This window comes from Paenibacillus sp. KS-LC4, assembly GCF_036894955.1.
In the GTDB taxonomy this organism is placed as follows: domain Bacteria; phylum Bacillota; class Bacilli; order Paenibacillales; family Paenibacillaceae; genus Pristimantibacillus.
Window position 1 is genome coordinate 1,643,942 of sequence record NZ_CP145905.1, and the last position, 115,343, is coordinate 1,759,284.

Consider the following 115,343-nt stretch of genomic DNA (forward strand, 5'->3'; position numbering starts at 1 on the left):
GATTCAAAATTTCGAGCTATTCGGTTTTCCTAATAAAACCTTTGCGACCCAAATGGTATTTGTAACGGTAGGCATTTGGTGGTTTGTATTCTCGCTGCCGCTGCTTCGTTCGGTGAAGGAGCCTGTGAAAAAGGGTAAGGTCGGTTTTGGCACCGCCCTTGGCAAAGGCTTCACAAGGCTGCGCGGCACGCTGCAAACGGTTAAGCGATATCCGGAGCTGCTGAAATATATGGCTTCGTTTTTATTTTTCAACGATGGCATTAATACGGTTGTTGTGATGGCAACCATCTATGGTCAGGGAATCGGCATTAATACGGATGATATGATTAAGGCGCTGCTTATTACGCAATTTGTCGGATTTCCATGTACGATTGTATTCGGCAGACTTGCAGCGCGTTTTGGTTCGAAAAGGCTGTTATATGTGTCGTTATGGTTTTATGTCGTTATTGTCATTTTAGGATATTTTATGACGTCATCGCTGCATTTTTATTTGTTGGCGATTATGGTTGGCGTCGTGCAGGGAGGCAGTCAGGCGATTTCGCGCTCGATTTATTCGGGCATGGTGCCGCCGTCCAGATCGGGTGAGTTTTTTGGCTTTCTCTCGCTGTCCAGCAAGTTTTCATCTGTTGTAGGACCGCTGCTGTTCTCGGTAGTTGCCACAGTTACAGGCTCTACCCGTATCGCTATCCTCTCGCTTATAGCGTTATTCATTATCGGCATTGTGCTGCTGATGTTCGTCAATTTGACGAAGGGCAGAGCAGAGGCGCTGGCCGGGGATGAGGGAGTAATTAATGCTTGAACATATGAAGCCCGGCGCCATTCCAAAGATGGGGACTGGCCGCCGGGCTTTGCGTTTTATTAAGGTTGACCATGAGCTTAAAAAAGCGAATGTACTCCATAAATCATCGGCACAAAAGCAAATAAAAGCATCTAAGCCGTAAAAAAGTAGAAGCCTGATGGAAAAGGCGAGCGGAGTAAAAGGTTTGAGATGGAGGAGCGCAGCGTTCGCCTTTGCATCTTCATTTTTACCGAAGCGCGGTATCAATCAGAAAAATGCAGAGGCAACAGCGACCGGAATCCAAACCTTTTACGCAGCGACGAATCTTTTCTATCAGGCTTCTACGAGGCGGTCTTAATGATTTTCATTTGAGGTTGTGCCCTACGGTCACAACCATTCCTTTTTGCGGAAAATAAAAAACATCCCACAGCCCAGCGCAAGCATAATGCCGAGCAAAATATACGACCCGCCCCGCATATGCATGCCAGGAATAAAATCAAAGTTCATCCCGTAAATACCGGTAATGAAGGTCAGCGGCATGAATATTGTCGTCATCGCGGTAAACACGCGCATAATTTCATTGGCGCGAGCCGAAATACTTGACTGATAAGCTTCTCGCAAGTTGCCCATCAGCTCGCGGAACGTATCGAAGGTCTCGGCGATTTTGACGGCATTTTCATAAATATCGCTGAAATATTTTTGAAGCTGATCATCAATCAGCTTGAGATCGCGTTTGTTCAGCGTAGCGATAACGTCCTTCTGCGGGCCAAGCACCTTCTTGAGCCACAAAATTTCACCGCGCAAACCGATAATCTCATTCAGATGCGATTTTTTCGTATGCATTAATATGTCTTCTTCGAGCGTTTCGATTCGTGTATCAATTCGATCAGCTACGAGGAAGTAGTTATCGACGACAATATCGACGAGATTGTATAAAAAATAATCGGGACGGCTGACCTCCTGCTCCCACAGGATAGGCTTCAGGGAGCGCAGCTCATTAATTTTTTGCTTCGTAACGGTAATAATATAATGGCGGCCTAGAAATATATTCAGCGCGCGCAGGAAAATTTCTTCATCATCAAAGCGAATGCTGTTAATAACAATAAAATAATGGCTTTCATAAATTTCAATCTTAGGGCGCTGCTCCTCCTCGGTGAGGCAATCCTCTACCGCGAGGTCATGCATGTGGAAAAGCGGCTGCAATACAGCCAAATCCTCCACATCGGCATCAATCCAATAGAAGCCCTCCGGCGATGGAATGAGCGTATCAGCAATATCTTCAATAGGGGTAAACAAGCCGTTGTTGACCAGACGGATTTTCATCTGTGCATCTCCTCTCTGAAATGGACAGGAGGCCGCCATCGCCGCTTGCACAGAGCACTGTTATTTATAGAAAACAGGGCGCAATACGCAGTGGCTGGGCAGCCGCCATATTCGGTTGTGTTCAGGCCTCGGTCGGTCGCCTTCCATGTCCGTATGCACTCCTTTATCATGTGAATTTTTGGATATAAAACACCTGCTCAATTGCACAGCGTCACAATCCTTGTCTAGTATACTCCCGCAGCAGCTTTACATTCAAGCGAAAAAACCGTAAATGCAGCCTAAAAATCAGCCTTCGATAGCATATGCAGTTAACAGGGTTGACGCGCCTGCCTGAATCCATTAAAGTAGGCTTATAAGAAGCAATTCCTTAATTGAATAGAACTACTTTCTTATCAAGAGCAGGCGGAGGGACTAGCCCGATGAAGCCCGGCAACCGGCGTAAGCACGGTGCTAATTCTTGCGGAGACATTTCAATGTTTCTGAGAGATGAGAGAGGCGAACGCTTATTTTTTGAGCAAACGACCTTTTCTCTCGACAGAAAGGGTCTTTTTATATTTGGGAATGCTGATAACCTCATCAAAGGAGTGACTCGCATGCCAATTAAAGTTCCTGATCATTTACCAGCCAAAGAAATATTAAGTAGTGAAAACATCTTCGTCATGGATGAAAGCGTTGCATATCATCAGGATATTCGTCCGCTTCGTATCGCGATTTTGAACTTAATGCCTGAGAAAGAAACTACGGAAACCCAGCTGCTTCGCTTGATCGGCAATACGCCGTTGCAGGTGGAGGTTGTGCTGCTTCGTCCGAAGACGCATACGTCGAAAAATACGTCCTACGAGCATCTGCATGCTTTTTACAAAACGTTTGACGAAATTGCCCATGAATTTTACGATGGCTTAATTATTACAGGCGCTCCTGTAGAGCATCTGGATTTTGAGAACGTGAATTATTGGGAGGAACTGAAGGACATTATGGATTGGAGCGCACGGCGCGTCACTTCGACCTTCCATATTTGTTGGGCCTCGCAGGCAGGACTTTACCATCATTATGGCGTGCCTAAATATGAATTGGATCATAAAATTTTCGGCGTGTTCCACCATACGATTGAGAAGCAGAACGTCAAGCTGCTTCGCGGCTTCGATGAAGCGTTCCTCGTGCCGCAATCCCGTCATACGGAAGTGCGTCGCGAAGATATTGAGAAGGTTGAACAACTGGAAATTTTGTCGGATTCGGCTGAATCGGGCGTTTACATTGTCGCTTCCAAGGATGGCCGTCAAATTTTCGTCAGCGGGCATTCGGAATATGATCCTTTCTCCTTGAAAAACGAGTATGAACGCGACAAGGGTAAGGGGCTCGACATTGCCTTGCCGAAAAACTATTTCCCGGGTGATAACCCGGAAGCAGTGCCATACTCCTCGTGGAGGGCGCATGCTAATCTGCTATTCTCGAATTGGCTCAACTATTACGTGTACCAGCAGACGCCATTTGATTTGGGAGCAAACATCTAACTCTATAATAGAAGGAGCAATAGCCCATGTTGAAAATCGAAAGTGAATTAGCGCAAATTGGTTCGCAAAAGGATACGGAAACCGGTGCCGTAAGCTTCCCCGTTTATCAGGCAACGGCCTTCCGCCATCCAAAGCTCGGACAGAGCACAGGATTTGACTACGCTCGCACAAAAAGCCCTACCCGCGCCGTATTGGAAGAGGCGGCTGCCAAGCTTGAATCAGGCGATGCCGGCTTCGCCTGCAGCTCTGGCATGGCGGCTTTGCAAACGGTATTCGGCCTGTTTCATCAAGGCGACCATTTAATCGTATCGCTTGATCTGTACGGCGGCACTTACCGCCTGCTGGAGCGAATTATGTCGAGATATGGAGTTACAGCATCCTATGTCGATACGAACGACATTGATGCGATGATTGAGCTGTGTACCCCGAATACGAGGGCGGTACTAATTGAGACGCCAACCAATCCGTTAATGATGATTACCGACATTGAGCGTGTCGCTTCATGGGCGAAGTCCAAGGGCTTGCTGACGATTGTAGACAATACGCTGCTGACGCCGTTTTTCCAGCGTCCAATTGAGCTGGGCGCAGATGTCGTTGTCCACAGTGCGACCAAATATTTGGGCGGACACAACGATGTGCTCGCAGGCCTTATTGTGACGAAGGGACAAGAGCTGTCGCAGGAAATGGCGTTTTTGCATAATTCCATTGGAGCGGTGCTTGGGCCGCAGGATTCATGGCTGTTAATGCGCGGCATGAAAACATTGGCACTGCGGATGGAGCGCCATGAGTATAATGCAACTAAAATTGCGAATTACTTGCTTGAGCATCCTTCTATTGAAGAGGTGTATTATCCAGCCTTGCCGCATCATCCAGGGCATGAGGTGCAAAGCCGCCAATCGTCGGGCAATACAGGCATTTTCTCCTTCCGCGTAAAGGATGCCCGTTACATTGAACCGATTTTACGCCATATTCAATTGATTGCTTTTGCGGAAAGCTTGGGCGGTGTTGAGTCTTTGATGACCTATCCGGCCGTGCAGACGCATGCTGATATTCCAGAGGAAATCCGCCGTGCAGTCGGCGTCGATGATAAATTGCTGCGCTTCTCCGTTGGCATTGAGCATGCGGATGACCTGATTGCCGATTTGGAGCAGGCGCTTGCCGCGGCTAAGCAAGAGATCGGGGAGGTATAGCAGCATGAGCGACAGACATAACAAAGAGGAGTACGCCAAGCGTCATTTTGCAACGAAGCTGCTTCATTTCGAAGGATCATTTGATGAGCAGACGGGTGCGTCCAGCACGCCAATTTTTCAGGCGTCTACATTCCATCAAAGCGATTTGTCCCAAAATCCGCCTTACGATTACAGTCGCTCCGGCAATCCGACAAGGCAGGCGCTGGAGGACCAAATTGCGCTGCTGGAGGGCGGTACGCGAGGCTTTGCCTTTGCCTCCGGCATGGCGGCCATTTCAACGACGTTTCTGCTGCTGTCAGCGGGCGACCATGTTATTGTGACTGAGGATGTGTATGGAGGTACATATCGCCTGCTGACGACGGTGCTTAATCGTCTGGGTATGGAGACGACGTTCGTCGATATGACGGATTTTGAAGCCGTAAAAGCTGCCTATAAAGAGAATACGAAGGCGGTATTTATCGAGACGCCTTCCAACCCGACGCTAAAAATCACCAATATTTCGCAGGTGGCTTCGTGGGCGAAGGAGCATCATTTGCTGACGATTTTGGACAATACGTTTATGACGCCTTATTATCAACGCCCTCTTGAGCTAGGTGTAGATATTGTTGTGCACAGCGCGACCAAGTTTCTGAGCGGCCACAGCGACGTGCTTGCCGGTCTTGCTGTAACGGCGGATGAAGCGCTCGGACGCAGGCTGTATCAGCTGCAAAATGGCCTTGGCGCCGTGCTGAGCGCCCATGAATGCTGGCTGCTTATGCGCGGCATCAAGACGCTGCAAGCGCGTATGGAGCATAGCGAGCGCAGCGCGCGCAAGCTGGCGGATTGGCTGAATGAGCATCCGGAAGTGACGAAGGTTTATTATCCTGGCCTTGCGGATCATCCGGGTCGTGACGTGCATGAGCAGCAATGCTCCGCCTATGGCGCTGTCGTATCCTTCGATGTAGGCAGCGGCGAACGGGCGAAAGCGATGCTTGCCCGCGTGAAGCTCCCGCTTGTAGCGGTCAGCCTTGGCGGCGTAGAAAGCATTTTATCGTATCCAGCGATGATGTCTCACGCGGCAATGCCGAAGGAAGTACGACATGAACGCGGTATTACTGATGGCCTCGTACGCTATTCGGTAGGCCTTGAGCATATTGAAGATTTGCTAGCAGATTTGGATCAGGCTTTGCGCGGCTAACGGCTGCGTAAAGTGGAGGAAAAGACGGCTGTCATAACTGACAAGCCGTGTTTTTCCTTTTTTAAGGCTGTAAAGCCTGTAAACGAAAGATGACGAATATGAGCTTAGTATGATAAAATTAACTTATACTTAATTAGTTTGTGAAAAAAAGCGCAACATCAAAACTACAGCGATAGATAAGGAGGTCTTGCGTAATGGCAACGTTGGACCAGATATTGGATAAGGCCCTGCGGGGTGAGCGAATAAGCTTGGAAGAATGTATTATTATGTTCGAATCCGACGAGATTGAGAAAATGGGTAAGGTCGCGAATGAAATTATGCTGCGCAAGCATCCCGAGCCTATAACGACTTTCGTTGTAGGAAGAAACGTCAACTACACGAATGTGTGCGACGTTTATTGCAGATTTTGCGCCTTTTACCGTGCCCCAGGCTCCAAAGAGGGCTATGTGCTCGATAACGAGACGATTATGAACAAAATTCAAGAAACGATTGACGTGAACGGAACTGAAATTTTGATGCAGGGCGGGACGAATCCGGATCTGCCTTTTACCTATTACACGGACTTGCTGAAGGAAATCAAGCGGCGCTTCCCGGACATTACGATGCACTCCTTCTCGCCAGCGGAAATTCAGAAGATGAAGGAAGTTTCAAATGGTCTGTCGCTCGATGAGGTCGTTCGCCAGCTGCATGAAGCAGGTCTGGATTCGCTGCCAGGCGGCGGCGCGGAAATTCTCGATGATCGGACTCGCCGTAAAATCAGCCGCAAGAAGGGCTCTTATACGGACTGGATCGACGTTATGAAATCGGCTCATCGTCATGGCATGAATACGACAGCTACGATGGTATATGGCTTTGGAGAAACGATGGAGGAGCGTGCCTTGCACCTGCTGCGCATTCGTGACGTTCAGGACGAGTGCAAAGCGAATGGCTACGACTCTGAAGGGTTTACTGCTTTTATATCGTGGCCGTTCCAGCCGGATAATACGAGAATGCCGATGGAGAAGGCGAAGCCGGAGGAGTATTTGAAGGTAGTAGCGATTAGCCGAATTTTCCTTGATAACATTGATAATTTGCAATCTTCATGGGTAACGATGGGGCCTGAAATGGGCAAGCTTTCGCTATCCTATGGCTGCAACGATTTCGGCAGCACAATGATTGAAGAAAATGTGGTGTCCGCTGCGGGCACGACGCACAAGGTCAACATTGAGCTGATTTTGCAGCTCATTCGTGAATCGGGCAAGGTTCCGGCGCAGCGCAATACACGCTATGAAATTTTGCGGATGTACAACGATAGCGACAAGGCTGAGCAGGACTTTGTGATGCAAAATTAGCTTGTAGCCACTGGCTAATGCGGAACTATTTTTGATAATGAATAAGGAATAACGCTTATCTCTTATTTTATCCGTTAAAGGATAGGCAGGGATGAGCGTTATTTGTTATTGCTTCTAGTGCAGCATTTCACACTTTTGACACCTCGATGGGCTAGAGGTTTGATCGAGAAATAGATAAAATCCAAGAAAATAGATCGGAAAAATAAAATATTTTTGCCAACGGCCATTTTTCCACACAAATAGACTATTCAAACTGTAATCTTCTATGTTACAATACGACTTAATCGAATATGAATCTTCAGGGCAGGGTGCAATTCCCTACCGGCGGTAAGGATGCGTTCGGAGCATCCAGAGCCCGCGACTCCTCGCTGCTTGCAGCCGGGACTGATCTGGTGAGAATCCAGAGCCGACGGTATAGTCCGGACGGGAGAAGATCAGAACCAGCTTGTTAAATGATACTCATTTAACAGGTTTGTTGATGATGCCCTTGTCAGTTTGCTGACAGGGGCATTGTTTCTTTTTCATAGTAAAAGAAGGTTCAATTCAAAACTTTCTCAGGAGGTTTTTGAATTGCAAAACACACTAGAGCTGGCTGGCGAGAAAGCGGGCTGGCGAACATCACGCATTGCGGGCATTAATGGAATATGGTATGTGGCGCTTGGCGCGACTCTGTGGGGGCTTGACCCGCTGTTCCGTATTTTATTGCTCAAAAGCTTCACCTCGGCGCAAATTGTATTTATTGAGCATATTTTGCTCGCTTTTTACGCAATGCCTGTATTGTTTAAATTTCGCCGCACATTAGTCGGCAAGCTGTCGATTGGTGTTATTGGCGCGCTGCTATTTATTTCTTGGGGCGGCTCGGCAGTAGCTACCGTATTATTCACCGCTGCCTTTTCTCATGGCAGCGCCAATGCGGTGCTGCTGCTTCAGAAGCTTCAGCCATTATTTGCAGTATTGCTCGCCAGAGTTTTGCTGAAGGAAAAGCTGCCACAGAAGTTTTTCGTCTTTTTGCTGGCGGCGCTGGCGGGCACCTATTTGTTGACCTTTGGGTTTGGATCGCCGACTGTTGGCCTGCATGATCTTGCATTTCTTAGCTGCTTGTTCTCCATTATAGCGGCGGCATTATGGGGCGGCTCGACCGTTATGGGCAAATATTTGCTGCAAAAGAAATTATCCTTTTCTATCGTGACGTCCCTTAGGTTTTTGCTTGCTCTGCCGCTGCTCAGCGTCATATTACTTGCAAGCGGCGACGCATGGAGCCTGAACGCACAAGGCAGTCAGCTGTCGCTCATTGCCGTCAATTTATTGTTTCAAGCTTTTTTCCCAGGCTTAATCAGCATGCTGCTGTATTACAAAGGGCTTTCCTCAACTAAAGCTGTATACGCGACGCTTGCGGAGCTATCCTTCCCTGCCGTTGGCGTATTGATTAACTGGCTCGTATTTGGTCAGTCGCTCACGTTAGGACAGCTGAGCGGCTTCCTGCTTATTTGGCTGACGCTATGGCTCATGAGCCGAAGCAGCAATGAACAGGCGGCTCAGAAACCACAAGCTGCTGCATAAACTAAGGCTCATTTTCAGCCCCTTCATTCCCAATGTCTTCATCGTATATCGCTGCTGCATGCGCCATATACTGTATAAGGGGAATGAAAGGGGCTGGCTTGTTTATGGAACTGTTTACCGTTGCGCTGCCTTCCAAGCTACAATCAACAGCAGCTGGGTTAGCAGCCTTAATGACACAATATACGAATGAGGATTTACATATTGAAGCAGCATCCCAGAGTCAGTTGGTGCAGTTCGATTTGGAGTCCGACGGTACCATAATGTGCCAGTCGGCAACGCCTTATTTTCAACTGAATAAGCACGGAGAAATGCTGTACCGCAGTGCTGCGAAAGCGCTCGCGGAATATGTTGTAACTAATTTGGAATCTGAAATGCTCATCAGCATCATTAAGAAAAAATATCAGGGCGGCCATTCCAATGATGTTTCCATTATTAAAAAATATTGCAGCCAGCTCATGCAGGATACCGATCTGGATGGCTTGAACGCCAAGTTTCTGGATGCGGATAGAAGGCGGAGAAAGCACAAGGTAGCCGAGGAGATCGAGCTGTATTTGAATGAAAATACACGGCTTGACCTTGGCGGCATCGCCACCTTCAGGCTTCACGGGTATCGTCACGAACTAGGTGACATTGTGGAGTATGCTTTGGATGAATATGTGCTCGATAAGCAATATCAGGAGTTTATTTCGCTGCTAAAATATTTTGTTGGGCTGCAGCAATCAAAGGTCGCAATGGTTCATTTGGTTCACAAAGGCAACCACGATTTTATGCTGTATAATGACAAATTTCAATTGTTCGAGCCTAAGCCGCATTCCGACCGCTTGGTAGCCGAAATGCTGGAAACGGAAATGAATATTGAGGACATGGTTATCAGCTCGCTGATTGCCGCATCACCTAAGCAAATTGTCGTTCATACGCAGCATGTCGATATGCAGGTCATTCGGACGATTGAAACGATTTTTGACAACCGGGTGTCGGTTTGCAGTGATTGTATTCTGTGCTCCCACGCAATGGGGGAATGGAATGATGGCGTTACTCAGCCTTAAAACAAGTCAGTAGAATGGTTCCGCATGATGAATTCGCCAAAAAACTAGCAGCAGGCTCGCCGTTATTCGGCGAGTTTTTTTCTAATGAAAGAAATACATAAATAATACAAAATTGTGTATTACACTATGACATAGAACTGTACTTTAAATGGGGAAGAAGGAACACGCATGACGACTGTACTCGTAGTGGATGATGATCCGCATATCCGGCAGCTGCTCCGTTTGTTTTTGGAGGATGAAGGAATGGAAATTATAGAGCAAAGCAATGGCGTAGACGCTTGGGACTACTATAGCCATCATTCGGTTGATCTTATTATTCTCGATATTATGATGCCGCAGATGGACGGCTGGGAGCTGTGCAGAAGGGTTCGTGAAGCGGGGGACAAGCCGATATTGATGATTACCGCCAAAGGGGAGGCACCCGAGCGAATTAAAGGCTTTCGGCTGGGCACTGACGACTATATGGTAAAGCCTTTTGACCCGATGGAGCTGGTGATGCGAGTGAAGGCGCTGCTGAAGCGGTATCGCATCTCCATCTCGCAAATCGTTCGTTTAGGTCAAGTCACGCTTGATAAAACGAGCTATCAAATTCGCTATAAGGATACAGGTACAAGTGAATCCATACCGCTTAAGGAATTTGAGCTGCTGTTTTTGCTGGCGAGCTATCCGGGCAAGCTATTCAAGCGCGATTCATTAATTGAACAAATATGGGGCTATGATTACGAGGGTGATGAGCGGGCTGTGGATACGCATGTTAAGCGTCTGAGAGAGCGTTTTGCCGCATATGAGCAGGATTTCAAAATCGTGACGATCTGGGGGCTTGGCTACCGGCTGGAGGTATATCGTGATTAAATCGCTGTATGTCCGCTTTATTCTTATGTTTGTCGCATCGGTTATGGCTAGCGTCATTTTAAGCTTCTTTATGACCCATTTTTTGTTTAGTCATAAGCTTCGAAACTACGTTCAGGACAATTTAATTGTTAGCGGCAAAACGATAATTGAATCCTACAAGCTTTCGTACCCCAACAATTTGGATGCTTTAATGGAGGGCATAACCGCACTGCCGATTTTCACCTTTATCGTCTATGACGAACAAGGCAGACCGCTTCACGCAACCGACAGGATCGCCGGACATAAGCTGGATGTGGATGGGGAAGCTTTGCGCGGCGTGCTCAGCGGCGGCGTTTATCGGGGCGGGGCGGACAAAGATTATGACCGGCTCGTCGTCGGTCTTCCTTTTCAAATTGAAGGACAAGCATACGCCTTATTTATAAAGCCTGAAACGAATGGCGTTGCCAATCTCGCTTTCGGTTATTTCCGCATGCAGCTAATTCTCGTTCTATTCATTGGCACACTTCTCATCATTGTGACCTCCCGCTATATGGTGCGCCCCTTGAAGCATCTGACCATGGCTACTCGAAAAATGGCGAAAGGCGATTTCAGCATCAGGCTTGTTACGAAACGCAAGGATGAAATCGGTGAGCTGACGGCAAGCTTTAATCAGATGGCACGCGAGCTCGATTCGCTGGAGCGGGTGAGAAGGCAGTTTGTTTCGGACGTTTCACATGAAATCCAGTCTCCGATTACATCAATTAAAGGCTTCACAATGGCGCTTAAGCAGAAAAAGCTGGATGAGGAAAGCCGTCTTCGTCTGCTCACTATAATTGAGGAGGAGAGCGACCGCCTATCGCGGCTGACGCAGGATTTGCTTAAGCTCTCCTCGCTAGAGCATGATCAAATTCAACCCAATATGAGCGAATATCGCTTGGATGAGCAGCTTAAAGATGTCATGATTGCCAGCGAGCCGCTATGGTCTACCAAAAGCATCAAGCTCGAGCTGGATCTGGAGCCTGTCATAATTTGGGCAGATGAGGATAAGCTGAGCCAGCTTTGGACGAATCTGCTGAGCAATGCGATTAAGTTCACAGGGGCTGGTAGTGTCATTGCGATCAGCTTGACGGCAAGCCAGCATAGCGTGAGCGTGTCGGTTGCTGACAGCGGAGTGGGCATTCCGGAGGAGGAGCTTCAGCACATCTTCAAGCCCTTTTATAAAATAGATCAAGCCCGCGAGCGTGCGTTTGGCGGAAATGGCATCGGCCTCTCCATCGTTAAGCGGATTGTCGAGCTCCATGCGGGAGAAATCAGGGTAGAGAGTAAGCTGGCCGAAGGGACGAAGATGACGGTCATACTGCCGCTCGTTCCTCCAAATAAAACCAATTAGGGCAAACGGCGATTCTGTACATAATTTGTACAAAATTACTCATTATGATGAAGGAGGTAACACAGCGAGAGGAGAGATATACATTGAAGCAATTGACCAAATTTAGCTTGAAAAATAGTGTTGCTGTTATTTTATTATGCGCTTTGGTGCTTGGGTATGGCTTGTACGCCTCCACGCAAATTAAGCAGCAGACGTTTCCGGATCTGGATTTTCCAGCTGTGTTCGTACAGGCGATGCAGCCTGGCGCCTCTACGGAGGAGATTGAGTCGGAGGTGGCAAGGCCGATTGAGGACCATTTGAAGAGGGTGCAGGGATATGAGTCGCTGACGAGCACCTCTGCTGAAAATGCGGCCAGCATCTTTATCCAGTTTCCTTTCGGTACGGATATGGACAAAAAATACAGCGAGGTGGAGGCTGAGCTAAGCAAGCTAAAGCTAGCCGATAATGCCAATGTTACGGTGCAGCGCTTGTCGGCTAATAGCCAGCCTATTTATCAAGCGGCAGTATTCGCAGCCGAAGGAGATTCGACCAAGCTTGCTGATGAGCTGCAAAGCAGCGTCATACCTGAGCTGCAAAAGCTTGCTGGAGTAGGAAACGTAACGCTGAAGGGTACAGCTACGAATGAGCTTGCAATTGTTGTAGATAAAAATAAAGCAGCGCAGCATGGCATTACGCTCAGCTCCATTCGCACCGCGCTTCAGGGGCTAGACTACGCCCTGCCACTGGGCTCTGTATCGCAGGAGGAGACGGTCATTCCGATTCGGCTGACCGGCAGCCTTGACAGCTTGAAGCAGCTTGAAGAGCTGAAGCTGATGGCATCGGCTGGAGGCGGAGCCGCAGGCTCTGCATCAGGAAACGCTGGCGGTGCAGGAGCAGGAGCAGGATCAGGATCAGGATCAGGAGTAGGAACGGGTGCAGGATCAGGTGCAGCTGTAGGAGCAGGAGCATCAAGCGGTTCTGGAGCTTCAGGTGGTGCGTCAGCAGCGCCAGCCTCCGCTATCACGCTGGGTGAAATTGCCGACATTAAGACGGTATCGGAGCAAAATGAAATTACCCGCTTTAATGGCGAGCCGAGCTTTGTTATTTCGATTCAGAAGACGCAGGATGCCAACACGGCAGATGTGTCTGACAATGTGAGAGAGCTGCTCAACCGTTATCAGGGTCAAGGCGAGCTGAATTATCATGTCATTGTTGACCAAGGACAGGAAATTAAACAATCCGTATCCGGCCTTATTCATGAAGGCTTGTACGGTACATTGTTTTGCGTGCTCATTATATTTTTGTTTTTACGCAATGTAAGAGCGACGATTATTTCGATTTTGTCGCTGCCGATTTCTATTTTTGCCACGATTGCGATTATGGATCAAATGGGCTATACGCTAAACATTATGACGCTGGGCGGCATCGCCGTTTCCGTCGGACGAATCGTCGACGATAGCATCGTCGTGATTGAAAATATATATAGATGGCGTCAGGAAAAAGGCGAGAAAATGAGCGGCAAGGAGCTGGCCTACCAAGCGACCCGCGAAGTAATCGGGGCGGTAGCCTCGTCCACGGCGGCGACGATTGTCGTCTTCGCTCCGCTCGCTTTTGTCAGCGGAATTATTGGACAGTTTTTCCGTCCGTTTTCGATTGCTGTCGTTCTCTCCATTACGATCTCGCTATTCGTGTCGATGATGCTGATACCTGTGCTGGGCAGTCGCTTTTTCAGAAGGGTTAAGCCGCATACGAAGGAAAGCAGACTTTCAAATGGTTTTGAAAAAATCATTCGCAGCGCGCTGAAGCGCAAAGCACTCGTATTAGCATCTGCTGTCGTGCTATTAATAGGTTCGCTGGGATTAATTCCTTTAATCGGTGTTGCTTTTCTGCCGACAAGTGCGACTCCAAGCTTAGCTATTGATGTTGCCCTGCCAGCACAAAGCAGCCTGAAGCAGACCGACGATGTCAGCGGCGAGGTGGAGGCCTATTTAAGCAAGCTGGAAAACGTAGAGAGCTATGAGGTTTCCATTGGCGGTGCAGGTGCGAATCCGCTTCTGTCTCGCGGCGGCAACAATAAAGCAACCATTACGGCTCAATTTGCTGAAGGAAGCGATATGGCGCAGCTGACTTCAAAGCTGCAGACGGATCTGCTGGCAGTAGTGACTGCAAAGCAGGCAGGTACGACGCTTAATATTAAAGCGGGCGAACAGCAGGGACCGCCTTCGGGCAACAATATTGATGTCAGCATTTATTCAGACAGCGCCGACAAGCTGGCGCAGGCAGCCCTTCAAATCGAAAAGCTAATGAAGGAAAGCAGCGATTTAAAGGATATTACGAACAATATGGATGAGGTTACGCCTAAATGGGTCGTTTCCCTTAACCAGAGCGGCATCAATGCCAATATTAGCCCCTATCTTATTATGCAGCTGACTGGTGAGCAGCTTCGACCAGTCGATGCGGGCACTTACAAAATTGATAATAAGGAGCAAGCCATCACTTTATCGTATAAACAGCAAATTGCCACTAAGGAAGAGCTGGGCAATATAACGATTCCTACTGCTGCGGGCATGAAGAGGCTGAAGGATATTGCTGATATAACAGAGCAGAACGCTTGGATTAAGGTTAGCCATGATGATGGCAAAATGTACGCTCTTGTCAGTGGAACGGTGAAGGATGCGAGTGCCGTATCTGCGGTGACAAAGCAGGTGCAGGCGGATATCGACAGCCTGACGCTGCCCTCGGGTGTGGAGCTTAAAGTAGGCGGCGGCCTGCAAATGATCAATGATGGCTTCGCAAGCCTTGGCATCGCCATGGCGGCAGCGATTGGCCTCGTGTTTATTATTATGAGCATGACGTTTGGAGGCTTGCGTACACCGCTTATTATTTTAGCCTCGCTGGTGTTTATACCGATTGGCTCATTGAGCGCCTTGCTTCTGACAGCCCAGTCGCTGTCCATGAGCGGCATGATTGGGATGCTGATGCTGGTCGGCATCGTCGTCACCAATGCGGTCGTACTGCTTGATCGGGTGGAGAAAAATCGCAAAGCGGGCATAACCATCACAGAAGCGATCGTAGAGGCGGCAAGAACAAGGCTTAGACCGATTTTAATGACGGCTTTTGCAACGATGCTTGCGCTTGTTCCGCTAGCGTTATCCGGCTCCTCGACGAGCCTCATTTCAGGTGGCCTTGCGATCACGGTTATTGGCGGGTTATTCAGCTCGACGCTGCTCACGCTGATCGTCATGCCGGTCATTTATGAAATGGTGTGGAAAAAACACAAGGTTAATGAAGCGGATATATTCAATGACTAGGAATGAGGAAGAGGGAGTGAGAACGATGAATGGACGTAATGGAAGAAGATTCATGATGTTTGGCGTGCTTGCTGTACTAATGCTTGGAGCTGCTTTCGCTGAGGTGCCGACGCGGCAGGGCAGCGAGGTGGCGCTAATGCCGCTCTTCCTCATTCTGCTTTCAATCAGCGTATATCGGATCGTTCGTGTACGCCGCCGCAGCATATACAAAGGAAAAGGATGGTCGTAGGCCTCGTATAATAAAGGCGCTTAAGGCAATGTGTGTTCTAACGCTTGACCTGCTTGCTATTCAGGACTATAATTATGCTGATATAAGATGAAAAGGCAATGATAAAGACATGTATTTACACGTTCAACTGGTTCAGAGAGAGGAAACGGGGCTGAAATTTCCTTCCAGATCAATGTAAATATACCACTTTGTAGCTGTAGAGCTGAACAGGCTTCAAGTCGTGAAGCGCCATTAGGCTATACCGGAAATCTCCGTTACCAGATGAATGAAGGATTGACTCCAGCCGGGATGAAATACGCTGTTATGCAAGCGTTAGGCGGGCAATCGAATTAGGGTGGAACCACGAGCGTACAAGCACTCGTCCCTTCGCGGGATGCGTGCTTTTTTTGCGTTCAGAATGCAGCAGCTTGGCAGCTTAACGAATGGAAGGGATGATAATAATGGCGATTAAAGTAACTTTGCCGGATGGTGCAATAAGGGAATATGAAGCGGGAACTACAATTGAAGAGGTAGCTGGCTCAATTAGCAGCGGGCTGCGCAAAAATGCCATTGCCGGTAAAATTGACGGGAAAACCGTTGATGTATATACGCCAATTAGCGAGGATGCAAAGGTTGAAATCGTAACCTTGGATTCTGCTGACGGCCTGGAGGTATACCGTCACAGCACAGCGCATTTGATGGCACAGGCAATTAAGCGTTTATATGCCGATGTTGATCTTAAGCTCGGTATTGGACCCGTTATTGAGGATGGGTTCTACTATGATATAGATATGGAGCAGTCCATTACTCCGGAAGATTTGGTGAAAATCGAGAAGGAAATGGATAAAATTGTTCAGCAAAATCTCGACATTCGCCGCCGCGTCGTCAGTCGTGATGAAGCGATTGCTGTATTTACCGATATTGGCGACACGCTCAAGCTGGAGCTCATCCGCGATCTTCCTGTGGCATCGGAAATTACAATTTATGATCAGGGCGAATTTTTTGACCTCTGCCGTGGGCCGCATCTTCCGTCTACAGGACGGATTAAAGCCTTCAAGCTGCTCAGCGTAGCAGGCGCTTACTGGCGTGGAGATTCCAAAAACAAAATGCTGCAGCGTATTTACGGAACAGCGTTCCCGAAAAAAGCACAGCTGGATGAGCATTTGCACTTCCTTGAGGAAGCGAAAAAACGCGATCACCGCAAGCTGGGACGCGAGCTGAAAATGTTCACGTTCTCGCGAGAGGTTGGCCAAGGCCTGCCGCTCTGGCTGCCAAATGGGGCAAAGGTACGCCGTACATTGGAGCGCTACATCGTGGACATGGAAGAGCGTCTTGGCTATGAGCATGTGTATACGCCTGTACTGGCTAACGTAGAGCTTTACAAAACATCCGGCCACTGGGAGCACTACAGCGAGGATATGTTCCCGAAAATGGTGCTGGATAACGAAGAGCTTGTTCTTCGCCCAATGAACTGCCCGCATCATATGATGGTGTTCAAAAGCGATATGAGAAGCTATCGCGATTTGCCGGTGCGTATTGCAGAGATGGGTACGATGCACCGTTATGAAATGTCCGGTGCCCTGACTGGCTTGCACCGCGTTCGCGCGATGACGCTGAATGACGCGCATATTTTCTGTCGCCCGGATCAGATTAAGGAAGAGTTCTCCCGTGTCGTTAACCTGATTCGCAAAGTATACGAAGATTTCGGCATTAAGGAATATCGGTTCCGTCTATCGTACCGTGATCCGCAGGATACCGAGAAATATTTCCAAAATGATGAAATGTGGGAAATGTCACAGCGTATGCTTCGCGAGGTCGTCGAGGAGCTGGATCTGCCATTTTTCGAGGCTGAAGGCGAAGCGGCTTTCTACGGTCCGAAGCTGGACGTTCAGATCAAAACCGCGCTGGGCAAAGAAGAGACGCTATCCACAGCACAGCTGGACTTCCTCCTTCCAGAGCGCTTCGAGCTTGAATACATTGGAGAAGACGGCAAGAAGCACCGTCCAGTCGTTATTCACCGCGGCATTATCAGCACAATGGAGCGCATGACGGCGTTCCTGCTTGAAAATTTTGCTGGCGCGTTGCCGCTGTGGCTGTCGCCGATTCAAGCGAAGGTTATTCCGGTTTCCACTGTATATGAGCAATATGCGCGTGAAGTGGCTGAGAAGCTACAGGAGGCGGGCATTCGCGTAGAAAGCGACCTTCGTAATGAGAAGCTTGGCTACAAAATTCGCGAGGCGCAAATGGAGAAAGTGCCGTATATGCTCGTAGTTGGCGAGAACGAAATGCAAGCTGGCTCCGTTTCAATTCGCAAGCGCGGCGAAGGTGATATCGGTGCCAAATCGATTGCCGAAACAGCTGAACTGCTGGAGCAAGAAATTAAAACAAAGGCCATATAAGAGCAGCTAGCAGCAGCTCATTTGCATAAAGCTTGTGCCACTTGGGCAATCTTCTTCAGAGGAGGAAGTGCCCAAATGGTTACAAGCTTTTTTCAATATAAAAAAATGCTGCTCGCAATTGCGGCGCTCGTGCTGCTTACGCTCTGTATAACAACATTTCCAAACAAGAAGCCTGATCAGGCGACGTTGACACAGCATATGCCAGCAATAGTCAGTCCAGAAGCGTTCCAAAAGACAGGGATAGCGGGAAAAGCTAAAGCTAAAGATAAACAGCTTCAAACCAAGCAGCAGCAAGCGTCGCAAAAACCGACGTACAATAAAGTGAAGGTCGTCGCAACAGGCTATACAGCCGGAGTTGAATCGACAGGGAAACGGCCAGGTCATCCGAGCTATGGGATCACGTATTCGGGTGTGAAGGTTCGCAGGGATATGGTATCCACGATTGCGGCTGATCCAAAGCTGTTCCCGATTGGCTCACTGCTCTATATTCCCGGATACGGGTATGGCGTCGTAGCCGACACGGGATCAGCTATTAAGGGCAGTCGCATTGATTTGTATTTCGAGACGACGGCGGATGTATTCAAGCAATGGGGCAAGCGTACCGTGGAGGTAGAGATCATTCGCAAAGGCAGCGGCAAGCTGTCTCAGGCTTGGCTTAATAAGGTGAACAAGGCCGCTGAGGCAGGAAAAGGCTTGCCCGAGGCTTACCTTGAATCGTAACAGTAACATGCATATTAGAACCGTAACCCGCCATACTAACATGGACGGGGAGGTGAACAACCAACATGGCCAAGAACAAAAGCAATAAAGCAGCTCAATCGAACCAAAAGCTAAATACCGAGTTTGCAGAAGAATTTGTGCACAACAATGAAACGAGCAATACAGCCGCTAAATCGACACGAAAAAAGCAGAAATAACTCGCTGCTCCAATAAATAAGCGAGAAAAGGGGCCGCTATGGCTCCTTTTCTTTAGCCTTAAGATTGGGTATTGGAATTAGGAGATAAAAAACAGTTTTCAAACGAACCTGTTTTATTGTATGATTACGGTGTAACAAATAATCACATGATAAGACAGGTGAACTCTCATGACTGATCCTATAACATTTATAAACTATTCGGCTTCCGAGCATCGCAGAGCTGCTGAGGTGCTTCCATTCATTGACGCTTATATCGCCAAGAAGGAACAGGAAATTATCGAGATCGAGCAAATGGTTGAGCGTTACGAGAATCGCCGTCTCAAGGAAGAGCGGGCTTATCAATCGATGTCTGCTTTCAGACGCATACTGTCGGGAAAGAAGCCGGATCATCATTTGGCGGTGGAGCATATCCATTTCGTGCGCAAGCCAATGGAGAAGGTTCGTGCGCTAAAACTTGAAATTGAAAATGTACGCATCATTCAAAGCAGCTCGGCTCCAACCGATATAGTCACGATTCCCTTTGAGCTGGCGAATGAATTACTATAATTTATAAAACTGAGAAGAGAGCTTTCAATCCTAGTTAATAAAATAAAACCTCCACATTACCGGATGCTTGGCATCGCGACGGTTGTGGAGGTTTTTTGTTAAACATATACCGATGTCAATTGCTGCTTTTGTGGCGGTCTACATCAAGAAAATCCGTATCGTAGCTGTAAGCGGGAACGCCGTGAATACCAACGTCCAGGCCGATGAGCTCCTCGTCTTTGGAGACGCGAACGGGCATCATTTTGCGGATGAGCCATAATACGACCCAAGTAAATACGAAGCCCCATACAGATACGGTGACGAGGCCAAGTGCTTGTACACCAAGCAGCTTAAAGCCTCCCCCATAAAATAAGCCGTAATAGCCTTGTCCGACCTCGCTTGCGAGCTCTGGCTTAGCGAATAACCCGAGTGCCAATGTACCGATGCTGCCGCTAATGCCGTGTACCGCGAAGGCGCCGACAGGATCATCAATTTTTTTGCTTTCCAAGTATTCAGTCGCAAGCACCATCATAATGCCGCAAATTGCGCCGATGAAGATGGCAGCGCCGTCAGAGACGAATGCGCAGCCGGCGGTTATGCCGACAAGCCCGGCAAGCGAGCCGTTAATAACCATCGGGGGATCGGCTTTTTTATAACGAAACATCGTAAACAAGATGCAGGTGGCTCCACCCGCTGCAGCGGACAGCATCGTCGTTACGGCGATATGCCCGATTGAGGTGTTCGTTGCGCTTAACGTACTTCCAGCATTAAAGCCGAACCAGCCGAACCAAAGAATGAATGCCCCAACGGATGCGAGCGGCAAATTGGAGGGTGAAACAATATTCACCTTGCCATCCGGGCTGAATTTGCCAATCCGCGGCCCGACGAAAATGGCAGCAGCAAGAGCCGCGAATCCGCCAAGGGCATGGATAACAGCGGAACCGGCAAAGTCTATCATGCCGAGCTTACCAAGCCAGCCGCCCGTTGACCATACCCAGTGGCCCGCAAGCGGGTAAATGAGTCCGGTCATGGCAATCGTCAGCAAAATATAGGCACGGAAGTGGATGCGTTCAGCGACGGCTCCGGAGACGATAGAGATGACCGCTATAACGAAGGCACATTGGAACAGCCAATAGGTTTCATTGGAAATATTAAGTACAATATGAGAAAGATCGCCGCTCAGCATGAAGCCGCTGGTGCCAAGCAGGCCGCTTACGTCTTTGCCGTACATAATAGCGAAGCCGAAAAAATAAAAAACGAGCGCTCCGAAGGCAATATCCACAAATACCTTCATAATGATGCTGACGGCATTTTTTTGACGGACGAAACCTGCCTCCAGTAGAGCGAAGCCGCCCTCCATCAGCAAAATCATAGCCGCTGTCAAGACAACCCAGATTGTATCGAGACCTCTCGACAGTTCTGACAACTCCATTGCTAGGCCAACCCCTTATTATCGGATATAAAATGATGTTACTTTTCTAATTCGTTGATCATTATAATGAGTCAGAGTTAACAATGTCAACGCTTTTATGTAATGTTTCGTGACGCATGTCAGGTTTGGTTAGTGCAATCTTCCTTTGTCTCGGTCTAGAGACCGAGCTGGATTTCAATCGGCCGTCCCTTTCTTGTGTTTGGAGAGTCCGTTATACTTAGATGTATCAAGGAAAGAACCAATTGAAGGCAGGAGTTGAATACCTTATGAATGGCAGCTTTTTCAATCGATTTATAACAGCGGGTATCGTTATTGCGATAGGTGTTGTCTTTTTTCTTAATCAAACGGGTATCATTTCCACTCAGCTCAGTATTGGAGAAATCATCTCCAACTTCTGGCCGCTTATTTTAATCGTCATTGGACTAAAAGGGGTGTGCTCGAAAGATGCCCACAGGCATGGCGGCGGCTTCTGGGTGATGATCATTATTGGCGCTGTGTTTCTTGCCCGCAATATGGGCTGGTCGAATTGGTCCATAGGCGATATTATGCCGTATATTTGGCCGATTATTATTATTTTGGTCGGCATTAATATGCTTCGCAAGCCGAGCAGGAAAAGACGGAAGCAGCATGAGCCGCCAACCGAGGATTGGAAATCTTATGATGGTTATGGGGATGGCGATGTTCCTCCGGCACCTCCGCTTCATCCGGGACCAACCGATCCTTTTGCTCCTAAAATTAATTTAGAGAAGGAGCGGACAATTGACAGCGTGTGGAAAGAGCAGGCCAAGCAGCATTACCGCGATCAGCGCAAAGAGTGGAAAAATGAAAAAAATCATTACAGCGGTAAAAGCGAGTGGTGGAACAATGATCCGAATGTACAAACCCGCTCCAATTTCATTGGCGACATTCATATTGGCCATGATCATTGGGAGCTTCAGCCAATCAACATTTCGCATTTTATCGGCGACACCGTCATTGATTTAACGAAAGCACAAATCGCTTACGGAGAAACGAAGATCACGGTATCCTCTTTTATCGGCGATGTGAAGGTATACGTCCCTAACGATTATGAAGTAGGTATTCACGTGCAAAGCAGCGTCTTCATTGGCGATGTGAAGTTTCTTGGCAAAAAGGAGCAAGGCATGTTCAAGTCAATGGATATGGCTTCCCCTTCTTATGCAGAGGCGGATAAAAAAATCAAGCTGGTCGTTAGCTCGTTTATTGGCGATGTGCGTGTCACGAGGGTGGGATAAGCGTTTATGATGGTTCGGTTGCTTCGCAGTGGAAAATGGGAATTGATAGCCATGTTTGTGCTCGCTGCCGCTCTGGCTTATGGAGCGGCGGCGATGATCGCTTATGGACTCATGCCAAATGCAGGAAGATGGGAGCTGGGGCTGACAGCCTCAGCCGTCTTCCTGCTTGTTGCTGCGTCTTGCGGTTATTGGGCCGGCAGGCGTATACAGCGCAGAGTGGATACGCTTCAGCTTGCGATGAAGCAGGCCGTTAACGGCAACTTTGAAATTCGGATTGCCGAGCGGGGCGGCTTGTCCTTCACCGAGCTTTATGAGGAATTTAATGTGCTTGCGAGGCAAATGGAGGAGCGGATGACTTACATCCAGCGCACGGGCGAGGAGCAGGTTATGGCTGAGGCTGCCTCTAATGAAGCGGCGGTGCTGGAGGAGCGTAAAAGGCTCGCCCGTGACTTGCATGATACGGTAAGCCAGCAGTTGTTTGCGATGCATATGTGCGCCTCTTCGCTGCCGAAGCTTCAGCAGGTGGACAGCGAACGCGCGGCTGAGGTGCTGGGTCAGCTAATCGAGATGTCAACGCTTGCACAGAAGCAAATGCGCACCTTTATCGCCCAGCTTCGCCCGATGGAGCTTGAAGGCCGTACGCTGCGCCAAGCGCTGGACAAGTGGTTTCCCGATTATTGCCGGCAAAACCATTTGCAAGGCGAGCTGGATTGGCGGCTGACTGAGCCGCTGTCGGAAGCGAAGGAGCATCAGCTTTTTCTCATCGTGCAGGAGGGGCTAGCCAATGTCGTAAAGCACGCGAATGCTGAAGGCTGCTCGCTAACGCTATCCGAAAATGAACGGCAAATTGTGCTGAGCTTGCAGGATGATGGAGCGGGCTTTCGAGTAGATGAGGTCAAACGGGGGTCTTATGGACTGTCAACGATGCACGAGCGTGCCCAGAAGCTTGGCGGGACGGCAGAAATTATAAGCAAGCCAGGCAGCGGGACAAGGGTCAAGGTGTCTATTCCAAAAATATGGCGGGGGAGCGATAAAAATGGATAGCCAGGAAAAGTTGAAAATCATGATTATTGATGACCATGATATGGTTCGAACAGGCTTGCGCACCTATTTAATGCTGGAGCCTAAATTTGAAGTCGTTGCAGAGGCTGGCAGCGGGCAGGCTGCGCTTGATAAGCTTGAAGCCGGCATTCCGAAAGGGATGCCTGATGTCATGCTGATGGACTTAATGATGCCTGATATGGATGGCATTGAAACGACCAAACGGGTTATGGCAAAATATCCGGATGTGAAAATCGTCATGCTGACGAGCTTTTTGGAGGATGACAAAGTGTATGCTGCTATTGAGGCGGGCGCGGTCAGCTACGTGCTGAAGACGGTATCGGCCGAAGAGCTAATTTATGCGCTGAACGGCGCCTCGAAAGGCATGCCGGTGATGACCGCTGATGTATCCCAGGCTTTGACGCGTGGCCTCCGGCAGCGCACAGCGCAATCAGGTGATGAAGGGCTGACGGAGCGGGAGAAGGAAGTGCTGCTGCTAATTGCCGAGGGACGCTCTAACAAGGAAATTGGCGAAGAGCTGCACATTAGCATTAAGACGGTCAAGACGCATGTCAGCAATTTATTAATGAAATGCGAGCTGGACGATCGGACGCAGCTCGCCGTGCTCGCTCATCGCAAGGGCTGGGCCAAAAGTCAATAATTAAAAATAAACCGTATCGTGGCACTCTATCACATAATGCAGCAAAAGGCGGGCTATACTAATGATGTACAGCGGCGAGCTGAGCCGTACTAAAGCGTACATAAAAAGGAGCGTCTTGCTATGATTTTGCTGTCATCGGAGCTGGAAGCCAGCCATCAATCCTTTATTGAAACCCGCGATATGCTGACGCAGCATACGTTCGCTTTAGGCGGCAATTGGGATTATACAGCTGGTTCGTTCGATCGCCCGTTGGATGAAGCCCATAAAGTGTGGCTGCGGATTCCTTTTGAAGTGATGGACGGCACCATTGATAATAGCTCTTCGGATATGGATGCCCGTATTAAGCTGGGAACGCCTTATGTGCTTAAGCATTTATATAATGAAGGCAATGACGAGGAAGCCTCAGTGCGGCTTGTAGGCGCCTTATTCGATCAATTTCAATCGCCGACTGATCCAGATGCTGACATTGAAAGCGAATGGGTCGAGCGGGCCAAGGACATTTTGCAGCAGGTGGAACGGGCGATGGCTTAAGCTTGAACAAGCTTCCAAAAATAAATAAAAGAAGTCGAAAAACTCTCTATCACTCGCGATAGAGAGTTTTTTTATGTATGTTTAAATGTATTTTAATTTAATTTTAAGGTAGAATGTGCATGATAGGAGTACAACAATTAACCAGCAAGCAGCCTTTAGAGACTGAATTGCTTCATTGTATACCGATGAGGAGGAAACGGGAATGGATGATCAGAATAAAAAGAACGGCTTTGATGATTTTTTCCAAAATCGTGAGGATGGGCAGCAAAAGCAGGAGGACAACGTTCAGCCGGCCCAAGCTGATGAAGCATCTGCTGATTCTTCTGAACAGGCAAGCAAGCCTTCCTACTACTATTCTTACGGACCATTTAAGTCGAGTGCAACCGATAATCAAGTGCTAACAGATGGGCCAGGAGCAGGCAATCAGCCTATTTCAGCTCCAGCACAGGCATCCAGCCAGCAATCAGCTGCGGCATCCCAGCCGTACAGCCAGCAGCATGGGGATCAGGCAAGCTTCGCTGAAACTATGCCTCCTGCCCCACTAAGGCCGTTCAGTTCATCGCAGTCATCCGCAAGAGGCGGCTGGCAGGTGAAGGAGCCGCAGCGCAGAACGTCATTTAAAGCGATGTTTTCTTCATTTATAGCTGGGGTTCTAGTAGTAGGCTCTTTAATGTATGCGGCGGATGTGAACAATTGGTTCAGCAAGCCGGCGGAAGCAACCGTTTCTCAGCAGGGAACTGTTACAGCGACGGGACAAAATAGCGGGCTTACAGCAGCGTCTGACAGGCCGGATGACATTGCTAAGCTGTTCGAGGCATCAAGCCCGGCTGTTGTGAAAATTGAAACCTTTGCTTCCCCTGCAAGAAGCAATGGCGGTTCATCAGCTGAATCTTTCTTTGAGCAGTTTTTCGGCCAGGATTATCCGGGAGCAGGGCGCCAGGAGCAAAACAATAACAGCAATGGATTACAGGCAACGGGAAGCGGTACAGGATTCTTTTTCGACTCCACTGGTTACATTCTGACAAATCAGCACGTCGTTGGCGGTGCAGAGAAAATCGAAGTTACGGTGCAGGGCTATGACAAGCCGCTAACAGCACAACTGCTGGGCTCTGATTATAATCTGGATTTGGCTGTGCTTAAAGTGACGGATACGAAAGCTTTTCCTACTTTGAAGCTAGGCAACTCAGACAGCATTAAAATCGGCGATTGGGTCGCAGCGATTGGTAACCCTTACGGCTTTGACCATACGATTACCGTTGGTGTACTGAGCGCGAAGGAACGTCCAATTTCCATTCCAGATGAGCAAGGAACACGCAACTACGAGCATTTGCTGCAAACGGACGCTTCAATTAACCCAGGCAATTCCGGCGGACCGCTGCTTAACGTAAATGGCGAAGTCATCGGCATTAACACGGCGGTTAGCTCGCAGGCGCAAGGTATCGGCTTTGCGATTCCAACAAGCACGATTCAAGGCGTGCTGGAAAATTTGAAAAACAACGTTGAAGTTCCGAAAGAGCCAGTACCGTTCATTGGAGCAGAGCTGGCTGATGTATCGGATGCTATGGCGAAGCAGCTAGGCATGGAGAAGGCGGAAGGCTCCATTGTCAGCAATGTGTATTATAACTCTCCTGCCTACTTGGGTGATCTGAAACAATTTGACGTTATTATCGGCATTGACGGTAAAGTGTACAATAATACGCAGGACTTGATCGCGGCGATTAAGAAGAGAACGGTTGGCGATGAAGTACAGTTGAATATTATCCGCAAAGGTGCGAAAATGGATTTGACGGTTACGATTGGCGACCGCAACAAGTTCAACGCACAATAATAAAGCAAGCAGCATATCGGTGCAGCCGGTGCTGAATGGTTAATCAGGCGCAGAGGCGAACAATCTCTCTGCGTCTGTTTTTTTGAAGCTTAAACAATATGGGGGCGTACCGATGAGAACACAAATTATAGTTGTGGACGATGATGAGAAAATTACTTCTTTATTAAGACGGAGCCTGATTTTTGAAGGATATGAAGTGACGACGGCAAGCAATGGCTTAGAGGGGTTGAAGCTGCTAATGACAGCGGAGCCGCAGCTGCTGATACTTGACGTTATGATGCCGCATGTAGACGGATGGGAAGTTTGCCGCAGAGTACGCGAAGGCGGAAGCACGGTTCCGATTTTGATGCTGACAGCGAAGGATGATATTAATGATCGGGTAAAAGGGCTGGATACGGGGGCAGACGATTATTTGGTGAAGCCGTTTGCACTTGAAGAGCTGCTTGCCAGAGTTCGTGCGCTGCTGCGACGCAAGTCGGACAAGATTGAGGATACGGGCAGCAAAATTGTCTATGAGGATTTAGCACTTGACCAAGATGCCCGCGAAGCGATTCGAAATGGAAAGCGCATTGAATTGACTGCCAAGGAATATGATTTGCTGCTGCTCTTTATTCAAAATCCGCGCCGCGTATTGACCCGGGATGTCATTATGGAAAAAATATGGGGCTACGACTTCAGCGGTGAGTCGAATGTGCTTGAGGTTTATATTGCGATGCTGCGCCAGAAAATGGAGGAGGGCGGCGGCAAGCGCATGATTCAAACCGTTCGTGGTACAGGCTATGTGCTGCGGGGAGAGGGCTGATCAGCGATGACCATACGGCTGCGTTTAACTTTGTGGTATTCAGCTTTGCTCGCGATGACGCTGCTGATATTTGGTTTTGCCATCTATATCTTTGTTAATTTTAATACGTACGGGCAGATGAAAGATCAGCTGAAGGGCGAAGCGGACAGCTATAATGTAGTTGTCAACGAACTCAACCTATTGATTGCCCCATCACAAGGGCGATTTTATGAGCGTTCCTTTTATTTGCAAATTGTCAGATATAAAGAGGGCGTTATTAATGCGAGCAAGGAGCTGCTCAGCTCAGGTATAAAATATCCGATTCCAGACGTTAAAGATAATGTGCAAGCAGGCTTTATAAAGGCTAACATTAAGGTGAATGAAGCGAATGTAACGTTTTTAATTTATCAGCGTCCCATTTACAGCGATGAATCCCAGACGGAGCTAGTTGGTCTTATACAGGTGGGTGCCATCGTTACTAGCGAGGAAAGTTATTTGAAGGCTTTAAAGACGATTTTGTTTACCGCATCGGTTATCGCCGTCTTGATAGCCTTTACGGTTGGCTTGCTGCTGGCTCGGGAGGTGCTGCGTCCCATTGAACGCGTCATTAAATCAACGGAGAAAATTCAAAGCGGTTCTGATCTTAGTGTGCGTATTCCAATGAGTGGCCCTAATGACGAAGTGGGGAGGCTTGTCTACAACCTCAACGTTATGCTGGCCCGATTGGAAACGGCCTACAATGAGCTTGATGAATCCTATAAAGCGCAGCGCAGATTCGTCTCGGATGCGTCGCATGAGCTGCGGACGCCGCTTACGACGATTCGAGGCAATATTGAGCTGCTCCAGCGAATGTGGGAAAAAACGAAGGAACCGGATGCATTGAATGGCATCGTGCTGGCGCTTGACAACCAGCGCTTCGGCCTTACGGTTGAGGCCATGCAGGATATTGCAGCGGAATCCCGCCGCATGTCGACGCTTGTTAATGATTTGCTGGCGCTCGCCCGTGCAGATGCGGGCTATGAAATGGAGAAGACGGTGGTAGAGATGCAGCCGCTTGTCGAGGAGGTTGCACGCCGCGCCCAGCTGCTCCCGCATACTGCAGAGTGGCGCGTAGGCGACCTATCGCCGCTTCGCGGCATTGAGGTGAGAGGCAATCAGGATTATTTGCAGCAGCTGCTGTTTATTTTTATTGAGAATGCATTTAAATATACGGCAGAAGGCCACATTGAGCTTAGCGTGCGCAGCAAGGACAATCAAGTCGGGATTACGGTCAGCGATACGGGCATGGGGATGAATCCGGAGGAAGTGCCGCATATATTCGACCGTTTCTATCGCGTGGACGAATCGCGCGGCAAAACGGTTGGAACGGGGCTCGGATTATCTATTGCAAAATGGATTATTGATGAGCATCGCGGCTCCATTGAAGTGCTGACGCGCGCAGGTGAAGGGTCCGAGTTTACGATCTGGCTGCCCATAGTCTTTTCTGAGACGACAGATTCGTCTATAATAGAAGGAACGGATCGAACTTTGGGCTAATACCCACGGTTCAGAAAGCAGGTGCACCAACATGCAAATTGTTAAAATTTCACCGCGGGGCTATTGCTACGGCGTCGTTGACGCTATGGTACTCGCACTGCAAACGGCTAGAAATCTTGAGCTGCCGCGGCCAATATATATTTTGGGAATGATTGTGCACAATGCACATGTGACGGAAGCGTTCGAGCAGGAAGGCGTTATTACGCTGGATGGGGACAATCGTCTGGAAATTTTGGAGCAGGTTGAGCAGGGGACGGTCATATTCACCGCACATGGCGTTTCCCCAGAGGTTCGCAGGCGAGCCAAGGACAAGGGATTGACGGTTGTGGATGCAACCTGCCCTGACGTAACGCGCACGCATGATCTGATTCGCGAGAAGATGGCTGAGGACTACCACATTATTTATATTGGCAAAAAAAATCACCCGGAGCCGGAGGGCGCCATTGGCGTAGCCCCGGATCGGGTGCATCTTATCGAGCGTGTCGAGGATATTGATTTGCTGGAAGTGCCGGAGGGCAATATCGTCATTACGAATCAGACCACGATGTCGCAATGGGATATTCGCCATATTATCAGCAAGCTGCTTGAAAAGTTTCCAACGGCTGAAGTCCATAATGAAATTTGCTTGGCAACGCAGGTTCGTCAGGAGGCCGTAGCCGGACAGGCAGGGGAGGCTCAGCTTTGTATCGTCGTTGGCGATCCGCGCAGCAACAACTCCAACCGCCTGGCACAGGTGTCGGAGGAAATTGCCGGCGTTACCGCTTACCGTGTGGCGGATGTATCGGAAATTAAACGGGAATGGCTCATTGGCATTGAGCGTGTAGCCGTTACTTCTGGCGCCTCAACGCCTACACCGCTTACGAAGGAAGTTATTACGTATTTAGAGCAATACAATGACGATGACCCTTCAACGTGGGAAATCGTTCGTACTGTTAATATGGAGAAGCTGCTTCCCAATGCCCGCAAAAAGTCAGTTGTTGCGCGCCCGGAAGTGCCAGAGACGCCGTAAGGCGTCTTTTTTCTATCTTTTACCCTTGACGGGAGGCGCCGCTTCTTATATAATCACTTTAACAAGTAAAAGCATAAAAGCCACAAAGCATAGAAGCGTCGAAGCGAACAAGCGTCTAAGTGAAAAAGGAGAGATTTGAAATGATCGTTATTACTAACCCGCATATTGAAGAAGCAAGAATTGCTGAAATTGTTGCTCATATTGAAGCAGCAGGTGTGCAAGCTCATGTATCAAGAGGAACGGATCGAACTGTAATTGGTATTATAGGGAGCGCTGCGCCTACACTAGCCGAGCATCTTCGCCAGCTCAAGGGCGTTGAAAATGTCATTAAAATTTCCAAATCCTACAAGCTTGCAAGTCGTGATTTTCACCCAGATGATACCATTATTGACATTAAAGGCGTTAAAATTGGTGGAAATAATTTAGTTATTATGGGTGGACCATGTGCCGTTGAAACACCAGAGCAAATTGATGAAATTGCTCGACTGGTTAAAGCGGCAGGTGGACAGGTGCTTCGCGGTGGAGCCTTTAAGCCTCGCACAGGTCCATACAGCTTCCAAGGCGTAGGTGTTGAAGGCTTGGTCATGATGGCAGAAGCGGGACGCAAGCATGGCTTGCTAACGATTACTGAAGTGATGACGCCGGAATACGTAGATGTATGCGCCGAATATGCGGATATTCTCCAAGTCGGCACGCGCAATATGCAAAATTTCGACCTGCTCCGCAAGCTTGGAACGATTCAAACCCCTGTATTACTGAAGCGGGGCTTCAGCTCAACGTACGACGAATTCCTCAATGCAGCGGAATATATTCTTGCTGGAGGCAATCCGAACGTGATGCTGTGTGAGCGCGGAATCCGAACATTCGAGACCTACACAAGAAATACACTTGACTTGTCAGCTATTCCAGTATTGCAAAGCCTTAGCCATTTGCCAGTGATCTCTGACCCGAGTCATGGTACAGGCCGCCGCGAGCTAGTCGAGCCGATGTCGAAGGCATCCGTAGCTGCTGGAGCGAATGGGCTGATTGTCGAAATGCATACAGATCCAGACAATTCGATGACTGGGGATGGGGTACAATCGTTGTTCCCTGACCAGTTCGCTAATTTATTAAAGGATTTAGAAAAGCTCGCCCTAATTGTTGGAAAAGAATTTAACACGGAGAAGGCACCAGCAGAAGCTTTCAAAGAGTGGAAAATATAATGGAACGAAAAAGCCGTTAATTCCTATGTAAATAAAGGGATTGCGGCTTTTCCTTTTGCTGCAAATACTAAGAATTTATAAGTTTCACACTATAAATGGGCTTATATTTCTCCGCCAAAGCTCTTCATCGCCATGGAAGGACGACGAAGTCTTTTGTGCTTGTTAGGAGGAATTGTGAACAAATGTGTAAACCTGTAAGTATAGCTAACATACGAATAAAAAATACCTCACATAACTATTGACGATGCTAATATCGTAGTCTTATAATAACGTCATGGTTTGGAACGATAGGAGAACGTTACCCGTTCAATACTAAGCAAATGTTCGGAAATGGAGGAAATATCTGATGTCAGTTCAAAATGTTTTGGACACAATTAAAGAAAATAACATTCAGTTCGTAGATTTCCGGTTCGTGGATCTTTTTGGTCATGCGCACCACATTACCCTTCCTTCGACAGAAGTTGACGCCGATACTTTCGTAAATGGTGTAGCTTTTGACGGTTCCTCGATTCCGGGTTTCCGTGGAATCGAAGAGTCGGATATGGTTATGATGCCAGATCCTGAATCGGTATTTATCGATCCTTTCACTGATCACCCAACTCTAAATGTAATGTCTAACATTCATACGCCTGATGGCGAACGCTACGAGCGCGATCCGCGCAGCATCGCTCAAAAAGCGGAAGAGTTTCTGCAAAAATCCGGTGTAGGTACGACAGCGTTTTTCGCTCCTGAATCCGAATTTTTCATTTTCGACGATGTTCGTTACGAAAGCTCGATGAACACTTCCTTCTATTCGGTTGATTCCGAAGAAGCTGGCTGGAACACTGGCCGCAAAGAAGAAGGCGGAAACCTTGGCTTTAAAGTTCCAGTTAAAGGCGGTTACGTTCCAGTAGCTCCGGTTGACTCCCAACAAGACATCCGCAGCGAAATGGTTCGCCTGATGCAAGAAACAGGTCTTCGCGTTGAGCGTCATCACCACGAAGTAGCAACTGCTGGTCAAGCAGAAATCAACTTCCGCTTCGACACGCTGACTAAAACAGCTGATAACTTGATGAAATACAAATATATTATTCACAACACAGCTCGCCAATACGGAAAAGTTGCAACATTCATGCCTAAACCGCTGTTTGGCGATAACGGTAGCGGTATGCACGTTCACTCCTCCATCTTTGATGGCGACACGCCTTTGTTCTATGAAAAAGGTGCTTACGGTAACCTGAGCCCACTGGCTATGAACTACATCGGCGGAATTTTGCACCACGCTCCAGCTTTGATCGCGCTCACTAACCCGAGCACAAACTCGTTCAAACGTCTGGTTCCTGGCTACGAAGCTCCAGTTAATCTGGTGTTCTCCAAAGGTAACCGTTCGGCCGCGATCCGTATTCCAATCGCTTCCGTTACACCTAAAGGCTGTCGTATTGAATTCCGTACTCCGGACTCCACAGCTAACCCTTATATCGCATTTGCAGCGATGCTGCTTGCAGGTCTTGACGGTATTAAGCGCAAGCTTGATCCAGTTGCATTGGGCTATGGTCCTTTCGACAAAAACATTTACGAATTGCCAGAAGAAGAGAAGAAGGATATCCGCAGCGTACCTGGTACGCTTGACGAAGCGCTGAGCGCTTTGGAAGCAGATTCCGAATTCTTGACTGAAGGCGGCGTATTTACAGAAGACTTTATCGCTAACTATGTTGCATTCAAACGCAACGAAGCGAAAACTGTTTCGATCCGTGTTCATCCGCACGAGTACAGCCTGTACTTCGATTGCTAGAATGAACGTTGAAGGGGCCTCCAATGGGGGCTCTTTTTTCTATTTAGTCGCTGGAGTAATAAGCATCCTTTAAAGGATGCATTGGCAAGCCGGTAGCTGAAAGCGATGCTCTTTTGGATATGTATTTATTGAAAAACCGAATATTAACAAGAAATCAATAATAAAGTGTTCGACTTTTGTCACGAAAAGACGGGAAACTACTTGATGCGGACCTCTAAAATTGCTATTATAGCGATATCATGTTAATAACTAAAGGTGGTTATCCGAAGATGAAGAGAGCATTCAATTTTAATGCAGGACCAGCCGCTTTACCGCTTGAAGTACTTGAGCAGGCTCAGCAGCAATTCGTAGAGTATCAAGGCGCGGGCATGTCCATTATGGAAATGTCGCACCGCAGCGAGCTATATGAGCAAGTTAACAATGAGACGCAGGCTCTTTTTCGCGAAATTTACGGCATTCCTGACAATTATCATGTTCTGCTGCTGCAAGGCGGCGCAAGCACGCAATTTGCAACCATTCCAATGAATTTTCTCACCCCAGGCAAGGTTGGCGCTTATGTGATGACTGGCGCATGGGCAGAGAAAGCAATCAAGGAAGCCAAGCTTGTTGGCGAGACAGCAATAGCTGCTACTTCAGAGGCTGACAAGTTCAACCGTATTCCGGCACTTTCCGACATTCAGCTGCCTGATCAAGCCGCTTATTTGCATATTACGACAAATGAGACGATTGGCGGAACGCAATTTGCTGAATTTCCGCAAACCGGCAATGTACCGCTCATTGCGGACATGTCGAGTGATATTTTGAGCCGTCCGGTCGATGTCAGTCAGTTTGGACTGATTTATGCTGGAGCTCAGAAAAACCTTGGTCCATCGGGCGTGACGGTAGTTATCGTTCGTGATGATCTCATCAAAGAAAGCCCTAAGACGATTCCAGCTATTTTCCGCTATGATACCCATGCGAAAGCAGGCTCGCTGTACAACACGCCGCCTTCCTTCTCGGTCTATATGGTCAATCTGGTGCTGAAATGGATTAAAGCAAGAGGCGGAGTTGCTCAAATTAATCAATATAACCGCGACAAAACGAGCCTTATTTACAATACGATTGATCAAAGCGGCGGCTTCTATTATGGCTTTGCAGCTCCGGAAAGCCGTTCGCTCATGAACATTACATTCCGATTGCAGGATGCAGAGCTTGAGAAGAAATTTATTAAGCAATCGGAAGCGGAAGGTTTTGTTGGCCTGAAGGGTCACCGTGATGTAGGCGGGCTTCGCGCTTCGACTTACAATGCAGTTCCACTGGAAAGCTGCAAGGCGCTTGCTGAATTTATGGCTGAATTTCAGAAAAACAACGGATAATCGCAGTCCCTACTCGTTAAAGGATAGAAAAACCGCCCGCACCTTTCATTATTGAAAGGAACGGGCGGTTCTTTCGTATCATTAGGCAAGGGTTTGCTCCAAAGCGCTTGGGCCATGCAGCTTGTAGCCTACGTTGCGAACAGTCATGATATATTCGGGGGTTCGGGCATTTTTTTCGATTTTATCGCGGAGATGGCTAATATGGACGTCTACGATACGGGTATCGCCGAGGAAGTGATAGTCCCATACGCCATGAAGCAGCTGCTGGCGGCTCAGCACCTTGCCTTTATGCTTGCAGAGGAAGACGAGCAGCTCGAATTCCTTCGGCGTCAGCTCGATTAGCTTGCCGTCAATGAGCACTTCCCGCTCATCTGGGCGAACCGACATGCGGCCAATGTCAATGGCGCTTGATGGTACAGCTCCAGGCAGTGATTGTAGTCTGCGGAAAATGGCTTGAATGCGCGATATTAGCTCCTGTGGGCTGAAGGGCTTGGTCATATAATCGTCAGCACCATTATCGAGTCCGGCAATTTTATCGGTAACATCTTGCAGGGCGGTCAGCATAACAATGGGAACAGCGTTGTTTTGCTTGCGCAGCTCGCGGCACACTTGAATGCCATCCATTTTCGGCAGCATGAGATCGAGAACGATGAGATCTGGTCGAAAGGGACGCAGCATATCAAATACGGCTTCTCCGTCATCTACGCATCTGACGTCGTATCCGGCTAGCTTCAGGTTGAATTCAATCAGCATGGAGATGGAGGGCTCGTCATCCACGACGAGAATTTTCTTCTTCAACATGTTGTCTTATTAAGCCTCCCTTATCCTAAACATGTCTTTGTTCATAACTACATTATGAAGATAGACGTTCAAGCAGGGATTAAGAGCACGTTAACGGGATGTAAAATTTCATTCCTAATTCAAATAAAATAGTAATTCATGTATAATAGGCAAGGGACAAGGGGTGACAACGAGAAGATGGCATTTCACATTGTGTTAGTAGAACCGGAAATACCCGCTAACACGGGCAATATTGCGCGGACATGTGCGGCAACAGGTGCGCATCTGCATCTGGTGCGTCCGCTGGGCTTTCAAACGGATGACAAGACGCTGAAGCGGGCGGGCCTGGATTATTGGCATGCGGTTCATGTCGAGTACCATGATTCCTTCCAGGAGCTGCAGGAGCAGTATGCTGATGGGCGGTATTTCTATGCCAGTACGCGAGCGGTCAAAGCCTATAATGAGTTTCAGTATCAGGATGGGGATTTTTTCGTATTCGGCAAGGAAACGAAGGGTTTGCCTCAAGAGCTGATTGAAGCGAATTTGAGTACATGCATTCGGATGCCAATGACGGATAAGGTTAGATCGCTTAATTTATCCAATTCGGCGGCGATCGTCGTGTACGAAGCGCTTAGACAGAACGATTTTCCTGGACTGTCTTAAAATAGAGGCGGCCTGCGAATCATTTTAGTTATTGCAGATTCAAAGCTTGATGGCAAGGTGAAGCATTTACTTAAGGATTTTTTAAAACGATTTACTTAAAGAGAGAATCAACAATGGGGAAACAGAGGCAGAGCGTTAAGGCAATGAACTGTCGGGGTTTCACGAAAAAGGCTTGCAAACTAGACACAGGAGAGGTGAACAACGATGAAACCAGCAGGTGTAGTAAGAAAAGTGGATCAACTCGGACGTATCGTTCTTCCAAAATCGTTGCGTAAACGTTACCAGATGAATGAGGGAGATCCGGTTGAAATTTTAGTGCAGGGCGACCATATTATTTTGGAGCGTTACCGTCCAAAATGTGTGTTCTGTGGTTCAATGGAAGAAGTACGCGAGTTTAAAGAACGTTTTTTATGCGGCGTTTGTGCGGCAGAAATGGGCCAGCTCTCCCGCTAACCTTATATATGCTTACTAGGTAGCACATAATAGGTAACAATCAAAAGAAGCTTCCCCATGGAGCAGCTATAGCTGCGTTCCTTCGGAGAAGCTTCTTTTGTTGTAAGCTGATGGTTCTGCTTACAGGCCTTTGGTTTTGTCATCGTTGTAAGAAGCGGTGAACATAGCCGTCAAAAACAAGACGAAGACAGTCATTACAATAATGAATGTGATGGACATTAATGGCACCTCCAAAATCCTCATGCAACTGTTTTCATTATACCCAACCTGCCCGAAAAAGAAAACTTTAAATATGGGCTGCACCTTGATAACATAGAGCTATAAGCGTTAAAGCTTGCATTTTAGGAGGAGTCGAACCATGGATTACCGTTTTTCATCACGAGTGACCGCTCTCAAGTCGTCGGTCGTAAGAGATATACTTAAGCTGACGCAGGGCAAGGATATGATATCATTTGCTGGCGGGCTGCCGGCTGAGGAGCTGTTCCCCGTGCAAGCCATTCGCGAAGCGGCCGATCGGGTGTTTACGAAGGGCGCAGGTGCTATGCAATACGGTTTGACCGAGGGCTTCTTGCCGCTGCGTGAGCAGCTGTGCGAGCGTATGGGCTATAAGGGCATGAATGTTTCCCCTGACGAAATGCTGCTAACGACAGGCTCACAGCAGGCGATCAGCCTCATTATTGAAGTGCTCACCGAGCCTGGCGATACGATATTGGTTGAAAGGCCGACTTATCTCGCTTGCTTGCAGGTATTTGAGATGAATGGCTTAAATGTCATTGCAGCGGAAAGCGATGAGCATGGCATTGTGGCCGAGGATGCAGAGCGGCTTATTCGCGAGCATCGTCCAAAGCTTGTATATGCCGTGCCTACCTTCGGCAATCCGACGGGACGCGTCTGGAGCACAGAGCGCAGACAACAGCTGCTCGCGCTTTGCAGCTCTTATGGTGTGCCAATATTGGAGGATGATCCATACGGAGAAATAAAATACGATGTAAATGCGGTTTATCCGACATTGTTTGCGCTTGATCAGCAAGCAGGCGGTGCGGGCTCGGTTATTTATACGAGCACGTTCTCTAAGACGGTTGCGCCAGGGCTGCGAACAGGCTGGGCAATGGGGCCGGCGGAAGTTATTGCGATGATGGCTAAGGCGAAGCAGGCGGCCGATTTGCATTCCAGCGCGATAGATCAGCAAATTGTCAGCGAGCTGCTGGATAGCTTCCCGCTGGATGAGCATATTAAAGTTATCTCTGCCTCCTACGGCGAGCGGATGCGTGAAATGCAAGGGCTGCTGGCAGGGCAGCATATTGAAGGCTTACGCTGGATTGAGCCGAAGGGCGGCATGTTCTTATGGCTGGAGCTGCCAGAAGGTCTTGATGCGGAGGCTTTGCTAAGGGCTTCCGTGCAGAAGGGCGTTGCTTTCGTGCCCGGAAGCTCCTTCTACGCCTATGATCCGCAGCGCAATACGGCGCGGCTCAACTTTACTTATAACATTGGTGCCAAAACTGCGCTCGGTGTAGAGCGCTTCGCTGAAGCGGTCCGCGAGTTTACGGCTCGCTCCTAACCTGATTGCTTGGCAAAGCAGCAACCCAATCGGCGATGACCTCGGCGTATTCAATCAAGGCGGCTGCTCCAGCGGGTAGCAGCCGGTATTTGCCGCGCTGCTCGCGCTCGAACCAGCCGTAGTGATTGTCGCGCAGCACAGCGCCGCTGCGCGGGAAGCTCGTCAGCGCGGCAACCTGGCTAGGCGATTGCGCCTCTCCCAGCTGCTGGAGCGCGTAGGCGCAGCGCAGCGCCTTCTCGCGATAGGCAGTCACCAGCTTGCGGCCGGTACTGCCGCCTACATTATAATCGCCGCTGCGCTCGCGAAATTCAAGAAGCAGCCTAGCCTGCTTCTTGCGGCGTGTTCCACGCTGCGGCGTCTCGCCAGGCTCGCACAGCACATCAATGACAGGCGCCTTCGTCTTGAAGAAGGTGACGGTCATTAGGCCAATGCCGAGCATGCGGCACAGCTCGGTAATTTCACCGAAGCGCTGATTGTGCGCTCCGCTTTTTTTACGGTTGCGCTCGACTGCGAGCACGACTTGATCATTTATACGAAGGCGTTCAATCCCTTGCAGCAGCAGGGCGAGATTGAACGTCTTTTTCATTTCAACGATGATGGTTTCTTCGGTATCGGCATGCCTTGCAACGAGATCGCAGTGCAGCACCTCGCTTTTGACGACGAAGCCGCGCGCCTCATAATAAGCTTTTATCGGCTTGTATAGCTCCTCTTCCTTGCCTACTGCCACGTGCATTCCCCCACTTTCTTCTAACTATTATAACAAAAGGAGAGGGAGCGCGGGCAGATTGAATGGATTTGTCCAAGCGTAAACGGCTGAAACTGTCCGCTGGCGGTGCGGCGCGTTTCAGTTCGAGAAATATAAACTCATTTATAAGGGTAGAGCTTATAAATGCTTATATTTCAAGCAAACCCGCGCTGCTGGCATACTTGTCGCAATATGCATGATTACCGCCTAAAATAGTGGTCAATTTCCACGCGGAATACGCATAGACATGTAATACTTCAATAAAGTTTGTTCCACTCGCAAAGGATTTTACTAGCAAATGCCGAGCGAAGGGAAAAATTGCGTATTGCGGAAGCGATGGGAGGAGGCACGGCATGGACATTTTCAAGCGAATATCGGAGTACCAAGCAGAGAGTGAGAAGCTGGCCTGGGTTGGATCATTCAAGGATTATATCGAGCTGCTGAGACAGGATCCATCCCCGGCCATGACGGCGCACGCGCGTGTCTATGAAATGATTGAATCCTATGGAGTCGAGGAGAGGGATGGGAAGAGGCGGTACAAATTTTTCGAGCAGGAAATTTATGGGCTGGACCGTTCTGTTGAAAAGCTTGTAGAGGAATATTTTCACTCCTCGGCGCGAAGGCTTGATGTGCGCAAACGGATTTTGCTTCTCATGGGCCCAGTCAGTGGAGGGAAATCGACGCTGGTTACGATGCTCAAAAAGGGGCTTGAGAAATATTCCAGAACGAAACGCGGCGCCGTCTATGCGATTAAGGGCTGCCCGATGCATGAAGAGCCGTTGCATCTCATTCCGCATGAGCTGAGAGGCGAGATTGAGCAGGAGATTGGAGTGAGAATCGAAGGCAATCTATGCCCTTCCTGCCAGATGAGGCTGCAAACCGAATATGGCGGCGATATTCAAAATGTTCAAGTGGAGCGCGTATTCATCTCGGAGGATAATCGTGTTGGTATTGGAACCTTTAGTCCGTCTGATCCAAAATCGCAGGACATTGCCGATCTCACCGGCAGCATTGATTTTTCTACGATTACGGAATTTGGCTCAGAATCCGATCCGCGGGCTTATCGCTTTGACGGCGAGCTGAACAAGGCGAACCGGGGGCTTATGGAGTTTCAGGAGATGCTGAAATGCGATGAAAAGTTTTTGTGGAACCTGTTGTCCTTGACGCAGGAGGGTAATTTTAAAGCGGGCCGGTTTGCGCTCATTTCCGCTGATGAATTAATTATTGCCCACACGAATGAGACGGAATACAAATCCTTCATTAGTAATAAGAAAAATGAAGCGCTCCAGTCGCGGATGATCGTCATGCCGATTCCGTATAACCTGAAGGTGTCCGAGGAAGAGAAAATTTATACGAAGCTCATCGGCCAGAGCGACATGAAGCATATTCATATTGCGCCGCATGCTTTGCGGGCTGCTGCTATTTTCTCCATACTTACCCGTCTGAAGGAGACGAAAAAGCAGGGCATGGATTTGGTGAAAAAGATGCGGATGTATGACGGCGAAGAAATTGAAGGGTTCAAGGATGCCGACCTTAAGGAGATGCAGACCGAATATACCGAGGAAGGCATGTCCGGCATTGATCCTCGCTATGTCATCAATCGGATTTCGAGCGCGCTGATCAAGCAGGATATGCAGTGCATTAATGCGCTGGATGTGCTTCGCGGCTTGAAGGATGGCCTTGACCAGCATCCATCTATTACGAAGGAGGAGCGGGAGCGTTATTTGAACTTTATTTCGGTAGCCCGCAAGGAGTACGATGGCCTAGCCAAAAAAGAAATTCAGAAGGCCTTCGTCTATTCCTATGAGGAGTCGGCGCGCACGTTGTTTGAAAACTACCTCGACAACATCGAGGCTTATTGCAACTGGGCTAAAATCAAAGACCCGCTCACCGGCGAGGAGCTTGATCCGGATGAGCGCCTAATGCGTTCTATTGAGGAGCAAATCGGCGTTTCGGAAAATGCGAAAAAAGCGTTCCGCGAAGAAATTTTAATTCGAATCTCTTCTTATTCCCGCAAAGGGAAAAAATTCGATTTCACCAGCCACGAGCGGCTGCGTGAAGCGGTGGAGAAGAAGCTTTTCACCGATCTGAAGGACGTCGTGAAAATCACGACCTCTACGAAGACGCCGGATGAAATCCAGCTCAAGCGGATTAATGAAGTGACGAAGCGGTTAATTGATGAGCACGGCTATTGCCCGGTATGCGCTAATGAGCTGTTGCGTTATGTTGGCAGTCTGCTTAATCGCTAACGAACCTAATAGGAGTGTATCAGGAAGTTCGGTGGAGCAGCTGCCCACCGAACTTCTTGGCGTTGCCTGGATGACACTGGGGTGTCATTTTCATTGATTCAGAATTTAGATAAAAAAGAAATATTATAACAAGAAGGTAAATGTTGTATTTTGTCGAATATCCTGTTTTGTAACCAACTATAGTTGCATGTTCCTACATGATGCTGGCAGTCTATTCGTTATTGGCATTTGGAATTAAAGTGCATACGGCTTTAATTTGACCATAGCATGGAAGAGCAAGCATACAGAGAAGAAATAAATCGGGATGGAGGGGACAGATGATCGGTTATGATCGCTTGCGGGTGGAGGACCCTTTCAAGCTGAAGCATATCACGGATGTGGCGATGAGTTGGAAGCCAGGCGAGCATGGGACGCTGCGAATTAGCGGGATCGTCGAGGAGGAGCTGCGGACGAACGCCACGCTGGAAGCGGTGTGGCAGGATAAAATCGCCTTGTACGACGAAGAAGAGGGCAAGCGGAAGCCGCTGTTTAAGGGTGTCGTCACGTCCGTACAGACGGTGCATCACAATGGGGTGTACACCGTCGACATTGAGGCGGTATCGGGAAGCATCTATAGCGATTTGAAGAAGCGGAAGCGATCTTTTCAGGATACGAGCCAGACGTATGGGGCAATCATGACCACGGTGCTTCGTGCCTATCCAGGTGGAGATGTGCTGCTTCAGCAAGGAGAAAAGGAAAAACCGTCTGAGCCTGTCCTTCAATATGAGGAAACGGATTGGGAGCTGACGAAACGGCTAGCGAGCCAGTTCCAGTCGGTCGTCGTCTGTGATATATTGGAAGAAACGCCGAAGCTGTTCATAGGGATGCCGGAGGGGAAAGAGCATAAGCTGCCAGAAGGCGCCTCCTATACGGTGAGCAAGGATTTAGCGGCGTTTCAAAAAGCGGGCGGAGAAGCAGCGGGCCTGCATGATACGGATTTTTTCGGTTATGAAATAGAGTCTCGGACGTTCTATCGCTTGGGCGACCGCTTTAAGATTCGGGGATATATTGAGCTGATCGTATCGTCGATGACGGCGCGACTAGAAAAAGGCCAGCTGATCTACCACTACCGTCTGTCGCGGGAAGCGGGGATACGAGAGCAGCCTAAGATGAATAGCAGGCTGTCCGGCCTGACGCTGCAAGGAGAAATTCTGGCGGTGAAAGGCGAGCAGGTGCAGGTGCATCTGGCGATTGACGACAAGCAGGACAAGGGAACGGCGCACTGGTACCGATACGCCCCAGAGACGGGAAGCGCGATGTACAGTATGCCGCAGGTAGGGACGAAGGCGAATCTGTATCTGGCCGATGCAGGTGGTCAAGAAGCGATTGTTACGGGCGGCGTACGAACGAACGGAGCGAGTGCGGAAAAGACGGCAGATCCGAACAACCGCTATTTTGGCACGGAGCATGGCGGTGAAATGAAGCTGTCGCCGACGGGAGTCGAGTTCACAGGCGGAAGCAAGGAGCCGCTGTTTTTGAAGCTGGATGATGCCGTCGGCATTATTTTGAGCAGTCCGCGCAAGCTGACGCTGACGGCGAAGGAAGAGATTTCACTGTTCACGCCGAAGCGTGTCGTGATTGGCGCGCAAGCGCTGCTGGTTGCGAAGAAGACGAGTGCGCCAAGTGGAATTACGCTGGAAGGCGAATATAACCTAATGGGGGCGCAGATTCGGACGGAGGGGAAGGATCGGACGAGCTATGCGCCGTATGACGATGCGCCCGTAGAAGGCGAGCCGCCGCCTCCACCGCCCCCACCGGAAAAGCCGCCGTTCAGTTGGAAGAAGCTCGGCATGAACGTGCTGGCAGGTCTGGCTGTCGTAGCCGTTGTCGCGGTAGCGGCAGCTTTTACGGTAGCGACATTAGGAGCCGGAGCAGTCGTTGTCGGCGCCGTGCTAGCTGGAGCGGCTATTGCAGGAACGGCGGCCGTCGTGAGCCAAGCGGTGTCGGATATTGCACGCGGTGAGGTCAGCGATATGGGCACGTATGTGTCAACGGCCTTTCGAGAGTCGGTGATCGGGGCGATATCTGGAGCGGTGTTTGGCCCGTTCGGTCCGATGGCGAATCTAGGTGGACGTATGGCATTTGGTGCGGTGCAGAATGGGTTTGAAAGCGTCATTCGTCAGACAATGGAAGGCAAAAGATTTAGTTTTGGTACACTGGCGCTGGATATGGGAATCGGCGGTTTAACCGGTGGTATAATGGATTCACGTCTTACGAAGGCAATTGGTAACAAGATCGCTGGTGCGAAAATTGTGAAGACCTTAGGCAATGCATTTGGCGATTCACTGAATAAAATGACAGGCTGGATTGGGAATGCGACTGATGTGGTTAAAGCGAAACTGATACGTGATGCATTGGATATTAAGGATGCAGCAGCTACTGGTTGGAAGAAGCTACAGAATGCCATGACGATTAAGAAGATGGGTGATGATCTTGTTCCGGTAGGTTCTGGAGGAAGTGTTAAACTTCATGATAGTCCTGATTCTATACCTCCAAGTCCGTCACAGCATCATAAGGATTTCTTTAGCGAATCCGAGGCTGGCAAGAAGGAATTGGCTGATCGTTTAAAGAATGAAGCTGAGGGAACGGGTGAAGTTGCTAAAGTAGGTTCTCATACTGTTGAGGAGTCTTTAGATAAAATTAATTCAATTCGGCAAGCCAATAATATCGCTTCTAAACGAAACATTGCATTCGCTGAGTATGAAATTAATGGGTCTATGGGTGAAATAATTGGGGTTAGTGGTAAAGCAGATAGAGTTGGAACAGCAGGAGTACCAAGTCAGCGGAAGTTCGAAACGATAACAACCTCTGATGGTAATCCAAGGACTTTAGATGCAGAGGTAAAAATCCTAGAGGAGTTAGCTTCTAAATTACCGAGTAATGCCTCAGGTAAAGTTCATCTTTTCTCCGAACTACCATTTTGCGATTCATGTTCGGGTGTAATAACACAATTCAAGGAACAGTTTCCTGATGTTGAGGTAATAATAAGTCATGGGCCAAGTAAAAGTAGGTAGGTGATTTCTATGGATAAGAAAGAAATAGTGAGTTTATTGCGTGAATGCAAAATAGCAAATGAAAACGAAATTCAAGGTTTTTCAGAGTTAGAAGTGGATCAGTGCGAACAAGCGATAGGTACAATTTTACCGAACCAATATCGTGAATTCCTTTTGGCGATTGGTCACGATGCAGGATTGCTCTTTCAAGGAACGGATATATTATTTCGAAATATTGAAAATCTCTTGGAACTTAGAAAAGAAGCTGAAGACTTACTGGAAGAAAATGAAGAAATTTTTAACTTACCATCTGATGCTTTTGTCTTCTCAATGCATCAAGGATATGAATTCAACTACTTTGTTATATCGGAAGGTAATGACCCTCCAGTTTATCAGTATGTTGAGGGAGACGGTTCTCCTGTTTTAGTTTGGGATAGCTTTAGTACATTTCTTGGAAAATCAATAAATTCATGTGCTCAAGCTATTAAAGAAGGGATTATTCCCTTGTAATAATCGCAGCGTATGACCGTCACGCCCTTTAGGTGTTCCTATTTTGCTGCCAGGCTTGCGAAGATTCTGATGAGCACGGCTATTGCCCGGTATGCGCTAATGAGCTGCTGCGTTATGTTGGAAGCCTGCTTAATCGCTAACGAACCTAATAGGAGTGTATCAGGAAGTTCGGTGGAGCAGCTGCCCACCGAACTTCTTGGCGTTGCCCCGATAAATATCGCCGTGAAAGAGCTAAAATAGGTGGATAGGACTGGGAAAATGGGACGATAGATTCAGGTTTTTACTCCATTTTTGTAGAGATCTAGACAAATTCTCTTGAATTATTAAAGAAATGTCTACCTATATGGAGCTAAATGCCGATATACTTAATAGAGCAGTTGTTATTTATTTAGAGGTGGGGGGTTCTTCAATGATTAATGTCACAGTAGAACGTAAGCGACAGCTGGATTATACAGGAATCAAGGAACAGGATTTACAGCTACTTGCTGAATGCAGGCCTATTTTTAAGCAGGTGGTCAATGAGGTTGTTGATCGCTTTTACGATAATGTGGGACTCTATCCCGAATTGGTAGATTTAATGAAAAAATTCAGCAATGTGGAGCGCTTGAAAGGGACGCAGCGAGAATATTGGCTGTCTCTTGCTGACGGTGTTATTGATGAAGAGTTTATTGAAAACCGAATTAAAATCGGTCTCGTGCATTCCCGAATCGGTCTGACAACCGACTGGTATCTAGGTACATATATGACTTACTTGAACATTTCGACCGATGTATTTGAGCGTGTGCTGCCAGATGGCTGGAAGCCGGTTATTCACTCCCTGTCCAAGATGTTCAATCTGGACTCGCAATTCGTGCTTGAAGCCTATAACCGCGCAGAGTACATGAAGGTGCAAGAGCTTGCGGATGAGCGTGCAACTATGCTTACTACGGTAACGGAAGCGGTGCAGCAGCTGGCAGGCCTCATGGTCGAGCTGGAAGAGGGCGCACAGTCGATTGCTGCCACAGCGCTGTCTACTTCGGATTCACAAGCGAAAGCGCATTCTTTGCTTGGAGAGCTGCAGGGCGAGCTTGACGGCATTACGGAGATGGGGGCGATGATTCGGGAAATAGCCGATCAGACGCACTTGCTGGGGCTAAATGCCGCCATTGAAGCGGCGAGAGCCGGGGATCATGGGCGAGGCTTCGAGGTTGTTGCCAATGAGGTGCGCAAGCTCGCTGCGTCGTCACGCGGAGCCCAGGAAACGATTCAAAATAAGCTTAGTGAAATTGAGAAAAAGGTGAATTCCGTCCGTAAGGAGTCTGATCAGACGTCGGCGGAAGCGCGTAATCAAGCGGCAAAATCGCAGGAGCTTGCTTCTTTTGTGAAAATGGTCGATGAGGTCGCCAAAGATTTAAGCAAGCTTAATGCAGCATCCGAATAAACCATATTGAGTAGAAGATAAACTGACAAAAAGCCGAAATCCTCCAGCGCGAGAGTTTCGGCTTTTTTGTGATATATAAGTTGACATGAATATTCGGTTTTAGTATGATTGAGCTATAGAAATGGACGATTTTATGAAATTTAACGTCATAAAAACTAACATTAATATGCTATTGGATCAAAAACGATCATTATTGTTACAGGATTTAGATGTGAGGTTTAGCCATCTTGGAGGAGGCGGTTGGCATGTCGACGGCCAGACAGTCGCAGTCGCATTATTATGATTCACAATCCTTTTATGATGAAATGTTTGAAAAGGATTTCTCCGTTCGTCCCCACTATGAAAGCGTTCATCGCTTGTTCGGGAAAATTAAGCCCTCTGAGCTAAACATTCGTCAGCATGCCCTCAATCAGCGAATGCTGGAGGAGGGCATTACCTTCACGCTGTACAGCAGCAATCAAAATGAGCCTCTGGAGCGGACGATTCCGTTCGACTATATTCCCCGTGTCATTCCCCGGCATGAATGGGACAATATTGACCGCGGTGTGCGTCAGCGCATTCGCGCCCTTAACGCCTTCACCCATGACATCTACCATCAGCAGCACATTGTAAAGGATGGCGTTATTCCCCGCAAAATGATCGTATCCAACATTTATTTCCGCCCGGAAATGGTTGGTTTGGATGTGCCCGCAGGCGTGTATATTACAGCCTCGGGCATCGACTTGATCCGAGATGAGAAGGGGCGGTACTTTGTGCTGGAGGACAATTTGCGATCTCCCTCCGGCTTCTCTTACTTGTTCAAGGGCAGGACGCTGATGAGCGAGCTATTCCACGACCTGTATTTGTCCTCGTCTGTCCAGAGCATCGAGCGAAGCCTCAACTGCTTCCTCAGCTCGCTTCGCGCGCTTGCCCCGAGCGGCAAGCGTGATCCGCTTATTGTGCTGCTTACGCCGGGCTCCTACAACTCGGCCTATTACGAGCATACTTTCCTCGCTCAGCAGCTTGGTATTCATCTTGTGGAGGGTCGTGATCTCGTTTATAAGGATCACAACATTTATTTGCGGGATTTGCGCGGACTTCGCAAGGTGGATGTTATTTATCGGCGGATCGACGATGAGTTTATAGATCCGCTTGCTTTTCAGCCGGATTCGCTGCTAGGTGTTCCGGGGCTGATGAATGCTTATCGCGCAGGTAATGTGGCGATTGCTAACGCTCCGGGCACCGGGGTTGCCGACGATAAGGCTGTTTATGCGTATGTGCCGGATATGATTCGTTATTATTTGGGCGAAGAGCCGATTTTGCATAATGTGCCAACCTATATTTTGTCGCGCAAGGAAGAGCGGGAATATGTGCTGGATCATCTCTCGGAGCTGGTCGTGAAGGAAACCTCACTCTCCGGCGGCTATGGCATGTTAATTGGCCCAAGCGCGACAACAGCGGAAATAAAAGCATTCGCTGAAGCGATTAAGCTCGATCCAGAGCGATATATCGCCCAGACGACGATGAAGCTTTCACGAGCGCCGATCATGATGGATGGCGTCATGACACCGCGCCATATTGATTTAAGAGCTTTTGCGCTAATGGGTGAGGAAACACATGTCATACCTGGCGGGCTGACGCGTGTCGCAATGACGGAAGGCTCGCTAGTCGTCAATTCCTCGCAAGGCGGCGGCGTTAAGGATACATGGGTGCTCAGCCGCTAAGTCTGAATGCTTCTAAGCCTCGAAGCGGTAAAGCTGCTAAACCGGTGAGCCGGCAGGGATCAATGAGGCGGGAAGCCTAATAATCGGAGGGATGACTATGCTTAATCGGAATGCGGAGGCATTATTTTGGATTGGACGCTACATGGAACGGGCGGAAAACCATGCGCGTTTAATTGATGTCCACTATCACTTGCAGGCAGAGGATGGTGCAGATGCGGAGGCTGTGGTTCTAGGGCAGGGAACTGCTGCTGCGACCTGCAAATGGTCGCGTATCGTGGATGCGCTGGGCAGCAGGGAGTCCTTTGTCCAGCAATACGGCAGCTACAGCGAGCAGGATGTGCTGCGGTATATGACGCTTGACCGCGACCATTCGAATTCAATTGTGTCCTGCGTCAGTCACGCCCGGGGCAATCTGCGCACGCTGCGCGAGAAGGTGCCGAGCGAGATGTGGGATGCCGTCAACGGCTTTTATTTGTGGCTGCGAGAGAAGCAGCCGGAGGATTTAATTTCGGAATCACCGCATTTATTTTTTGGGAAAATCAAGGAATGGACGGCGCTGTTCCAAGGGATCAGCCAGTCTGTCATGCCGCGTGAAAATGAGTGGCATTTTATTGAATGCGGCCGCTATCTGGAGCGGGCTGAAAATACGCTGCGCATTATTAAAGCAGCTTATAATACGGTCATTGCGAGCGGGGAGAGCTGGAGCAATGCGACAGGCGCATATTCATACTTGCAGGCCATGCTGCGATCGCTGAGCGGCTATCAGGTGTTCCGGCGTTATTATGCCGATGGCATGTCGGTGGAATCAATCGTCGATTTTGTTATCTTGAATGAAGTGTTCCCGAGGTCGGTGCATTTTGCGCTGCATACGCTGGATGAGCATATGCGGGATATACGTTTTCAGGATATGCAGCTGCGCTCGGCGCATGACAAGGTCATTCGTCAGGTAAGCAAGGTGAAGGCGGATCTGGCCTGCCTGGACCGGGATGATGTTGCGCTGGACCGTGACGGGGCAATCGTCGGCCATTTGCTGGAGGCTTGCCAGACGCTGGGCGGCACCTTCGCCAAAACCTTTTTTCGCATGGGGGAGGCCAGTGCATGAAGCTGAACATTTCGCATGTGACGCAATACGATTATGGCACGCCCGTTACGGACAGTGTCAATGAAATTCGTCTGACGCCGAGTACGGATGAACGCCAGTCCTGCTATCAGCAGTCCATTGCGATTGAGCCGAATGCGCCGCTCTTCAGCTATGAGGATTTTTTCGGCAATCGGGTGCATTCGTTTTCGGTGAACGACTCGCACCGCAAGCTCACGATTCGTTCGCAAATGACCGTTGTGACGAAGGAGGCACTTACACCGGAGCAGCAGGCCGCCGCTCTGAACGGCGGCGGAGCGGCTGAAGTTGCCTGGGAATGGCTGCAATCAGAGGATGCGGGCAATCGTTTCGTGGAGTTTCTGCTGCCAACCGCTTATACGGCGCTGAGTCCAGAAGTAGAGATGTATGCAGTGGGCGTAGAGGATCGGAAAAATAATGGGCTGAGCGTATACGGCTGGCTGCTGGCGCTCTCCCAAAAAATTCGCACCGAATTTGTCTATGATCCAGATGCTACTACTGTGGAGACGAAGGCGAGCGACATGTTTGCACGCAGGCGTGGCGTATGCCAGGATTTTGCCCATCTGATGATCGCCTGCTGCCGTTCTCAGCAGGTTCCCGCCCGCTACGTGAGCGGCTATCATTTCGTTGGCGATTTGCAAGGCGGAACCGCAGATTTTGAGCAGGCGTCCCATGCATGGGTGGAAGCCTATGTACCTTCGCTCGGCTGGTGCAGCTTCGACCCGACGAATGAAGCTCCCGTAGGCGAGCGTTACGTAAAGCTGGGCCATGGACGAGATTATAAAGATATCGTTCCGGTAAAAGGCGTCTATCGCGGAAGTGGGCAGCAGATGCTTAAGGTGACGGTGGATGTTCGCAAATTAGAGGAATGAAGCAGGCGGGGAAACGTGAGAAAAGCCCTATGGGCGCATAGCTGTAGCTGCTTAAGCTTTGATACAGCTGCATATGCGCCCGAAGGGCTTTTTCGTTAGTTTTTTGGAAGGTTTAAATTCGAAGGCTTAGATTATTGAACGATGGTAAAATCATCAAAGTTCAAGCGGCTGCCGGATGTGCCGGCGACTACGATTTTGAAGCGTACCGCTGCACTTTCATTTACCGTAATCGTCTGCTCGGCTAACGACTGGCTGCTGGAGTAAGTGCTGCCGACGTCCGTCCAAGTGGAGCCGCCATTCAGCGACTTTTGAAGCTTCCATGTCGCTCCCGTATCGCTGCCAAAGCTTGCGTGCTTCACTTTGACGCTGGTCGCGCCGCCTGTCACACTGAAATTCATAGAGATAGAGCCTGCCGACCTGACTCTAGCAGCTTTCGTTCCGTTTTTCTTATCGGTAGCTAGATCGCCTAGCAGCGCATTATCAAAGGTCCATGAGCCTGAGCCGAGCGTAACCGTACCTGCCGTATAGGCTGCTTTCGTGCCTGTCTCGAAGGTTTCGTTCACAGCGCCGGATGTAGGCGGCTGTGATGTTGAGGCATAGCCGTAGGAGCCTTGCTTGAACGTGGAGCTGTCCCACCATTTGTAGCCGGAAGCCGGTGCTGCCCATGGTTCAGCCTGCGGCTGGGTTGACGTTTGCGGCGTTTCTATAGCAAGCAGCGCTGTTGCGCTGTCAAGCGTGAGGCCGCTTACTTGATTCAGTGCTGTGTAGCTTTCTTTAACAGCAAGCCAGTCCACAAGCTGCACGAGCAGCGCGCCATTGCTCGCTTCTGTGAAGCCGTCGTAAGTTGTTTTGGTACCGCCTGTTTCCTCACGCAAATATTTAGGCGTACTGTCTTCGACAGGAGAAGAGTCGCCGATGACGGCTACTTTGCCGAGACTGTTTTTTCCAATTGCCACATAAGGCCCTTCCGCAATTCCCCCGCCATTATAAACACCTTGGTCGACCGCATTGCCCCAAGCAGCCGAAGTCTGCTGTATGTAGACGATTCCCTTTGCTTTAGTCGGATCCGTAATGGCGATGGTCGATCCGGCATGCATCGTCACGGAATTAATGCCGCTAGTAATGCCAAAAGATTGTGACGCCGGCACGATCGTTCCTGAGTTTACATTGCCTAGCGCATTGTAACGGATGCGCATGCCGAAGTTATTCGACAGCCAGTCGGAGCTGGCTACACCTTGCATAGCGGCTGAACTGGCTTCCGCTGTGCTCATGCCTAGCGCAGGATTTGACCAAGCTCCCCGTCTGTAGCCATTGAATACTTCAGAGGAATCCCATCTGTTTTTATTGCGATCCGCGTTATAGTGGTCTGCGATGAAGAAAATGCTGCCTCCGCCCTGCACATACGAAAGCATAGCCTGCTGCTCGCTCGTCTTGAACGGCACGTTCGCTTCAGGAATAACGAAGACGTCATAGCCGCTTAAGTCTGTTAGCGTAATCGGGCCGCTTTTGCGAAGCTCCTTGACGTAATAGCCTCGGCCTGCAAGAGCTTGTCCAAAATCGGAAAAGCCGCCGTCGATGACCCAATCTGCCGCGCCTGCTGTTTGGGCATGGGCATTGTCGAACAGAATTTTTTTGCCATTGGCACTTCCTGAGGGCTGTAGGACGGGAGCTGGATCAGATGGCCCTTCCGCTAAGGAAACGGCCGTACTCGCCGACAAAGACATTGCTAAGATGAGTGCTCCAGCCGTCAATCGCTTCAAAAAATTACCCTTCATCATCAAACCTCCGCTTCTAGTAGTTGGTTCAAATAGAGTGGCTTCCTTGGTTGGAAGCTCAAGGCAATTGTACTATTTTTTCTAAATAATAGAAATAGATTCGCGTGAGAAAATTAATACATAGAGTGTTAAGTTTATGTAAGGGAAATTGAAAGAGCTGCTAATCGTTGCTGAATAGCTCGTTCAATACATTTTTTCTATTTTCAAGAAAGCGCCGGGTTAGCTGGTAGTGTGCCGTGTCCTCGTAGCGAATTTCTGCAACGGGCTTGGCGTCAAAATTGTAAATTTGCGCGTTCGGATACCCGAGCAAAATAGGCGAGTGAGTCGCGATGATGAACTGGGCATCGCGCTCTAAATCTTTAATGACGCGAAGCAGCGCGAGCTGGCGGGCTGGAGAAAGCGCGGCCTCAGGCTCGTCGAGCAGATAAATCGCTTTTTTGCCAAAACGGTGCTTAAACAACGATAGAAAGGCTTCGCCATGCGACTGCTCATGCAGCGATTTGCCCCCGTAATAGGGCAGGCTTTCGGGCACTGTATCAAGATAAGAGGCGAATTGATAGAACGTTTCTGCGCGCAGGAAAAAGCCGTTCGTGAGCTTGGGCATCCAGGAAAGCCGGATGTAGGGACCAAGTGCGGATTCAGAGGCATCCACGTCATAGCTGTTGTTGCGCCCGCCGCCAGCGGTGTTAAAGCTGCATTGATAGGCTATAGCCTCTAGAAAGGTAGACTTTCCGGAGCCATTTTCGCCTACAAAGAAGGTGATATGGGTATGAAAATGTAGCTTGCTCATTGACTGGATGACAGGTATGGAAAAGGGATAGGTGCTGGAATTGGGAATACGCTCCTTGAGTAGTTCTGCACTCCGTAAATACAAGGCTTTCAGCTCCTTTGGCAGAAAGGGATAGTTTATTTTATTTTAACAGATAGAAGGTGGGGCTGCATTTGGAGGGGCTAGGGGGAATGTTTTGTGACTTATTGTGATAGTCCAAGGTCTGACAAACATATGACCTAATATAGATTATTAAGTTCGAGGGGGATGTTCTTGTTGGGTTCCTATAAGAAGCGAATGAGCAAAATATCCTCATGCGATAATCCGAAACGTAAGCCAAGAAAAAAAGCGAGATGCGAACATAAGAAAAAGCGTCCTTGTAAACGAAAGGCCGTTCATAAACATAAATTTCCTGAACCGCCATGCTGTCCTGTTCCTGTAGTAGGGCCGACAGGCCCTCCGGGTCCAAGGGGGGCAGATGGCAAGCGTGGGCCTCAAGGTGTGCAGGGAGAGCAGGGTCCAGCAGGGATGACTGGAGCAGATGGGCTGCCCGGGATGACAGGAGCAACTGGAGCTACAGGTGCGGAAGGCGTTGCAGGGGTGACCGGCCCGACCGGAGCAACAGGGATAACAGGAGTTACTGGACCGACTGGACCGACTGGCGGCACGACGGGTCTAACAGGGGCAACTGGCGTGACGGGATCGACTGGGACGACGGGAGCGACAGGAATAACTGGATCGACGGGACCAACCGGACCAACGGGTGGCGCAACGGGAGATACTGGTGCAACAGGGTCGACAGGGGCGACTGGCGAAGCAGGATTAACGGGGAACACGGGAGCGACCGGAGCAACAGGGAACACAGGAGCGACGGGTTCGACGGGAGCAACTGGGTCAACAGGCGAGACAGGGGCAACAGGGAACACAGGAGCAACGGGTCCGACGGGAGCAACTGGGTCAACAGGTGAAACAGGAGCAACGGGCTCGACTGGAGCAACTGGGTCAACAGGTGAAACAGGAGCAACAGGGAACGCAGGAGCGACGGGAGCAACAGGGAATACAGGAGCAACTGGGTCAACAGGTGAAACAGGAGCGACGGGTTCGACGGGAGCAACTGGGTCAACAGGCGAGACAGGAGCGACGGGTTCGACGGGAGTAACTGGGTCAACAGGTGAAACAGGAGCAACAGGGAATACAGGAGCGACGGGTTCGACTGGAGCAACTGGGTCAACAGGCGAGACAGGAGCGACAGGCCCAACGGGAGCAACTGGGTCAACAGGTGAAACAGGAGCGACGGGTTCGACGGGAGCAACTGGGTCAACAGGCGAGACAGGAGCGACGGGTTCGACGGGAGCAACTGGGTCAACAGGCGAGACAGGAGCGACGGGCTCGACGGGAGCAACTGGGTCAACAGGTGAAACAGGAGCAACAGGGAACGCAGGAGCGACGGGAGCGACGGGAGCGACAGGAGACACAGGAGCGACAGGCCCAACGGGAGCAACTGGGTCAACAGGCGAAACAGGAGCGACGGGTTCGACTGGAGCAACTGGGTTAACAGGCGAAACAGGAGCAACGGGAAGCACCGGAGCAACAGGCCCAACGGGAGTAACTGGGTCAACAGGTGAGACAGGGGCAACGGGGAATACAGGAGCGACGGGTTCGACTGGAGCAACTGGGTCAACAGGCGAAACAGGAGCAACGGGTGCGACGGGGGCAACTGGGTCAACAGGCGAGACAGGAGCGACGGGTTCGACGGGTGCAACTGGGTCAACAGGCGAGACAGGAGCGACGGGTTCGATGGGGGCAACTGGGCCAACAGGCGAGACAGGAGCGACGGGTTCGACGGGAGCAACTGGGTCAACAGGTGAAACAGGATCAACAGGGAACACAGGAGCGACGGGTCCAACGGGAGCAACTGGGTCAACAGGTGAAACAGGAGCAACAGGGAACACAGGAGCGACGGGTTCGACGGGAGCAACTGGGTCAACGGGTGAAACAGGAGCGAGAGGTTCGACGGGAGCAACCGGAGCAACAGGCGAGACAGGAGCAACAGGGAACACAGGAGCAACAGGTGAGACAGGAGCAACAGGTCCGACGGGAGCAACTGGAGCGACAGGCCCAACGGGAGCAACTGGGTCAACAGGTGAAACAGGGGCAACGGGAAACACAGGAGCGACGGGTTCGACGGGAGCAACAGGGAACACAGGAGCGACGGGTCCAACGGGAGCAACTGGGTCAACAGGTGAAACAGGAGCGACGGGTTCGACGGGAGTAACTGGGTCAACAGGCGAGACAGGGGCAACGGGGAATACAGGAGCGACGGGTTCGACGGGGGCAACTGGGTCAACAGGCGAGACAGGAGCGACAGGCCCAACGGGAGCAACTGGGTCAACAGGTGAGACAGGAGCAACGGGAAACACGGGAGCGACAGGCCCAACGGGAGCAACTGGGTCAACAGGTGAGACAGGAGCAACAGGGAATACAGGAGCGACGGGTTCGACGGGAGCAACCGGAGTAACAGGAAACACCGGAGCAACAAGCCCAACGGGAGCAACGGGAGCAACGGGAGCAACGGGAGCAACGGGAGCAACGGGAGCAACCGGAGCAACAGGGAATACAGGAGCAACGGGTCCGACGGGAGCAACGGGAAACACGGGAGCGACGGGGTCGACTGGAGCAACTGGGTCAACAGGTGAGACAGGAGCAACAGGGAATACAGGAGCGACGGGTTCGACGGGAGCAACCGGAGTAACAGGAAACACCGGAGCAACAAGCCCAACGGGAGCAACGGGAGCAACGGGAGCAACGGGAGCAACGGGAGCAACGGGAGCAACGGGAGCAACGGGAGCAACGGGAGCAACGGGAGTAACGGGAGCAACGGGAGCAACAGGAGCAACGGGAGCAACGGGAGCAACAGGAGCAACGGGAGCAACAGGAGCAACAGGAGCAACGGGAGCAACAGGAGATACAGGAGCAACGGGAGCCACAGGGCCTAACTTTGCTACGCAAGGGTTTTCAGCGTTCCTTGCAACGCTTACGACTTCTGTTAGTGCGCAGCTAACGAATTGGTCTACAGCTAGTCCCTATTTTAGCGATCCCAATTTTAATGCGGTTACGGGCAACTATACGGTTCCCACAACGGGGAGGTACGCGATTAAGGCCACAATTAACTATGCAACAACAGCTGCTATTACAATTACGCTCGGTGCAGCCGTTAATCCAGCTTTTGTTGTCCAGCGGACATCGCCAATTGCCACGCCTCTAATTACTGGCCTGTTCCCGGTTCTCAATGTCAACGTTGCTCTTGTCTTAACCTTAAGAGCGATTCTAGGCAGTGGAACGGTCACTTTAGCTGGAGACGTAACGCTTAATGCCGGAGACGTTATCGGTCTATTTTATGCGGCAAATGGGCTTACCATATCCTTGAACTTAGGCAGTGGTGCAACAAATGGTATCGTTTGGTCCGTACACGAATTGACCTAACGCAGTATGGCAACTACTAGTTCGATTAATAATGTCGAGGTGAGCAAAATGATTTCCATTAGTCTGTGTATGATTGTCAAAAACGAAGAAGATACCCTCGGCCGCTGCTTATCTTCCATCCACGATTTAGTTGATGAAATTATTATTGTTGATACGGGTTCAACAGATCGTACGAAATTCATCGCCAGCAATTATACCGAGCTGATTTTTGATAGGGAATGGACGGATGATTTTGCTGCTGCTAGAAACTATGCATTCAGCAAGGCCGGGAAGGACTATATTTTTTGGCTCGATGCGGATGATATGCTGCTTGAAAATGATCGTGAAAAACTTGCTATTTTAAAGGCAGAGCTGAGCCCAGAGGTCGACTCCGTCCGAATGAACTATCATTTAGCCTTCGATGAATATGGCAATCTGACATCCAGCATTAGCCGCAACCGACTCGTCAAAAGGGTGAACAACTACCGATGGATTGGCGCGGTGCATGAGTATTTAGAGGTGTGGGGAAACATTGAAAGCAGCGATATTGCCGTTATCCATAACAGTCTTCATCATGACCGTAACCGTAATTTAATGATTTATGAAAAACGTCTGGAGCGCGGCGAGACATTTACTCCTCGTGATCTTTATTATTATGCGAATGAGCTTCGCGACCACGGAAAATATGAACAAGCGATTTTGCATTATGAAAAATTTCTTTCGACGGGCGAAGGCTGGGTGGAGGATAATGCGGCGACATGCGGTAAGCTGGCGGATTGCTATAACCAGCTTGGAGATGCAGAGCGGGAGCTTGAGTCGATACTAAGATCGTTTCAATATGGCAGTCCGCGCGCAGAGTTTTGTTGCCGGCTAGGATATTATTTTTTGCAGCAAAAAGATTTCGAGACGGCTGGTTACTGGTATAACCTCGCCATTGAGCGTGGGCAGTCCGACCAACGGCTGGGCTTTGTCAATGTGGCCTGCTCAACCTGGCTGCCGCATCTTCAGCTATGCGTCTGCTATGATCGTTTAGGTGATTACGAGCAAGCGTATCGGCATAATGAGGCTGCCCGAGCTTTCCGGCCAGATGATCCGAGAGTGCTGCAAAATAAAGCCTACCTGGAGTCGTTGCAGGTGCAAGCGGAATAACGCTGATCATATAAAAAAGCAGCAGACTAAGCGTTATCTTAGTCTGCTGCTGTATCGGCCTGTTTAAGCTTTAGCTGCCCAGATTTCGATTTCTATTTTTATTTCGGGCAGTCCTAATTCGGAAAGATAACCAATCGTCATAGAAGGATATTGAATGCCGAATAGCTCCGCCCATTTTTCGTAGAGATAATCCCAGTCTATTTTTTCAGTGGCCCATATGTTCACCTTAATAATATGCTCGGAGGTTAATTGCTCGGATTTCAGTAAAAAGTTGATGTTAGCAAACATATTGTTAATTTGTTCATTCAAAGTGTTCGGAATGTTGCCGTTTTGGTCCGTTCCAATTTGTCCGGAAGTTACAAACAGCTCGGCATTTCTCGGAACCTTTGTAATGTGACTGTAATTTCCTACTGGACTAGGCATACCTGCTGGATTTTTTCTAATAATTCCTACATTTTTCATACATCTTCGCCTCTCATTTTAAGATTTCTGCTATTTTTAACCAGTCGATTTGGGCGGACTTCACCCGTGAAATGACTTTTAGAAAAAAACAGCAGTCGAGTATCCGTAGCCAGAGGAGATGAAAAATAGCGATTTTTTCTTCATGAACGGACACTCCTTTCTCTTAAAATTAGGAAGCTTTAATCTATGTTAAAGTGTAAGCGAAATGATATGCGGAGTCAAATGTTTGCCAACTGTGCAATTACAGAGCGGCCTCCCGATCTGCTGCGTTAGATTTTAGTTGTATTAATAAGAAAGGCTTGGAGCTAAAGGTTTTTTTTCTCTTTGGCTTGTTATCCCCTTAGCTCAGAAACGTGGGTCAGGAAATTGTAAGGTTGATGACCAATCTGAAGACAAGATTCGTTTATCGTCAGTGGAGGTGACGAAGTGCGTTCTGAGCTAAGGGGATAACCTCCAAAAGCAGAACAAAAGGGAACAGGTGAGGAGATAAGGAGATAGAGGTGAGGCGAGAGGGGGAGGCGTCAACCGGATTATGCTTATAACATGCAAAAAAATGCGAGAAGCTGCCTCAAGGCCGCGTCCCGCATTTTTTAAATATTGTCAGAGCAAGGGGATGCTCTGCCCCAAAACTTCAGTAAGGATGGTCATACCTTAAACAAACTTGCGGCTTGTTTTTTTGCCGTCGCAGCTGAACACGATTTTTTTGTCCTCGACGACGGTTTCGAGATGGACGGATTTGCCCCAAAGATAGACGACATGCGGCAGCGTGCGCTCGACATATTTCAGATCAAGCTCCATGCCTTCATATTTATGCAGCAAGTACAGCTCGCCTACACGGTTGAAATCGCCATCAGTCACGAACAGGCTGGGGAAGCCGCCGTTCACTTTGGAATAAACAAGCTGGTCGCGGATGTTTTCCCACGATTTATCGGTTATTTTCCACTCGGGTCCCTTCTTCTCGAAAACATACAGATCCAGCTCCTTAACCAAATCCTTGGTTAAATAATTGCGGAGAAACGAGATATCTGAATCGAGCTCGCGTACCTCGAACATTTTTTCCCGGCCCTTGCCCGGCACGCGCCCGAAGCGCCGCTGCTCCTCTGCCGTCGGCTTATCCCAACGCTTCTCAATATCCTCGAAAATTTTCAACCCCAAATAATAAGGATTCAGCGTGTGCCGGGAGGGTACGACGACGGAGGAGTTCAGCTTGGCAAATTCAATCGTTTCCTCGCTCGTCAGGTCAAGCTCGCGAATAATGCGCTGATGCCAGTAGGACGCCCAGCCTTCGTTCATAATTTTCGTCTCCAGCTGCGGCCAGAAATACAGCATTTCATCGCGCATCATCGACATAATATCGCGCTGCCAGTCTGTAAGCTGGGGCGAATATTCCTCGATAAACCAGATCAAATCCTTTTCCGGCGCTGGCGGGAAGTGCTTTGGCGGCGGCGTTTGATCCTGATGCTGTGTTTCATCCGGGTCAAGTCCCCATAAATCCTCGTATTCGGATGGGGTCGTCATATGGACAGAGCGGTTCTGCTCCGTCGTCAGCATTTCAATATAGCGGGTTTTATCAAGCTGATAGGGCTTAATAATTGCCGAGTCCACATGCTCCTGAATAGCAAGCACAGCATCAATAAATTTCTCGACCGCTTCCAGGCCGTAATCCATTTCATACTGCTGAATACGTTCCGCTGTAGCGGACATGCTTTCGACCATATTGCGGTTGGAGGTACTGAAACGGGCGTTATTTTTGAAAAAATCACAATGGGCGAGAACGTGCGCGACGATCAGCTTATTCTGAATAAGTGAATTGCCCTGCAGCAGGAAGGCATAGCAGGGGTTAGAGTTAATGACGAGCTCATAAATTTTGCTCAGTCCAAAATCATATTGCAGCTTCATTTTGTTGAAGGTTTTCCCAAAGCTCCAGTGGCTGTAGCGCGTCGGCATGCCATATGCTCCAAACGTATAAATAATGTCGGCTGGGCAAATCTCATACCTCATCGGATAGAAATCGAGGCCAAAGCCTTGAGCGATTTCCGTAATTTCATCGATGGACCGCTCCAATGCGCGGATCTCATCCTGGTTCATCAGCCATCCCCCCGTACTTGATAATACCGTTCATACCATAGGTATGTGCAGTGGGCCAAGTTTATGTCGTGTTGGGGAAGAGTTTATAAATTGTAACGCTCATATTCACAGCCACACAGCATATATTAGCAGATAGTGACTGCTGGGTGTGCAGTTTACCCATGGACAGGAGGAGGGTTATTTATGAGCGAATCTGAAAATACGAGGCAAGGCTACTCCCCTATTCCCCAGCCGATTCGCAGCGATGGAGCAGGCGGCCCGGATTTAGGGCCGCGAGATGTAATGAGGGACTTGGAAAATCCGGATATGCTAGTTCCTCCTGTAACGGATGCTGGCCTCGTTCCCAATATGAAATTTTCATTTTCGGACGCCCATATGCAGTTGAATCAAGGAGGGTGGTCCCGTGAGGTAACAGCCCGCGAGCTGCCGATTGCGACAACGCTGGCAGGCGTCAATATGTCGCTCATTCCGGGCGGGGTCAGGGAAATGCATTGGCATCAACAGGCAGAATGGTCCTACATGCTGCTTGGTCATGCAAGAATTACAGCGGTGGACCAGAACGGAAGAAACTTCATTGCGGATATTGGACCGGGTGACTTGTGGTATTTTCCGCCGGGAATTCCACATTCGATTCAAGGACTGGAGGGAGGCTGTGAGTTTTTGCTTGTGTTTGACGATGGGAATTTCTCGGATTTGAACACGCTGTCAATTTCCGATTGGTTTGCCCATACGCCGAAGGAGGTGCTTTCGGCTAATTTTGGCGTGCCTGAGAGTGATTTCGACCATATTCCAGATGATCAGGTTTATATATATAAAAGCACGGTTCCCGGCTCTATTGAGAGCCAGAAGGTAGAATCGCCATACGGAACTATCCCGCAGTCGTTTAAGTTTGAGCTGTTAAAGCAGCCCCCTATCATTACGCCTGGAGGCAGTGTGAGAATCGTTGATTCCTCCAATTTTCCAGCATCTAAAGCGATTGCAGCAGCACTTGTCGAAATTAAACCCGGCGCTATGCGCGAGCTGCATTGGCATCCGAATAACGACGAGTGGCAATATTATTTATCGGGACAGGGCCGAATGACTGTATTTACCGGCAATGGAAACGCGCGGACGTATGATGTGCGGGCAGGCGATGTCGGTTATGTACCCTTTGCCAGCGGTCATTATGTGCAAAATACCGGAAATACAACTCTATGGTTTCTGGAAATGTTCAAAAGCGACCGCTTCGCAGACGTTTCCCTTAACCAGTGGATGGCACTTACTCCAAAGGAGCTTGTAAAAAGCAATCTCAACGTAGATGAAGCGTTTGTATCCAAGCTGCGCAAGGAAAAATGGCCCGTTGTTAAGTATCCGGGCTTTTAAGCAGGACTATGGCTGGACTATGTGCGTCTGAGCTTAGCCTATGGAAGAGGCTGGACAAAAGCAGGCAAACTCGCTATTATGAATAATAATTCATTATAATGGATTTTTATTCATAAGGGAGAGTGTTAAGCTTGCAGCATTTTTTATCTTTTGAGCATACAACGAAGGAGCAGCTTCAGAGTATCATCGAACAGGCGGTTGAGATTAAGCGCAACCTGCAAGTCTACAGTAAGGCGGCCGACAACAAGGGGCTGCTGATGCTTTTTCAAAAAAGCTCAACAAGGACGAATCTTTCTTTCCAATCCGGCATGAACCAGCTTGGCGGCTACGTCGTTCCGATGGATTGGAACAGCAGCAATTTCAGCATCTCGCCGATACAATACGAATCGCGTTACGTCTCCCGAAACAGCGACATCATTATGGCACGGCTTAAAAATCATGCCGATCTGCTGGAGCTGGCGCGTTATGCGACTGTCCCGGTCATCAATGGGTGCTGTGATAGATACCATCCATGTCAGGCTCTGGCTGATCTGATGACGATCTATGAGGTGGCGGGTACCTTTTCTGGTATAACGCTTACTTATGTTGGCATTCATAACAATGTGGCCAATTCTCTCGTGGAGGGCTGTATGCTGCTGGGCATCAAGCTGCTGCTTGTTACACCGATCATTAATGAACCATCGTGGAACCAGAAGCTGATGCAAAATGCGCTGCAAAGCGGCTGGGTGGAACAGCTCGACAGCTTGCAGGATGCAGTTGCTCGATCTCAATTTGTATATACGGATACATGGGTCGATATGGAGTTTTATAAAGAGGAATTTTATCAAGAGGAAAAAAGGCGCCGCATTGAGGTGATGCTTCCGTATCAATTGAACAGCAGCACGCTTGCTGGCAGCGCGCCTTATATTATGCATGATATGCCGATTCATCCGGGCTTTGAGATCGCAGAGGAGCTGGTGGAATCGGAGCATTCGCTCATTTATCAGCAGGCGGAAAATCGGATGCATGCTCAAAAAGCGCTGCTGCTGCATCTTCTCCAATAATTCTCCGGCTTCACTGGCGGGACATGCCTTCAAGTAAAGTTGAAGGGCGAGTCCCGTCGGCGAGCCGGAGTTTTTTTTATAATGGAAACAGTCGGTCATTGGCAATGAAAGGGTATGTATAGTAATATAAAATTATGATCTTATCGAAATTTTAAATACAATTTTTGTAAGAAGTTATTAAATGAGAGAGAGTATGAGGATAAAATTGTGCTTCATCTTACTTTAGAATCAATCATTCACGGGCTGTTGTATATTATGGCGGCTGCACTCATGTTTATTGTTTTTACTCCAAGATCGCTGGGCTCTACGATGAAACGCAGGCTGTTGTTTGTGGGGCTGCTCGTCGTATTTACAACGGTATTTCTGAGCCTGGAGGATATTGATCCCCTCGTGTATGCTCTGCATCTGACCTCAGTCTCTCTGGCTCTTGCTGTGCTTTATAAAGGACTGCTTCCAGGCGTGATTACAGGAATGGTGCTTTTTTTTGGAGGTGCCTTGCTGTATGGCAATCACTGGCTGCCAACAGGGACAGCGATTGGTCTGATGCTGCTGATAGGAGGGGTATTCCACTTTAAGATAAAGCCAAATACCCAGCAAAAGCTTAGCCTTGTCAATCTGTTCCTCGTCTCGTTACATATGCTGGCCTTTATTGGTGTTTCCTTGGCGCTTGGACATGATTTTAATACGGTGCAGCTCATTGTTATCGCTGTTGGAGCGGCGTTTTCGTCGTTGCTGATTAGCTTTATTTATTTTAATGTGAAAAACCGGGAGTGGTACGAGCAGATGCTCGTTATTTCCGAAAAAAATCAAATCGTTGGCCAGCTCGCTGCCTCCATTTCGCATGAAATCCGCAACCCGCTTACAACGACGCGAGGCTTTCTTCAAATGATGGGGAGACAGCAGTTGGATCGCGAGACATTTGAGCGCTACCGCACCTATGCCTTTGAAGGTATTGATCATGCAAATGCGATTATTACCGATTATTTGAATTTTTCGAAGCCTTGTGAAGAAGAGCGTCGCCGACTGAATGTGAAGGATGAAATTGACGGAGTCATTCCTTGGCTAAAGCCTTATTCTGTGATGTCGAACATTACGGTCGAGGTTTATCATTTATCAAAGGAGCCGCTCATTATTAACGGAGAGGTCAAGAAATTTCAGCAATGTATGCTCAACATTATGAAAAACGGCATTGAGGCTATGCCTGAAGGAGGCAAGCTGACGGTGCAGACCGAGCTGGTGCGCAATCACATTCAAATTCTGGTTCGCGATACGGGCTGCGGAATGAGTCGAGCACAAGTTAAGAGGTTAGGCTTGCCTTATTATACGACAAAGGAGCGGGGAACGGGGCTCGGACTGATGGTTGTCATGAATATGGTCAAGGAGATGAACGGCAATATATTTTTTCACAGTAAAATGAATCAAGGAACGATATGCGAGCTTCAGCTGGAACGAGCTTCTGCTGCTCCTGAATAGCGAATCGAGTGTGCAGGTCAGAAAGCGCATTGTGGAAAAAGATGGTTGATGGAGAGTGCCGAAGCAGCTCCTCAACCGTCTTTTTTATTTGGAGAAAACGATTGAAAGCGTTATTAATTCGTGCTTGCGTTCTGCTGCTGCATAGTGTTTAATGATTATATGGATTGTAAATTTATTATCTGATTAACAAAAATATTAATCTTATGAGGTGAGCTAATGTCAAAACAAGCAAAGCTGATCGTTGATAAGGATTTTGTAGTAGGTGAAGTCGATAAAAGAATTTATGGCTCGTTTATCGAGCATTTGGGCCGAGCGGTATATGGCGGTATTTATGAAAAAGACCATCCGCAGGCGGATGAACAGGGGTTTCGCTCCGATGTGCTGGAGCTTGTAAGAGGGCTGGATGTGCCGATTGTACGATATCCCGGAGGAAACTTCGTTTCCGGGTATAACTGGGAGGATGGCGTAGGCCCGCTAGATCAGCGGCCAAGACGTCTGGAGCTTGCTTGGCGCACGATTGAGCCGAACTGGATTGGCTTTAATGAATTTATGGACTGGTGCCGCAAAGCAAATACAGACGCGATGATGGCTGTGAATTTAGGAACGAGGGGCCCAGATGAAGCACGTAACCTCCTTGAATATTCCAATCATCCGTCAGGATCGTATTGGAGTGATTTGCGTATTCAGCACGGCTATAAGGACCCGCACAATATCAAAACCTGGTGCCTGGGCAATGAGATGGATGGCCCTTGGCAAATAGGCGCTAAAACAGCCGTCGAGTATGGACGTATCGCCAGCGAGACTGCAAAGGTTATGCGCTGGGTCGATCCCACGATTGAGCTTGTCGCTTGCGGCAGCTCAGGAATCGCCATGCCGACCTTCCCGGATTGGGAAGCTACGGTGCTGGATTTAGCTTATGATGAGGTAGATTATATTTCCCTGCATCAGTATTACGGAAACCGCGATAAGGATACAGCAAATTTCCTGGCACAATCTGTGGGAATGGACTCCTTCATTCATACGGTCATTTCTACAGCCGACTTTGTGCAGGCGAAGAAACGCAGCAAGAAGAAAATCAATCTTTCCTTCGATGAGTGGAATGTATGGTTCCATTCAAATGAAACGGATAAAAAAATTGACCCGTGGCAAATTGCCCCTCCGCAGCTGGAAGATATTTATACGCATGAGGATGCGCTGGTCGTTGGCTGTATGCTGATTAGCCTGCTCAAGCGAGCCGATCGTGTGAAGATGGCATGTATCGCGCAACTCGTCAACGTCATCGCTCCAATTATGACGACAAATGGCGGAGGAGCCTGGAAACAGACGATCTATTACCCGTATATGCACGCAAGCCTGTTCGGAAGAGGCGAGGTGCTTGTACCGCTCATGAGCTCGCCTAAGCATGACACGAAAGAATTTACAGATGTGCCTTATATTGAAGCGGTAGCTGTGCATAATGAAGAGAAGCAAGAGGTTACTGTGTTTGCCGTGAATCGTCATCTGGAAGAAAGCATTGCATTCGATATCGACCTGCGGAGCTTCGGTCAAGGACGAATTTTGGAGCATATTGTTTTGGAAAATGAGGATTTGTTAGCTTCCAATACAGCAGATGCGCCTAACCGCGTCACGCCGCACACGAATGGCAGCGCCGCATTGACGGATAAAGGACAATTTCAAGCTGTGCTGAATAAAGCATCATGGAATGTCATTCGAATTAAGCTGTAAATTCAAATGGGGAACAATCGCAAGCGTAGCTGAGGTGAGAGGGCTAAGCTTGCGGTTGTTCCCTCTCGTTTCATTTTATGCGATGATAGGGAGAGGAGGGGGGAAACAAAATGATTAAAGCCAATACAGATATAGCTTGGCTGCCGCTTTATGAGGCGCTGTCGAGTCAGGTGCGGCTTCATATTATAGATTTGCTGGCAGTAAGTCCGATGAATGTCAAAGAGCTTGCAGAGGCGCTGGGGCTTAGCAGCGCGATTGTGACGATGCATATCCGCAAGCTGGAGAAGGCGAATCTCATCGAGACGAAGATGGTACGCAAGCAGGGAGGCACGCATAAAATATGTACGCTTGCCAAGCAGCACATTGAAATCGAGCTGCCCCATCACACACGTGAAGTGAAAAAAATGCACGAAAGCACGGTGCCGATTGGACATTACACCGAATATGAAGTGCATCCGACCTGCGGCATCGCGACGGTGGAGAAGGTTATTGGACAATTCGATGACCCGCGCTTTTTTCTAGAGCCGGAGCGGATGAATGCGGGCATTTTATGGTTTGGCCGGGGATACGTCGAATATAAAATTCCTAATTATTTGCTGCCAGGGCAGCGGCCTAGCGCATTTGAGCTTGTGCTGGAGCTGGGCTCTGAGGCACCGGGCTACAATCCGAATTGGCTGTCTGATATTAGCTTCAGCCTAAATGGCACGACCATCGGCAAGTGGACAAGCCCTGGCGATTACGGGGGCACACGCGGCAAATATTCACCTTCCTGGTGGCATAGCAACCTGAATCAATACGGCTTGCTCAAAGTCATCCGCGTTCAGGAGGATGGCACCTTTGTGGATGGCCAGCAGGTAAGCGACGCTAGCGTGCAGCAGATTACAATGGATCGCAATCACTGGACGCTGCGCATTGCGGTAGATAAGGATGCTGCACATGTAGGTGGCCTTACGCTGTACGGCAAAGGCTTCGGTAATTACAGTCAGGACATTATGTTCAGGGTTTATTACGAGGAATAAGCACATGAATAAAAGCCGTATCGCAGTCAGATTGGGGGAGACTCTGACGATTGTGATACGGCTTTTATTTCCTCGCGAAACGGTTATTTTGCCGCGGGGGCGGCAAAGCCGTTTACGCTTGGTAGACGTTTGTGTGAGTGCAAGCTAATTTGTGCTAAAGCACCCGACGTGCCGTTGCGTAATTATTGCTCCACCAGCTGGAGCTTAAACTCGTAACGGTCACTCCAGGAGCGCCGTATGTATGAATAATTTGATTATTGCCGATATAAATGCCGACGTGATGAATAGGGGAATAGAAGAAAACGAGATCGCCAACTTTTAAATTGCTTCGAGATACGAACGAGCCGACCTTCGATTGGTCCTGCGAGCTTCTCGGCAAAGAAACACCAACGCTTGCAAAAACTTTTTTAGTGAAGGAGGAGCAGTCAAAAACGCGAGTTGAACTAGTGGGAGCGCTGAATTGATAAGGTGTTCCCATATAGCCTTTTGCCACAGAAACGATCTTGGCTTGGGTGGAGGCGGATGCCGCATAAGCTGCCGGTGCTTGGGTGAAAGGAACAGCAGATAAAGTAAGGGATGCGGTAAGTGCAAGGGATGCAGCCAGTTTACCAAAACGAAGTTTTTTCATGATGCGAATGCCCTCTCTTCTTTGGGTTGATAGCTTGTCTATTTATATGTTCTTAGCTATACAATACCACAAATAAAATTGAGAGTAATTTCCTCTGAGACCATAAAACTAGATTTAATAGTGCTTTGATACCAATTGTTAAAAATAGATGAGAAACTTCTCATTCTAATTCAGACTTAAATGAGAAGAATAATGAATGATTACGCATTCATTAGTTATTTTTTGTAAGTAAAAAATAACCCCCATGACCATTAAGGCCATAGGGGTTATACTGGTCAAAATCTATTCGTTCACCACTTATGCTTATTAACCTTCAAGCAGAAGCGTTTCTGGATCTTCAAGCATTTCTTTCACTTTAACGAGGAAGCGTACCGCTTCAGCGCCATCTACGATGCGGTGATCGTAGGAAAGGGCGATGTACATCATTGGACGGTTCTCAGAGCGCTCAGCGTCGATAGCTACTGGGCGAAGCTGAATTTTGTGCATGCCCAGAATACCAACCTGTGGTGCGTTGATGATTGGCGTGGACAGCAGCGAGCCGAACGTACCACCATTTGTAATGGTGAATGTACCGCCTTGCAGATCAGACAATCCGAGCGAGTTCGTACGAGCTTTGCCAGCAAGGTCAACGATTGAACGCTCGATTTCAGCGAAGCTCAGGCGGTCCGCGTCACGAACAACCGGAACCACAAGACCTTCCTTAGCCGATACGGCAATACCGATATCGTAGAACTGCTTTACAATAATATCCTCGCCCTCAATTTCAGCGTTTAGCAGCGGGAACTCCTTCAGAGCGCCAACGACAGCTTTGGTGAAGAAGGACATAAAGCCAAGACCAACCTCATGCTTGTCAAGGAACGATTGTTTCCGGCGTTTACGGATATCCATAATAGCGGTCATATCGACTTCGTTGAACGTTGTCAGCATGGCTGCGGTTCTTTGAGCTTCAACTAGACGATTTGCAATCGTTGCGCGGCGACGCGACATTTTTTTGCGCTCGTAAGGCTTGGCCGATTGGAATTTAGGTGCAGCTGGCGCTTTAGCGGCAGGAGCAGCCGGTGCTTGCGACGCTGCCGGCTGTGTGCCATGCGAGCGCACATCATCGGAGCTAACGCGGCTAAGCGGATCGCGGGATTGAACCTGCGTCAGGTCAATGCCTTTTTCCCTTGCAAGCTTTCTTGCAGCAGGGGAAGCGGCAACTTGACCGCCTTTGCTGTCTGCATCTGCTACTGGAGGCGCGATAGGCGCAGGGGCTGCTGCTTCAACAGCTGGCGCAGCCTTCGCCGGCTCAGCAGCAGGAGCGGATGGAGCCGCTCCACCTGCCGCAATGGAGCCGATAGCTTCGCCGATTTGAACGGTATCGCCTTCGTTGCGTGTAATCTCTTGAATCGTGCCATCCTGCTCGGCGCTAATCTCGATATTGACTTTATCTGTTTCAAGCTCCAGAAGCACATCGCCTTGCTTAACCGAATCGCCAACCTTAACAATCCACTTGGAAATCGTGCCTTCTGTAATTGATTCTCCCATTGCGGGTACTATAATTTGTTGCACAGTAGCTACCTCCCTGAGTTGTATGTCAATGACGGACTATGTTTCAATGTTTGCAAAATAATATGCTGCTGCTCAAAAGCATGTACTTGCTGGAAGCCGCTCGCTGTACTGGAACGCTCTGGGCGTCCAATGTAGCTTACGCTTGTACCAGCAGGGGCTAGCGCACGGATGCGCGGATCGGCATAATGCCATGAGCCCATGTTTTTCGGTTCTTCCTGCACCCACACAATTTCCTTCAATTGAGGGAAACGGGCGATAATTTCAGCAATTTCCTTCTCAGGGAACGGATAAAGCTGCTCGACACGAATAATGTGCAGCCAATCAAGATCCTTCTCTTGTTCCTTCTCAATGGCATCTTCAAGGTCGATTGCGATTTTACCTGTGCACAAAATCAGGCGCTCTACGCGCTCTGGCTTGCTGCCGAGGTTCGGCTGCTCAACGACCAGCTTGAACGAGCCATTGCTAAGCTCGGAAGCGCTGGAAGCGACGCGCGGGTTACGAATCAAGCTCTTAGGAGCCATAATAATTAATGGACGTGCGGCTTCGCTTTCCGTAATGGAAGCTTGGCGGCGCAAAATATGATAATACTGCGCAGCGCTCGTCAAGTTGGCAACCGTCCAGTTTTCCTCGCCTGACAGCTGGAGGAAACGCTCTAGACGTGCACTGGAATGCTCAGGTCCTTGGCCTTCATATCCATGCGGAAGCAGCATGACGATGCTGGACTTTTGCGACCATTTCGAACGGCCGGCGGAAATGAACTGGTCAATAAGCACTTGAGCGACGTTGGTGAAATCACCGTATTGCGCTTCCCAGATAACCATCGTTTCCGGCGCGTGTACGTTGTAGCCATATTCAAAGCCTAGAACAGCAGCTTCGGAAAGCGGGCTGTTATGAATGGCGAACGATGCTTTCGCATGCGGCAACTCGTGAAGCGGGCAGAAGGTATCGCCTGTTACCGCATCATGCAGCACGAGGTTACGGTGAGCAAATGTTGCGCGCTCGACATCTTGGCCGCTAAGTCGAATCGGTTTGCCGTCAGCAAGAATCGTTGCGAAGGCAAGCGTTTCCGCATGGCCCCAATCAAGCTTCTCGCCTTCGTTCAATGCATTCGTGCGGCGCTCCAAAATTTTCTGCAGCTTCGGATATACAGTGAAGCTGTCAGGGAAACGAAGCAGCTCAGCATTAATGGATTGCAGCGTTTCAATGGATACAGGGGAAACGGAAGTTGCGTTATCCTTTTCTCCTTGCAGTCCTTGTGTCTGATGAACAGGCTCTTGGCCATCACGGGCCTTCACTTCATCATAAGCTGATTTCAGGCGGTCTACGACGCCTTGCTTGAGCTCCGCTACTTCAGCCTCCGTAATAACGCCAGCAGCAATCAATCTATCGGAGTAGATCGTGCTAACCGTTGCATGCGCCCGTACTTTTTTATAGATAAGAGGTTGAGTCGTCTCCGGATCATCCGTCTCATTGTGTCCATATTTACGGTAGCCAATTAAGTCGATCAAGAAATCCTTCTTGAAAAGAGTACGATATTCACTGGCCATCCGCGCTGCAAAAATACAAGCTTCCGGATCATCAGCGTTTACGTGCACGATTGGAATTTCATAGCCCTTGGCTACATCGCTTGCGTATTGAGTCGAACGAGAATCATGACTTTCCGTTGTAAAGCCAATGCGGTTGTTGACGATAACATGAAGCGTACCACCGCTTGTATAGCCCTTGAGCTGAGCGATATTCAATGTTTCCGCTACAATGCCCTCACCAGGGAACGCTGCATCACCGTGCATAATGATGGAGGCAGCTGAATCCAGGTTGGTTACCGGATAGCCAGGCTTGCTGCGATCATCCTGCGCTGCACGAGCGAAGCCGCCGACAACTGGGTTGACGAATTCAAGATGGCTCGGGTTGTTCGCAAGCGTAATGCGGGTTTCGACCGTTTCGCCTGTCTTGAACGAACGATTGGCGCCCAAGTGGTATTTAACATCACCAGTCCAGCCATAATTGATGCCGATGGAGCCCTCGGACGGGATAAGCTTCTTGTTAGGCGAGTTGTAGAACTCGGAGAAAATTTTGGTATAAGGCTTGCCCAGCACATGGGCCAAAATATTAAGGCGTCCACGGTGTGCCATCCCCATCGCAATTTGGCTCACTCCGTCATTCGACAGCTCGTGAACCAATTCATCAACAAGAGCTACAAGCACGTCGTTGCCTTCAACGGAAAAACGTTTTTGACCGACAAAGGTGCGCTGTAGAAAATCTTCAAATTGCTCTGCTTCGAATAGCTTGACGAGCAGCTTCTTACGTTCTTCCTTGTTGAGAGAAGCAGAAGGCAGCTGGCGTTCAACGCGCTTCTTGAGCCAAGCACGCTCCGCTTCATCATGGACGTGACTGAATTCGAAAGCAAGCGTACCTGTGTAAGCTTTCAGCAGCTTCTGGATAGCCTCCCATGCATTAGCAACATCGGAAGGGGCATTCGTCCATACGAGCTCAGCAGGCAAAGCCAGCAGATCCGTCTTTGTGATGCCATACGTTTCAGGGCTCAGCATCTTCGTATTCGACTTAGGTCCGATATCGAGTGGATCAATATCAGCCGCCAAATGGCCGAATGCGCGAATGTTCCATACGAGCTTGCCGGCAGCGACCAAATTTTGAAGCGTTTTCGCATCAATCGAAGCAGCTCCTACCGTTTGTGGTGCAGCGGCAGTTTGGCCTGCTGTGTAAGCAGGCGGCTCGCCAAAGCGAGCAAACAAATCGCGGTATTCAGATGTTACAGTTTCAGGGTTTTGTTTAAAAAGCTCATATTGTTCTTGGATGTACCCATAGTTGGGACCATAATAGCCTTCCCACGGGTTTTGGTTAGTTTCATTGCCAATCGACATTTTCGACAGATACCTCCGTCTTTGAATTTTGTAAGTTTATGGACGGAATCAGAACTAGCATATGACTTCATTATAGTACAGAACGACATGGAAACTTAAATAACGATTATGTATCATAACTATCTTGAAAATAGATCAATCGGAATGCCGCCAGTCCATCTTCTCAGTCTCTCCCATTTATCGGTTATTCAAAACAGAATGTTAAGGGCTTTGAGCAAAAAATGTATGCCCTTTCAAATTATACGAAGCAAACGGCCTAAAGTTTCAATTGTCCATCTGCTTGGGCAGCGTTTATTTTCTCTTTTGCAGCTTATCCCCTTAGCTCAGAAAGGGCATGTTGGTGTGGAATACAAATTCTGAGCTAAGGGGATAACCTCCTAAAGCGGCGAATGGAGGCTGCAACCTTTTTAAAACAGGCATCGTTTATAGGTTTAGAACGCGTTCAACAACTAAAGGAGATTGATTCTAATGAAGAAACGTATCGCAACAGCATCTATTTCTGCTGCCGTGGCTTTATCGGTAGCGCTAACAGGTCAGGCTTTAGCAGCAAGTTCATTTAAGGATATCGCATCCTCCCCGCAAAAGGCACAAATTGAATCGCTGCAAGGACTCGGCATTGTAAATGGCGTATCGCAATCGCTGTTCCAGCCGGAAGAAAACTTAACAAATGCACAAGGTATTTCGCTTATTGTAAAGACAACGCAAATTAGCCTTGCCGCCATTTCATTTAATAAAGCTCCAGAAGCAGAGGGTATTTTTGAGCATGTGAAAAATAATGCATGGTACGCGGACAGCTTCATCATTGCGCACTACAACGAGCTCGACATCCCGGCTAATATTGATCCGAATGCGCCAATGACGCGCGAGCAGTTCACGCATTACCTCGTACAGGCGCTGGAAAAGACCGGCCAATATCCGTTGATTAAAATGTACGTCGTCATTTCGGACGAGAGCGACATTGCGACTGAATATCAGGGCACCATCCAACGCGCCCTGCTGTACAAGCTCACCTCCTTGGATGAGAAGGGCGAATTCCATCCGCAGCAAATTTTAAACCGTGCTGAATCCACAGTTATGCTGTTCAATGCGCATCAATTCATTAAGGCGCACAACGAGCAGCTCGAAGGCGAGACGGGTGATCAGTCTCTTGAAGAGCAGGGAGTAAAGCCTGCACAGTAAGAAGCGTTTACAAGCTGCATAATGAGCCTCTAGTCCGCTGTAAGAAGTGGGCTGGAGGTTTTTTTGCTGTGTTTATGTCATGAAAACGCTATATTATTGATGAATTTTTCCGTTCAGGCCTAAACGCGTGCTTGTTTGCATATACAGGAAGATGCTAGACTAAAGTTGTAGGGAGCTTATCTGAATAACGATCTCGAATTTGGAGGGGTACATTCATGAGCCTGATTCAAAAAGCGATTGATTATGCAGCGGTGCTGCATGGGAATCAATTGCGCAAAGGGTCAAATATTCCTTATATTTCACATCCGTTCGGTGTGGGTATGATATTAATGGAGGCGGGTTGCCAGGCGGAGTGGGTTGCTGCGGGCATTTTGCATGATACGCTCGAGGATACGGAAGCGACGGAGGAAGCGCTGCTGGAGCGTTTTGGCCCGGAAGTGACGCGTATTGTCGTTGGCTGTACGGAGCCCGACAAATCCTTGTCTTGGGAAGAGCGCAAGCAATATAAACTAGATTATTTGAAAAAGGCACCGCTCGATATTAAGACGGTAGCCTGCGCGGATAAGCTTCATAATATGGGCTCGACGCTTGCTGCCTATGAGCGGGAGGGCGAGAAGGTATGGGAACGCTTCAACCGTGGCAGAGGGCAGCAGGAGTGGTATTACAAGGCGGTGGCAGACAGCCTCGGCCATGAAGGCAGCTTTCCGCTGCTGGAAGTTTTAAATCAAAAAATTGAGGCGATGTTTGGTCAAAGGGAAAGCGGGGACAGGTCATTATGACATTGATTAACCAACTGGTGAGCGGAGACGATTTTACCGGATTTTATTTACTCAGAGAGCTGGAAGTGAAGCAGACAAACGGGGCAACGCCGAAGGATTATTTTGACATCGTATTATGCGATGCCAGCGGCCAGCTATCCGCTAAATATTGGGATGTATCAAGTGCGGATAAGGAAACCTTTTTTCCAATGGGATTGGTGAAAATTCAAGGCAACGCCCACACTTACCGGGAGAAGCTGCAAATCAAAATTTCGCGCATGCGAAAGGCTACAGAAGAGGACGGGGTAGCGCTGACGGATTTCATCCGCTCGGCACCGGTTCGTCCCGTTGACCTCGTGCATACGATAAAGCAGGTAACCGCCAGCATTGTCGATCAGGAAATTCGGACCATCGTCACGTATTGCGTGGATAAGGTCGAGGACAGACTGATGCATTATCCGGCTGCGAAAACGCATCATCATGCGTATTTTGCCGGGCTTGCTTATCATATTGTGCGGATGCTGGAAATTGGCGCTTTTATTTGCAAGCAGCGTCCATTCCTGAATGCCGATTTGATCAAGGCTGGCATTTTGCTGCATGATATTGCCAAGCCTGAGGAGATGGTTGCCCAGCTCGGCATCGTTTCCGAATACAGCCTGTCTGGCAAGCTGATGGGACATATTTCGCTTGCGTCTAACTGGATTACAGAAGCAGCTATTCGCTGCGATATTGATTTGGATTCAGAAAAGGTGCTCGGCTTGCAGCATTTGGTGCTTTCCCATCACAATCTGGGGGAATGGGGCAGTCCGGTTCAGCCTCAAACAGCGGAGGCGGTTGCCTTACATCATATTGATGCTATGGATGCCAAGCTGCAAATGGTCGAGGATGCTCTGGATACGACGCCAGACACGGAGCCATGGACCCCATTTATTCGCGGGCTAGAAAATAAACCTATCTACCGAATGAAGCTGTAAATTATGGAGGAGATTACAAAAACGCCGATCAAGCAGTGCGCGTACTGTAACGAAGATAAGCCGCTTGGCGATTTTTTGCGCCGTACAGGCCGGCGCTCGGGTCCTGACTCGCGGCGCGGCGCCTGCCGCTCCTGCAGGAAAGAACGGGCGAGCTCGCAGGCCGCGTTAGTAGCTGTTGTGGAGGCGCCAGTTGTACAAGCAGGCGCCGCAGACGAGTCTAGGCTGGAAGCGGCGTCTGCTGGCGTGCAGAAGAAGTCCCGCAGGAAACGCGGCGGGCGAAGAAGGCGGGCGAAGGCCGCAGCGGCTGTAGCTGCCGCTGCGGAGCAAGCGGCGAAGGAGACGGGCGGCAGGGAAGCGGCGAAAGCCGGCGCAGCGGCCCCGAGGGCAGGCGTCCAGCCGCTGCCGCTCGTAACGGATTCGGCGGCGGTGGCAGTGGCGCAGGAGTCCTGCGCGGCGAGCAGGCCGGGGGTCATGCGTAAGCCGGAGAAGAAGGCGCCGCGGGCGAAGACCGCTGCCCGCTCGCCGAAGCAGCGCCCATTGCCGAAGCCGTCTAATCATTCGCCGACTGATCCTTCCTATTTGCGTCCTTCCGGTCAAGGCACGGTATGGATGAGAGGCAAGACCGACAAGGGCAGGCAGTGGTATCAGGAAATCGAACTGGAGCTTGCCGTTATTCTCGTCAACGAGCATGCCGCCGTTGTCGTGAATCGCCGGACGATTCGCAGGTTATTCAGCAATAAGGATTTTCGTAAATATATTTTAACGCGGGATAATTATACTTGCTTCTTCTGCAAGCAGTATGGGGATACGATCGACCACATGCTTCCGCGTGCCAAGGGTGGTCATACGACGCCGGACAATTGCGTCTGCGCTTGCCATATGTGCAATCAGTCGAAGGCGGACAAAAGCCTTGAGGATTTTATGCGGGAAAGCTAGATATATGGGGAAATAGGAAAGCCGCCTCTAAGCCGATTAACAGAGCAGCAAGCTGCCTGCATTCGGATAAGGGGCGGCTTCTTTGTCGTTAAGCCGAACTTATATAGAGGCATTATAGTAATTTTGCATTTCGTAGTTAGAATATCCCTCCTGATAGCTTAAATATCCAATGAGAATTAAAAAAAGCAGCATCAGATTTAATAGGATGCTAACCGATCCGCAAATAAGTCCAGCAATAGCCATTCCTTTGCCTTGATCCTTTGTATAAGAAATTTGCTTTAAGGAAATGATGCCCAAAATAACAGCAGCAATGGCGACCAAACCTCCAAAAAAGGGGATGAATGCCACAATTCCGCACACTAATGCAGCGATAGATGCACCATTTGTTTTCTTTACTGGCGGCTGGTATGGTGGTTGAAAGGGAGCTTGATGGTAGTTGTTCAAGGATAGTTCCTCCTAAGCTGGAAATAGATGTAGTCAGGCTAAGTCTATTTTAGCTCATTTGAATCGCCTGATCTACCTCTCCAGCGGTGTAAGCTGCCCAAGCCTCATTTTTTTGCCGCAAATGCTTGTCAAACCAGGCCAGCAGCAGTCGCCGCTGCATGAGCTTGACGCGTGGACGACCGCGAAGCCCGTGATCCTCTTCATGAAAAGTGATGAGCGAGACTTCCTTCTTTAGAACCTTTAAGGCGGTAAACATTTGCTCTGATTCTACCAAGGGTACAACACCATCTATTTCCCCATGAAGCAGCAGCAAGGGCGTATTGATTTTATCAGCATGAAATAGGGGAGAGGCAGCAGTGAAGAAGTCCGGGTTACTCCAAGGGAATAGATCAGGCAAGGCGCTAAGCCCATATTGATAGCCGAAATGGCTTGCTCCCCAATAGCTGGCAATGTTGCTTATACCTGAAATCGAGCAGGCAGCTTTAAAGATGCTCGTCTCTGTCAGGCACTTCATTGTCAAAAAACCGCCGTAGCTGCCACCATATAGCGCCACTCTCGCATGGTCGAGGAAGGGATATGCTTCAAGAGTGAGCTTCACCGTCTCAATCGTCTCCGGTACAGCTATTTTGCCCCAATCTCCTCTATGGAGATCAGCCCGTTCTTTGCCATATCCGGCGCTTCCGGAAGCGTTCATGACGAGCACGGCATAGCCCTGGGCAGTGAGTAATTGATGCGTATCCTCGTAAGCCATGCAGAGCGGGGTGGAGCCGCCGTAAATATACACAATTAGTGGCATAGATCCGGGCTCCTCTGCTTGCTCCTGCGGCAAATACAGCCATGCTCCACTAGCAGAAATATGTTCAAGCTCAATAGGCGGGCTCCAGACTACTTGCTGCGGAACAAGTGGGATGCTCTGGGAAAATAACTTCAGCGATTGCGTCCTTGGATCGTATATAGCTGGTACGAAGGGGGCCCCTTGCTCGGAATGAATGCAAAAGCAGGTACCGTCAGAGGCAAAGCTATGGCTGCGCGATGAGCCTACGCCAAGCCTGCTCCATTCGAGCGAGCCTTCATCAAATAGACGCTGACGGGCAAAAACGGTCGTGTGACCGCTTGTAGCAATAAAATAAATTTCCTCTTCACTGCTCCAATAAATGTCCTGGGCTATCGGTGCCATGCCGATCGGTATGCTAGCACTTAGCGGCGCCTCGGAACCAAGCTGATGAAGCATAAGCGTATGCAGATCCAAAATATGAATGCGGCTGTCGTATGCGTTAACGGGGTTTAAGTAGGGCTCCTCAGATAATCGGCTAAGAGGCGGCTCTCCAAGCCGATAAGGAGAAGCCTCCAACACCTTCGTGCGAGAGCCGACAAAAGCGAGATATCTCCCCGATGGAGAAGGGACGATCGCTCCTACCATGCTGTTCGGAAGCATAAGCTCGGTCGGTTCATCGGTCTGTTCTTTGGTCTGTTCTTTGATCTGTTCTAAACGTGTGCCAACGTTCAGCCGCAGCAAAAAAAGCTGCGGCTGCAGCTCATTTGTACAGCGCTCCTCGATGATGTACAACTTGTCGCCATCAGGTGAAGGCCTAGGCTGGCGCAGCTCATAGCAAGGCCCGGCTAATTTCACGGCAGCTGAAGGGGCATTTGCTATGTCTGATTTTAGAAATATTTGTATAAGCACCCGCCGCTTGCGCCACCATGACCAGCGCTGCGGAATACTTTCAATATGCCAATAGTCGCTGTAGAGCGGCTTCTCTTGCTCGGCAGCTTCTCCGGCTTCTTCCTCCTCGTCACATACGAGGAATAGGCTGTTGTTATCGGTATGCCATACAAGCTCCGCAGCGTTAACCAATGGCTGCGGAGGAGCGTTCAGTAAGGAACCATCCTTCAGAGATACTAATGCAAGCTCATCGCAGCCCTCATCCCTCGAAGCACGCAAGAAGGCAAGCTTGCTTCCATTCGGAGACATTTGCAGACAGCGTGCCCCAGCAACCGGAAGCGACCACAAGCGCTCCAACTCTGCGCCGCCACAAAATAAAAGATGCAGCACCGTCTCAAAACGGTCCGCTTCTAAATTCCAATGGCTGCTAATAAGCGCAGCATGCTTGCCGTCTGGAGAAAGAATCGCCTCCTTTAGCTCGCCAATATGGGGCAAGTCATCAAGCTTTAATGTCCGAATGGTCATGCTCCACTTCCCTCGGAAACATAGACCGTATTGGCTTCTGTATGCTCAAAGCACAGGTTGACCGTCCGAACCTTCGAGCGTGTGCGATGAATGACACCTGCTGGAATCGTAACGAAATCGTTTGGCTTGAGGATCAGTGCCTCCTGGTGCTCAAGCTCAATAATAAGCTCACCTTCCAGCACGATAAACATTTCATCAGAATCAGGGTGGGAATGCCAAGGGAAGTCGCCAGTAAATACGGCAAGGCGCAAGCAGCTTTCGTTAATATGGCCGATTATAAAATTTTGATGTTGCTCGGTAATGCTTTGATGCAGCTTTGTGAAATTATGCTGCTGAAGCTTTGCTGTCAATTTCTACTCACTCCTTTAAATAGAGTCACCAATGTGGTCACTGGAGGCTGTGTAAGATCAAACTTGATTTTTATATAAATGTTGTAAAAAAATAGAAGTTGTCTTATACTAGTCTCAGATGGACAAATTTGTAATTTGGTATAATTTTATACTATTTTTACTGTGTTGTCTATTAGATGACTGGAAGTGGAGGTGTTTTGATTATGATCAAAAAAACGTCGAAAAAATCCAGCACTATTCGCACAACAACTCCTTACGTAGCTAACTAATTGCAGGAGAAAGAGAGGCCTAAAGGATTCACTTTAGGTCTCTCTTTCGTTATTTTTAAAGGCTTTTGTTTATTCTACTGATTAATTTGGAGGGTTGACCGATGATCACGAACGCTTTGCGGATTCGTCCAGCATGGTTTCCGAAGCTGGAACATGCCTGGCAGCATAGATTGGAAGGCAGCAGCAGCTTTATTATGGTGTACGGGGAGTCAGGACTGGGGAAAAAGGATACCGTCCGAGCCTGGGCAGAGCAAGTCGCAACGAATGAAACGATCGTCGCTTCGCATGGCAGCCAATTGACACATGGTTATTTTGCAGCTTTTGCTCCTTTTCTTGACATTGTATTGCCCGATGCGCATAGGGCAGTGCCCGAGCTTATTCATCGCCATGAGCAGACGCTAAAGCGGCTGTTCCCTTTTTTGCCAGCTGCTTATTTCAAATACGCCAAGGATTTGACCAATACGGCAACGCAGGATGAGCGAACCCGCTTTTATCATCATGAATATCAGGAAAAGCTGCTGCATGGGGTGTACGAGTTTTTGCTGGAGTATTGCCAGCTGCAAAATCGTCGTTTTATTGTTATCGTCGATCAAGCAGAAGACGTGTCGAGCACGGTAAAAACATTTTTGCGCATTATGATGCGGCGCAAGCGGCTTTCTGCCTATTTGCATATTATATTGCTAGGCGATCGCCCCTTGGAGCAGGATTTGGAGGCGGCAAGCACAGTAGTGACCATGAGTCGTCTTGCGCGCAGCGAATATGCTGATTTTCTTCAAATGATTCCAGACCTTCCCAAGCTGGCTCCCAAGCAAGTGGATCAGCTATTTGCGATGTCTGACGGCAATCCGGTTAAGCTGTTCTGTCTGCTCGCCGGCAAAGCGGCGGGGCTTGAGCTAAATAACTATTTATCGTTTGAAACGGGCATTGATTTTTATTTGAATTTGAAAGGTGAAAAATTCCGCTCGGCTTTGCTTCGCGAATACATAGAGGGACATTGCTCCTCTGACGATCCGACGATGATCCGCAATTATACGACGTTTCACCCTGAGGTTCGCGATCGCTACCACCGGGAGCACCTAGTCAAGCTTGCACAGGATGAAGCAGGAGAATGGCTGCTGCATCCCGTCCATGGGCTGGCGCTAACTAGCCAAAGCGAGCAATTAGCCGCGCTTACGCCATTATCCATTAAGCTACAGGAAATCGGTTTATATGATACCTGGTTCGAAATGTTTTCTTCCTACTATACATCCTCGCATTTAAGAGTGTTGCCAGATGGCGATCAGCCTTACAATGCTGTATTTATCCGAATGTCCTTTATTTTATATTCCTTGGGCCTAGCGAAGCTGTCGATCCCTTATTTGGAGTTTTTCTACCAGCAGTTTCCGGAAAGCCTTTCGATTCCTATGATTTTATATTCGCAAAGCATGACTTATGGACGATATCAAACGCCTGTAAACTTGCCGAAGGCGGAGCAATATGCGCTGCTTAACCTTGAGAAAATCGACAGCCTGTTTCACGACCATCCTAAATATGAGTATATTAAAGTATTTGCGGAAAATGCGCTCGCCTACATTCGAGCCCGCCAAGGCCGACTAGATGAGGCGATTCAATTGTGTACGCAAGGGCTGGACAAAATGAAACGTATTTACGGCAGTGAGCGTTATGCGCTTCATCAGTCGATCCTTGTCTATAATACGGGGCAGATTTATGAAATTTTGGGAGATTTCCCAAAAGCCTTCGAGACCTATAAGCAAGCCATAGAGCTTGATCCAAACTATGGCGAATATTATAACGATATGGCCAATTTGCTGAAAAAATTCGACCATAACGAGGAAGCGCTCAGCTATTATGAGCAAGCCATCCAGTTATGTCCGCCCTACTATGAGGCGCATATCAATCGGGCCGATCTCTATGAGAAGCTGGGCCGCAGCGAGGCGGCTGAAGCGGATTATCTCCGCGCCTTGGAGCTGAAGACGGACGCTGTCCCTGCTTATATGGGGCTTGGTCTCCTTTATTATCAGGAGGGAAAACATCAGGAGGCGCTGGAGATGTTTAATCAGGCCATCTATCATCAGCCGGAAGACGCTCAGGCCTATAACAATCGCTCTCTCGTCTATCAAGAGCTGAATCAGGCTGACGCTGCGCGCGCGGACTTGGATCAGGCTTTGGCCAGCAATCCAAGACTGAGCGAGGCGTTAAACAATCGGGCGATATTAGCCTACCAAAACGAGCAGTATGACGCATGTCTACAGGATCTGCTTCAAGCTATCGAATTGCAGAAGAGCGAGGAGTATTATATCAATTTAAGCATGCTCTATCGTAAATTAGGACAGCTGAAGGAAGCCTTCAACCAGTTGCAGGCAGCCAAGGAGCATTTTGGCTCATCGGAACAGCTCCATACGTTAATGGTGGAAATCGAAAAGGAACTGGCTTCATAAAATCGGAGGGGAACTAGGTGAAACATGTACCGCAAGCAGCATCGCAAAGGGCTATTCGGCTTCGCGACTTATGGCCCTTATTCGCCGCTTACGCCGTAAGTCAGCTAGGAGGCTGGGTGTTCCGCGCAGGAGCGGTGTATGACATTTTCGACAAACAGGGCGGGGAAGGCTCTGTGCTGGGATGGACGCTGCTATGCGTCTATATTCCGATATTGGTAGGGGGAAAGTGGCTGGCGCCTTTGTCGGATAAATACAATAGTATCTATGTCATGATTGCGCTGGACGTGCTCTGCACGCTGATTCTGCTGCCTGTCCTATTCGGTTCAGACATGATCAGCTTGGGAAATGTACTTATGGCGCTGCTCGTCATTGTAGGACTGAGCTTGGCAACGCCTGTATTTACCGCAGCTCAATCGAGCCTGATCCGCAAGCGCGTTGCGCCGGAGCAAGTAACGACAGCGATGTCTGTTCTATCGAATATAACGTGGGCGACAAATGTGCTGGGTACGGTAGGCGGCTCCCTGCTGCTGCTATTGCTGAGCTTTAAGAGCATCATTTTAATAAATTTGCTTTCCTTTGTTTTTTCTGGAGCTTTGTTATTTATGTTTTTACAACGCAGGCCGTTGTTTGACACCGCAGCTCCGCAGAAGACGGCAACTGCTGCTGAATCGGCTCCGGCTGCGGAGGCGCGAGCGAAGAAAATCAAATGGGTGCTTTTATCGTCCATTTTCTTTTTAAATTTAGGGGCAGGCGTCATTAATCTTTTCCCGGCAGTTGCGGCGCGCGATATTTATCAAAGCCACCAAATCGGGCTTAGCTACTTTTATTTGGGCAATGGCATCGGCGGATTTGTAGGTACGCTATTAATCGTCAGGCTGCGAAAGCATATTAGCGAGGTTCCGCTGTTGATGACCTCAAGCCTCGCTATTGGCCTATTGCTGCTGTCAATGAGCTGGTTTCCGAGCGCGATGTTCTCTATCCTTATTAGCTCTTTGATGCTTATGATCGGTCAGGTCTTTGGCGTTATTGCCCATACGTATTTATTGACCTCCCATGCGCCGGAGCAGGCGGGAAGAACGTCCGGGTTGTTTATGTTCGCCACGTTTCTGGGCGTAGCGGTAAATGCGGGGCTATTTTCACTCTTTTTCTCCAAGGTGGAGGTAAGCAGCTTTTCAATTTTTATGCAATTTTGCGGGGCTTGCAGCTTGATGGCGTTTGTTATTTTGGCGGTGCATGCTTATCGCAAGCGGGGCGACTTTAATCATAAAAGCCGCTCTCACGGAGCGGGTGAGCAGCAGGGGAATAAAGCGGCGCATTAGCTAAATTTCCCATGCTGCTATGCAGGCATTTCAGCAGGAAACACTCGTGCTGAAATGCCTTTTGTGTACTTGGCAGCAAAGCGATGCAGGACAGGAGCTATACGTTGGAGTCTTCCGCTGCTCCATATCTTGCGAGCGCAAGGGTGGATGCCTCGCGCATGCGGCGCTGCAAATAATCGCCTTCGGTTACTTTAATCCGCTTGCCGAGAAAGCGGACCTTCGACAATACATATTCGGCTTCATTGTTAGGAAATGTAAGCTTGATCGTATACCGATTAAGCTGATCATCGTAGGAAACAGCCTTCTCAAAGCAGGAAAAAGCGTATAAAATCCGCGACAGCTCCGCATTATACGTTTCCACAACTTCAATGATGGCGCTCGTGCTGCGCTTAGCTAGCAGCGCTTCAATAGAGGCGGTAAGCTGTATATAACGCTCGGGCGGGCAAGGCATATCTTCAATAGCTAGAATCGTTTGCAGCTTCGTGCTCATGAGCGACCTGTGGCGCTGATGGTACCAGAGCAAATACCATTCCTTTTTTACCATGGAATATTCCAGCTTATAGGGCACACCGGCTTGTTGATTGTTCAGTTTGCCGTTTTTGATCATATAGCTTAGCTTAATCTGGTTACGCTGCATAATTGAGCGTCTAAGCTGGCGCAGCAGCGGATGGTATACTTGCAGTTCCTTGCTGGCGGCTTTCTGTATGAGCGGACCAGCAGTCTCCATCATGCTGTCCTGCTCAAGCAGGCTTTCGAGCTTCGCCAGTGTTTCAGGCGCAAAAGCCTGCACTGCTTCAGGATGCTGCAGCATCGTCTTGAGCCAGCTTCGTTCATTCCCGGTCACCATAAAGGTGCCGGAGTCTTCAAGGCGGGACATGAGCTGATAGTTAAAAATTTTCTCAAACGGATTCATAGTAGCCAGCAATCTCCTTCCATTCGTCAATCATCTCTTTGCGCAAATGGAGCGGCGCCAGCACCTCACAGCTTGAGCCGAAGCTGCGAAGCCAAGGTCTGATTTCAAAAGTGCCGTTTACTTCGATTTCATATAGAAAAGAATCGGCTCCCTCCTCTTCACTTATGCGTCCCCACTGGCCTTGAAGCTGTACACGCTCCTTAATAAAGTTTTGCGGTGCTCCTACAGGGTTAAAGAAGCGTGCGCGCACCGTAACGGTTTTGCCTGTATCAATGAGCCAGCTTTGGGCTGTTCGCGCCTCCAGCTGTGCCAGGCGCTGCTTGAACTGCTCCTCCGGCACGGCGTCATCCTCCTGAATTTGCGTCATGCCCTCCATTCTATATTTCACTATGCCTTTGTCTGAGCGATAGCCTAGCAAATACCAGCGTCCATATTGATGGTCGTATACGACTTTAATCGGAACCGCCACCTCTTCCTTGCCTGTTGTATCGCGCTCAAACAGAGGATTGGTGTTGCGTGATGCGTAGGCGGTTTCTTGTTTTGGTGAAAAATAAAGAAATTTCACCTTGCGGCGTTTGCGAATAGCGGCAAGCAGACTGAATAAATGGGCTTCATCCAGCAGGCGGGAGTAGAAATGGTATTTGTATAAAAAAGCGTCCAGCGTAGCTGGATTGTCCAGTGTACGCTGCAAATGCTTCTTTAGGCTGTCGCGGAGCATATAGCCCTGCAAGGAGGGCACATGCGTATTCGCCATCACGTCGGCAAAATCGTATAAATCCAGCAGCTCATCCTCCGTCAGCTCCTGCACAAGCTCGTTAGCCAGCCGGTAGCGGTATGGGCGAGGCCCCGGCTCCTTGCGGATGACGCCGACCTCCTCCAAATATTTCAAATCGCTGCGAATCGTTTTTTCATCCGGGGGTGCCAGTTCAGCGGATATATGGTCGCAGCAGGCGTCCATCAGCTCCATGGCGGTCTGTGCTGTGCCGCCTTGCAGCGCCTCCAGCAGCAGCGAAATACGCTGGCTTTCGGTCTCCTTGAGCGACTTGGCGCGGAATAGAAACAGCAGCATATGATCAGCAGAATCGAAATAGCTATAGCGAACCGTCTCGGCAAATTCCTTGCCCTGCTCCTCGGGAAGCTGCTGATAGACGGCATTTACGATTTCCTTCAGCTTTTTAATCGTTTTATCAAAGGTATGAATGGAGATGCCGAGCCGATCGGCAAATTGCTGCCGATTGTAGGCTCCGCTCGTCAAGACGAGCATGCGCAGAAATTGAATCTCTTTATCGAAGCTTTCTTTAGCCAACGGTGTTCCCCTGCCTTCCGGCTTGCTGTCGTTATCTATTCTTTTATTCTATGGAGGATGAGTAGAGTTGTCAAAATCGACCATTGGCGAGAAAAATCGTTATATTTTTCCTATTCGTAATACTTTCGCCATGTTCGCGGGCTTGCTTTTAAGGCAAAATCAGATTTATCAAGCAAGGACGACGGAGCGCAAATCGCGCAGCAGCACGAAGGAGGAGCCGAAATGAAAACAACAAATGAAAACACAGCAGCAGAGAGCGCTGCAAAGGGCTTGGAGATGACGATTCAGTTAAAAGGGAAAAATCACCGCGAGCTTAGTCTCGCTCATGGCAAGCTGCATGTGTTCGCAAATGATGAGGTATTTGCAATGCTGGAGCCTAATGCCTATACGATGGCGGACAACAATCTGCGTATCCCGCGCAATCAATATATGAGCTATACGCCAGATGCGCATATCGGGGTAGGAACCTGCATTGGCACGACAGCAGTCTGGAATATGTTGGACGGCTTTATCTCGCCATCAATCGTCGGCTCAGATATCGGCTGCGGAATGCGGGTTCACACAACGCCGCTGCATAAGCGCGATATTCAGGATAAAAAGGTACGCCGAGCATTGATTAGCGCGATTGAAAAATACGTGCCAACCCATGAGCGGACAAACACGAATTATGAGGATATCGACATTATGAGCGTTGTGCAGCATGGGCTTAAAGGGCTGCCGGCCAAATATGTGCCGAATGAGCAATGGCTTACGCATGTGGAGCAGTCGGCCTTCGGCTTTGACCATAGGGCGCTAGAGCATTTGCCGCCGCGTATTAAACGAAGTGCCCACGGGCAGCTTGGATCGCTTGGCAATGGCAACCATTTTATTGAAATTCAATATTTGGATATTAATGAGGAATACAGCGAGTTGGCTGAAAAATGGGGCTTGTTTGACGGTCAGGTCGTCGTCATGATTCATTCCGGCTCGCGGGCCTGGGGCGCAATGGTTGGCCGCGAGCATAACAAAGCAATTAAAGAAGCGATGAATCAGTGGGGAATTAGCAGCCCTGATCCGAATTTGGTTTACGCCCCGATTGCAAGCCATGAAGGGCAAATGTATTTGAACCTGATGTATTCGGCGCTTAACTTTGCCGTGAGCAACCGCCATATGATTGCGTTTGGCGTGCAGCAAGCATTTAAGGATGTTTTTGGCCCCGAGATGGAGCTGCCTGTGCTGTATGATCTCATGCATAATTACGCGCTGAAGGAGTTTCACCGCAAGCAGCCGATGCTTGTTCACCGGAAGGGCGCAACGCGGGCGCTGCCGCCGAACCATTTTTTAAATACGCCTGCTTATAAGGAGACGGGGCATCCCGCCCTCATTCCGGGCTCGATGGGCACGGCATCCTATATTATGGTCGGCAAGGCTGAGGGGGTTAAAAACTTCTACTCCATCTGCCACGGAGCGGGCCGCGCCAGATCAAGACGGGCGACAAAAGAGCTCGTCACCGTCGATCAATTCGAGCAATCGCTGCGCGTCGGAAGCGACGATGAGATTTTGGTCAACCACCGCTCGCTGCAAGACATTCTTGATGAATGCCCGCAAGCCTACAAGGATGTGGATCAAATTATTGACAGTGTGGTCGGCGCATCGCTTGCCGCTGTCGTTGCCAAATGCCAGCCGATGGCTGCCATTAAAGGCACTTAACCTTGCTATCAAGGTGAAACGGCTGCCCTCCGTCCTTTGGCGGCACAGCACGTTTCACTCCGATATATAGATTGGGCTGCTAGCTTATGACTTTGCCATGGCATGGATTTCAATATAATCCAGCAGTACGGGCGTACGCTGTACGCTTGTGTGCTGCAAAGTGTATGAAGCCTCAGTCCCACCAGCTTTAGAACGGGTTCGAATCCCAACCGTTTTGATACGGAGCATTGGAGCAGCTGTAGCTATGCTATAGCACACAACAACTCCCTTCCAAGGAGCTAACAATTAGAGAGGCTTGCAGCAGGAATGCTCATGCCGGCCTATCCGGCGGCGCTGCGGCACGGCTATGCAATCGGTGGATACCGAGCAGGGAAAGCGGGTATATTTTGCGGTTTGCAAAGCGAAGGATCGGCCGGTTGAAGGTGAACGCGGCTGTTATGCTTCGCCGAGCACCGCGCAATTGGCTGCGCCTGACGATGCTCTTAAGCCTGATTCCGCTTTAACCGCAGGAAGCATTCCTGAGTGTAAGAATCCCAACTGCTTAACCAACCTGAATGAGGTGAATTTATATGACGACTAAAATCAAAAATCCATTGATTATACAAGATGATGAGCGCGCGCTGCTGTTCCGTAAAGGCGGCTATGTAAAGCTGTTGCAGCCAGGCAAATACCGCTTGTCCGCATGGCGCGAGGAGACGGTGATCGTGCTAAATGTGACGAAGCGTTTTCAAATACCAGGCAAGGATGTCGAGCTGTTTCTGCATGATCAGGAGCTGCTTGCCCAGCTTACCATCGTCGAGGTGCAGGATTATGAATATGTGCTGCATTATGTGGACGGCAAGTTCAGTGCGCTGCTGACGGCGGGCAAGCATATTTTCTGGAATGTGCTGAAAAAGCATACGTTCGTCCATGCGGACATCCGCCAGCCTGAGATTGGCAAGGACATTAATCTCGCGATTATGTCGAAGCTCAGCGGCTACTATCAGTGTGTGGAGGTCGCGAATTATGAGACAGCGGCGCTGTTTTATAACCATGTGATGCAGCGCGAGCTGACGCCGGGCAAATATTATTTTTGGAATGGCCCGACTACCGTGCTTGTCCGCAAGACGGATCTGCGCCAGCAGCAGCTTGATTTGACTGGTCAGGAAATGATGACGGAGGATAAGGTGACGCTGCGGCTCAACTTCGTCTGCCAATACAAAATTACCGAGCCGCTTAAAGTGCTGATGATCAAATCGTTTGAGGATCAGGTGTATATTGCGCTCCAGCTGATTTTACGAGAATATGTCGGCACGCTGCGCCTTGATGATTTGTTGAAGATGAAGCAGGAAATCGCCGCTTTTGTACTCACACGCTTGAATGAGAAGGGCGATGATTACGGCGTCCAATTTCTATCGGCAGGCGTGAAGGATATTATTTTGCCAGGCGATATTAAGGATATTATGAACACGGTGCTCATTGCGGAGAAGAAGGCGCAAGCTAATCTAATTACCCGCCGCGAGGAGACCGCTTCGACTCGCAGCCTGCTTAATACAGCGAAGCTGATGGACGAAAATACGACGCTGTACCGCCTCAAGGAGCTGGAGTTCATGGAGAAAATTTGCGAGAAAATCGGCACGATTTCGCTTTCCAGCGGCGGCAATATGCTGGAGCAGCTTAATTCGCTGCTGAGTGCGAAGAAGGAAGGATAGCTGGCGCTTGCTGGCTATCGGGCTATTTTTTAAAATATAGGTAAGTATTACTGTTGCAATCCTTTCTCTATATTTCACCGCGAAACGATGCTTTGCCCCCAGAGGACGGCGAAAGCCGTTTACGCTTGCTAATAATGGGTTGACAAATGCTGGGGACGCGAGTAAGATGAACGAAATAACTTGAAGGGAGGCCGAAACAAATGTCCGTAACGCTGATGATTATGCCACAAACCAACTTCATATCTAACGTCCATGCGATTCGGCCTCAGCGGAACCAACTGCTGTAAGTCGATGAGTGATAGGTCAGCTGTGCGCTGTCTAACCGACTTGCAATGGCTCTATTTACCGAAGAAGCTATGGACGATGCTCGAATGTCCGCAGCTTCTTTTTTTGTTGCCTAAAAACAGAGGAGGGCTTCGGATGAGTGATTATAAAGCTAAAATAGCAGCCGAGCTGCGCAAAATAGAAGCGGAGGAACGCGTGCGTATTGTGTATGCCTGTGAGTCAGGCAGCCGCGCATGGGGCTTCCCATCGAAGGACAGTGATTACGATGTAAGATTTATTTATGTACGGGAGACGGATTGGTATTTATCCATTTTTGAGAAGCGCGACGTGATCGAACGACCGATCAGCGACATGCTGGATATAAACGGCTGGGATTTGAGAAAAGCGCTGAATTTATTCCGCAAATCGAACCCGCCGCTGCTGGAATGGCTGCAATCGCCAATCAACTATTTGGAGGAGACGACGGTTGCGGAGCAAATTCGCATGCTGCTCCCGGCGAGCTTCTCGCCGCGTTCCAGCATCTATCATTACCTGCATATGGCGAAAGGAAACTTCCGCGAGTATTTGCAGGGTGAACAAGTGAAAATTAAAAAATATTTCTACGTGCTGCGTCCGGTGCTCGCCTGCCAGTGGGTGGAGGAGCGCGGAACGGTGCCGCCTCTGTCCTTTGAGGAGCTTGTGCATGAGCTGCTGCCAGAATCGTTGCTGAAGCGTGAGGTGCTGACGCTGCTGGAACGCAAGAAAGCGGGCATTGAGCTGGATTTGGAGCCGAAAATTGCCGTGATTAACGATTTTCTGGCAAGCCGCATCGCCTATTACGAGGAAGTGGCAAAGCAAGCGCCAGCCTCGGGGCTGAAGCAGGATCAAGCGCTGAATGAGCTATTTCGCTCGGCCCTTCGGGAAGCATGGGGGCTGAGCGCCGAATTTGGTCACAGGTAAGGCGGCAGGGCGCAGCCGCAGCATAGGAAACGAGGAAATTTAGCATATGTTACAAAACTATTATCAACAAGTGAAGCTGCCATCGGGGCAGGTGCATGTATATGCGGGGCCGGAGCTGTTCGCGGCGCTGGATTATAAGGTTTTTGAGCTGGCAAACAACAATTTGCAAATACCGAATCAGGTTTATATGGGGTATACACCTGACGTTCATGTTGGCGTAGGGACGTGCATTGGAACGACAGCGGTGTGGAATATGGAGGACGGCTACGTCTCGCCTTCCATTGTCGGCAGTGATATTGGCTGCGGCATGCGGGTTCATTTGACCAATTTGCACAAGGACGAATTAAAGGATGTAAAGCTGCGCCGCAAGCTGGTGAAGGCGATTGAGAAGTATTTGCCGATGGAAGAGCATGGTCGGGGCCATTTTTCAGATATTCGCTTAGAGCATGTTGTGAAAAAAGGGCTGCACGGCTTGCCGAAAAAATATATTCCAGACGCCTATACCCCGCGCAAAGCGACTTCGCTGACGCATGTGGAGAGCAGCAAATTTTATGTAGAGGGCGGCGCGCTGGACTTGTTCCCGGAGCGGGTATGGCATCGCTCGCACAGGCAGCTTGGCACGCTCGGAGGCGGCAATCATTTTGCTGAAATTCAGGCGATTGAAATTCCCGAGGAAAATCGGGAAATCGCGGAAGCTTGGGGCTTGAGCGATGGTCAGGTCGTCATTATGATTCATTCCGGCTCACGCGCGTGGGGCGGCTCGGTTAGCCAATATTGCAGCAGCAATATGACTAAAATGATGAAAGCTGAAGGAATAGGCACTGCCGATCCAAAGCTGGTGTTCGCACCGCTTGCTCATGAGCTTGGGAAAGATTATGTGGAGCTGATGTATTCCGCTCTGAACTATGCAGTCGTCAATCGCCATTTGATCGCTTATGCGATTCGCGAGGCGGGCAAGGATGTTTTTGGCAGCAAATTTGAAATGTCGACGCTGTATGATCTCATGCACAATTATGCGTGGGAGGAGGAGCATGACGGTCATTCGTATTTCGTCCACCGCAAAGGGGCGACGCGAGCGCTGCCCGCGCAGCATCCAGATAATCCAGCGCCTTACAAGGAAACGGGGCATCCAGCGCTTATTCCTGGCTCCATGGGCTCCTCCTCCTACATTATGGTGGGCAAGCAAGGAGGCCGCGACAATTACCATTCGATCTGCCATGGTGCTGGTCGTATCCGTTCGCGGAGCGCGAGCAAGCGGCTCATAACAGTGGAAGAGTTCGCCGCTTCGATGCGGGTAGGGATGGAGGACGAAATTGTTCTCAACCAGCGTTCGCTGGAGTCCATGGTCGACGAGTCGCCGCAGGCGTACAAGGATGTGGATCAAATTATTGAGAGCGTCGTTGGCGCCGGGCTGGCCGAGGTTGTGGCCAAATGCAAGCCGCTGGCAACGATTAAGGGGGCTTAAGCGATGCTAACGGAAAAACGGGAAAAAAGCCTCAGCAAGATGATGACCAAAATTTTGCGGCATGCGCCCGAAAAGTTTGACGTCCAACTGGATGAAGCCGACGGCTCTTGCTCGCTAAGCGAGCTGCTTGCTGCGATTAATCGGTCGCCGGATTGGAAGAGCATAACGGAAGCGCATATCCATTATGTTGTAGAGCATTCCTCAAAGCAGCGCTTTGAGCTTATAGATGGGCGCATTCGCGCCCGTTATGGCCATAGCGTGCAAAAGGTCAGTTATCCGGCAGCGGTGCCGCCGGAGGTTCTGTATCATGGCACGAATGAGGCGGTAGTGGGGGCGATTTTGCGCGAAGGCATTCAAGCGATGGGCCGCCAATATTGCCATTTGTCGGAGGGGCTGGATTTTGCTATTCTTGCCGGCAGTCGCAAGGGCAGGCTTGTGGTGCTGGAAGTGGATACGCAGCTTGCTGTGGAGCAGGGCATTATTTTTTATTATGCTGGCAATGAGGTGTGGCTGGCCGAGGAGATTCCGGCGGAGTGCTGCCGGGTGTATGATTTTTCGATTAATTCGGGTAAATCTTAGGTGAAAAAGCATTACAATTTGCGCTGAGGCAATCGTAGCCGTTTTTTGGTGCGAATGTGAAGCTTCCATGAAATTCCTAGGGGATTCAATTAGGATGTGTACAATGTCGAGCGCATTATAGCTTGCAAAAATGAATGAAAATGAGCGCATCGTTCCGCAGGAACAAGCGCTCATTTTCTTATTTCAGGCACAGTTTCCATATGTCTATATTGTGCTATTCGATGACTTGAAAATCAAGGAAAACAGTATGAAAGCGCTATACAATTGGTAATGAGAGGCGTAGCAAGCTCGTATCTCTAACAAGCTACGCTTGAAAGCGATCTGTTTGAAAGGAAAAGCCTCACCTGTCATACGGGCAAGGGGAGCCTGGAAGCCTGGAAGCCCTTCTTCAAATGTACGGTTGTGGATATAGGTTGTGAATGTAACTAATTATGAGAGGAGGCGAGGCGGGAAGTCTACCATTTGCTCGATGAATGAGTAGTGATGTATCAATGAACTGATAAGGCGATCAGAAAATGAATAGGGAGGTAATACTGAGAATGAGAAAATTATTAGCTCTTATCGTAAGTATCGCAGTCGTAATGACTCCTGTCATCGCTCCAACAACAGTCGTCCATGCAAGCTCCGGCGCTCCGGCTGGGTGGAGAGACCTTCCAGACTATTATGTATTCAAAGATACTTATAAGGGGTGGTCCGGGAGCAGCGGCGGATTGGTAACGGTAAACGGCGCTTTGCCTGTTGATTCACAAGTAACCTATGGTCATTTACCTTCATTGAGGTTAAGTATTACAAACCAGGTAGATTGGATGGAGTCCATTCTTGTAATGGCCGAATGGGCGAATCATGATATTCACAATTATGTTCCGAACGGCTATCTGGAGTTTTATGTAAAAGGCAAAAATGGCGGGGAACAATTTAAAATCGGCGGCGATGACCATGTTGAAAGACGCGCATCGGGTGTAGAACATAGAGTATTAAAGCCGATAACGGATTATGTTACGGTTACGACGCAGTGGCGGCATGTAAAGATCCCCTTAAAGGATATTTACAATGACTCATCGGTTGATCTGGACGAATACAATGCAAAGGCTATTCATCTGAATAAAGTAAACAATGAGCCATTTACAGTATGGTTAAATCAAATCAAATTAACTTCTCCTGATAAGGAAGCGGGATTTTCGGCTATCAAGGTAAATCAGGTGGGATTTCGGAATTCCTCCGAGAAATATGCTAATGTTTCCGGCTTTGAGAATGAGCTCACTGCCGACGTCGGAACCCCATTTCAGGTAAGGAGAGCTTCTGATGACACGGTCGCCTATAGCGGGCAATTGATCCTCGTCAAAAATTACGACATTGATTCAGGAGAAAGGGTTTTAAGAGCTGTATTTACGGACCTTGAAGCATCAGGCGATTATTACCTTACTGTAAGTGCAGAAGGTATAGAAGAGTCTCCTGCTTTTAAAATAGGAGATGACGTATATAAGCCTCTATTAGTCGATGCGGCAAGATATTACTACTATCAACGTTCAGGAACGGCACTTGAACCAGCGTACACTCCGGACTTCCCAAGGGCAGATATAACGCCTATGGATACGGCAGCACCTTTTGAATCCAATTCTGCGATTACAAAGAACGTATCAAAAGGATGGTTTGACGCCGGGGATAAAGGAAAATATGTGAGTGCTGGAGCGGGGACGGTTATGACGCTATTATGGTCGCATGATTTATTTCCTAATTCTTATACAGATAATCAGTTTAATATTCCAGAGAGCGGAAACGGTGTTCCTGATATCCTTGATGAAGCAAGATGGGAGCTGGAATGGATTCTAAACATGCAGGACACTAACAGCGGCGGGTTTTACGCAAAAGTCGAGTCAATGGATAATGATAATAATATGAGGGCTATTAGGGATAAAAGAGATAATGTCACCAATATAAGGCCGACCAATGATACGGCTTGGGCCGCAGCTGCTTTAGCTCATGCTTCAATGGCTTATGCAGAGTATGATCCAGCGTTTGCTGCTCAATGTCTAGCGGCTGCCCAGAGTGCATGGTCGTATCTTGAACAGAATCCCGTTAATATTAAAGGTCCATCAGGAGCTTATGATACAGACTCCGATAAGGACTCGAGGCTCGTAGCGGCCGCAGCCCTGTATAGAGCTACCGGTGCTGCCAAGTATAACAATTATTTCGTGAATAACTATTCACAAAGCGAGGATAGATTTGTGAATCTGGAGGGAGATTGGGTCGGCACCTGGCATTATGCATTTTTTCATTATATGGAATCTAATAACCGCGACATGAATGCTGTGAACTGGTATAAAGACAAGTTCACAATTTGGTTAAACAAAGAAGTTAATAGATATCAAAATAATGCTTGGAATAACACGATATACGAAGGCAATTACTACTGGGGAAGCAACAATATGATACTTGGTACAGCTACAGAAGCCCTGATTGGTTCCAGCCTCCTTGGAATGAATAACGAAACCATTAACAATATGGCGCTTTCTGCATTAAACTATATTCTTGGCGTCAATCCATTGAGAAAGAGCTTTGTAACCGGGCATGGCGAGGACAGTCTTCAGACCGTATACGCAACAATGAACAATGACCCTAGACCAGGAGTGCCTAAGGGGTTTATGCCGTTAGGGGCGAATAAGTACAACAATCCGGGTATTTCCAACTTCCCTGCCAAAAACTTTATGGATTGCGCTACCGAATGGACTACCAATGAGCATGCTGTTGGTTCGACGGCCAATCTGGTGTTTATCAGTGCATTTGCTAACAGTGATTCAATTATACGTTGATCTGACAGTCAGCTTTAAGCGGTAAAGGGGCTCATCCCCCAGTCATCTAATGATGATTGAGGGGTGAGCCCCTTTATTCGATTAGCATATGGATAAACATATCTAGACACTCCGTCTATAGATCTTAGGCGGAAGCCCGTACACTTTGTTAAACAGGCGGGTAAAATAATTGCTGTCGTTAAATCCACATTCATATGAAATTTCTGTAATGGAAAGCTGCGTTCGTTTCAACAACGTGCAAGCTCGTTCTAAACGGAGTCGTTGCAAGTAAAAGATCGGAGTCGTTTGATAATAGGAGCGAAAGATGCGGTTCAAATGTCTGACCGAAATATTCGATCTAGCAGCGATGTCTTCCAGAGTAAGCGGATCGAGATAGTGATCTTCCATATAGGAGATGGCATTCGCCAAATGCATCAGATTGCTGTCAGCGCCCATCTCCTGATGGTTATATTGTCTGGATAAATAGACGGCGAGCTCCATAAAACGGGCAATCAGCATGGTCTGATACCCTTGAAGCTTGCCGTTGTATTCGTTAATCATAACGGAGATAAGGAGCGAGACATACTCCAGACTGGGAATGGGCAATCTGAGGCTGCTCTTATACGAGTGAATATTGCGATAAAACGGCTCCAACACAAATAAAGATTGGAAACCGTTGGAGGTTCTTAAATCAAGACCGGCCGATAGCAGCATTTCTGGGCGGTACATAATATTGCAAATTCTAAAATTATGAGGTTCTTTGTAAGCATGATAGGTTGCCCCGCTTATGACAAAAACATTTCCCTTCTTAATAAAGAAGGTCTCATGATTGACGATGTGTGTAGCGTTTCCATTCAGGACAATGACAAGCTCGGAGAAGTCAATGTGCTTATGCAGCTCCAGGTCATCGTCGTGTTCGCCATAATGAATAAAGAAAGGGAATTCCTTATCAAGTGTGAACCACTCTAAATAGGTGTCGCTCAAATTTTACCTCCTATTCCAATAAAATCATGCTTTATGTCTATATTATGCTATTCTATGACCTGAAAATCAAGGTTCTATGTTAAGCCGTGCTATATGATCTGATAAGAGAAGCATGGAATGAGCTATATGTTATGAGGGGGAAATGGTGTGCCATCCGAATTTGTTAAAATCATCTCGCCTGCGAAAAAAAGTAAGCGGTTACGCAAGTCAGTTAAGCATAGCAGCTATCGGTTGTTTTTTATGGCTTTGCCGTTCCTGATTTTAGCCTTTTTATTTTCTTATTTGCCTTTGTATGGCTGGATATATGCATTTTACGATTATAGTCCGGCTCTAGGCATTTCCCAGTCTCCTTATGTCGGATTCAAATGGTTCACCACAATGGTTTCGAATGAAATGCAGCGTGCGGAGGTCATTCGTGTCCTGCGTAACACCTTTGGGATGAACATATTAGGTCTAATGACTTCGGTGTTTCCGGTCATATTCGCGCTTTTCTTGGTGGAGATCAAATCAACCTGGTACAAAAAAATGGTTCAGATATTAACCACGCTGCCTAATTTTATTAGTTGGGTGCTCGTCTATGCTTTTGTGTTCATGCTTTTCTCCACTCAGAGCGGCTTTGTCAATCAAGTGCTGATGAATGTGGGATGGATTTCGGAGCCGATCAATTATTTGGCCTCAGACAGTTATATATGGATCAAAATGACATTGTTAGGCTTGTGGAAAGGGCTGGGCTGGGGGGCGATCTTGTACATCGCAGCCATTGCCGGGATCGATCAGGAATTGTACGAGGCAGCCAAAGTGGATGGGGCAGGAAGGTTCAGATTGATGAGGCATGTGACCGTACCGGGGCTGATACCGACCTTTTTCGTTTTGCTGCTGCTGTCCATCGCCGGGTTCATCAGCGCAGGCTTCGAACAATTTTATGTGTTTCAGAATGCGATCAACGCGAATGATATCGAAGTGCTGGATTTGTACGTTTACAATATCGGAATCGCGAACTCCAGTTTCTCTTATTCGACGGCGGTAAGCATCCTGAAATCGTTGGTCAGCGTTGTCCTGCTTTTCATTGCGAATCGGTTATCAAAGATGATTCGGGGAGAAACGATCATTTAATTCGGCAGTCGCCAGGAAAGGAGAATCAACTATGGACTCGTGGGAAAAATCCCGATTCAGTTTGTTTTCAATCCTGAATTATACGATGTTCGGATTGTTTACGCTGTTATGTATATTTCCGTTCTATTATTTGTTTATTAACACGATTAGCGATAATGATTTAAGCAGCAGGGGGCTAATCTTGTTTTTTCCGGAAGGGATACATTTTCAAAATTACTTGAAAGTGTTTCATGTTCAGGGCCTTAAGCTAGCCATGCTTGTATCGGTGAGCCGGACCGTTCTGGGAACCATATTGACCGTAGCGGCATCTGCTTTTCTCGGATATCTATTCACACGGAGCGAGATGTGGGGACGCAAGTTTTGGTACCGCTTTCTTATTCTGACGATGTACTTCAATGCAGGGATTATCCCTTGGTTTATAACGATGAAAAATTTAGGGCTGATGAATAATTTTTGGGCGTATATTCTTCCTGGAATAGTCGTGCCGTTCAACATTATCCTTGTGAAAACGTTTATTGAATCGACACCGATCGCGCTGCAGGAATCGGCTCAAATCGACGGTGCAGGTTATATAACCATTTTCTATAAGATTGTTATGCCTTTGATAACTCCGATATTGGCGACGTTAGCGATATTTACGGCTGTAGGGCAATGGAACAGCTTTACCGATACGCTGTTTCTCGTTAATGATTCCAAGCTGTTCACGCTGCAGTTCATTTTGTATCGTTATTTGAATGAGGCGAATTCACTTGCGGAAATGATGAGGAACTCTACGGTTGGCCAGGTCAGCCTTTCTCAAATGCCGACTCCGATGACCATCCAGACGACCGTTACGATTATCGTCGTTGCACCAATCCTGCTCGTCTATCCGTTCTTCCAGCGTTTCTTTGTCAAAGGCATTATGATCGGAGCAGTAAAGGGCTGACCTTTGTTGTAATGCGAAGAGAAGGTTTCAGGGGATATAAAAACAAATCTGAGGTGAATTGAAATGTTTACAAAAAGAAAAAAGTGGGCTTTCGTGATGTGTGTATGCAGCACTGTTCTTGCATTATCAGCATGCACTGGCAACGGCAATGGTGGGAATACGACGTCTGGTACATCTAGTGTAACGGACGTCTCAAGCGCCGAACAGCTGCCCGAATTAACGATTAATGTACTCTCTCAGCTTACTAGCTACGCTGGACCGCAAGAGGGCTGGTTCGCTAAGGTCGTCAAGGACAAGTTCAATATCAAGCTGAATATCCAAAGCAGCACGGGTGAGGTAGTTGCTTCAAGGATGGCTTCGGGTGACTTGGGTGATCTTGTTGTGTGGGGTAACAATAGCAAAGAATATACGGATGCGATTAAAGGAGGCCTACTGCTGGACTGGAACAAGGACGGTCTGCTGGAGAGGTTCGGAAATCATATGAAAGAGAATGCAGGTCAAGCGATTGAAGCAAATAGGAAGCAGTTCGGCGACGGCAAGCACGTTTACGGCATTGGCCATTCTGTCGGTTCCGGCGAAGGCTCGTCCGAAAGCAATAAGCTGACGTTTGGTCCGAGTATCCGTTGGGACCTGTATGAGAAGCTTGGCAGTCCGAAAATAACCAAGATGGAGGATTACTTGCCCCTCCTAAAGCAGATGCAGGAGCTTGAGCCAAAGAGCGACAGCGGCAGGAAGACGTACGGATTTTCACTTTGGTCGGAATGGGACGGCAATTCGATGAATTTAGGGAACATCGGGGCCTACTACGGCTACATCAATGGCGATGGCTTTAACCCGAGCGATATGATTCTGACATCCGTGACGGAGCAAAAATATCAGGGTCTTATCGACGACAGCAGCTATTACATGAAAGGTCTGGCGTTTTATTATAAAGCCAATCAGATGGGCCTGCTTGATCCAGACTCGGTGACGCAGAAATTTGGGGACGTTTCCAGCAAGCTCAAAGATGGCCAGTTTTTCTTTACTCCGTTTACATGGATGGACGATACGTACAATACCCCGAATCATCTTTCAGCAGGCAAGGGCTTGATGCCTGTGCCGTTTTCGGAAGAGAAGGCGGTTACGTTCGGCTATACGCCGTATGGCGGCGAACGTGTTTGGTCGATCGGAGCCAAAGCGAAAGAGCCGGCTCGCATTATGATGTTCCTTGACTGGTTGTACTCACCTGAAGGCATTATGACGGTGAACAATGGTCCGAAGGGCCTTGCTTGGGATATTAAGGACGGCAAAGCTTACGTGACCGATTACGGCTGGGGGGCATTCCCGTCCAATGAAACGCCGGTTCCAGAGGAATACGGCGGGGGCAGCTTCAATTCGGGTATGTCTAAGATCAATAACACCACGATATCAAGCATGATGATCAACCCTGAAACCGGTGAGCCGTATAACCGCGAAATGTGGTCGTCGTCGCTCGGACATAACCCGAATCAGGTTGAGTTGAGCTGGCGCGATGCGATGGGGGTAAGCACACAGAAGGAATATTACACCAATAACAATATGGTCGCCATAACGAAACAGACCTTTACAGGCGAAGCCCCGATTCAGCTTCCTACTGACATTCAACAAAAGCAGAACGAAGTCGGCAAGGTGATCAAAGAATACTCCTGGAAGATGGTTATCGCGAAGAACGACACCGAATTCAACAAACTGAAGCAGCAAATGATGGAGAAGGCTAAAGGTCTTGGTTACGACGAAGTTGTCGCTTGGCAAATGGAGCAAACGAAGAAGACGGTTTGGGCGCACAATCCATAATCGTAATTTGACTAAACAGCTTAGCTTTACCTATCCAATAAGCGAATAGGGCTCCGTTAAAGCTACTCTTCTAATTAGGTTAGGCTTCTTGCAACTTTTACCAAAATATATCGTCTATTCTTTTATGGAAAATATTGATTTTCTACAGAGAAGAGAGGTTGCAATGATTCAAAAAAAGCCGAATTGGCAGGGGTGGATAATGAAGAAGCTTGGTTTTTTGTTGGTATTATTCATTTATTTATTGGCGCTTCCAGACAACAGCTTTGCAGCAGCAGTCGTAGATACGAGGGTGATTTTGGACGGAACGGAGCTTGTCCAGCCTGAAAATACGAAGGCCGAAATTATGGATAAAAAAGTAATGGTCCCGATTCGCATTGTATCGGAAAGCTTGGGCTACGACGTGCTGTGGAATAAGCAGGCACAGACCGTCACGATTAGCAAAGAGGACACACACATTGAAATGACGGTAGGCCAGAAAACGGCGAAGATCAATACGGAAACCGTATTTATAGATGCTCCTCCTGTTATTAAAAAAGGAACAACGCTCGTTCCGCTGCGCTTCGTAGGCGAGCAGATGAACCTGAAGGTTGGCTGGAACAACAAGACGAAGACGGTCACATTGACAAGCCCTATTCCAGAGGTAATCGTTGAGGAGGGGGAAACGGACCCAACCACATCGCCGCCAGACGAAACGGGAGGGAGCATTATTGATGGAGCTATCCCGAATGAATTATCGACAGTAAGCGCTATCAGCTTTAGTGACAATCGTCTTATCGTCACGACAAGCGGCAAAGTAGGGCCGAAAATTTTCGCAATGAAGGCGCCGGATCGCCTTGTCATTGATTTGCCAAATTCGGCTTTTGCCCCGACGTTTGGCGATGGACAGGTGCTAAATGGCAGCCAGATGGGCGAGCTTATAATCACGGACAGCTCAGAGGTTACGAAGGTGCGTTATTCTCTATTTACCCGCGAGCCATCAGCTATTCGCATCGTTTTGGATTTGAGACAGGCGACCTCCTATCAGCTTGTCAGCGATGATTCTGGGCTGTACGTCGTAGACTTAAATGTGGACGGAGATGTAGACGGGGCGCCGATTGTGCCGCCAATCGGTGCGGATGGCAAAAAAATCGTAGTCATTGATCCGGGTCATGGCGGCGCTGAGCCAGGTAAGGTAGCGCTGACAGGCTTGCAGGAAAAAATTCTGAACCTGACGCTTTCCTTAAAAGTCGAGCAGTTGCTGAAGCAGGTGTCTGCCATTAATGTAGTGATGACACGAACCGATGATACGACACTCAGCCTTTCAAGTCGTGCGCAGCTGGCAAATGCGCTGAATGCCGATATGTTCGTCTCCGTGCATGCCAACAGCTTTACGACCTCTACACCTTCGGGTACGGAGACGTATTATGCGCGGGATTCGAGCATACCATTAGCTAAGACGATTCATCGCTATTTGCTGGAAGCGACTGGACTCAAAGATCGTGGAGTGAAATATAACAATTACCACGTCATCCGGGAGACAACGATGCCAGCGGTTCTGCTTGAGACAGGCTTTATGAGCAACCCGTCGGATTTGGCGGTTATTACGAATGAAGCGGTGCAAATGCGAATGGCAACGGGCATCGTTGAGGGAATTAAAGAATATTTGGGTATTAAATAGTACAGCTTGTTTCTTTCAATTCCAAGGAGGTGGAGTTTGAATGAACACAAAGATTACTATTGCGGCGCTCCTGTTCATCGTTATGACGACTGCAGGCTGCGCGGACAAGTCGTCAGCCCACCCGGCGCCAGAGGTTTCTTTAGATGCAATACCATCCAAGACGGTCACGGCGGCCGCGGCTGCGGAGCCGCAGCAAGCGGCCGAGGCTCCGGTGCCGTCTGCGGAGGTGAAGACGCGGACCATTGAAGCTTTTTTTTCAGACCCGCAAGGGGAAAAGCTGGATAAAGCGGGTGTGCAGATTTCTTTTTCCACTCCTGCTCAGAAATATACGGCGGCCTTTACAGCTTTACAGCATAGCGACAATGCCGAACGGATACCGCTCTGGTCGAAGGAGATTGAGCTGAAATCGGTCCATTTTAACAATGGGGCACTTACGCTCGACATTCATATGCCTGACACGGCGCGTCTCGGATCGGGTAGCGAGATACTCGCTTTGGATGCTTTAACATGGACGTTATTCCAATTCACAGAGGTTAAAACGATTGATCTGCTCGTCGATGGCAAGCAGGTGGAAAGCTTAATGGGACATGTCGATTTAGAGCATCCCATGACGAGAGGGAAATAAGCTTAATGAAAACGAAGGCTCACACTGCCATGTTTCATCTTCGCTCTTAAGAGGTAAAGAGACCTGTAACCCAATCGGTAAAGCGACGTACAATGATTCGTTGCAGGTAGAAGGCAGGCTTCACTATAGCCGCATAAAGCCGCATCGTTCATCAAGAAGCCAGCCTTCACCTAAGCGTGGAGGCTGGCTTCTTGCGGCGCATTAAGATTAAGATTGTGCCGGTGGTGGAGTACAGAAAAAAAGCGGCAGGCGGCATTTCGGTAGTGAAGTCTTGCCTTCAGGCTAACCAAGAGCGAGGAACGATGGTATGATGAGGAGATAGCAGACTTATTATGATGCAGGAGATGAATCATGGATTTTGCAAAGCTGAATTCCTTAACGAAATATCCGAGTATCCTCACCTATCACGAGCTGGGGGAACGAGGCCGTTTAAACGATAGGTTAACTGAGGGCGAAGCCTTCGATTCGGATAAGCCCATTTATGTTTTTGAAAAAGTGGATGGGGAAAATGCGCGTATTATACTGCTGCATAGTGAGGCCGGAACGGACTATTTGATTGGCTCACGGGAGGAGCTGCTTTTTGCCAAGGGTGATCGAATCGGCAATCCTTACGGCAATATGGCGACCTTGTTAACGCCAATTGCGGAGCGGATGCAGGCAAGCTTGGCGGATGGAGGGCTGGGCCTGACGGTTATTTATCAGGAAAGCTATGGCGGGAAAACAAAGGCGGCCAAAAATTATACGTCCAGCGGGAGCCAGGGCTATCGGGTGTTTGATCTGTTTTCGCTGTCGCATGAAGAGCTTCAGCATTTGCTGACACTGCCCATTGACCAAATTGCGAAATGGCGCGATCATGGCGGTCAGCCCTTTTATCAAGAGGCGGATAAGGCGGCGTTTATCGAGCGCTGGAATCTTGATGCTGCACCGCTGCTGGCTGTGCTGGATGGAGCGGCATTTCCAGTCGGTCTGGAGGAGACGAGCCGTTTTCTCAGTGATTTTGCGGCTACGCGTGTAGGAATGGATGCAGCTGGAAAATCGGAAGGGATCATTGTACGAACCGCCGATCGCAAAAGGATACGTAAAATCAGGTTCGAGGATTATGAACGAACCTTTAGAAATGTGCCGAAGGCATGAACAATTTGCTAGTGTCGGGCTACCGCGCGCATGAGTTGAACATTTTTAATCAAAAGCATGAGGGTATTGCCTATATTAAGCAGGCGATTACGAATAAGCTGCTGCCGCTCATTGATGATGGCTTGCAGTGGGTCATTACGCCCGGCCAATATGGTGTTGATCTGTGGGCTTGCGAAGCAGTCATTGCGCTTAAGCCGCATTATCCGCAGCTCAGGCTTTCTATTATTACGGCGTACAGTAATCCGGAAGAGAAGTGGAAGGATGACAAGAAGGAATATTATGAGCAGGTGCTGAAGGGCGTCGATTATTATGCGTCGGTCAGTGACAAGCCCTATGATGGCATTTGGCAGCTGCAAGCGAGGGATGAGCTGCTGTTTCGCAAAACCGATGGCATTTTACTCGTGTACGATGAGGATGCAGGAGAAGGCAGTCCGCGCTACTTCAAGGAGCGTGCGCTTCGCCGGCAGCAGGCCGACGGTTATCGCTACATCAGCATCAGCTCGGATGATATCCAGAGCATTGCTGATGAGGCGAATTATCGGGATATGGACTAGCGCAATTGGGAATGGCTGCCCTCCATTAGGGCGGCTTTTGACAGCAGGAGGAGGATGCAGAAATGGACGATCAGGATGATAAAAAGCAGCAAGGGCAGCATTCGGACAATAGGCTGCCGTTCGATTTAGACAAGAGTGAGCCAGCCAGTCAGACGGTGCATGTGTTCCGCCAGCCGCGGGATTCGCAGCAGTCACAGGCAGCAGCGCAGCGGGCCGAGGCCGCGAGGCGGGAAGAGATTTTGCGGCGTGCGGAAGCGGCACGGCTGGAGGAGCAAGCGCGCCAGGAGGAGGATGCGCGCTTGCTCGCGGCTTCTCGGGAGCAAGCGGCTTTGCAGCAGGAGCGTGAGTTTTTGGGAGAGGAGCCGGAGCAATGGGACCGATACGGTGAGTATGGGGAATATGGCGCATACGGCAACGACAATGGCGAATCCGATGCAGCAGCTGATGCAAGGACAGCGAGCACGGCGGCGTTCTCAACAAATGAAGCGGATGAAACGGCTGCATCAGCAAGGAATGAAGCGACCGGAACGGAAGGCGCGGCTGGTGCAGGTGCTGGTGTCGGGACTGGCGCAAGTGCAGGAGCGAGAAGCGGCGCGGCAGAGGCTGCAAGCAAGCTGCTGCAAAACATGTCCGGCTCCGTTAAGCAAATGGATTGGAAGATTTTGCTGAGGCTGCTGAAAAACCCGCTGGAGGGGCTGAATTTAAATCCGGCTAAACATTTAAGCTATGGAATAATCGGCATCGTTTGTGCAATCATAGGCTTCTTATTGTTTGGGCTGCTTACGGGCAGCGCCATTTCCTTATTTTTCGGCTATGGGGTGACCGATCTATTGCGTGAGGGAAGCGGCATGAGTGCAGCGCTATTCGGAAAAATCCTGCTGCTGTCGCTAATTTCGACGTTTGCCTTCCTCGGTTCTTTGTGGGGGATAAGCTTGTGGAGAGCGACGCAGCGTCTAACAATTAGAGCTTTTATTACATCAATTGGAGCGATGCAGCTCGCTTCCGGCGCTGGATTTTTAATCGCGGGCGTCATTTCGCTCATTAGCTTCAAGCTGGGCTCTTTTGTAATGGCGGCGGCTCTGCTGTCTAACCTTGGCATTTCCTTAATCGGCGCGTCGGTGGCCAGCCAGGTGACCAAGGAAAAGCTATGGTCTTATATTGCTTTTTCGGCTTGTGCGTACTTATTGCTGTTTGGCCTGCTCGCTGATTTGATCATGTAAATGGCTGAAGCATATTGAACGATGATGTAATGCTTTAACGTTGTTTCCCTTTGCGGAAATAACGTTTTTTTATTTGTTTGAAAATGCCTCTGCCCGTTATTTTGGTAAATTTGTTATGGTGCTTTGAAATCGTAATTGAAGCAGTTAATAATTGAAGTTCGATAAAATATGACAGAGATATAAAGAAATAATGGATGAATTTTCAGTGAAATGAAATGATTATAGAGGATTTTAGCGATTTATGTAGAAACTTTAATAGCTAAAGATAATAGGGGGGATTTACCATTATGAAAAAAGCTATTTTTGCAGCTGCCGCAATGCTCGTTATGGCTGGCTGCGCCAGTCAAACCCAGGATTTTTCCACAGAGGTTAGTCAATTAAAGGAGCAAGTGAGCCAGTTGAGTGCTGAAAACGAGAAGTTAAAGGCACAGCTTGCCGAGGCTCCGGAAACCACCGCCGCAAGCGAGGCTTCTTCAACGCCACAACCAGAGCCGTCCGCCGACACTGGCAATGTACTAGAACTGAAAAAAGCGCTCGTTATTGCTGACTTCGCAGAGGTGACGCTCACGAAGACAGAATTCACGTCCAAAGTCGTACCTCCGAAGCCGGACAGCTTCTATACGTATTACGAGGTGAAGGATGCTGAAAATATTTATTTGGATGTCGTCCTTAAATTCAAAAGCCTGCTCAGCTCCTCTAAAAGTGCAGATGATTTTGCCTCTGTACAAGTGAAATATGATAGCAAATATGAGTATAAAAGCTTTTCAACAATTGAAGAGTCGGGTGGAGGCAACTTTACCTATACGAATATAACGAGCATTGAGCCATTAAAAACGGGGGTTCTCCATTTTATCGCCGAGCTGCCTAAGGAAGCGGCCAAAGACAAGAAACCGATTGATATTATCGTTACCATTGAAGGCAAGGAATACGTCTATTCGCTGCGCAGTGAATAGTCTCTTCACGAAATATATAAATAGAGGGAGAATGAAATATGAAACAGAGAATACTGGTAATTTTGCTGGCTATGGTCATGCTGCTGGCAGTACCAACGGGGCTTTCGGCCGCTAAGGCGGAGAGTCAGACTGTTTTTGTAAACGGCAAGAAAATCGCTTATGCACAGGCACCCATAAGTGAGAACGGCACAACGCTCGTATCGGCAAAAGAAACCATTGAAGCATTAGGCCTCTCCTTTAGCTGGGATAAGGGCAACAAGCGAATTATCGCCTCAAGCGGTGAAATGACGATTTCGATTATTTTGGACGAGCCGGTTGCTACGGTTAATGGCATTTCTATGTTTTTGGGGACGCCTGCTGTAGAGAGAAACGGCCGCACCATGGTGCCGCTTCGTCTGCTGACAGACGGCTTGGGCGCTTCAATGGCAGCAAAGGGCAATCAAATCAGCATTAAAACGGTTGACCCGAGCAAAAGTAAATATTACACGGGCCTGCCGCTGCAAATTACGAATTCCGCTGTGAAAAATTTAAGCACGGAAAAAATCACTGTGAACTACAAAGAATATTATTATGCCGGTGGTGCTGTGCAGACCTACGATTTTACCGCATCGCTGAATGCGCGCGGCAAAGCCGCCTTTAACAGTGCGACTGTAAAGCCTGGCGAAAATTATGATTCGAAAGGCACGAACTATATCTATTTTGGCAGAGCGATCTATAGCATAGAAACTGGCGAGAAGGAAACGGTAAGCAAAAGCTACAATCTGGCTAAACAGCTTTATGGCAATGGTGGTACGATTGAAAAGCAGATGAGAGCCCTCTACAAACAGAAGGAAGAGGACTACAGGAAGAAGCTGAAAGAGGAGCTTAAGAAAAATAATAATGTTCCTTTTAAAATAGTTGATTACAGCATTACTTATGATTCATTAGGCTATCCTGAGGCTAATATAGAGCTATGGAATTTGACGGCAAAAACGATTGTTTCCTTCGAGCTTTCTTTTAGCACCTATGATGCATACGGCGACCCGGTAAAGGGTGGTTATCCGTACACCAACCGTTTCTATGGAAAGGGAACTAACATTAAATTAGAGAGCGGATATAGAAACATATACACATGGGATCTCTACTCTTACAGCGACACAACCAAGCTCAAAAATATTCAAATTGATCGGGTCGCTTACTCCGACGGCTCCGTCTGGAAAAGATAGCCGAGGCTTAATGCAGATATTATAGAAATAGGAAGCGCGAGCAAATCCCCACTAATGTAAGGTGGGGGCTTACTCGCGCTTTTTTAATCAGAGAGCTATACGATTATTCAGAAGCATCTTTGCATTAAAGAGTGGAAACCCGGCGCAGGAAATTATTATGCGCAAAGCCCCGTACCTGCTCCTCAGAGTAATGCTTAAGCAGCTCATTGATCAGATTTTGGCTATGTGCGGCGTTTTCGAGATTTTTCACGTAAGCGTTGATGCCGTCAAAATCGGAGCCAAGGCCAACCTGATTGACACCGCCAATAGCGCAGTAATGGTCAATATGCTTGATTAAATCGGGAATTGTCGTAATGACTCCCGACTCGGGCTTAATAAACTCGGGATAGTAGACAACATGGACGGTTGCATTTTTGGCAAACAGCGCTTGCGCCTGCTCATCAGACAAGCCTCTTGGATGATCGAACACTGCCTTTGCATTCGAGTGGCTGGCAATTAAATAATCAGCCGTTTCCACGACGTCCCAGAAGCTCTGCTCATTCAAATGGCTGACATCGGTCAAAATCTGGTGCTCATTGTGGAACTGTACCATTTTGCGGCCGAGGGAGGAAAGTCCCGCCCCGCGAGGCTCCAGCACCCCATCAGCAGCCAGGTTGGCAAAATTCCAGGTCAGGCCGACCGACAGCACGCCAAGGCGGTGAAAAATATTCAGCTTATGCAAATCGTTGCCGACCGGATCGACGCCTTCAAGCGTGAGAAAAGCGCCAATTTCGTGCTCTGCCAGCTTGCCGATATCCTTCCATTCCTTGATGTGCTTGATGTCCGGGTTTTTCCCTAATACTTCCTCGTAAAAATAATGCACCTGATCAAGCGCCGATTGAAACTTCTCTTGATCAGACAGGTTCGGCATGACAAAAATGGCGAAGCCTTGTACTTTGACGCCTCCTGCGAGCAGGCGCTGCTTGTTCGTCTCAAGCTCAGGCGCATCGTTGAAGGAAAGGCTGCCCTTCTTATCTGCCAGCTTCATCAAAGCATCGCAATGCAAATCAATAATGTTCATCGGCGCTTACCCCTTATCTGTCCTTATTTACCGTAATATTGTTTATTTCCGCCTCGGGATCAAAGTCAATATGGCTCGGCACATTGATAATGAGCATGCCGCCAAAAATCGTTTCCCAATTGCCGCCGCTGTCGGCGACCCGGTTTTTGAAAGCGGCAAGCTCCTCGGACGAAGCGACGTCCTGGCTGAGCAGCCACGAATACCTTCTTAAGCGGGATTTGCGAACCGTCTCTTTATAAAAATAAATGTTGCCTTGCTGCTCCAGCTTGACAATATCACCGAATGATACCATTTCCGTAAATAATGGATTTTCTTCAATGCGGTAGCGCTGATCGTCAATCGGCGTTACCTTGAGCATTTCAATCTCCTGCCCCGAGGAATGAAAGGAAATGCCAAGCTCAACAGATGGATTCATAATAGGCACCTTCTTCGTTAAAATAAGCTTAAGTCAAATGTTCGTGACAACGTTTCGAGCAAATGCACGCCTGCAATGCTATTGCCCTTGCGGTGCAGGGATGGCCCGACGACGCCGATGCCGTAGCGACCTGGAACGATCGCGAGAATACCGCCGGATACGCCGCTTTTTGCTGGCAAGCCCACTTGAATCGCAAATTCTCCCGAGGCATTATACATGCCGCATGTAATCATAAACGTTTTGGCGATTTGCACGTAACGGCGTGGTATCAGCTCAGCGCCAGTGACGGGATCGGTTCCATTATGCGCCATAACGAGCGCCATGCGAGCCAGATCCGCGCAGGTGACGCTGATTGAGCAGTGCCGGAAATACACGTCGAGCACTTCCTCGACTTCCCCCTGCAGCACCTGCTTATCCTTCAGAAAATAAGCCATCGACCGATTCAAGTTTGCCGTTTTGGCTTCTGAGAGATATACCTCGTTATCATAATCCAGCGCACTATTGCCTGAGAGCTTGCGGAAAAAATCGAGCACGCGAGCTGATTTCTCCTCCCTGCCGCTCCCGGCAATCAGCGAAGAAATCGCAATCGCTCCAGCATTGATCAGCGGATTAAAGGGGATACCGGGCTGCACAAGCTCCAGCTTGAGCATGGAGTTGAAGCTGTCCCCGGTCGGCTCCATGCCAACCTTGGCGAAAACCGCCTCCTCGCCATTATCCATTAACGCAAGGATAAGCGTAAAAACTTTGGAAATGCTTTGCATAGTAAAGGATATGCCGCAATCTCCTGCAGATGCTACTTGACCTTCCGCACCTACAATATGAATGCCCAAGGCGTCCTTGGGGGATTTTGCAAGCTCAGGTATGTAGGAGGCCACTTTGCCATGAAGAGCCTGCTGGCGGGAGATTTCTACCCACTCGGGCAGCAGGGTTTGCATATGTTTGAGCTCGCTATTTGTCAATTCGTTTCCTCCTGCTTGCCAGTTTGGCATGAATGGCTCTATTATAATACATTTTGGTAGTGAAGCGCATTAGGCTTACAAAGGTTGAACATGATCGAAGAAGGGGGGAATGTTGTAAAATCATCCATTATATTCACATTGTATCCTGTTTTTCTGCTGGCAGTGAATTTATAATCAGAAGCGTATCCCATAGTTAGTGATAGAAAAGGTATGGTGAAGGGATCGGCAGTCCCCCCATCTTCAACGCTGCTGATGCTTCTTCACCATAGACTGAAAAGCTTATCTTGCTAGGGAACGGTTGTTGAAACACAATTATGTAAGCGGATACAATTTGAGGTGCGCCAGTCGGAGTCAAATCCGCCAAACGATTAAAGGAAGAGGGAATGTTGAACATGAAAAAAAGACTCAAGCTGCTCGTTTTCGCTATGATGATTATCGCCCTTATTACGGTACAGCTGCCGCTTCAGCAGGCCGAGGCAGCTCCTGCCTTTGCGAAAGGAACGGATATTAGCTGGGTTCCCGGTCTTGAGGCGCAAGGCTACACCTGGAAGGACAAAAACGGCACGACCAAGGATATCATTCAAATTTTGAAAAATGATTATCAAATTAATTCGGTCCGCATTCGCGTATTCGTAAATCCCTCGAGCAATTATGCAAACGGTTACTTAGATATGAATCGGGCAGCTGCTCTGGCACAGCGGGCGAAAAATGCAGGCATGAGCATTATGCTGACGCTGCACTACAGTGATTCATGGGCCGATCCCGGTCAGCAGACAAAGCCTGCTGCTTGGAGTAATTACACGTTCCAGCAGCTGATGGACGCGGTATGGAATCATACCCGGGCGGTTATGACGGCGATGCAGGCGAAGGGTGTGACGCCGGACTGGGTACAGATCGGCAATGAAACGAATAACGGCATGCTGTGGAATGACGGCAAAGCGACGGTCAGTATGAAAAACTACGCGTGGCTCGTCAATACCGGGAATAATGCGGTAAAATCAATTTCTTCCGGTACGAAGACGATCGTTCATCTGGCAGGCGGCAATGATAATGCTTTATTCGTTTGGAATATCGGTGGGCTGATCAGCAATGGCGCCACCTTTGATATTATCGGCATGTCGCTGTATCCATCGGCTTCGGATTGGTCGGCCAAGGTCGACCAAACGATTAGCAATGCCAATGATATGATTGCCCGCTATGGCAAGCCGGTTATCATTTCTGAAATCGGTCTTGAATATAACCAGCCAGCTGCTACGAAGAGCTTCGTTGCTGCGATTAAGACGAAGGTTCGCAATATTGCTGGCGGTAAGGGGCTAGGCGTCTTTTATTGGGAGCCAGAGGCGCCTCCGGGCTACAATGGCGGTTATAACAAAGGTGCTTGGCAGGCGGACGGCAAGCCGACGATTGCATTGGAAGGCTTCTTAAACTAGCAAGCAAGCTCGTAACTAGCCCAGCTATTCATTCCCCTGTTATTTCACATATAATAGATAGCAGGACGAATCTATTTGGAGAAACGGGGGAGTTTGTAGGTGGAAGCTGTAAATAGCAAACCTTTTACCATTGATGTGGAATCAAATCTGACGCTGCGTGGAGATGTTCGAGTGTCGGGCGAACCGGGAAAGAAGCCAGTTGTTATCGTTTGCCATGGCTTCAAAGGGTTTAAGGATTGGGGCTTTATACCCTATGTCTGCGAGCAGCTTGCAACGCTTGGCTTTGCTGTCATCTCCTTTAATTTCAGCTGCAATGGCGTAGCGGAAACAGACTTTGACGAGCTGGATAAATTTGCTGTTAATACCTATTCTCGTGAACAGCTGGATATTGATATAATTATCGCGCAACTGCTTGAAGCGAAGCTTCCTTTCGCGGAGGAACTGGATACGAAACGGATTTCTTTGCTGGGACATAGCCGTGGGGGCGGAAATAGTATTTTGGCTGCTGCGAGACACCCGCAGCTTCAAGCAGTTGTAACATGGAATGGCATAGCGGACGTGAATCTCTTTACGGAGGCGTTTCGGCAGGAGGTGCTGAGCCGCGGCGTCGGTTATGTGCCCAATATGCGCACACAGCAGCAAATGCCGATATCGCCTCTGTTTTTCGAAGATTTGGAGCGCCATGCAGAAGCATTTGATATTAAAAAGGTGCTAGGCTCACTCGCGGTTCCTGCGCTCTTGATACAGGGGGATCAAGATTCAGAGCGACTGGTTTCAGGCTATGAACAAATGCGTGAGGCTGCGCCGCAGCATACGTTCGTTTCACTAACGGGAGCAGACCACACCTTTGGAGCAAAGCATCCCTTTGCCGTCACAACTGTGAAATTGGAGGAAGCGCTTCGGCTGACGGTGCTTTTTCTAAATGAGCGCCTAAAGAAGGGGGAGTGCCAGATGGATCAAAAATCTCCGAATGTGCAGTGGCAGTCGTATGAGCTTGGCGAATTGCCGCAATCTGGCCAAATGGCCTATTCCGGCAGCATTGTATGGTTAACAGGGCTTCCTGCATCAGGAAAGTCTTCTATCGCTGCCTCGCTTCATAGACAGCTTCAAGCAAGCGGTGTGCGAACGGTGGTACTGGACGGCGATAATTTACGGCATGGACTTAACCGCGATCTTGGCTTTAGCGCAGAGGATCGCCGCGAAAATGTGCGCCGTACGGCGGAGGTGGCTAGGCTATTTGCTAGCAATGGAAGCATTGCCATAGCGGCGCTCGTCTCACCGCTGGAGGCGGATCGAGCATTGGCGCGAGCGATTGCAGCTCCACTGCCCTATGTGGAGGTGTATGTAAATTGCCCGCTTGTGATATGCGAGCAGCGTGATCCGAAGGGACTTTACAGCAAGGCAAGGCGGGGAGAAATTCCGCTGTTCACGGGCATATCTGCACCTTACGAGGAGCCGCTTGTACCAGACCTGGAGCTGTTTTCCGACAAAGGAAACGCGGATACTGCGGCTGAGGCCGTTATCCGCTGCTTGCAGCAGCGCGGTATTTTGACCGAGCGAGTTTAGCAAAACAACCGTGCAGCGTATTCTCTTGTGCTACGCTCTGTAAAATCATGCAAAAGAAGCTTCTTCTTCGGGAACAACCGAAGAGGAAGCTTTTTTTGTGAAGATATGTGCTTGGGCATCGACGTTGCTTGAGCCAGCAGTCTGCTGGATGAAGTCTAATGCATGTTTTTAAGCACCGCCTGCGGGCTTGGAGAAGAAGGCTTTAAGCGCCTTATACACTTCGCCTTTATCCTTAATTATCGAATACATAAATTTTTTATTGCTTATGTTTTTATATGCGGACATTAAGGTGCTGCTGCGATTATATTGATTCACCTCGCCATAGCCGAACAGATTGGCGCGTTCCAGCAGCTTGTCGATGAGCTTCACGCATTTTTCGTTATCGGACGTCAAATTATCGCCATCGGAAAAATGAAAGGGATAGATGTTCCAATTGGCCGACGGATATCGGCTGTCGATAATATCAAGCGCCTTCTGATAGGCAGAGGAGCAGATCGTGCCGCCGCTCTCGCCGCGAGTGAAAAATTCCTCTTCAGTTACTTCCTTCGCTTCGGTATGATGCGCTACGAATACCATCTCAACATGCTGATATTTCCGGCGTAGAAAGCGAGTCATCCAGAAGAAGAAGCTTCTGGCACAATATTTTTCAAAAGAGCCCATGGAGCCTGAAGTGTCCATGAGAGCCAGTACGACGGCATTGGATTGGGGCTTGACGATTTCATTCCACGTTTTAAAACGCAAATCATCCGGCGAGATGCCGCCAATGCCTGAGCGTCCTTCATTGGCATTGCGCTTCAAATTTTGAATGAGCGTCCGTTTTTTGTCGATGTTGGACATGATGCCTTTTTTGCGAATATCGTGAAAGACGACCTCGGTTGTTTCCATAACATCCTTCTGCTTTTGCTCCAGATTAGGAAGCTCAAGCTCCTCGAAGAGCATATCCTCCAACTGGTCAATGCTGATTTCCGCCTCTACATAGTCCTCGCCCGGCTGATCGCCCGCACCCTGTCCTTTGCCTGGCCCTTTGGCGGCCCCAGGATCAACGCCGAGCACATCTCCTACCTGTGAATCGCCATCGCCTTGTCCAACATGCTGCTTCTTGTTGTAGTTATAGACGAAATGAGATTCGTCAATGCTTTTAATCGGTATTTTCACCGTCTGCTTGCCATCGGATAATACAATGCTTTCATCGGTCACAATATCGGGAAGATTTTGCCGAACGGCTTCTCTTACTTTTTCCTGATGCCGGGCTTGATCTTCGTAACCTTTGCGATGCAAGGTCCAATCCTCGCGCGACACGATAAATAACGGTTCTGCCACGAGCGTCACACTCCCATCTTTCATCAATAAGGTCTGGAAAGGACGGCGATAGCCGTTTCACCTTGTTATTCAATATATTCACATCCCGAGCGGATATGTGAGTCAAAAGCGATCTAATTCTAGCTAATTAATCGCATGAATCTCGGTTTTTTTAACAAAGAACTCTGTTTTTTGAGTAGTAATATGTCGGAACACAGTCTAATATCGAAAATGAAAGCGATTCCAATTATGGTTTTATAATCCAATAGCGCTTTCAATTGTGGGTGTTAATCAAATATGATGTGCGAAAAGGAGCTGAATAAGAAGAGATGAACGTTAAAAAAGTGATTCGCAAAACAATAATGCTCTCTGTTGCTGCTTTGTTGGTTATTCCTGCTTTTGTTATGGAGCCGAAGGTCAGTGCTGCCGCCCCAAGACAGATGGAGGCTTTAACGAGAGGAGTCGTCGCTGTAAAAGTAAGCGGAGGCGTATTTGTCAGCTGGCGGCTGCTCGGCGGCGAGGCTGCTAATACAGGCTTTAACGTGTATCGCAACGGGACGAAGGTAAACAGCAGTGTTATTACGACGAGTACAAATCTTCTGGATGCTGGGGGCAGCAACTCCTCTACCTATTATGTCCGTGCCGTAATTAATGGTGTTGAGCGTCCAGCCTCCAATTCGGTAACCGTATGGGCGAACAACTATAAAGATATTCCGCTGGACAAGCCTGCTGGCGGGACAACACCGAGCGGCGAAAGCTACACCTATAGCGCAAATGACGCAAGCGTAGCTGACCTTGACGGAGATGGGGAATACGAAATCGTCCTCAAGTGGGACCCGTCTAACTCCAAGGATAACTCCCAATCAGGTTATACCGGCAATGTTATTTTTGATGCTTACAAAATGAACGGACAAAAGCTGTGGCGCATTAATATGGGCAAAAATATTCGTGCAGGCGCCCATTATTCGCAATTTCTCGTCTATGACTTTAATGGCGACGGAAAAGGAGAGGTGGTCATTAAAACAGCGGACGGCACCGTAGATGGAACAGGACAGGTAATCGGCAGCTCGACTGCCGACTATCGTAATTCTTCGGGCTATGTGCTGTCAGGCCCCGAATATTTGACTGTGTTCTCTGGGCAGACGGGAGCTGCTCTTGCAACGACCAATTACGTTCCGGCAAGAGGCACCGTATCAAGCTGGGGAGATAATTATGGGAACCGTGTTGACCGCTTTCTAGCTGGCGTTGCTTATCTGGATGGCACAAGACCGAGCATCGTGATGTCGCGCGGCTATTATACGAGAACGGTTATTGCTGCCTTTGACTTCCGTAATGGGTCGTTGACGAGCCGTTGGACGTTTGATACGAACAGCTCCGGCAACTCTGCTTATGCGGGGCAAGGCAATCACAGCCTTAGTGTGGCGGATGTTGATAATGACGGCAAGGATGAAATTATTTTTGGAGCGATGACCGTTGATGATAATGGCCAGAGGCTATACAACACGAATATGGGGCATGGCGATGCGATGCATGTCAGTGATTTGAACCCGAATCGTAATGGTTTTGAGGTATTCAAGGTAAACGAGGACACGAGCAAGCCTTATGGTGCCCAAGTCCATGATGCGGCTACTGGTCAAATTTTGTGGGGTGTCCATACGGGCGCGGATACGGGACGCGGCATGGCGGCCGACATCGATCCTCGTTACCCGGGAGCTGAGGTTTGGGCAGGAAGTGGTGTAGGGCTGAGGACGATTACGGGACAGCTTATTTCCAGCACGCCTCCATCCTCGCAAAATTTCGGCATTTGGTGGGACGGAGACCTGCTGCGCGAGCTGCTTGACCACGCATGGTCAGGAAGCGCTGGAGTTGGCGTCGGCAAAATTGAAAAATGGAATTACAATACCGGTGCAGTCAGCCGTCTGTTAACGGCAACAGGAACTTACTCCAACAATACGACAAAAGGCAATCCTAGCTTGCAGGCTGATCTGATTGGCGATTGGCGCGAGGAAGTGCTGTGGCGTACGGAGGACAGCACTAAGCTGCGCTTGTATACAACCACAGATGTTACGACATATCGTCTCTACACGCTGATGCATGATGCCGTATACCGTTTAGGTGTGGCGTGGCAAAATGTTGCCTACAACCAGCCGCCGCATACGAGCTATTTCCTTGGAAATGGCATGAGCACGCCTCCTGCGCCAAGCATGTACACGACTCTGCCACAAGCCTCGTTTACGGAGGTAGGCACGGCCAATGCTTTGATCGCTGAGGAAACTCCTTTGGAAGAAGGAGTGACTGCCACTGATCAGGAGCTAGCCCCGCAAACGGATTCGGAAACAGGACCTGAAACAGAACCTGAAACAGAACTTGGAACAGAGCCTGAAACAGAACTTGGAACATGACACCAGACAGAGCTGGTAACGTCCGCCGTTTCTGAACAATAGCCAGACAGCAGTGTGCCAACCGGCCAGATTAATCCAAATGCGGCAGCTCAAGAGGCTTCAGGTTCAGCGCAAAACGCAGAACGCAAAACGCTAAGCGCAAAACGCAAAACGCAGAACGCAGAACGCAGAACGCAGAACGCAGAACGCAGAACGCAGAACGCAGAACGCAGAACGCAGAACGCAGAACGCAGAACGCAGAACGCAGAACGCAAAACGCAGAACGCAGAACGCAAAACGCTAAGCGCAGACATGGACAAGCCGCTCCTATTTTGTAGAGCTAGGGTTCTTATCCCCTCAGCTCAGAAACGCAAAAAGAGGAACAGGCGCATCTATAGTATCTATTCATGTAGCTACAACTATCAGGCTTGGGCAGACTGTTCCTATTTTTTTAAGCTTGAGGTCTTATCCCCTTAGCTCAGAAACATCGAGATATGTGTCTGTCCAAGATATTTTTCAAAATAACAGCTTAAAGAGAAGTGAAAATACAGAAGTACAGGACTATGGAACTGAATGACTAAGGGGCTAAAGGCGTAAAAATCTAAAGTGATAAGGGTCTAAAGGACTACAAAAGTGCAGAAGTGCAGAAGTACAGAGGTAACAAAGTAAATACGACAGCAATCAAAAAGCTAGGTTAAGAAGCAAAGCCGTTGGTAGGGGAGCCGGATTGAGGCGCTGCCAGCAAACGAGAAGGATGGACGAAAGCAGCTTAATCGACGTGGAAGCTTAGACGATGCTATTTTTGAAGGCTTCCGGAGTTTGATTGGGGGAAGACCCTCGGTTAATCAAGGCTTCAGCTTATGTTCATTTGGTACGGTTTAATCACTCAAAGGTATTTGAGTATCGAAATTACAGTTATACGATTTTTGCATGAATGAGAACTCGCTGTACTCATAACATTCGAATCGCAACAGCACTAGCTAAAGCAACAGCAATGGGCTGTAATGCCTTTTATGCTTAGAGGAATGGGGAATGTTGGTTAGCTGTTTGGATGGTGTGATCTGGCATATTGCCGGATTAGGTCATTCAAACGGCTTTTCTGAGCTAAGGGGATAAGGTGCAAAAGGCGAAGAAAATGCAGCGGCCCAACGCAAGCCAAACTAAACCAAGCCCA

The 115,343-nt window shown here is 48.9% G+C and carries 90 protein-coding genes, 1 pseudogene and 2 riboswitches (1 of these 93 cut by a window edge); of the genes and pseudogenes, 70 read left to right on the forward strand and 21 right to left on the reverse strand.

Going from position 1 to position 115,343, the window contains the following annotated elements; genetic code table 11:
* Nucleotides 1–799 carry the 3' portion of an MFS transporter gene (locus V5J77_RS07100; RefSeq protein ID WP_338555078.1) on the forward strand. 455 nt of this gene lie to the left of the window's left edge, so only the last 799 of its 1,254 coding nucleotides appear in the window; its start codon lies beyond the left edge, outside the window; it ends in the stop codon at nucleotides 797–799.
* Between the two features lie 366 nt (nucleotides 800–1,165).
* Here the strand turns inward: V5J77_RS07100 and corA are convergent, their stop codons facing one another.
* Entirely contained in the window at nucleotides 1,166–2,101 is a 936-nt protein-coding gene (gene corA, locus V5J77_RS07105; RefSeq protein ID WP_338555079.1) for a magnesium/cobalt transporter CorA, read from the reverse strand.
* 386 nt (nucleotides 2,102–2,487) lie between these two features.
* Nucleotides 2,488–2,594: riboswitch (SAM riboswitch) on the forward strand.
* Between the two features lie 100 nt (nucleotides 2,595–2,694).
* On the opposite strand from corA, the gene metA reads away from it, so the two are divergent.
* The 14 genes from metA to V5J77_RS07175 all read left to right on the forward strand — a co-directional run bounded on the left by metA (nucleotide 2,695) and on the right by V5J77_RS07175 (nucleotide 19,497).
* Nucleotides 2,695–3,612 (forward strand): homoserine O-succinyltransferase, encoded by a 918-nt coding sequence (metA, locus tag V5J77_RS07110; protein ID WP_338555080.1) that lies wholly within the window; start codon nucleotides 2,695–2,697, stop codon nucleotides 3,610–3,612.
* A gap of 26 nt (nucleotides 3,613–3,638) precedes the next feature.
* Nucleotides 3,639–4,802, forward strand: a complete 1,164-nt coding sequence (locus tag V5J77_RS07115; protein ID WP_338555081.1) for a PLP-dependent transferase — start codon at nucleotides 3,639–3,641, stop codon at nucleotides 4,800–4,802.
* Between the two features lie 4 nt (nucleotides 4,803–4,806).
* Nucleotides 4,807–5,979: an aminotransferase class I/II-fold pyridoxal phosphate-dependent enzyme gene (locus V5J77_RS07120; protein WP_338555082.1), complete on the forward strand. Its 1,173-nt coding sequence runs from the start codon at nucleotides 4,807–4,809 to the stop codon at nucleotides 5,977–5,979.
* A 194-nt stretch (nucleotides 5,980–6,173) separates the two neighbouring features.
* Nucleotides 6,174–7,310, forward strand: coding sequence for a cyclic dehypoxanthinyl futalosine synthase (mqnC, locus tag V5J77_RS07125; protein ID WP_338555084.1), 1,137 nt, complete (start codon nucleotides 6,174–6,176; stop codon nucleotides 7,308–7,310).
* Nucleotides 7,311–7,600: 290 nt separating this feature from the next.
* Nucleotides 7,601–7,749, forward strand: a riboswitch (FMN riboswitch).
* Nucleotides 7,750–7,898: 149 nt separating this feature from the next.
* Nucleotides 7,899–8,870 (forward strand): DMT family transporter, encoded by a 972-nt coding sequence (locus tag V5J77_RS07130; RefSeq protein ID WP_338556612.1) that lies wholly within the window; start codon nucleotides 7,899–7,901, stop codon nucleotides 8,868–8,870.
* Nucleotides 8,871–8,974: 104 nt separating this feature from the next.
* Nucleotides 8,975–9,916, forward strand: coding sequence for a putative sporulation protein YtxC (locus V5J77_RS07135; RefSeq protein WP_338555085.1), 942 nt, complete (start codon nucleotides 8,975–8,977; stop codon nucleotides 9,914–9,916).
* Between the two features lie 168 nt (nucleotides 9,917–10,084).
* Nucleotides 10,085–10,768: a response regulator transcription factor gene (locus tag V5J77_RS07140; protein WP_338555086.1), complete on the forward strand. Its 684-nt coding sequence runs from the start codon at nucleotides 10,085–10,087 to the stop codon at nucleotides 10,766–10,768.
* On the forward strand, nucleotides 10,761–12,137 hold the full coding sequence (locus tag V5J77_RS07145; protein ID WP_338555087.1) for an ATP-binding protein: 1,377 nt from the start codon (nucleotides 10,761–10,763) through the stop codon (nucleotides 12,135–12,137). Before V5J77_RS07140 ends, V5J77_RS07145 begins: the two co-directional genes overlap by 8 nt.
* Nucleotides 12,138–12,220: 83 nt before the next feature.
* On the forward strand, nucleotides 12,221–15,427 hold the full coding sequence (locus V5J77_RS07150; protein WP_338555088.1) for an efflux RND transporter permease subunit: 3,207 nt from the start codon (nucleotides 12,221–12,223) through the stop codon (nucleotides 15,425–15,427).
* Nucleotides 15,420–15,656 (forward strand): hypothetical protein, encoded by a 237-nt coding sequence (locus V5J77_RS07155; protein WP_338555089.1) that lies wholly within the window; start codon nucleotides 15,420–15,422, stop codon nucleotides 15,654–15,656. Before V5J77_RS07150 ends, V5J77_RS07155 begins: the two co-directional genes overlap by 8 nt.
* 440 nt (nucleotides 15,657–16,096) lie before the next feature.
* Nucleotides 16,097–18,034 carry a threonine--tRNA ligase gene (gene thrS, locus V5J77_RS07160; RefSeq protein WP_338555090.1) on the forward strand — a complete coding sequence of 646 codons (1,938 nt, stop codon included), beginning with the start codon at nucleotides 16,097–16,099 and terminating at the stop codon, nucleotides 18,032–18,034.
* 75 nt (nucleotides 18,035–18,109) lie between these two features.
* The gene (locus tag V5J77_RS07165) at nucleotides 18,110–18,754 is read left to right on the forward strand and encodes a 3D domain-containing protein (RefSeq protein WP_338555092.1); all 645 of its coding nucleotides are present in this window, start codon (nucleotides 18,110–18,112) and stop codon (nucleotides 18,752–18,754) included.
* 65 nt (nucleotides 18,755–18,819) lie between these two features.
* A complete protein-coding gene (locus V5J77_RS07170; protein ID WP_338555093.1) occupies nucleotides 18,820–18,951 on the forward strand; it encodes a hypothetical protein in 132 nt (43 codons plus the stop codon).
* Nucleotides 18,952–19,119: 168 nt separating this feature from the next.
* The gene (locus tag V5J77_RS07175; RefSeq protein ID WP_338555094.1) at nucleotides 19,120–19,497 is read left to right on the forward strand and encodes a hypothetical protein; all 378 of its coding nucleotides are present in this window, start codon (nucleotides 19,120–19,122) and stop codon (nucleotides 19,495–19,497) included.
* 115 nt (nucleotides 19,498–19,612) lie between these two features.
* On the opposite strand, the gene V5J77_RS07180 is transcribed toward V5J77_RS07175, so the two are convergent.
* Nucleotides 19,613–20,908 carry an ammonium transporter gene (locus tag V5J77_RS07180; protein ID WP_338555095.1) on the reverse strand — a complete coding sequence of 432 codons (1,296 nt, stop codon included), beginning with the start codon at nucleotides 20,906–20,908 and terminating at the stop codon, nucleotides 19,613–19,615.
* A 266-nt stretch (nucleotides 20,909–21,174) separates the two neighbouring features.
* On the opposite strand from V5J77_RS07180, the gene liaF reads away from it, so the two are divergent.
* From liaF to serC, 11 genes are all read left to right on the forward strand, one after another.
* Complete coding sequence (gene liaF, locus V5J77_RS07185; protein WP_338555096.1) at nucleotides 21,175–22,161, forward strand: cell wall-active antibiotics response protein LiaF; 987 nt, start codon at nucleotides 21,175–21,177, stop codon at nucleotides 22,159–22,161.
* A 6-nt stretch (nucleotides 22,162–22,167) separates the two neighbouring features.
* The gene (locus V5J77_RS07190; RefSeq protein WP_338555097.1) at nucleotides 22,168–23,205 is read left to right on the forward strand and encodes a sensor histidine kinase; all 1,038 of its coding nucleotides are present in this window, start codon (nucleotides 22,168–22,170) and stop codon (nucleotides 23,203–23,205) included.
* Nucleotides 23,198–23,863 (forward strand): response regulator transcription factor, encoded by a 666-nt coding sequence (locus V5J77_RS07195; RefSeq protein WP_338555098.1) that lies wholly within the window; start codon nucleotides 23,198–23,200, stop codon nucleotides 23,861–23,863. The genes V5J77_RS07190 and V5J77_RS07195 overlap by 8 nt, the downstream gene beginning before the upstream one ends.
* Nucleotides 23,864–23,983: 120 nt before the next feature.
* On the forward strand, nucleotides 23,984–24,394 hold the full coding sequence (locus V5J77_RS07200; protein WP_338555099.1) for a YugN family protein: 411 nt from the start codon (nucleotides 23,984–23,986) through the stop codon (nucleotides 24,392–24,394).
* Nucleotides 24,395–24,596: 202 nt separating this feature from the next.
* Complete coding sequence (locus V5J77_RS07205) at nucleotides 24,597–26,222, forward strand: trypsin-like peptidase domain-containing protein (protein WP_338555100.1); 1,626 nt, start codon at nucleotides 24,597–24,599, stop codon at nucleotides 26,220–26,222.
* A 112-nt stretch (nucleotides 26,223–26,334) separates the two neighbouring features.
* Nucleotides 26,335–27,024, forward strand: coding sequence for a response regulator transcription factor (locus V5J77_RS07210; RefSeq protein WP_338555101.1), 690 nt, complete (start codon nucleotides 26,335–26,337; stop codon nucleotides 27,022–27,024).
* 6 nt (nucleotides 27,025–27,030) lie between these two features.
* A complete protein-coding gene (locus V5J77_RS07215; protein WP_338555102.1) occupies nucleotides 27,031–28,539 on the forward strand; it encodes a HAMP domain-containing sensor histidine kinase in 1,509 nt (502 codons plus the stop codon).
* Nucleotides 28,540–28,570: 31 nt separating this feature from the next.
* Nucleotides 28,571–29,548 (forward strand): 4-hydroxy-3-methylbut-2-enyl diphosphate reductase, encoded by a 978-nt coding sequence (locus V5J77_RS07220; RefSeq protein ID WP_338555103.1) that lies wholly within the window; start codon nucleotides 28,571–28,573, stop codon nucleotides 29,546–29,548.
* A gap of 140 nt (nucleotides 29,549–29,688) precedes the next feature.
* Nucleotides 29,689–30,750, forward strand: coding sequence for a 3-deoxy-7-phosphoheptulonate synthase (aroF, locus tag V5J77_RS07225; protein ID WP_338555104.1), 1,062 nt, complete (start codon nucleotides 29,689–29,691; stop codon nucleotides 30,748–30,750).
* A 346-nt stretch (nucleotides 30,751–31,096) separates the two neighbouring features.
* The gene (glnA, locus tag V5J77_RS07230) at nucleotides 31,097–32,521 is read left to right on the forward strand and encodes a type I glutamate--ammonia ligase (protein ID WP_338555105.1); all 1,425 of its coding nucleotides are present in this window, start codon (nucleotides 31,097–31,099) and stop codon (nucleotides 32,519–32,521) included.
* A 269-nt stretch (nucleotides 32,522–32,790) separates the two neighbouring features.
* Entirely contained in the window at nucleotides 32,791–33,876 is a 1,086-nt protein-coding gene (gene serC, locus V5J77_RS07235; RefSeq protein ID WP_338555106.1) for a 3-phosphoserine/phosphohydroxythreonine transaminase, read from the forward strand.
* Between the two features lie 81 nt (nucleotides 33,877–33,957).
* On the opposite strand, the gene V5J77_RS07240 is transcribed toward serC, so the two are convergent.
* Nucleotides 33,958–34,677 carry a response regulator transcription factor gene (locus V5J77_RS07240; protein ID WP_338555107.1) on the reverse strand — a complete coding sequence of 240 codons (720 nt, stop codon included), beginning with the start codon at nucleotides 34,675–34,677 and terminating at the stop codon, nucleotides 33,958–33,960.
* Between the two features lie 177 nt (nucleotides 34,678–34,854).
* On the opposite strand from V5J77_RS07240, the gene trmL reads away from it, so the two are divergent.
* From trmL to V5J77_RS07255, 3 genes are all read left to right on the forward strand, one after another.
* Nucleotides 34,855–35,319: a tRNA (uridine(34)/cytosine(34)/5-carboxymethylaminomethyluridine(34)-2'-O)-methyltransferase TrmL gene (gene trmL / locus V5J77_RS07245; RefSeq protein WP_338555108.1), complete on the forward strand. Its 465-nt coding sequence runs from the start codon at nucleotides 34,855–34,857 to the stop codon at nucleotides 35,317–35,319.
* Nucleotides 35,320–35,523: 204 nt separating this feature from the next.
* On the forward strand, nucleotides 35,524–35,772 hold the full coding sequence (locus tag V5J77_RS07250) for an AbrB/MazE/SpoVT family DNA-binding domain-containing protein (RefSeq protein WP_338555109.1): 249 nt from the start codon (nucleotides 35,524–35,526) through the stop codon (nucleotides 35,770–35,772).
* Between the two features lie 358 nt (nucleotides 35,773–36,130).
* The gene (locus V5J77_RS07255) at nucleotides 36,131–37,330 is read left to right on the forward strand and encodes a PLP-dependent aminotransferase family protein (RefSeq protein WP_338555110.1); all 1,200 of its coding nucleotides are present in this window, start codon (nucleotides 36,131–36,133) and stop codon (nucleotides 37,328–37,330) included.
* On the opposite strand, the gene V5J77_RS07260 is transcribed toward V5J77_RS07255, so the two are convergent.
* Entirely contained in the window at nucleotides 37,314–38,057 is a 744-nt protein-coding gene (locus V5J77_RS07260; protein WP_338555111.1) for a DUF2161 family putative PD-(D/E)XK-type phosphodiesterase, read from the reverse strand. The genes V5J77_RS07255 and V5J77_RS07260 overlap by 17 nt on opposite strands.
* A 371-nt stretch (nucleotides 38,058–38,428) precedes the next feature.
* Here V5J77_RS07260 and V5J77_RS07265 point away from each other — a divergent pair, with 371 nt between their 5' ends.
* From V5J77_RS07265 to V5J77_RS07295, 7 genes are all read left to right on the forward strand, one after another.
* Complete coding sequence (locus V5J77_RS07265) at nucleotides 38,429–40,324, forward strand: PrkA family serine protein kinase (protein WP_338555112.1); 1,896 nt, start codon at nucleotides 38,429–38,431, stop codon at nucleotides 40,322–40,324.
* Between the two features lie 317 nt (nucleotides 40,325–40,641).
* Entirely contained in the window at nucleotides 40,642–43,377 is a 2,736-nt protein-coding gene (locus V5J77_RS07270; protein WP_338555113.1) for a deaminase domain-containing protein, read from the forward strand.
* Between the two features lie 9 nt (nucleotides 43,378–43,386).
* Nucleotides 43,387–43,866 (forward strand): SMI1/KNR4 family protein, encoded by a 480-nt coding sequence (locus tag V5J77_RS07275; RefSeq protein WP_338555114.1) that lies wholly within the window; start codon nucleotides 43,387–43,389, stop codon nucleotides 43,864–43,866.
* A 409-nt stretch (nucleotides 43,867–44,275) separates the two neighbouring features.
* Entirely contained in the window at nucleotides 44,276–45,286 is a 1,011-nt protein-coding gene (locus tag V5J77_RS07280) for a globin-coupled sensor protein (protein WP_338555115.1), read from the forward strand.
* Nucleotides 45,287–45,531: 245 nt separating this feature from the next.
* Complete coding sequence (locus tag V5J77_RS07285; protein WP_338555116.1) at nucleotides 45,532–46,989, forward strand: circularly permuted type 2 ATP-grasp protein; 1,458 nt, start codon at nucleotides 45,532–45,534, stop codon at nucleotides 46,987–46,989.
* 97 nt (nucleotides 46,990–47,086) lie between these two features.
* Nucleotides 47,087–48,091 (forward strand): alpha-E domain-containing protein, encoded by a 1,005-nt coding sequence (locus V5J77_RS07290; protein ID WP_338555117.1) that lies wholly within the window; start codon nucleotides 47,087–47,089, stop codon nucleotides 48,089–48,091.
* The gene (locus V5J77_RS07295; RefSeq protein ID WP_338555118.1) at nucleotides 48,088–48,978 is read left to right on the forward strand and encodes a transglutaminase family protein; all 891 of its coding nucleotides are present in this window, start codon (nucleotides 48,088–48,090) and stop codon (nucleotides 48,976–48,978) included. The genes V5J77_RS07290 and V5J77_RS07295 overlap by 4 nt, the downstream gene beginning before the upstream one ends.
* A 131-nt stretch (nucleotides 48,979–49,109) precedes the next feature.
* Here the strand turns inward: V5J77_RS07295 and V5J77_RS07300 are convergent, their stop codons facing one another.
* Both V5J77_RS07300 and V5J77_RS07305 read right to left on the reverse strand, forming a co-directional pair.
* Nucleotides 49,110–50,702: an Ig domain protein group 2 domain protein gene (locus tag V5J77_RS07300; RefSeq protein WP_338556614.1), complete on the reverse strand. Its 1,593-nt coding sequence runs from the start codon at nucleotides 50,700–50,702 to the stop codon at nucleotides 49,110–49,112.
* 211 nt (nucleotides 50,703–50,913) lie between these two features.
* Complete coding sequence (locus V5J77_RS07305) at nucleotides 50,914–51,627, reverse strand: AAA family ATPase (RefSeq protein ID WP_338555119.1); 714 nt, start codon at nucleotides 51,625–51,627, stop codon at nucleotides 50,914–50,916.
* A gap of 420 nt (nucleotides 51,628–52,047) precedes the next feature.
* On the opposite strand from V5J77_RS07305, the pseudogene V5J77_RS07310 reads away from it, so the two are divergent.
* Nucleotides 52,048–55,005, forward strand: a pseudogene (locus V5J77_RS07310) (collagen-like protein); the annotation flags it as partial.
* Nucleotides 55,006–55,053: 48 nt separating this feature from the next.
* Nucleotides 55,054–56,133, forward strand: coding sequence for a glycosyltransferase family 2 protein (locus tag V5J77_RS07315; RefSeq protein WP_338555120.1), 1,080 nt, complete (start codon nucleotides 55,054–55,056; stop codon nucleotides 56,131–56,133).
* 63 nt (nucleotides 56,134–56,196) lie between these two features.
* On the opposite strand, the gene V5J77_RS07320 is transcribed toward V5J77_RS07315, so the two are convergent.
* A complete protein-coding gene (locus tag V5J77_RS07320) occupies nucleotides 56,197–56,595 on the reverse strand; it encodes a RidA family protein (protein ID WP_338555121.1) in 399 nt (132 codons plus the stop codon).
* A gap of 651 nt (nucleotides 56,596–57,246) precedes the next feature.
* Nucleotides 57,247–58,683, reverse strand: a complete 1,437-nt coding sequence (locus V5J77_RS07325) for a SpoVR family protein (protein WP_338555122.1) — start codon at nucleotides 58,681–58,683, stop codon at nucleotides 57,247–57,249.
* Between the two features lie 183 nt (nucleotides 58,684–58,866).
* On the opposite strand from V5J77_RS07325, the gene V5J77_RS07330 reads away from it, so the two are divergent.
* The 5 genes from V5J77_RS07330 (at nucleotide 58,867) to V5J77_RS07350 (ending at nucleotide 65,305) form a co-directional block, all read left to right on the forward strand.
* The gene (locus V5J77_RS07330) at nucleotides 58,867–60,045 is read left to right on the forward strand and encodes an oxalate decarboxylase family bicupin (RefSeq protein ID WP_338555123.1); all 1,179 of its coding nucleotides are present in this window, start codon (nucleotides 58,867–58,869) and stop codon (nucleotides 60,043–60,045) included.
* A gap of 131 nt (nucleotides 60,046–60,176) precedes the next feature.
* On the forward strand, nucleotides 60,177–61,088 hold the full coding sequence (locus V5J77_RS07335; protein ID WP_338555124.1) for an ornithine carbamoyltransferase: 912 nt from the start codon (nucleotides 60,177–60,179) through the stop codon (nucleotides 61,086–61,088).
* 207 nt (nucleotides 61,089–61,295) lie between these two features.
* Nucleotides 61,296–62,561, forward strand: coding sequence for an ATP-binding protein (locus V5J77_RS07340; RefSeq protein WP_338555125.1), 1,266 nt, complete (start codon nucleotides 61,296–61,298; stop codon nucleotides 62,559–62,561).
* 216 nt (nucleotides 62,562–62,777) lie between these two features.
* Nucleotides 62,778–64,286, forward strand: coding sequence for an alpha-N-arabinofuranosidase (locus tag V5J77_RS07345; RefSeq protein WP_338555126.1), 1,509 nt, complete (start codon nucleotides 62,778–62,780; stop codon nucleotides 64,284–64,286).
* Nucleotides 64,287–64,396: 110 nt separating this feature from the next.
* A complete protein-coding gene (locus V5J77_RS07350; protein WP_338555127.1) occupies nucleotides 64,397–65,305 on the forward strand; it encodes an ArsR family transcriptional regulator in 909 nt (302 codons plus the stop codon).
* A 154-nt stretch (nucleotides 65,306–65,459) separates the two neighbouring features.
* Here the strand turns inward: V5J77_RS07350 and V5J77_RS07355 are convergent, their stop codons facing one another.
* From V5J77_RS07355 to V5J77_RS07365, 3 genes are all read right to left on the reverse strand, one after another.
* Entirely contained in the window at nucleotides 65,460–65,933 is a 474-nt protein-coding gene (locus V5J77_RS07355; protein ID WP_338555128.1) for a C40 family peptidase, read from the reverse strand.
* A 306-nt stretch (nucleotides 65,934–66,239) separates the two neighbouring features.
* Nucleotides 66,240–67,484, reverse strand: coding sequence for a 2-oxoglutarate dehydrogenase complex dihydrolipoyllysine-residue succinyltransferase (odhB, locus tag V5J77_RS07360; protein WP_338555129.1), 1,245 nt, complete (start codon nucleotides 67,482–67,484; stop codon nucleotides 66,240–66,242).
* 5 nt (nucleotides 67,485–67,489) lie between these two features.
* Nucleotides 67,490–70,366, reverse strand: coding sequence for a 2-oxoglutarate dehydrogenase E1 component (locus V5J77_RS07365; RefSeq protein WP_338555130.1), 2,877 nt, complete (start codon nucleotides 70,364–70,366; stop codon nucleotides 67,490–67,492).
* A 468-nt stretch (nucleotides 70,367–70,834) separates the two neighbouring features.
* Between V5J77_RS07365 and V5J77_RS07370 the strand changes: the two genes are divergently transcribed.
* The 4 genes from V5J77_RS07370 (at nucleotide 70,835) to V5J77_RS07385 (ending at nucleotide 74,213) form a co-directional block, all read left to right on the forward strand.
* On the forward strand, nucleotides 70,835–71,545 hold the full coding sequence (locus V5J77_RS07370) for an S-layer homology domain-containing protein (RefSeq protein WP_338555131.1): 711 nt from the start codon (nucleotides 70,835–70,837) through the stop codon (nucleotides 71,543–71,545).
* A gap of 215 nt (nucleotides 71,546–71,760) precedes the next feature.
* Nucleotides 71,761–72,324: an HD domain-containing protein gene (locus V5J77_RS07375; protein WP_338555132.1), complete on the forward strand. Its 564-nt coding sequence runs from the start codon at nucleotides 71,761–71,763 to the stop codon at nucleotides 72,322–72,324.
* Entirely contained in the window at nucleotides 72,321–73,277 is a 957-nt protein-coding gene (locus tag V5J77_RS07380; RefSeq protein ID WP_338555133.1) for an HD domain-containing protein, read from the forward strand. The genes V5J77_RS07375 and V5J77_RS07380 overlap by 4 nt, the downstream gene beginning before the upstream one ends.
* Before the next feature lie 3 nt (nucleotides 73,278–73,280).
* The gene (locus tag V5J77_RS07385; RefSeq protein WP_338555134.1) at nucleotides 73,281–74,213 is read left to right on the forward strand and encodes an HNH endonuclease; all 933 of its coding nucleotides are present in this window, start codon (nucleotides 73,281–73,283) and stop codon (nucleotides 74,211–74,213) included.
* Nucleotides 74,214–74,312: 99 nt separating this feature from the next.
* Here V5J77_RS07385 and V5J77_RS07390 read toward each other — a convergent pair whose 3' ends face one another.
* From V5J77_RS07390 to V5J77_RS07400, 3 genes are read right to left on the reverse strand one after another with little or no spacing between them, the layout of a single operon-like run.
* On the reverse strand, nucleotides 74,313–74,657 hold the full coding sequence (locus V5J77_RS07390; RefSeq protein WP_338555135.1) for a DUF4190 domain-containing protein: 345 nt from the start codon (nucleotides 74,655–74,657) through the stop codon (nucleotides 74,313–74,315).
* 49 nt (nucleotides 74,658–74,706) lie between these two features.
* Nucleotides 74,707–76,845, reverse strand: a complete 2,139-nt coding sequence (locus tag V5J77_RS07395) for a prolyl oligopeptidase family serine peptidase (RefSeq protein WP_338555136.1) — start codon at nucleotides 76,843–76,845, stop codon at nucleotides 74,707–74,709.
* The gene (locus V5J77_RS07400; RefSeq protein WP_338555137.1) at nucleotides 76,842–77,195 is read right to left on the reverse strand and encodes a cupin domain-containing protein; all 354 of its coding nucleotides are present in this window, start codon (nucleotides 77,193–77,195) and stop codon (nucleotides 76,842–76,844) included. Before V5J77_RS07400 ends, V5J77_RS07395 begins: the two co-directional genes overlap by 4 nt.
* 370 nt (nucleotides 77,196–77,565) lie before the next feature.
* On the opposite strand from V5J77_RS07400, the gene V5J77_RS07405 reads away from it, so the two are divergent.
* Both V5J77_RS07405 and V5J77_RS07410 read left to right on the forward strand, forming a co-directional pair.
* The gene (locus V5J77_RS07405) at nucleotides 77,566–79,902 is read left to right on the forward strand and encodes a tetratricopeptide repeat protein (RefSeq protein WP_338555138.1); all 2,337 of its coding nucleotides are present in this window, start codon (nucleotides 77,566–77,568) and stop codon (nucleotides 79,900–79,902) included.
* 17 nt (nucleotides 79,903–79,919) lie between these two features.
* Nucleotides 79,920–81,221: an MFS transporter gene (locus V5J77_RS07410; RefSeq protein WP_338555139.1), complete on the forward strand. Its 1,302-nt coding sequence runs from the start codon at nucleotides 79,920–79,922 to the stop codon at nucleotides 81,219–81,221.
* Nucleotides 81,222–81,318: 97 nt separating this feature from the next.
* Here the strand turns inward: V5J77_RS07410 and V5J77_RS07415 are convergent, their stop codons facing one another.
* Nucleotides 81,319–82,134: a WYL domain-containing protein gene (locus V5J77_RS07415; protein WP_338555140.1), complete on the reverse strand. Its 816-nt coding sequence runs from the start codon at nucleotides 82,132–82,134 to the stop codon at nucleotides 81,319–81,321.
* Nucleotides 82,121–83,440: a WYL domain-containing protein gene (locus V5J77_RS07420; RefSeq protein ID WP_338555141.1), complete on the reverse strand. Its 1,320-nt coding sequence runs from the start codon at nucleotides 83,438–83,440 to the stop codon at nucleotides 82,121–82,123. The genes V5J77_RS07415 and V5J77_RS07420 overlap by 14 nt, the downstream gene beginning before the upstream one ends.
* 67 nt (nucleotides 83,441–83,507) lie before the next feature.
* Between V5J77_RS07420 and V5J77_RS07425 the strand changes: the two genes are divergently transcribed.
* The 8 genes from V5J77_RS07425 to V5J77_RS07460 all read left to right on the forward strand — a co-directional run bounded on the left by V5J77_RS07425 (nucleotide 83,508) and on the right by V5J77_RS07460 (nucleotide 92,898).
* Nucleotides 83,508–83,666 carry a hypothetical protein gene (locus V5J77_RS07425; protein WP_338555142.1) on the forward strand — a complete coding sequence of 53 codons (159 nt, stop codon included), beginning with the start codon at nucleotides 83,508–83,510 and terminating at the stop codon, nucleotides 83,664–83,666.
* Between the two features lie 50 nt (nucleotides 83,667–83,716).
* Nucleotides 83,717–85,129, forward strand: coding sequence for an RtcB family protein (locus tag V5J77_RS07430; RefSeq protein WP_338556616.1), 1,413 nt, complete (start codon nucleotides 83,717–83,719; stop codon nucleotides 85,127–85,129).
* A gap of 346 nt (nucleotides 85,130–85,475) precedes the next feature.
* Complete coding sequence (locus V5J77_RS07435) at nucleotides 85,476–85,709, forward strand: hypothetical protein (protein ID WP_338555143.1); 234 nt, start codon at nucleotides 85,476–85,478, stop codon at nucleotides 85,707–85,709.
* Between the two features lies 1 nt (nucleotide 85,710).
* Entirely contained in the window at nucleotides 85,711–86,820 is a 1,110-nt protein-coding gene (locus tag V5J77_RS07440) for a slipin family protein (protein WP_338556618.1), read from the forward strand.
* A gap of 420 nt (nucleotides 86,821–87,240) precedes the next feature.
* The gene (locus tag V5J77_RS07445) at nucleotides 87,241–88,044 is read left to right on the forward strand and encodes a nucleotidyltransferase domain-containing protein (RefSeq protein WP_338555144.1); all 804 of its coding nucleotides are present in this window, start codon (nucleotides 87,241–87,243) and stop codon (nucleotides 88,042–88,044) included.
* 46 nt (nucleotides 88,045–88,090) lie between these two features.
* On the forward strand, nucleotides 88,091–89,509 hold the full coding sequence (locus V5J77_RS07450; RefSeq protein ID WP_338555145.1) for an RtcB family protein: 1,419 nt from the start codon (nucleotides 88,091–88,093) through the stop codon (nucleotides 89,507–89,509).
* Nucleotides 89,510–89,512: 3 nt separating this feature from the next.
* The gene (locus tag V5J77_RS07455; RefSeq protein WP_338555146.1) at nucleotides 89,513–90,088 is read left to right on the forward strand and encodes an RNA 2'-phosphotransferase; all 576 of its coding nucleotides are present in this window, start codon (nucleotides 89,513–89,515) and stop codon (nucleotides 90,086–90,088) included.
* A 539-nt stretch (nucleotides 90,089–90,627) separates the two neighbouring features.
* Nucleotides 90,628–92,898 carry a glycoside hydrolase family 9 protein gene (locus V5J77_RS07460; protein ID WP_338555147.1) on the forward strand — a complete coding sequence of 757 codons (2,271 nt, stop codon included), beginning with the start codon at nucleotides 90,628–90,630 and terminating at the stop codon, nucleotides 92,896–92,898.
* Between the two features lie 102 nt (nucleotides 92,899–93,000).
* On the opposite strand, the gene V5J77_RS07465 is transcribed toward V5J77_RS07460, so the two are convergent.
* Complete coding sequence (locus V5J77_RS07465; RefSeq protein WP_338555148.1) at nucleotides 93,001–93,861, reverse strand: helix-turn-helix domain-containing protein; 861 nt, start codon at nucleotides 93,859–93,861, stop codon at nucleotides 93,001–93,003.
* Nucleotides 93,862–94,008: 147 nt separating this feature from the next.
* Between V5J77_RS07465 and V5J77_RS07470 the strand changes: the two genes are divergently transcribed.
* The 10 genes from V5J77_RS07470 to V5J77_RS07515 all read left to right on the forward strand — a co-directional run bounded on the left by V5J77_RS07470 (nucleotide 94,009) and on the right by V5J77_RS07515 (nucleotide 105,059).
* Complete coding sequence (locus V5J77_RS07470) at nucleotides 94,009–94,974, forward strand: ABC transporter permease subunit (protein ID WP_338555149.1); 966 nt, start codon at nucleotides 94,009–94,011, stop codon at nucleotides 94,972–94,974.
* Between the two features lie 31 nt (nucleotides 94,975–95,005).
* On the forward strand, nucleotides 95,006–95,899 hold the full coding sequence (locus V5J77_RS07475) for a carbohydrate ABC transporter permease (protein ID WP_338555150.1): 894 nt from the start codon (nucleotides 95,006–95,008) through the stop codon (nucleotides 95,897–95,899).
* A 63-nt stretch (nucleotides 95,900–95,962) separates the two neighbouring features.
* Entirely contained in the window at nucleotides 95,963–97,711 is a 1,749-nt protein-coding gene (locus tag V5J77_RS07480) for an ABC transporter substrate-binding protein (protein ID WP_338555151.1), read from the forward strand.
* A 163-nt stretch (nucleotides 97,712–97,874) separates the two neighbouring features.
* Nucleotides 97,875–99,368: an N-acetylmuramoyl-L-alanine amidase family protein gene (locus V5J77_RS07485; RefSeq protein ID WP_338555152.1), complete on the forward strand. Its 1,494-nt coding sequence runs from the start codon at nucleotides 97,875–97,877 to the stop codon at nucleotides 99,366–99,368.
* 40 nt (nucleotides 99,369–99,408) lie between these two features.
* Nucleotides 99,409–99,993, forward strand: coding sequence for a GerMN domain-containing protein (locus V5J77_RS07490; RefSeq protein WP_338555153.1), 585 nt, complete (start codon nucleotides 99,409–99,411; stop codon nucleotides 99,991–99,993).
* A 351-nt stretch (nucleotides 99,994–100,344) separates the two neighbouring features.
* The gene (locus V5J77_RS07495) at nucleotides 100,345–101,127 is read left to right on the forward strand and encodes an RNA ligase family protein (protein WP_338555154.1); all 783 of its coding nucleotides are present in this window, start codon (nucleotides 100,345–100,347) and stop codon (nucleotides 101,125–101,127) included.
* Entirely contained in the window at nucleotides 101,124–101,681 is a 558-nt protein-coding gene (locus tag V5J77_RS07500; protein WP_338555155.1) for a DUF1273 domain-containing protein, read from the forward strand. Before V5J77_RS07495 ends, V5J77_RS07500 begins: the two co-directional genes overlap by 4 nt.
* Nucleotides 101,682–101,743: 62 nt before the next feature.
* Nucleotides 101,744–102,901, forward strand: coding sequence for a hypothetical protein (locus V5J77_RS07505; protein ID WP_338555156.1), 1,158 nt, complete (start codon nucleotides 101,744–101,746; stop codon nucleotides 102,899–102,901).
* 287 nt (nucleotides 102,902–103,188) lie between these two features.
* Nucleotides 103,189–103,854, forward strand: coding sequence for a hypothetical protein (locus V5J77_RS07510; protein WP_338555157.1), 666 nt, complete (start codon nucleotides 103,189–103,191; stop codon nucleotides 103,852–103,854).
* Between the two features lie 38 nt (nucleotides 103,855–103,892).
* A complete protein-coding gene (locus tag V5J77_RS07515; RefSeq protein WP_338555158.1) occupies nucleotides 103,893–105,059 on the forward strand; it encodes a stalk domain-containing protein in 1,167 nt (388 codons plus the stop codon).
* A 124-nt stretch (nucleotides 105,060–105,183) separates the two neighbouring features.
* Here V5J77_RS07515 and V5J77_RS07520 read toward each other — a convergent pair whose 3' ends face one another.
* From V5J77_RS07520 to glsA, 3 genes are read right to left on the reverse strand one after another with little or no spacing between them, the layout of a single operon-like run.
* Nucleotides 105,184–106,119: a dipeptidase gene (locus V5J77_RS07520; RefSeq protein ID WP_338555159.1), complete on the reverse strand. Its 936-nt coding sequence runs from the start codon at nucleotides 106,117–106,119 to the stop codon at nucleotides 105,184–105,186.
* 13 nt (nucleotides 106,120–106,132) lie between these two features.
* The gene (locus V5J77_RS07525; protein ID WP_338555160.1) at nucleotides 106,133–106,534 is read right to left on the reverse strand and encodes a DUF4265 domain-containing protein; all 402 of its coding nucleotides are present in this window, start codon (nucleotides 106,532–106,534) and stop codon (nucleotides 106,133–106,135) included.
* Nucleotides 106,535–106,551: 17 nt separating this feature from the next.
* Entirely contained in the window at nucleotides 106,552–107,469 is a 918-nt protein-coding gene (gene glsA, locus V5J77_RS07530) for a glutaminase A (protein ID WP_338556620.1), read from the reverse strand.
* A 416-nt stretch (nucleotides 107,470–107,885) separates the two neighbouring features.
* Between glsA and V5J77_RS07535 the strand changes: the two genes are divergently transcribed.
* Both V5J77_RS07535 and cysC read left to right on the forward strand, forming a co-directional pair.
* The gene (locus V5J77_RS07535; RefSeq protein WP_338555161.1) at nucleotides 107,886–108,923 is read left to right on the forward strand and encodes a glycosyl hydrolase 53 family protein; all 1,038 of its coding nucleotides are present in this window, start codon (nucleotides 107,886–107,888) and stop codon (nucleotides 108,921–108,923) included.
* A 99-nt stretch (nucleotides 108,924–109,022) separates the two neighbouring features.
* Nucleotides 109,023–110,489, forward strand: a complete 1,467-nt coding sequence (gene cysC / locus V5J77_RS07540) for an adenylyl-sulfate kinase (RefSeq protein WP_338555162.1) — start codon at nucleotides 109,023–109,025, stop codon at nucleotides 110,487–110,489.
* A 168-nt stretch (nucleotides 110,490–110,657) separates the two neighbouring features.
* Here cysC and yhbH read toward each other — a convergent pair whose 3' ends face one another.
* The gene (yhbH, locus tag V5J77_RS07545; RefSeq protein WP_338555163.1) at nucleotides 110,658–111,809 is read right to left on the reverse strand and encodes a sporulation protein YhbH; all 1,152 of its coding nucleotides are present in this window, start codon (nucleotides 111,807–111,809) and stop codon (nucleotides 110,658–110,660) included.
* Nucleotides 111,810–112,150: 341 nt separating this feature from the next.
* Here yhbH and V5J77_RS07550 point away from each other — a divergent pair, with 341 nt between their 5' ends.
* On the forward strand, nucleotides 112,151–114,190 hold the full coding sequence (locus V5J77_RS07550) for a rhamnogalacturonan lyase (protein WP_338556622.1): 2,040 nt from the start codon (nucleotides 112,151–112,153) through the stop codon (nucleotides 114,188–114,190).
* Nucleotides 114,191–115,343 lie beyond the last annotated feature (1,153 nt).

What these genes read in the sequence shown, in the direction of transcription:
- thrS (WP_338555090.1), top strand. Translation starts at nt 16,097, where the DNA reads ATGGCGATTAAAGTAACTTTGCCGGATGGTGCAATAAGGGAATATGAA.
- V5J77_RS07170 (WP_338555093.1), top strand. Translation starts at nt 18,820, where the DNA reads ATGGCCAAGAACAAAAGCAATAAAGCAGCTCAATCGAACCAAAAGCTA.
- V5J77_RS07345 (WP_338555126.1), top strand. Translation starts at nt 62,778, where the DNA reads ATGTCAAAACAAGCAAAGCTGATCGTTGATAAGGATTTTGTAGTAGGT.
- V5J77_RS07550 (WP_338556622.1), top strand. Translation starts at nt 112,151, where the DNA reads ATGCTCTCTGTTGCTGCTTTGTTGGTTATTCCTGCTTTTGTTATGGAG.
- V5J77_RS07505 (WP_338555156.1), top strand. Translation starts at nt 101,744, where the DNA reads ATGGACGATCAGGATGATAAAAAGCAGCAAGGGCAGCATTCGGACAAT.
- V5J77_RS07215 (WP_338555102.1), top strand. Translation starts at nt 27,031, where the DNA reads ATGACCATACGGCTGCGTTTAACTTTGTGGTATTCAGCTTTGCTCGCG.
- V5J77_RS07190 (WP_338555097.1), top strand. Translation starts at nt 22,168, where the DNA reads ATGATGGTTCGGTTGCTTCGCAGTGGAAAATGGGAATTGATAGCCATG.
- V5J77_RS07320 (WP_338555121.1), bottom strand. Translation starts at nt 56,595, where the DNA reads ATGAAAAATGTAGGAATTATTAGAAAAAATCCAGCAGGTATGCCTAGT.
- metA (WP_338555080.1), top strand. Translation starts at nt 2,695, where the DNA reads ATGCCAATTAAAGTTCCTGATCATTTACCAGCCAAAGAAATATTAAGT.
- V5J77_RS07525 (WP_338555160.1), bottom strand. Translation starts at nt 106,534, where the DNA reads ATGAATCCATCTGTTGAGCTTGGCATTTCCTTTCATTCCTCGGGGCAG.
- V5J77_RS07220 (WP_338555103.1), top strand. Translation starts at nt 28,571, where the DNA reads ATGCAAATTGTTAAAATTTCACCGCGGGGCTATTGCTACGGCGTCGTT.
- V5J77_RS07275 (WP_338555114.1), top strand. Translation starts at nt 43,387, where the DNA reads ATGGATAAGAAAGAAATAGTGAGTTTATTGCGTGAATGCAAAATAGCA.
- corA (WP_338555079.1), bottom strand. Translation starts at nt 2,101, where the DNA reads ATGAAAATCCGTCTGGTCAACAACGGCTTGTTTACCCCTATTGAAGAT.
- V5J77_RS07270 (WP_338555113.1), top strand. Translation starts at nt 40,642, where the DNA reads ATGATCGGTTATGATCGCTTGCGGGTGGAGGACCCTTTCAAGCTGAAG.
- liaF (WP_338555096.1), top strand. Translation starts at nt 21,175, where the DNA reads ATGAATGGCAGCTTTTTCAATCGATTTATAACAGCGGGTATCGTTATT.
- V5J77_RS07535 (WP_338555161.1), top strand. Translation starts at nt 107,886, where the DNA reads ATGAAAAAAAGACTCAAGCTGCTCGTTTTCGCTATGATGATTATCGCC.
- V5J77_RS07380 (WP_338555133.1), top strand. Translation starts at nt 72,321, where the DNA reads ATGACATTGATTAACCAACTGGTGAGCGGAGACGATTTTACCGGATTT.
- V5J77_RS07325 (WP_338555122.1), bottom strand. Translation starts at nt 58,683, where the DNA reads ATGAACCAGGATGAGATCCGCGCATTGGAGCGGTCCATCGATGAAATT.
- V5J77_RS07165 (WP_338555092.1), top strand. Translation starts at nt 18,110, where the DNA reads ATGGTTACAAGCTTTTTTCAATATAAAAAAATGCTGCTCGCAATTGCG.
- serC (WP_338555106.1), top strand. Translation starts at nt 32,791, where the DNA reads ATGAAGAGAGCATTCAATTTTAATGCAGGACCAGCCGCTTTACCGCTT.
- V5J77_RS07355 (WP_338555128.1), bottom strand. Translation starts at nt 65,933, where the DNA reads ATGAAAAAACTTCGTTTTGGTAAACTGGCTGCATCCCTTGCACTTACC.
- glsA (WP_338556620.1), bottom strand. Translation starts at nt 107,469, where the DNA reads ATGCAAACCCTGCTGCCCGAGTGGGTAGAAATCTCCCGCCAGCAGGCT.
- V5J77_RS07480 (WP_338555151.1), top strand. Translation starts at nt 95,963, where the DNA reads ATGTTTACAAAAAGAAAAAAGTGGGCTTTCGTGATGTGTGTATGCAGC.
- V5J77_RS07455 (WP_338555146.1), top strand. Translation starts at nt 89,513, where the DNA reads ATGCTAACGGAAAAACGGGAAAAAAGCCTCAGCAAGATGATGACCAAA.
- V5J77_RS07290 (WP_338555117.1), top strand. Translation starts at nt 47,087, where the DNA reads ATGCTTAATCGGAATGCGGAGGCATTATTTTGGATTGGACGCTACATG.
- V5J77_RS07120 (WP_338555082.1), top strand. Translation starts at nt 4,807, where the DNA reads ATGAGCGACAGACATAACAAAGAGGAGTACGCCAAGCGTCATTTTGCA.
- trmL (WP_338555108.1), top strand. Translation starts at nt 34,855, where the DNA reads ATGGCATTTCACATTGTGTTAGTAGAACCGGAAATACCCGCTAACACG.
- V5J77_RS07200 (WP_338555099.1), top strand. Translation starts at nt 23,984, where the DNA reads ATGATTTTGCTGTCATCGGAGCTGGAAGCCAGCCATCAATCCTTTATT.
- V5J77_RS07280 (WP_338555115.1), top strand. Translation starts at nt 44,276, where the DNA reads ATGATTAATGTCACAGTAGAACGTAAGCGACAGCTGGATTATACAGGA.
- V5J77_RS07295 (WP_338555118.1), top strand. Translation starts at nt 48,088, where the DNA reads ATGAAGCTGAACATTTCGCATGTGACGCAATACGATTATGGCACGCCC.
- V5J77_RS07115 (WP_338555081.1), top strand. Translation starts at nt 3,639, where the DNA reads ATGTTGAAAATCGAAAGTGAATTAGCGCAAATTGGTTCGCAAAAGGAT.
- V5J77_RS07175 (WP_338555094.1), top strand. Translation starts at nt 19,120, where the DNA reads ATGACTGATCCTATAACATTTATAAACTATTCGGCTTCCGAGCATCGC.
- V5J77_RS07140 (WP_338555086.1), top strand. Translation starts at nt 10,085, where the DNA reads ATGACGACTGTACTCGTAGTGGATGATGATCCGCATATCCGGCAGCTG.
- V5J77_RS07370 (WP_338555131.1), top strand. Translation starts at nt 70,835, where the DNA reads ATGAAGAAACGTATCGCAACAGCATCTATTTCTGCTGCCGTGGCTTTA.
- V5J77_RS07490 (WP_338555153.1), top strand. Translation starts at nt 99,409, where the DNA reads ATGAACACAAAGATTACTATTGCGGCGCTCCTGTTCATCGTTATGACG.
- V5J77_RS07435 (WP_338555143.1), top strand. Translation starts at nt 85,476, where the DNA reads ATGCAATCGGTGGATACCGAGCAGGGAAAGCGGGTATATTTTGCGGTT.
- V5J77_RS07155 (WP_338555089.1), top strand. Translation starts at nt 15,420, where the DNA reads ATGACTAGGAATGAGGAAGAGGGAGTGAGAACGATGAATGGACGTAAT.
- V5J77_RS07365 (WP_338555130.1), bottom strand. Translation starts at nt 70,366, where the DNA reads ATGTCGATTGGCAATGAAACTAACCAAAACCCGTGGGAAGGCTATTAT.
- aroF (WP_338555104.1), top strand. Translation starts at nt 29,689, where the DNA reads ATGATCGTTATTACTAACCCGCATATTGAAGAAGCAAGAATTGCTGAA.
- V5J77_RS07300 (WP_338556614.1), bottom strand. Translation starts at nt 50,702, where the DNA reads ATGTCTTTGTCGGCGAGTACGGCCGTTTCCTTAGCGGAAGGGCCATCT.
- V5J77_RS07350 (WP_338555127.1), top strand. Translation starts at nt 64,397, where the DNA reads ATGATTAAAGCCAATACAGATATAGCTTGGCTGCCGCTTTATGAGGCG.
- V5J77_RS07510 (WP_338555157.1), top strand. Translation starts at nt 103,189, where the DNA reads ATGAAAAAAGCTATTTTTGCAGCTGCCGCAATGCTCGTTATGGCTGGC.
- V5J77_RS07405 (WP_338555138.1), top strand. Translation starts at nt 77,566, where the DNA reads ATGATCACGAACGCTTTGCGGATTCGTCCAGCATGGTTTCCGAAGCTG.
- V5J77_RS07500 (WP_338555155.1), top strand. Translation starts at nt 101,124, where the DNA reads ATGAACAATTTGCTAGTGTCGGGCTACCGCGCGCATGAGTTGAACATT.
- V5J77_RS07255 (WP_338555110.1), top strand. Translation starts at nt 36,131, where the DNA reads ATGGATTACCGTTTTTCATCACGAGTGACCGCTCTCAAGTCGTCGGTC.
- V5J77_RS07495 (WP_338555154.1), top strand. Translation starts at nt 100,345, where the DNA reads ATGGATTTTGCAAAGCTGAATTCCTTAACGAAATATCCGAGTATCCTC.
- V5J77_RS07195 (WP_338555098.1), top strand. Translation starts at nt 23,198, where the DNA reads ATGGATAGCCAGGAAAAGTTGAAAATCATGATTATTGATGACCATGAT.
- V5J77_RS07135 (WP_338555085.1), top strand. Translation starts at nt 8,975, where the DNA reads ATGGAACTGTTTACCGTTGCGCTGCCTTCCAAGCTACAATCAACAGCA.
- V5J77_RS07445 (WP_338555144.1), top strand. Translation starts at nt 87,241, where the DNA reads ATGAGTGATTATAAAGCTAAAATAGCAGCCGAGCTGCGCAAAATAGAA.
- V5J77_RS07430 (WP_338556616.1), top strand. Translation starts at nt 83,717, where the DNA reads ATGACGATTCAGTTAAAAGGGAAAAATCACCGCGAGCTTAGTCTCGCT.
- V5J77_RS07285 (WP_338555116.1), top strand. Translation starts at nt 45,532, where the DNA reads ATGTCGACGGCCAGACAGTCGCAGTCGCATTATTATGATTCACAATCC.
- glnA (WP_338555105.1), top strand. Translation starts at nt 31,097, where the DNA reads ATGTCAGTTCAAAATGTTTTGGACACAATTAAAGAAAATAACATTCAG.
- V5J77_RS07205 (WP_338555100.1), top strand. Translation starts at nt 24,597, where the DNA reads ATGGATGATCAGAATAAAAAGAACGGCTTTGATGATTTTTTCCAAAAT.
- V5J77_RS07520 (WP_338555159.1), bottom strand. Translation starts at nt 106,119, where the DNA reads ATGAACATTATTGATTTGCATTGCGATGCTTTGATGAAGCTGGCAGAT.
- V5J77_RS07415 (WP_338555140.1), bottom strand. Translation starts at nt 82,134, where the DNA reads ATGAATCCGTTTGAGAAAATTTTTAACTATCAGCTCATGTCCCGCCTT.
- V5J77_RS07210 (WP_338555101.1), top strand. Translation starts at nt 26,335, where the DNA reads ATGAGAACACAAATTATAGTTGTGGACGATGATGAGAAAATTACTTCT.
- V5J77_RS07395 (WP_338555136.1), bottom strand. Translation starts at nt 76,845, where the DNA reads ATGACCATTCGGACATTAAAGCTTGATGACTTGCCCCATATTGGCGAG.
- V5J77_RS07250 (WP_338555109.1), top strand. Translation starts at nt 35,524, where the DNA reads ATGAAACCAGCAGGTGTAGTAAGAAAAGTGGATCAACTCGGACGTATC.
- V5J77_RS07450 (WP_338555145.1), top strand. Translation starts at nt 88,091, where the DNA reads ATGTTACAAAACTATTATCAACAAGTGAAGCTGCCATCGGGGCAGGTG.
- V5J77_RS07385 (WP_338555134.1), top strand. Translation starts at nt 73,281, where the DNA reads ATGGAGGAGATTACAAAAACGCCGATCAAGCAGTGCGCGTACTGTAAC.
- V5J77_RS07180 (WP_338555095.1), bottom strand. Translation starts at nt 20,908, where the DNA reads ATGGAGTTGTCAGAACTGTCGAGAGGTCTCGATACAATCTGGGTTGTC.
- V5J77_RS07515 (WP_338555158.1), top strand. Translation starts at nt 103,893, where the DNA reads ATGAAACAGAGAATACTGGTAATTTTGCTGGCTATGGTCATGCTGCTG.
- V5J77_RS07460 (WP_338555147.1), top strand. Translation starts at nt 90,628, where the DNA reads ATGAGAAAATTATTAGCTCTTATCGTAAGTATCGCAGTCGTAATGACT.
- V5J77_RS07330 (WP_338555123.1), top strand. Translation starts at nt 58,867, where the DNA reads ATGAGCGAATCTGAAAATACGAGGCAAGGCTACTCCCCTATTCCCCAG.
- mqnC (WP_338555084.1), top strand. Translation starts at nt 6,174, where the DNA reads ATGGCAACGTTGGACCAGATATTGGATAAGGCCCTGCGGGGTGAGCGA.
- V5J77_RS07265 (WP_338555112.1), top strand. Translation starts at nt 38,429, where the DNA reads ATGGACATTTTCAAGCGAATATCGGAGTACCAAGCAGAGAGTGAGAAG.
- V5J77_RS07375 (WP_338555132.1), top strand. Translation starts at nt 71,761, where the DNA reads ATGAGCCTGATTCAAAAAGCGATTGATTATGCAGCGGTGCTGCATGGG.
- V5J77_RS07315 (WP_338555120.1), top strand. Translation starts at nt 55,054, where the DNA reads ATGATTTCCATTAGTCTGTGTATGATTGTCAAAAACGAAGAAGATACC.
- V5J77_RS07475 (WP_338555150.1), top strand. Translation starts at nt 95,006, where the DNA reads ATGGACTCGTGGGAAAAATCCCGATTCAGTTTGTTTTCAATCCTGAAT.
- V5J77_RS07485 (WP_338555152.1), top strand. Translation starts at nt 97,875, where the DNA reads ATGATTCAAAAAAAGCCGAATTGGCAGGGGTGGATAATGAAGAAGCTT.
- V5J77_RS07240 (WP_338555107.1), bottom strand. Translation starts at nt 34,677, where the DNA reads ATGTTGAAGAAGAAAATTCTCGTCGTGGATGACGAGCCCTCCATCTCC.